Here is a 115,343-nt window from a genome sequence, read left to right as displayed (position 1 = left end):
CGGGACCGGCAGCGATGATCATCATTTCGATCTGACCGATCAAGTTTCGCCAGGCAGCCAAGAGTGTTGGATTTCCTGCGTGCTCACAAAGCAGTTCGTGGAACCTCAGATCCACCTGTAACTGCATCGCGAATTCCAGAGACGGGTCCTTCAAGGGCTCCAGTGTTCGGCGAAGATCCTGAACCATGTGACGTCGGTGATTGCTGTGGACGATCCTGCGGGCAGCGGTGGCTTCCAGAACCGTCCTCACTTCGAAGCAGTCAAGGATGTCCTGCGAAGTCACCTCCCTGACTCGCATGTGCCGCTTGCCGTCGTCGACAATTAGGCCCTCGATTTCAAGGGAGCGCAAGGCTTCACGCAAGGTGCCCCGACTGACGCCAAGTTCCTCACTTAGGTTCATCTCTTTAAGGTGTTCACCCGGTGCAATTGCCCCCGTGATGATGCGCTCCCGCACGTATTGAGTGCAGCGCTGCCTAAGGCTTCTTTTATCGAAAGCAGGGGCCATGCGAGATTCACCTCACTACAAATAAATGTCAACAAAAATCAGCATAGTCTCAAACCGACCGGTCGTAATACCGCCTAGGGTTTCGCAGCCTTGCCCTGGCGTCCCGCCTTGTAGGTTTCTGTGAGGAAGCGATTGAAGAAGCCGGCCCTCTTGGTGGCCCAGTCCCCGCCGACGACGTGGTCCTTGCCCTTCATCATTGCGTCAAATCCTTGCTTGGCAACGAGGACGCGGTCGTTCTTTTTCATGCGTCCGATGTCGGTGTTGCCCATTCCTGCGCGGGCGTGGAAGTCGCTGTCAGTTGCGCCAGGAAGGAGCGCAGTGACGCTGACGCCCTCGGCTTTGAGTTCCTCACGGAGGGATTCGGCGAAGGAGTACACAAAGGCCCTACTAGGCCCATAGACGGTTTCGTAAGGCGTGGGCTGGGTCGCGGAGATGGACGCGGTGAACAGGATGCGCCCGGATTGGTTTGCCTGCATGTGCTTGACCACACGTTTAGCGAGGTGCACCACGGAGGTGACATTGACGTCTATGAGCTTGAGTTCTTCTTCCAGGTCGGTGTTCCAGAACGCTGCTCCCCCGACCCCGATGCCGGCGTTAATAATGGCCACCGCGACGGGGCGGTCCAGCGCGGTCGCTTCTTTCCAGAAGCGCTCGACTTCTTCGTAGCTGCTGAGGTCGGCTTGGATGGGGGTGACTTCGACTCCGTAGCGGCGGAAGTCGTCGGCGGCCGAGAAGATCTTCTCGCTGCGGCCTGTCGCAACGATGTCATAGCCGTTCTGCACCAGTTGGAGGGCGAGCTGGTAGCCGATGCCGTTGGAGGCACCGGTAATGATTGCCAAGGGCCTGGATGAAGATGAGGGGGTATTCATGATCTCTTTCTGGTTCTGTGTGGATGCGCGGGTGTGAGTGGTCACACTTCGTTGCGCCAGCTGTGTTTGGGTTCGTATCCGAGCAGTCGGCGGGCCTTCTCGATGGACAGGAGGGTGTCGTTGGCTCCTTCGGGTGGGGCGTAGGGGACGCCCGGGTAAAACTCGGCGACCAGTTGGTCGTTGGGTTTGGACATGACGGTGTCGGCGTTGGCGATGATGAAGGCTTCAAAGCCAGTGCCGGTGTACTCCAGGGATTTCCTGACGGCCTGGGCAGCATCGCGGGCGTCGACGTAGCTCCAGAGGTTGAACTTCCGAAGTGCCGGGGTGTCATCGAATCCCGGGAACGGGGCGTAGTCGGCAACGTCCATGACGTGGGAGAGCCGTAGCGCGATCATCTTAAGCTGGGGATCGCGACCGGTCAGGACGCTGGCCATTTGCTCTTCGAGGAATTTGCCCAGGGAGTAAGTGGTTTCGGGGCGGGCCACGTTCTCATCCAGGGGAATGTAGGGTGGGACTCTGTCAAAGGGGAGGCCCAGGACTGATTCGCTGGAGGCCCAGACGATGTTGTTGATACCTGCGTGGCGGGCTGCGGCGAAGACGTTATAGGTGGACATGAAGTTGTTGCCGAAGGTGGCTGCGTTGGGACGCAGTCCCGGGCGTGGGAGCGCAGCGAGGTGGACCACGGCGTCGACTCCGGTGTACTGCTCATCGATGGCCAGCATCGATTCGAGTGTCTGTCCGAAGTCGGTGAAGTCGACCTGGATGTAGGGTGCCGGGGATTCTCCCCGGGGTGGTGCATGGTCTAGGTTGATGACTTCCCAGTTGTTTGCTGTCAGTTCGTTGACCACGGCAGTTCCCAATTTGCCGCTGCCACCGGTGACGATCACTCGTGCCATGAGGTGGGTCCTTTCGTTGAAAATTGCGTGAGCGGGTACCGGCTTTGCCGTGCCGGTACCCGCTATGGGTTACTTGCAGCCCGTGTTCTTCTTGCAGGCGTCGACAATCTCCGCAGGGGCCGGGGCATCGAAGACGATCTTGAACGAATCGGTGAGGTTGGACTTCGTGACGGCAAGTGCGGGGGCGGCAATGTAGGACGGTGCGCTTTCGCCGATGAGTGCGAGCATCATGGCGTTGGCTTCGGCCCTGGCCTGGTCAGTCAGACGCTGGGCTCCAACGCCGACAATGTCGGCTCCCTGGGCGATTTCAGCGGTCAGTTGCTGGCCGAGATCGATGGTGGCCACGGGGATGTTCGCTCCCTGGCCGCGCAGTGCGCTGATGACTTCCAGCGCGGGGGCGTCCCAGACCACCCAGAGTCCCTTGATGTCGGGGTTTGCCGTGACGAAGTCGCCACCGACCTGGCCGGCCTTGGCGGGGTCGCTGAAGGCAGTTTCCTTGATCTTTATATCGGGCCGGTTCTTGGCGAGCCATTCCTTGGCGCCCTTGGTGCGTTCGTTGGTTGCGAAGATGTCATTGCCAAAGTTGACCAAGCCCATAGTTCCGCCGTCCGGGATCCGGGAGGCGAGCATCTGGGCTGCGACCTGGCCGTTGCCCTTTCCATCAGCCTGAACCGAGGACTGGTAGTCGGTCGGGTATTTCAGACCCTTGGGGACCTGGTCGATCATGACGAGCTTCATTCCGGACTGCCCAACCTTGGAAAAAGCGGCCGCAGTGGCAACGTCGTCCACGGGGACACCGAGAATGCCGTTGGGTTTCTGCTGGATGAGGTTTTCGAGGTCGCCGATCTGCTTTTCGGCCTTCCACTGAGCATCGGTGATGCCGATGACCTGGACGCCGTGCTCTTCAAACGTCTTCTTCAAAACAGTGGTCTGGACTTTGGCGAAGTCGATGTCCATGGTCTGCATGGAGATGCCGACCCTGAAGTTGCCTGCCTTGACCTTGGCCGCCTGTTCGGGCGTCAGGGTGACGTCGCTGGGCAAGGCCGGCTTCTCTCCGTTCGGTCCCAGACCGATCAATCCCTTTGGTTCAATGGAGGCCGGGTCAATAGTGGCTGTTGGTTCCGAACTGGCTGAACTTCCCGAAGAACAACCGGTGGCAAGAAGGGCGATGCTGAGGATTGCTGCGGCGGCTGCGGTGCCTCGGGCTGTGTTCCACGTCTTCATGGAGGGTCCTTTTCTTTTCGTGATGCGATGGGAGATGGGGGTGCTACTTGCGGCGACTGAAGGCAACGGCAGCGATGATGATCGCGCCCTTGACGACGAGCTGTGCCTGCGAACTGACGCCCATGAGCGTCAGGCCGTTGTTGAGTACGCCGATCATCAGGCTGCCCAGCAGGGTCCCGAGGATGGCGCCGCGGCCACCGAACAAGCTGGTGCCTCCCAGAATGACGGCCGCGATGACGTCGAGTTCAAGACCGGCCGCGATGTCGGGCCGGGCGGCGTGAGCGCGGGCAGTGAGGATGAGACCTGCCAGCCCGGCCAGAGCCCCGGTGATGACGAAGGCAAGCGTCTTGGTACGCCGTGTGTTGATGCCGGAGTACCGGGCTGCCGTTGCGTTGCCGCCGGTTGCGAAAACCTTGCGTCCGAAGGTTGAGAAGTGCAGGAGGTAAGCGCCGACGCCGAGAACGAGGATCGTGATGAAGATCGGCGCGGGGATGCCGAGGATGGCTCCCTCGCCGAAGGTGTCCCAGAAGGTCACCGTGTTGACCACGACCGGTGTGGTCCCGGTCAGCATCAGCGCCACCCCTCGGGCGATGCCCAGCATGCCGAGGGTGACCAGGAACGAGGGTATGGTCAGCCAAGTGGTTAGCAGCCCATTGATCAGCCCAACCAGGGCTCCCGTCGCAAGGCCGGCCGCGGCTCCCAGTGCCCAGTTCCCGCCCGAGCCTTGGATGGCCATGGCTGCGCTCATGCCCGACAATGCGAGCGTTGACGCGACGGAGAGGTCGATTTCGCCGGCAATAATCACGAACGTCATGCCCACGGCGATGATCGTGACCAGCGCGGTCTGCCGGCCGATGTTGAGGAAGTTCGACGAAGAGAAGAACACCGGGGAAGCCAGGCTGAACGCGACGATGAGCACGGCGAATGCCGCGTAGAGGATGTAGGGCCGGTCGCCTCGTATGAGGTTCTTCAGGGTTGCGGTGCTCGGTGTCTTGCTGGCCGCCTTTGGTGCAGCGTCTAGGGTCTGGCTCATGATGGGGCTCCTGGCGAAGTGGGGCTTGAGGTGTGGACGAGGTGATGCAGGGACTCTTCGGAATCCACCTCGTCACGGTTGATGGTGCGGATCGTGCGTCCGTCCCGGACAATGGTGATCCTCTGGCACAGGAGCAACAGCTCGGACAGGTCCGATGAGACCACCAGGACGCCCGTTCCGGCCGCCGCGGCTTGCCGAATCACGCTATAGATCTCTTCCCGTGCCCCTACGTCGACGCCGACGGTTGGTTCGTCCAGTAGGAGCAGTTCACAGCGCGGGTCGCGCCACTTGCCGAAGACGACCTTCTGTTGGTTGCCGCCGGAGAGTGTCCCGACCACCGTTTTACGGTTCTGCGCCTTGATGGAGAGTTCCTTCATCGCCGCGTACGAGCGCTCGGCAGCGCCTTTGTGGTTGAAGAAACCCCAGCGCGTCAGGGGCTTGAGTCGAGGCAACGCGACGTTTCGTTCGATCGAGTCCCCCAAGACCAAGCCCTGTTCGTGGCGGTCTTCCGGAACGAGGCCGACTCCGGAGCGGATCGCATCAATCGGATTGGCCGGCTTATACGGTTTACCGTCAAGCTGCAGGGTTCCGGAACGAATTTTCCGCAAACCAAAGATGGTTTCCAGGATTTCGGTCCGGCCGCTACCGATGACGCCGGCCAGTCCCATGATTTCGCCGCTTCGCACTTCAAGGTTCACGTCCCGCAGCCGCTGGTCCCCGACTGAGGTCATCTGCAGTACCGGTGTGGGTCGTGCTGAGAGGTGTTCTGCCTGCTGAGCCTGCGGCCGGCCCTCGACGGCCTGGGTCAGTTCCGCCGCCATGGTCCGGGGACCGACGATGGCGCTGACGAGAGACTTCATGTCCATTTCCGCTGTGGGGTATGTCCCGACCCGGAGACCGTCTCTGAAGACCGTGACGCATTGGGAGAGTTTGAAGACTTCGCCCAGGCGGTGGGTGACGTAGACGACGCCGACGCCGCGGGCGGTCACTTTGCGGATCGCATCAAACAGGACTTCTTCTTCGCCTTCGCTCAGTGCCGACGTGGGCTCATCCAGGACGAGAACGCGCACGTTGCTCAACAGGGCCTTGGCGATCTCGGTCATCTGCCGGTAAGCGAAGGGCAGGTCTCCCACGACGGCTTTGGGATCCAGGGGGAATCCGTACTCGGCGAGGAAGGCGTTGGTCCGGTCCATGATTTCTGACTGCTTCACGGCTCCGAAGGCGGTGCGTGGTTCGCGTCCGAGAAACAGGTTTGCCGCCACGGTAAGGGATGGTACGAGGCTTAGTTCCTGATAGACCACTGCCAGCCCGGCAGCCCGAGACTCGGCTGGTGAGCGAAAGGATTGTTCCTGACCGAAGAGTTTCATGAGGCCGGAATCGGCTGTTTCAACACCAGCCAGGATCTTGATGAGGGTGGACTTGCCCGCGCCGTTTTCCCCGAGCAGGGCATGTACTTCCCCCGGGGCCAACTCGAACTCCACGCCACGGAGCGCCTTCACTGCGCCATAGGTCTTTTTCAACCCGCTCACTTCGACAAGCCGTTCCGAAGAGGAAGCGCTGGCTGGTCGAACCGGTTCCGGCGTCCTGGCGGTTCTGGCCGGATGAATGCTGCTTAGTTTCACGGTGGTGCTCCTCATGGGGCGTCGTCGTTGTCCGCACTGAGTGCTGCTCACCTGACAGTAGTGACCGCGATCACTTGTCGTCAATAGTTTGTAGGACAAATATTTGTCATACACAAAGTTTGCTTATTTTGTTTGACAAAAATTTGTCCTACAAACTACCGTGTGACTTGTGCAACAGATCCCCTCGAGCTCTCGACGCTGACGCCGTGGGGCGCCGAAAGTCCTGGAGACGACTTGGAGAGCCCGGAATGAGCGGACCTGCCCCCACAGCCAGCACTACACCACAAGGAAGTGAGCCGAAGACTTGAATACTGCAGTGGAAAACCCGGGAGCGGTTGAACTTGCCTGCTCCACCATCTGCTTCCGGAACTCGGTTCTGGCAGACGCTCTTCAGCGGATCCGGATCCAAGGCTTTGACGCCATCGATCTGGGCGCCCTGAAAGGCCTTTGCGAGCATGTCCCGCTCTTTGGCACTGCCGAGGAAATGCGGGAAGCCAGCCGCATCGTCACCGAGTCCGGCTTGAATGTCCTGAGCGTCAACGCCGACCCCGGTTCCTTCAACGACGGCACCCCACAGCTGGAAATTCTTGAACGCATCGAGGCGCTGACGATGTTCTGCGCGGAGGTCGGATCGCCTTTGCTGCTGTTGCCCTCCGGCGCTGCTGAACGAACTGACGTTTCGTATGAGCAGCAGTTGGAAGCCGTGGCCACAGGCCTGAATGCGGCCGCCGCCGTCGGCGCTCGTTACGGAGTGAAGATCGCCGTTGAAGCCCCGCACCACTACCGCCTGATCAACACGCTCCCCCGCGTCCGGCAGCTCCTGGCACTGCTGGAGCCTGCCGTAGGACTCGTCTACGACATATCGCATGTCCGCGCGGCCGGGGAGGATCCGGCCAGGTCGTACGCAGAGTTCGCCCCCCAAGTAGTCCATATCCACCTGCGCGATGCCGAAACCGGCAATATCCGCAAGGTCCTCGGATCCGGCCAGATTGACTTCCCCGCATTCCATGACGCATCACGCCAAGCCGGTTGGACCGGCCGGTACGTGCTTGAGCTGGAGACCCACGACAGCCCGTTCAGCAGCAAGGACGAAGAAGTTGCAGACGCCCTTCTTCGCTTGAACCACGTTTTCACGACCCATGCAAAGGCAATGAAATGAGCAGATTCCTCAACAACCCAGACGACGCCGTCACCGAGATGCTCGAAGGCTTTCTTCTTGCTCACCCGGAACTGACACGCAAAGCCGACAGCCGCGTCGTCACCCGTTCGACTCCGGACGAGGGCCGCGTGGCCGTTGTAACGGGCGGGGGCTCCGGTCACAAGCCCGCATTCATCGGCTATATCGGCGAAGGCATGTTGGACGCCGTGGTGTGCGGTGACGTGTTCGCCTCCCCACCAGTAGGCAGCGTCCTGGAAGCCATCAGGGAAGCAAACCAGGGCAAGGGCGTGCTCCTGCTGTTGGGCAACTACTCCGGCGATGTCATGAACTTCGAAATGGCCGCCGACATGGCGAGGGACGAAGGAATCGAAGTCGAGATGGCCGTGGCCACCGACGACCTCGGAGCCGGCACTAACGTCCGACCCGACCAGCGTCGAGGCGTCAGCGGACAGTTCTTGATCTGGAAGACCATAGGAGCAGCGGCCCGGCAGGGCGCCTCGGCGGCTGAACTGCGGGAACTGGCCGAACAGGTCAACGCCGCCACCCGCACCATGGGCGTCTCCCTCGACGGCTGCACCCTCCCGGGAAACACCAAGCCCACCTTCACCCTTGAGGAAGGGCAAATGGAAGTCGGAGTCGGCCACCACGGCGAACGCGGCCGCTCCACGGAACCACTCGTGCCAGCGGACGAGATCGTCGAACGACTCGTCAACGAGATTAACGACGAACTCCAGCTCTCCAACGGCGACCGGGCCGCAGTTGTGATCAACGGACTCGGCGGCACCCCGATGCTGGAGCTCTACGTCATCTACCGCAAGGTCGCCCTGCTCTTGAAAGAACGCGGCGTCACCCTCGAAGTCAACTTCGTCGGCGAATACTTCACAGCCCTTGGGATGCATGGATTCTCCGTCACCCTAATGCGCCTCGACGACCGCACCAGCGGTCTCCTCCAGGAGCCCGCATCCACACCTCACTTCACCCAAACCGCAGCAATAGCATAGGAGTTCATCATGTCCTGGGACCTCAAAGAAGCCCTCCTCCACACCAGCCGGCAGATCCAGACCGCACGCGACCAGCTCAGCGACCTCGATGCAGCTCTCGGCGATGGTGACCACGGAATGTCGATGGCCCGCAGCTTCGCCGCCGTCGAAAGGGAACTCACTGCCACCGACTCCACCGACCAAGCAGACCTCCTTGAACTCGTTGGCAACACCGTACTGAACGCCGTGGGCGGCGCTATGGGACCGCTGTTCGGCTCCGCTTTCCTTTCCTCGGCCAAAGCCCTGCGAAGCACGGCAGCCGAAGCCAGCAGCCCCGAACGCACCGCAGCAGCCATCACCGCGGCAGCCGCCGCCATCCAGAAGCGCGGAAAAGCCGAAGTGGGCGACAAAACCATGGTCGACGCCATCGTCCCGGCAGCACAGGCAGCGGCAACAGCCGCCAAAGAAGTCGGGGCAACCTCGGCAAGCGTTCTGAGGGCAGCAGCCGAAGCCGCTGCCGCCGGCGCTGAGCGCACTAAGGACCTCGTCGCACGCATCGGCCGCGCCAGCCGCCTCGGCGAGCGCACCTTGGGACATCAGGACCCCGGCGCGACCTCCATCACCCTGGCACTCGAAAGCCTGGCCGCCGCGGCCGGCGCCCCGGTCGGCCAGCCAATCCTAACGCTGAACTGAACCAACGGGGAAAGATCATGACCACCAAGAAACGCATTGCACTCGGAGCCGATGAAGCGGCCTTCGAGCTCAAGGAGAAAATCAAAGAACACCTGCAGCAGGAATACGGTTCCACCGCCGAAATTCTTGACTTCGGCATCCACGGTACGGACCCGGTTGACTACCCGGACATCGCCGAAAAGGTCGCCCTGGCCATCACCCACGGTGAAGCGGACCGCGGCATCCTGCTCTGCGGAACAGGCATTGGCATGGCCATCACCGCCAACAAGATCCCCGGTATCCGGGCCGCGCAGGTACACGACCACTACTCAGCTGAACGGGCCAGCAAAAGCAACGATGCCCACATCATCTCCATCGGTGCCCGCGTCGTAGGACCGGAGCTGGCCAAATCAATCGCCGATGCCTGGCTTCGCAGCGAATTCACCGGCGGCCCTTCCGAGGAGAAGATCCGAAAGATCATGTCCGTCGAACAGCGCAACGCTGTCCCAAGTCCAGAGGCAGGCAAATGAACGTCTCATTCATCGGCGTAGGCGCCATCGGTCTACCCATGGCCAGGCGCCTGATCCCCCACTGCAACGTCACGGTCTTCGATCTGGCCAAGGAACGCGTCGCCGAACTCGTCCAGCTCGGAGCCACAGCAGCCGAAACAGCAGCCAAGGCCGCGGCAGCGTCCGACATCGTCATCCTCATGGTTGCGACCCCAGCCCAGCTGGAGCAGGCAGTTTTCGGACCCGACGGTGCTGCCGAGGGATTCAAGATCGGCGCGACCGCCATCGTCATGAGTTCCGTCGGTATCGAATCCGTCGCCACCGTTGCCGAGAAGCTCAAGACCCAGCATGTGAAGGTTGTCGACGCCCCAGTCACCGGAGGCGTGGTCCGGGCCGTGACCGGTGAACTCACCATCCTCATTTCGGGGGCGGAGGATGACATCGAGAAGGTCACGCCCGTGTTGGAGCACCTTGGGACCAACCTCTCCCGAAGTGGGGACAAAGTCGGCGACGGCCAGGCCGTCAAGCTCGTCAACCAACTCCTCTGCTCGGTCCACCTGGCGGTTGCAGGAGAAGCCCTCAACTTCGCCAAGAAGCTCGGCCTCGATCCTGAAGCCGTCCTCCAAACCGTCGGCGCCGGGGCTGCGGCCTCCTTCATGCTCAACGACCGCGGTCCCCGGATGCTCGCAACCGACGAACCGCCTGTCCTGAGCGCAGTCGACATCTTTGTCAAGGACTCAACCCTGGTCAAAGAGGCCGCTGCCCGTGTCGGCGCCCACGTTCCCCTACTCGAGGAATCAAACGCCAAATTCAGGGTTGTTTCGGACGCCGGTCTCGGCCGCGTCGACGACTCAGCCGTGATCCGCGCCTTTGAAACCGAGCCGGACGCCTGAGCCCAAGGCTCAGCGCCCCGGCCCCTCGACAGCCGAGCCAAAGGCCGCCAACATCTATTTAGAAAGAGGACGAAGATGTCTAGTACCAGTCACTCGGCACCCAGCCGACGCTCAACACATATTCCCAACGCCCGCTGGTGGCGCGTTGGCGGTCTGCTGCTGATTTCCTACCTTGTGGCGTACATCGACCGTACCAACATGTCCATCGCCGCACCCGCGATGTCCAAAGAGCTCGGTCTCGACGCCTCACAAATGGGCGTTCTGCTCTCGGCGTTCTTCTGGGGCTACGTCGTCAGCCTCGCCTTCGCCGGCTTCGTCGTTACAAAGTTGGGCGCCAAACGATCCATGGTCGCGGCACTGATCGTCTTCGGCCTGGCGTCCGCGGCCACGGGCATGACGCACGACTTCACCCAACTGATCATCGTCCGCGTCATCCTGGGCCTCGGCGAAGGCCTGGTCTTCCCGGCCATCACCATCTTCTTGGTCAAGTGGTTCCCGTCTTGGGAACGCGGCCGCGCCTCTGGGCTATCCCTTCTGGCCATTCCCATCTCCGCAATCATCATGGCACCCCTCGGTGGCTGGCTGATCGGCAACTGGGACTATCGCATGATGTTCATCGTCCAGGGCCTACCGCCTGTAGTTATCGCATTCGTCGTCCTCTTCCTCATCAAGGACGACCCCACCAAGGACAACCGCCTCTCCCCGGAGGAACGGGACTTCATTCTCGAAAACCGCGCCTCCGGCGAAAAGGAACAAGGCGGCGCGTGGAAAGATGTCTACCTTAATCCCCGCATCTGGTTGATCAGCATCACCTACCTCCTCTGGCTGACCGGCCTGTACGGCTTCAACCAGTGGCTGCCAACGATTCTGACCGAGGCATCAAAGCAGGGCATCCAAGCCGTTGGCTGGCTGACGACCATCCCGTTCGTTTTCGCCGCCGTCGGCATGTACGTGGCATCCCAGCAATCAGACAAGCATGACGGACGCCGAACCCCCTTCGTGGCCATCCCCATCGTCATCAGCGGCGTAGCACTCCTTGCCCAGCACTTCATCCCGGGCAACCTCTTTCTTGACATCGTCTTCCTGAGCGTAGCCTGCATTGGTTTGCACTCCGCCTTCGGACCCTGGTGGCCCTGGGCTCTGGAAGGCGTGCCGCGGAACCAGACTGGCTACGCCTCCAGCTTCATCCTGTCGGTTGGTAACTTCGGCGGCATCATCGGCCCCGTGCTCGTGGGCGTGCTCACGGGCGGTGGCGCCGTATCCCAAGGCTTCTACACCCTCGGCTACGTCCTTCTGGCATCGGCGGTCCTGGCCGCTGTCGTCGTCCGAATCCGCCGTAATCACGGCGCCCGGATAGAGGCCCCTGACACTTCAGCCCCGGTCACCAACTAGCCCATCATCACCATCGGTTCAGAGGAGAATCGGCCATGACAAACGTCGAACACCATTACGCACAGCTTTCCGAACTCAAGATGCACTACGTCACCGCTGGCCAAGGCAAACCCCTGGTCCTCCTGCACGGATACCCGCAAAGCTGGTACTGCTGGCGGGAAGTCATCGAACTGCTCAAGGACGACTACTACATCATCGCCCCGGACCTGCGCGGCCTCGGCGACACCACACGGCCTTGGTCCGGGTACGACAAGAAGACCATCGCCGCGGACGTCTGGGAGCTGCTCACCGAACACGTCGGAATCGAACACTTCGCCGTCGCGGGCCACGACTGGGGAGGTACGGTGGCCTTCGCCCTGGCCGCCGACCACCAGGACGCCGTCACCCATCTGGCCGTCGTCGACGTCGCCATCCCGGGCGATGGTCAGCCAAACATCGGACAGGCCGGCCGCCGCTGGCACCACACCTTCCTCCAGACCCCCGACCTTCCCGAAGCCCTGATCGAAGGACGCGAGCACCACTACTTCGGTTGGTTCTTCACCAACTACGGGTACCGACCGGACTGCATCACCCCGGACGCCGTAGAGGAATACCTCCGAACAAACACCACACCCGGAGCCCTGCGGGCCGGCTTTGCCTACTACCGCATGGTTGGGCAAGACGTTAAGGACAACGAAGCCCGGGGCGCCAAGATCACCGTTCCTTCACTCGCCGTCGGCGGCGCCAATGGTTGGGGCCGTGGACCTGAGGTGGGAAAGTCACTGCGACTCATGGCCGAAACAGTCGACGAACTGATCATCGACGAATGCGGGCATTGGGTACCGGAAGAACAGCCTGAAGTATTAGCGAAGGCCTTTAAAGAGTTCTTTGCCTGATCGCGCTCCCGCCAAAAAGGGTGCTGCAAGGGAACTCCTCTGCAGCATCCTTTCTGTGCGTGCAGGGACAGTTCCACGGTATGAGATGAATGGACTTCATAGATTGGTCAACCGGTTGACATATGAGAAAAGTGCGCCAATACTAGGTGAACTGGTTCACACGCGCGCTTGGGCCCAACCAACCCTCTTCACCGTTCCGCATCCCAATTTCTAGGAGTCAACGTGGACGCCCCCATCAAGTCCAAACTCAGCCATGCCTCATTAGAGCGGTCGGCTGTTCGCAAAGTCGCGACCCGCATAGTGCCCTTCGTTGCACTAATGTTCTTCATCAACTACCTCGACCGCACTGCCATTGGATTCGCTGGCCCAGGCGGCATGAATACCGATCTCGCCCTTTCGGCGGCCCAGTTCGGTTTCGCTTCGGGCATCTTCTTCATCGCGTACATCCTTTTGGAAGTTCCTAGCAACATCGCCCTTCACAAGTTCGGCGCCCGGCGCTGGCTCGCCCGAATCATGGTTTCCTGGGGCCTGGTCTCCGTATTGTTTACGTGGGTACAGAACTTTGAGCAGCTGTGGATTCTGCGCTTCGCCCTGGGTGTCGCTGAAGCCGGCTTCTTCCCTGGCGCCATCTTCTTCCTCAGCTTCTGGGTCCCGGCACGGCACCGCGCCAAGATCTTGTCGCTCTTCTACCTCGCACAACCCCTGACCACCGTCGTCGGTGCGCCGCTTGCGGGATGGCTCATCAACCAGCACGGTCTCTTCGGCCTTGAAGGCTGGCGCATCATGTTCTTCGGCGTCGGCATGCCAGCCATCATCGTGGGTGTCATTGCGTGGTTCTATCTCGTCGATAAGCCTGCTGATGCCAAGTGGCTGACGGCGGACGAAAAGACCTGGCTGACAAATGCCCTCGAAAAAGAACGTGACACCACCTCCGAAGGCGGAGCAGCCCACCACAGCATCAAGGGAGCATTCCGCAACGGTCGTGTGTGGATTCTCGGCGGGGTCTACTTCGGCCTGGTTTATGGCTTCTACACCCTTGCTTTCTTCCTGCCAACCATCATCGCCGGCTTCGAACAGCAATTCGGCGGCAAGTTGGACATCCTCCAGCGCGGACTTGTGACCGCGATTCCCTATCTTCCGGCGGCCGTCGCGCTTTATCTCTGGTCGCGCTACGCCGGTAAACACGGCGTCAAAGCCTGGCATGTCGCCCTTCCGGCCGCCATTGGCGCCGTGAGTATCCCGTTGGCTCTCTTCGCTGGCTCCCCCGCGGCCACCATTGCGGTCATCACAGTCACCGCCTCGAGCATCTTTGCAGCTTTCCCCCTGATGTGGACTCTGCCTTCCCGATTCCTGACTGGCGCAGCAGCGGCCACTGGCGTGGCTCTGATCGGTGCAATCGGAAACCTCGCTGGCTTTGTCGCCCCGTACATCACGGGCATGTTGAAAGACCTGACCGGCAGTTACGTCGTTCCCATGTTCCTGGTTGGCGGTTTCATGCTCATGTCTTGCCTGCTGATGGTTTCCCTCAACCGAAAAGGTTTGCCGGTCGAGAGCCGGAGTGAGGCGGAAGCATCCGAGGCAGCAGGCGTCGAATCTCTCTAGCACTGCGGGGGCGTGGTCGATTATTGCGAACCACGCCCCCACAGTTTCAACCTGCAACTCCCGCTTGTGCCAGACTGGCCGTGATCGCGGCGGCTGCCACCGCCGCTCAGCGCTGCACTTCCGTCAATGACAAACTTGAAGAAAGAGAATCATGAAGTACGTAAAGCTGGGCAGTTCCGGTCTCGAAGTATCCTCGATCGCCTTGGGATGCATGAGTTATGGTGAGCCGCAACGTGGATCCCATGGATGGACCCTGACAGAAGACGAAAGCCGACCCTTCCTGCGTCAAGCCGTCGAACTTGGTATCAATTTCTTCGATACAGCAAACATGTACTCGGACGGCACAAGCGAGGAGATCGTCGGACGGGCGCTCAAGGACCTGGGCCGCCGCGAAGAGCAAGTTATCGCCACCAAGGCCTATTACCGCACACATGAGGGTCCGAACGGCCAAGGCCTCTCCCGAAAGGCCTTGATGCAGGAGGTCGAGAAGAGTCTGTCGCGTCTGGGTACCGACTATATCGATCTGTTCATCATCCACCGCTTCGACGAAACGACTCCGCTCGAAGAAACTCTCGAATCCCTGAACGATTTGGTGAGGGCCGGCAAGATTCTTTACCTCGGGGCCTCATCCATGGCTGCATGGCAATTCGCGAAATGTCTGCGATTGCAGCGGGCCGACGGATGGGCGCGATTCATTTCCATGCAGAACCACTACAACCTCCTCAATCGCGAGGAAGAGCGCGAGATGGTCCCGCTCTGCGTCGACGAAGGCGTAGGCGTGACACCTTGGAGCCCTCTTGCTCGTGGCCGCCTGGCCAGGCCTGCCAACGTTCAAAGCGCCCGCATGGAGCTCGACCTGGTCGGCAAGGAGCTCTACAACCATTTTGAGGAATCTGATAATCAGGTGATTGACGTTGTCGGACAGATCGCCGAGGCCCGCGGCGTCACGAGAAGTCAGGTGGGGTTGGCATGGCTGCACGCGCAGCCAGTAGTAAACGCTCCCATCGTAGGTGCGACCAAACCGCATCACTTGACGGAAGCCGTCCAATCCCTCGACGTCGAGCTCACCGCTGAGGAGATCAAGCTTCTCGAGGCCCCCTACGTGCCTCATCACCCGACTGGATTCGGGTACTAAGCGTGAAGTGACAAATAGGCTTCCGCGGTATTCATTCTGCTTACGAAGAGGTAACTGAACTTGTCCAGCCACTCAGACGCCACCCGGACACTCGGGGTAGGCATCCTCGGCGCCGGCCCCGTTACACAGGCAATCCATTTGCCCTCCCTCGCCCGCCTTGGCGATCTGCTGACCGTTCGTCACATCATGGACGTCGACCCCGCAGTGGCCGAGTCCGTTGCCGCACGCGTAGGCGCTGCCCACAGCACCAGCATCAATGCCCTCCTGGAGGACCCCAAGGTTGAAGTGGTGGCCATCTGCAGCCCGCACCAGTTTCACGCAGAGCAGGTCATCGCAGCATGCCGGGCAGGCAAGAAGGCCGTCCTATGCGAGAAGCCGTTCGCCATGAACGCCGAAGAAGCCGCGCAGATCTCCGCCGTCAGCGAGGAAACGGGAGTGCCCATCATTGTCGGCGCCATGCACACCTTCGATCCGGGCTGGTTGGCCGCGGAGGCGAACTGGGGCTCGCTGCCGCAGACCGCGCACACCATCCGGTCCTCGATCGTCCTTCCGCCGAATGCACGCTTTGAGGACTTCGCATCGGAGGTCATCACCCGTCCGGCCGCCGGCACCCGGGATTACACGGACATCGAGGTCATCAAGGGGATGCTCAACGGCGGGATCATGGGGTTGGCCATCCACGACCTCCCGCTGGTGCGCCGGTTTACCCCGGACTTCGCGGCGGTGGAAGTCCTGGAAGCCCGGATCGTGCGGCCGTTCGGCTACGTCATCTCCCTCCGCACACCAACGCGGACCATTGAACTTCGCGGGGCCATGAACAACACGTGGAACCCGGAGTGGAGCTTCGAAGCCTTCTCCGACGACGAAGCGCTTCGCATTGATTTCACCCCCTCCTACGTCCAAGCCGGTTCCGCGACCGCCACGCTCAGCCGGGCAGGAACAACCATCGTGCATGGGCCCTTTGAGCACAACGGTTACGAGGGCGAGTGGCGCGAACTGGCCGCCATTGCCAGCGGTTCCAAACAAGCTCCGTCGGCGCAGACCCTGATCGATGACCTCACGTTTGCCCTGCACATCGCCAACGCCACCGCGGCCCGCGTGGACGCAGACCATCAGACCGCGCAGGCAATCCGCGAAGGAGCCCACCCATGAGCCCCCAGTACACGGTCCACTCCACGCCGGAGGCACAGGAATCCGGGGCAGTCGCCTTGGCAGTGGCGTCCCTGCCCGCGACGTTCGGCCCGGCCACAGAGGCCCCGGATGTGCGCGTCATCGCGGGCCGGGCGGGGTGGAGCCGTGAAGCAATCGAAGCGATCGAGGCCGGAGCGCGTGGCGTCATGGTGGTGAACCCTGCAGCAGAGGCTACGGCGGAGCTCGCCAAGGCAGCTGAAGCCAAGGGAACCGTCGTCGTCCTTGACCAGTGCTGGGCCTCAAACCCCGCAATCCCCGGGGCCGAGGACGCAATCCGCGCCATGGCCGGACGCGCCGCCCTCTTGGACAGCGTGGCTACGGCTGAAGCAGGCACCGACGCCGGCGGGCTGCTCGCGGACCATCTTGCCGCCGTCGTGCGTTTGACCGGGCCGTTGGAGAGCCTGCGGCTCATCAACCGCGGGGCGCACGGGTACACCCTGTCCGCCCGGCTGGCCAACGGTGCACCGGCGGCATTGCAGGGCGTCCTCAGCAGCGCTCGTCCCGCCGGCGTCCACATCAGCTTGTTGAGCGACGACGGCGGCGTCGGCGTGACGCTGCCCGAACCGTTGGCAGCGTGGCCGGCACAGGTCAAGGTCACCGGACCACAAGGCGAACTGCTCCTGCCAACGCTTTACGAATCAGCCCACCGGGCCGCCTGGCGCCGGCTCAAGGAACATCTCGACGCCGGCACCACCTCCACCGATCTCCACCGCTTCGCAGCGCTCACGGAATCCCTGTCCGGCCTCAGATAGAACACAGACCACTTCACCCGCCTCCGTCTCCTCGTCCGGTTTTCGGAAGGACACGAGTTGGCCTTTCCTCTTCGAGCCAACCAAAACAGCGATGGCCCGACGAACGAAAAGGGGGGGCCTCCAGCACACGGAAAGCAAGAACGTTTCACGCCGCACTAGAGACCCCCAGCTCCTGGGGTCCAGCGATAGCGGTCCCTGCCGGACCGCCAGTTTTACCGCCGAGACAACAGGGCGCGTGAGACGTGGACTATCGCAGTCTCCTTGTAGACCCAGCCACTACTTGACGCTGGTCGGGGCAGACTCAGGAATAATGCCCTGAATCTTTAGCTCGTTCCAGAACTCCTGTGGTGCGTGACTTGAGGCTGCCGCCACGTTGGCTTCGACTTGCTCGACATTTTGCGCGCCCAGGGCAACGGACGCTACGGCCGGGTGCATGCCAACGAACTCAATAGCGGCGGCCGCCAAGGAAACGCCGTAGTCGTCACAGACAGCTTCAATAGACCGTACTTTGGCAAGAACCGGCTCCGGCACCGACTGGTAATCATAAGTCAGGCCGTCCGCGCGGGTTCCCGTTGCAAGTATTCCTGAGTTGAAAACTCCGCCGGCAATCACCGAGACCTTTCTTTCCTGCAGCTCAGCGAAAGCGGAGGCCAGTGGCTCGTGGTTGAGGAGGGTGTAACGACCAGCCACCAACGAACAATCGAGGTCAAACTCACGGGCAACCATAAGAACAGAGTCCGTTTCGTTGACGCCGAGCCCGATTGCCGAAACCGCTCCCGTGCTTCGAAGCTCATCAAGTGCTTTGTAACCGCCGGCGCGTAACTGCTCCGTATAGATGTCCGCCTTGTCGCCGTGCCAAACACGTCCTACATCGTGGACGAGAAGAACGTCTATGAAGTCCAAACCCAGCCTCTGTTGACTGTCCTCAAAAGACCGCATAATTCCGTCGTAGGTGTAATCGTAGGTGTCCGAGAATGGCAAAGGATCAACCCAGTCGATGTCATAGACCGAGGACTGCCTCGGCACGCGGCTCAATGGTTTCAGCACTCGACCAACCTTGGTGCTGACAGTAACTTCCGCGCGAATCCCAAGCTCACGAATAGCCATACCCAAGTACGCTTCGGCCTTGCCGAAGCCGTACATTGGTGCGGAATCGAAGTGCCGTATACCACTCTCGAACGCAGCACCAACGACTTCCTGGAATCCTGTGTAAGTGGCCTTGGTTTTGAAGCCCGCTAGTGGAACAGTCCCCAGGCCCACCGAACTGATTTCTACATTGCTCGTTCCAAGCCTATTTTTCTTCATTCTGCTCACGTCTTTCCTCATAGCCACTACTTATTCAATATTTCGGCTGATTGCAAAACTCCTGCGGGCGCGCTGCTCTACGTGCTCGGAAGAGGGAGTCTTGACGGCTCACCCGACTGCAACGCAACTTCGACCACCATGGCGCCTCCTTCGGACTCCCAGCTCCTGAATTGTTCACGAAGACGGTTCTCGTGTACGGGAATAATGCGGCGGGGCTGATCATCAACATCTTTCAGCATGTCGTCCAGTATCTTGGTGGCTTTGATATTGCTGCCAACCACCAGGCCCACCGGGTGAAGGCGTCCGTCGCCGTCCACTCCCTCAACGTTTTCCCAGACGTAAACATTGTCCCCAGCCAAAACCAGCGGTCCCTCGACGGTGTCCAACCGTACGTAGACGGAACCAGGCGTATGGGTATCCCACGCAGGTAGCACGTCCAGGCCGGGGAAGAGGCCAGGAGCCGCGTCCGCCAGGAGCTGGAGCCGGCCGCGGGAAGCCAGATCAACCGCCGCGATTAGGTCCGCTGGATCCACAGGTCCCGAAAAGGTGCGCAACCGCGGTGGCAACGAAAGCTCCCTGACCCAAAACTCGAGTTCCCTGGCAGAGAGAAAGAACGTAGCATTGGGAAATGCGGAAACGTTGCCAAAATGATCATAATGCGCATGGGTCACAATAACGTGAGTGACTTGTTCGGGTGTCAGCCCAATTTGGGAAAGAACCGTAGCAGGATCGCGCCAGCCTTTGACATTCAACTCCTCCGCCATCCCCTTTTGCCGTGCTGTCTCACCAAAGCCTACGTCAACCATCACTACCAGATTATCCTGCTTCAAAACGACGTAGCTGAACGGTCCGCGACGTGTTCCCTGATTATGAGCACCGTAAATGGAGAGACTCGTAGGAAATTCTTCGACTACAGCGTACTCGAGTACCCACACTGACCATGTGCTCATGAAAATACTTCCCTTCTTTCGGAAAACCTGAGAAATGTCGCCACTGATCCTCGACGAATACGTTCATTAGATGATTCCGGATCAGTGACTACCTGGATCAGCCGCCGGAGGTGGCCGATAGTTTGGGCATCCGTCTGCGAATCAACCTCACGGAGAATTTCCGAAGCAGAAGCAATCAACTGCTGACGGAGCGCGAAGTCCCTTGGTCTGGCAGTGGCGACCAAAGCGGCTCCGAGGGTTGCAGCCAGCGCATCGCCCACGTCCGGCACTCGCTCAAAGGCAACGCCATTCGCATCACAACCGTGTGAGTGGTGGATCATTTCGCTACCAGTTCACGATGGACCGGTGTGCTCTGAGTTTTCGGGGCCTGCTTCTGACGCGCACGGCGGGCCGCGATTCCGTCGTAAGCTATGGCAACCAGAATGATGCTTCCGATGACAACCTGCTGCCAAAATGTGTTGACATTCAGCAGGTTGATGCCGTTCCTTACGACGGCCATGAGGGCGGCGCCAATGAGAGTACCCAAGAGGGAAACTCGACCACCAATGAGGCTGGTGCCACCAATAACCACGGCCGCAATCACGTCAAGTTCGTAGTTCGTAGCGGCCTCCGGCATCGCCGCTTCAAGACGCGAGGTCAAGAGAAGACTTGAAACAGCGGCGGCAAGTCCAGTGAGGACATACACAGTGATCTCGATTCGCGGAACAGGGATCCCTACAAGCCTCGCAGCTTCCCTATTGCTGCCAATGGAAAGACTGAAACGGCCGAACTTGGTGCGGTACATCAAGTAGTAGAAGGCGATGAAAGCCAAAACCATGACGATAACGGGCACAGGAACACCGAGGATAAGACCTTGACCCCAGAATACGAACTCTTCATATTGCAGGCCTGTCTTAGGAATACCACCGCTATAAACCTGGATGATCCCGCGTCCGATAATCATCGTTGCCAAGGTAGCGATAAACGGTGCGATGCCCAGTCTGTTGATCAGCAAACCGTTCACCAGACCGTAGAACGCACCCAAGACCAGGCCAATGACGATGGCCAGGTAGATGTTCACCCCGTAAAGAATCAGATCTCCCATGACCAGCCCCGTCAGGGCAACGTTCGCGCCAACCGAGAGATCGATTCCACCAAGCCCGATCACAAACGACGCCGCGAAGGCGATGATTGAGATGAACACCATTTGGCGGGTTAGGTTAACGATGTTTTCCAGTGTCAGGAAGGATGGCGAGGATATGCCCAAGACAATCACCACCAAAGCGAACACCAGGAAAATTCGTCCGGCGCTGGTGCCAAGGGCGTATGCAAGGAAGGATGAGCGGTCCTCTTTGGCCGCCAAATTTGTGTTCATCGGTGTTCTCCAGTGGTTTGTACAGAGTAGTAAGCGATGGTCTCGGCGTCTGTGGTGCTGGCGTCGAGTTCCGCCGCAACCCGACCTGAGTGCATAACGAGGATGCGGTGGCATAGTCCAAGTAGTTCCGGACTGTCAGCCGAAACGACGATAAATGAGGTTCCAGCTGCAGCAGCATCGACGACTTGTCTGTAGATTTCTGCCTTCGACTTGATGTCGACGCCCCTGGTGGGTTCCTCCAGAACCAATACCTTCGGCTTCGTTTGCAGCCATCGTGCCAACATGGCCTTCTGCTGGTTGCCTCCGGATAGATCCCCAACAGACTGATCCACGCTGCGGGCGCGAATACTCATCGACCGCATATAGGCTCCGGCGGATGCCTTGAGATCGCTCAGACGCAGAGATGAGCTGCGTGACTTCGTTGACTCGGCAATGGTGATGTTCCATTCAAGGGACTTGTCCAGAAAGAGCCCCTCCGTCTTGCGGTCAGCTGGCATGAGTCCAACTCCGGCTGCCTTCGCTCCGCTGATTGAGCCAGCCGTGAGCGACTTCCCATCTACTGAAATGTCCCCCATATTGAACGGTACGACGCCGTAGATTGCGCGAACCACATCCTGCTTCCCAGCACCGTCAAGCCCGGCGAAGCCAAGGATCTCTCCCTTTTGAAGCTCAAAAGAGACGTCGTCAAAGCGGCCGTTCACTCCGAGCCTATTGGCCCGCAGGATGACTTCGCCGCTTGGGGGCGTCTTATCTGCGTATTTTTGGCCTAGGTCTCGTCCGATCATCTTGGAGATGATGGTTTCCACGCTGACCTCTGACACTGGTTGAGTGGCTACGTTTGCACCGTCCCGCATAACCATCACCTTGTCGCAGACCTTGACCAACTCATCGAGCAGATGTGATACGTAGATTACGGCTCGACCGGAGAGTCGCATCCGATCGGTGATGGCAAAGAGTCTCTCCCGTTCCTGGGACTCCAATGCCTCCGTAGGCTCGTCCATGATGATGATTTGTGCCTGCGAGTGGAGTGATCGGGCAATCTCGACCAGCTGCTTCTCCGCGAGCGACAACTGGCGAACTGGCACGGTCAGATCGATATCGATGCCTAGTTCTTCAGTCAGTATCTGGCGCGCTTCCTTGCGCATGCGCTGCCGGTCCAGGGGACTGATGAGAGAACTGCCAGTCCCGTCTCTGCAAATCTCTCTGCCGGCGAGAATATTATCTACGGCGTTGAGATCCGGGAAGAGAGTCAGTTCCTGGTAGATCGTACTAATCCCGAGCGCTTGGGATGCCCTGGGATTTCCAATATTGACGGGTACCCCGTCAATAAGGATTTCGCCAGCATCCATTCCGTAAGCCCCTGACAGGATCTTGATAATGGTAGATTTGCCGGCACCGTTCTCTCCGATCAAACCGAGGACCTCGCCGCGTTCCAGCGTCAGGTCTATGCCTTTGAGGGCATGCGTGGCTCCAAAATGCTTGTCAATGCCTCGCATCTGGAGCAAAGTTTTGTTTTCCACTTGTACCTTCCCACAAGAAGTTATTTACTAGGCGAACGCAGTGTCGCTGGAGTTGCCCCTATTTGCTTGCGGGGGGAACATAGACGTAGTCCTTGGGATCGAACTGTCCGATGTTGTCCTTGTCATAGAGCTTCACGTCGTTATAGACAGTGGTTGGCACTGTTTCACCATTGGATGCGTAGCTCTTAGCCGCCCTGACGATGTTGGCGCCCATAAGTTTGGCTCCCGTGTCCACCGTTGCGGATATGCTTCCGGCTTTGATTGAGTCGTTGGCCTCCTGAACGTTCTCGTAGCCAATAATCGACACCTCGCCTTCCTTTCCGGCGGCACGAATGGCCTCACGTCCGCCGAGGACCATTTCGTCGTAGAAGCCCACCAGAATGTCGATATTGGGGTGGGCCTGAAGAATGTTCTCAGTCACGCTGAGACCTCCTGCTCGAGTCCACCCGGCGGGCTGGCGGGCCACAATCTTGAAGTTCGGGTGGTCCTTCAGTCCGTCTTCGAGACCACGTAGCCGCTCCGAGGAGTGAGGCCCCGGTAGTCCTTCAAGAACGGCGATTTCCTTTTCTTCTGTCCCGTAGTGGTCTACGATCCACTTCGCTTGGGCCCTTCCACCGTCGGCTTGGTTGTACCCGATGTCAGAGACGATGTAAGAGCTGCAGACAATTGCAGAGTTGAAGACGAATACCGGAATTCCCCGCTCGGCGGCCTTCTTAAAGAGCGGCTCCAGAGCGCTTTCGTTGTAGAGAGCCACCGCGATTGCATCGTAGTCCTGGGATATCCACGACTCGACGCTCCGCACCTGGTCATCGGTTGCAGATTGAGAGGTCGGAGCCTGGATGTCCACATGAATAGCACTGTCACCACCGGCCGCGTCAACCTGCTCCTGCACACCCGCCATAACACGCTTGTAATAGGTATCCATGGCGGTCGGGCTGATGCCGATTTTCAACTGCTTCCCTGTTTTGACGGTCGGCGGAGCTTCAACACCGGTCCTGACGCGCTCCGCTCCAGGGGCGCAGGCTTCCTTTGCAGCTGCCGCTCCAGGAAGCTGATTTGACGTGCAGCCCGTCAACACGAGTGCGGACGCCATAAGCGCTGCTGCAGTTTTTGCCGAACGATTTATCTTCATTGATTTCCTTCAGTGGACTAAGGCAGACCATCATCGGCCGATACCTGACCCGGGCATGATTTGCGTCAACGAGCCGTCATGGATATCGGCCTGTTCCCAAGAGTCTTTGTGCCGCTCCGGCTGAGTGCCGAGCTATCTTGGACGGCTTACGCGAGGCCGAACGCAACTAGAATACGTATTCCCAGTAGAATTGGCAAGAGCCATTCCTCGCTTACTGAAGACCAACCTGCCCCATACCTTGCGGTGCCGACTCCTTTGCATTCAGCACTAGAGTTCGGGGCGGACACGCCGGCGGGAGGGCAGCCAGCGGCGATGCGCGCCGAGGCCGCCTAGAGGGAGGGTTTAGTCAGACCGGCACTTCGTGGTCCAGAGAACCTGCAGATGGCGACTTGTCACGGACCAAAAAGCACAGGTCGCATGCACGGCGAAGCGCGCCGGTACATCTCGCTGCGAGTCGCCCAATTCTACTTCGCGTGGTTTGTAGAGCCACGCACGACCAATGTGGTGGGAAGCTCCAACCTGACAGGCTTGGTGCGGCTGCCCCCGATACGGGCAGCGAGAGCATCTACGGCCTGGGCCGCAATGTGGGGGATGTCTTGAGCGTGTGTTGTTAAGTCGAACGACCGCCAACCGGACATAGGGAGGCCATCTATGCCGCACACCCAGACATCGTTCGGGACTTTTACGCCCGCTTCCGCAAGGGCGTCGAGGACCCCGTAAGCGATGATGTCTGAGGAGCAGAAGATTGAGTCAGGGAGCCCACCGTCAAATAATGACCGAACGGCCCTGTAACCACTCTCATAGCTGGTGGCGCCGCTAAACACCCTATTGTCAGGCAAATGTACGCCGTGTGCCAGAAGAGACTGTCGGAAACCCTTCTGTCGCGCAGGGCTGGCGAAGGTATCGGGAGGTCCAAAAACTGCGGCAATATCGCGATGCCCATGCTCCACTAAATAGGTCGCTGATGCTGCGGCTGATCCAAAGTGGTCACTTGTGACGACATCGACAGGAGCTTCCTCTGGCGCGCGATTGCACAGCAGCACTGGAAATCCCCGCTGAGCCATAGTCATCACTCCATGAATGTCCCGGCGGGCGGCAGTTACCAGTACGCCGTCGACGATGCCGCTGGCGGCTCCGGCCACGGCCATGGGATTGGAGGGGTCGGGATCGTTCCAGACGACCGTGGTGAGGTCCCGTTCACGCGCGGCGCCTGTAATCGCATCCACCAAGTAAGGCAGGAATGGGTTCTGAATTTCGGAGGTCACGACACCAATGGCCCCCGACCGCCCGGCGCGCATCGCCTTGGCCTGGGCGTTGGGAACATAGCCAGTTTCTTCGAGGGCAGCCAAGACCCGGTCACGAATCTCAGGAGCGACGGTGGTTACGCCGTTAAGTACCCGTGAAACCGTCGGCTGGGAAACGCCAGCCCTTCGGGCGACGTCGCGGCTTGTAACCATTTTTGAATCCTATCTCACAAATGGGCTTGCCAAGGCTGCTAAGAATACGTATTCTCGATTTATCAATCTTCCCGCTTCTCACTCAATGGAGAGAATCATGACCGATACGAACGCGCCCGCGTCCGGCGCCAAGTACGGCGACATTGGCAGTCGCCTGAACCGGCTTCCCTTGACCCGGACTCACCGAAAGATCGTTCTGGCCGTTGGTATCGGCTTGTTCTTCGACATGTACGAGGTTTACCTCGCCGGCACCATCTCCAAAGCTCTCACAGCTGAATTCGGACTTAGCTCGGCTTTGCTGCCCTTCTTCCTCGGCTCAGCCTTCATCGGCATGTTCTTCGGTGCACTCTTCCTCGGTCGCCTCGCGGACAAGATCGGCCGCCGGAACGCCTTCATTCTGAATCTGGCAATTTACTCGCTGGCTTCCTTGGCCGGCGCATTCGCAACGGACCCATGGTTCCTGGTTGCCACCCGCTTTATTGCTGGTGTCGGTGTTGGAGCCGAGTTCCCTGTGGGAGACAGCTACCTGGCTGACTTCCTGCCCAAGAAGCTGCGGGGCAAATGGTCTGGCCGGGCCTACACCTACGCTCTGCTTGCTGTTCCCGTAGTGGGCTTCCTGGCCATGTGGCTGCTCCCAATCGCCCCCCTTGGTTTCTCAGGCTGGCGGTGGCTCTTGGCAGGCGGTGCCGTGGGCGCTGTGATTATCCTCTTCGTCCGGCGGGGGTTGCCTGAATCCCCACGCTGGCTTGCCTCCGTCGGCCGAGGCAGCGAAGCAAACGCCATCGTTGAACGCATGGAGATTGAAGCTGGAATCGACCCCAAGTCCGCGGTCGCAAACGATGAGGTCCACGAGGATACACACGCCACAGTCAAGATGCCCGTCTCGGCCCTCTTCCGCAAGCCCTACCGCCGCCGGTACTACATGTGGACCGTGTTCCACGTACTTGAAGTCATTGGATACTACGGCTTCGGCACTCTCGCTCCGATCGTCCTGGTCTCGCGGGGTTACGACATTACCCAGTCGCTGCTCTTTACCGCACTTTCCTACGTCGGATACCCGATCGGTTCAGCCGTTTCGGTGTTCCTGCTTGACCGCTTCGAACGCAAGTACCTATTGATGGTCACCTCAGGGCTCATGGCCGTCTTCGGACTCGCTTTCGGACTCTCAAGCCTCCCGGCCCTGATCGTCTTGTTTGGTTTCTTCTTCACCATCACGGGTCAGATCTTCGCTAACACCTACCACGTCTACCAAGCAGAGATCTTCCCTACTCCCCTGCGCTCCACGGCCACAGGGTCCACATACTCGATCTCCCGCATCTCCGCCGGTGCGATGCCTTTCGTGTTGCTTCCGCTGCTCAACATCGGCGGCGCCGGGCTTTTCTTCGCGGCTGTCGCAACCGCAATGGTGATCATCGTGATTATCGTCGGCATCGTTGGCCCGAAGACCACCGGCCGCCCCATTGAAGAAATCAGCCCCATTCCCGTCGAGTACCTGCCGACCGACACTGTCGGCCAATTCAGTACAAACGCAGCAATCAAGTAGCCCGGAAGGCAGACGTACATTGGTAAATCTTTACGACCACAACGGAGCACCCGTCCATCACGGAAGGGCACGCGTCAACGGAGTGCGACTTCACTACGTCACCGCTGGTCAAGGGACTCCGCTCCTGCTCATCCACGGCACTCCCAAAACCCACTCGTACTGGCAACGGCTCATTCCCCTGCTGACGGACAAGTTCACTATTGTCGCGCCTGACCTTCGTGGTTTCGGAGACTCCGACAAGCCCATGTCAACTACGGGCTATGAATCCACCACCATGACCGACGACCTGGCCGAACTTATGAGTCAACTCGACTACGACAAGTACGCCGTCCATGGTGAGGACCGCGGAGCAGAGTACGCCTACGTCATCGCGGCACGGAACCGCGACCATGTAACCCACCTGTCCTTCGGGGAAATGATGCTATCCGGAATGGGACTCGAAGAGCTCTCGCACTTTACAGAAAAGAATCTGAGCGCCCGCATGGAGCGCCGCGGCACCTGGAAGTGGCATAACCCCTTCTTCTACATTCCTGATCTGCCGGAGATGCTGATCACCGGAAAGGAACGGGAATTCTGGACCTGGTGGATGCGCGCCGAAATGTGGGACCCGAGCGCACTGCCAAACGATTTGGCCGATGAATGGGTCTCCCACATCGCCTCCCCGGGCGGGCTCCGGGCACTGCTGGACACGTATCGGGCACCGTTCTCAAACGCGGCAACCAACCAGAAACTCGCCATAGAGCCCCTCAAAATCCCGGTCATGGCCACCGGAGCCCGTGAATTCTATGGCCACCATGTCGGCGACCAAATGCGAAAGGTAGCCACCAACGTCCAAGAACACGTGTGGGACGACTGCGGGCACAGCCTCGCTTTGGAACAACCCGAGCGTCTCGCAGCGAACCTCCGCAACTTCATCGCCTAGTCCACCCGCACCAAACACAGCCCTAACAGGAGCGCCACAGAATGAAAGCCATCGTTAAAGCCTCGCCTGAACGCGGCGCCGAAGTCATTGACAACCACCCTGAACCCAGAGTCGGTCCGCGCGATGTCCTCCTCAAAGTCGCAGCCGTATCGGTTTGCGGTACGGACCGCGAAATTTACGACTGGACACCGTCGGCACAAGCCTTCAAGCTCACCCTTCCGGTCGTACTAGGCCACGAAGCCTCCGGCACAGTCATCTCAGTCGGCTCCGACGTCACCCGCCTCAAAGTGGGTGACCGCGTTGCGCTGGAGACCCACGTTCCCTGCGAGAATTGCTTCATGTGCCGCGTCGGCGACGGCCACAACTGCATGAACATGAAGATCGTGGCAATGCACCTGGACGGGGCCTTCGCAGAGCGCGTTGCCGTCCCCGAAAACGTCTGCTTTGTCCTGCCGGAAGGCATGCCCACAGAACTCGGTGCCCTACTTGAACCAGCAGGTGTGGCATGGCACGCACTTCAGCGCTCCGGCATGGCAGTAGCAGGCTCCTCGGTCTTGGTATCCGGCTGCGGGCCCATCGGTCTGCTGCTGGTCCAGTTCGCACTTCACCTGGGCGCCACCGAAGTCATCGCCATCGAACCCAACGCCTACCGCCGCAGCCTGGCCGAGAAGCTCGGCGCCACGGTCTTTGCGCCGGGAGACCAGGCTACCGAATACATCACGGAAAAATACGCACACCGGACAGGCGTGGACGTGGCATTCGAGTCCAGCGGAGCCGCAGCCGCATACCCAACCCTGTTCGAGGCCGTCCGCCGCGAAGGCGTCATCGTCGGTGTCGGGCACCCGAGCCGGGTCGTCGAACTGGACATTGCCCAATACATCAACAAGAAGGGCATCACTCTTCGGGGCATCTTCGGGCGACGCCTATGGAGCACCTGGGAAGACCTCGTCCAAGTGCTCGCCAGCGGCAAAGTCGACATCAGTTGGATCGTCAGTCACCGTTTGCCCCTGACCGACCTCGGCTACATCGTCGATCTCCTCAACGGGGAAGCCAACAAAGTCCTCGTTCTGCCCAACGCCGATCCCGCGGACTTTGAGCCTGCTCTTGCAAGCCAGGCCCAAGCCTAACGAGCAGTACACATCCCGGCTCCGGCCCAACACTCCGGAGCCGGGAGCCGGAGAGGACACGCGCCTTCGAATTGCAGCCGTGTGAATGCCTTGACCAATCCCGGTGAAAATTCTATTTCTTCCCCTGGCCTTGCGGCTGTTGGTGGTCTTTGGAGGCCTGTTTTTTATGACTCGTTTGTTTAATGAACCTGCTGCTTTTGCTGATGAGATGATTGATGGTTTCGTCGCTTCGCATGGCCGTTGGGTGCGTCGCGTCAATGGCGGTGTGGCCCGGAGCACGCGTTCGGTCCCGGAGACGGTCGCGTTGGTGATCGGTGGGGGTTCGGGGCACTACCCTGCGTTCGCTGGTTTGGTGGGTCAGGGCCTTGCCCATGGCGCGGCGATGGGGAACTTGTTCGCTTCGCCGTCCGCGCAGCAGGTCTATAACGTGGCCAAGGCTGCTTCCAACGGTGCCGGTGTGTTGCTCGGTTATGGCAACTACGCCGGGGACGTCCTGCACTTCACCCAGGCCCAGGACAAGCTCCGGGCCGAGGGCATCGATTGCCGCAGCATCGCCGTCACGGACGATATCTCCTCGGCTCCGTTGGCGGAGAAGCACAAGCGCCGCGGGATTGCCGGTGACCTGACGGTGTTCAAGGTCGCCGCCGCGGCCGCCGAGGCCGGCCATTCGATGGACTCGGTGGTGGAGATCGCCCAGCGCGCCAACGACCGGACCCGGTCCTTCGGTGTCGCGTTCACCGGCTGCACCTTGCCCGGGGCCCCGGAACCGCTGTTCTCCGTTCCGGCGGGGCGTATGGCGGTAGGCATGGGCATCCACGGCGAACCTGGCATTGGAGAGACGGACATCCCGACGGCGGATGAGCTCGCCGAACTGCTCGTGAAGGACCTCCTGGCCGAGGTTCCTGACGGCGTCCCGGTGGAGGGTGCCCGGGTGGTGCCGATCCTCAACGGCCTGGGCAGCGTGAAGTACGAAGAACTTTTTGTGGTCTACCGCCGCGTGGCCCAGCTGTTGGCCGAGGCCGGGATCGAGGCGGTGGACCCGCAGGTCGGCGAACTGGTGACCAGCTTCGACATGGCCGGGACCTCCCTGACCTTGTTTTGGTTGGACGCCGAACTCGAGGAACTGTGGCTGGCCCCGGCGGATGCCCCGGCGTTCCGCCGTGGTGCCATCACCGCGAATGCGCTCGACGCCGACGAACTCGCCGCCGGGAACGAGGAAGCCCAACACTCCATCCCGGTTGCATCCGCTGTTTCCCGCGAGGCAGCACCTCGGATCCTTGCAGCGCTTGAAGCAGCCAAGGCCGTGATCGACGCGAACGTGGCCGAACTGGGCAGGATCGACGCGATCGCCGGCGACGGTGACCACGGCATCGGCATGGAACGCGGCATCCACGCCGCAGCAGCCGCCGCGGCAGACGCCGTCGTACGCGGTGCCGGTGCCGGGACGACACTGTTCCTGGCCGCCGACGCCTGGGCCGACAAGGCCGGTGGCACCTCGGGTGCGCTGTGGGGCATGGCCCTGCGCGCGGTTGGCGCCGCCGTCGGTGATCACGATGCACCGAACGCCGCCGCCGTTGCCGCCGGAGTGGCCGAGGCGAAGCGCTCCATCATGGACTTCGGCAAAGCCAAGGTGGGCGACAAGACCCTGGTGGACGTGTTGGCACCCTTCAGCGACGCACTCACCGCGGCAGTCAACGACGGCGGCTCCCTCAGGGACGCGTGGGGCGCTGCCGCGACCATCGCCGAACAATCCGCCGAAGCCACCGCGAACCTGTTGCCCCTCATGGGCCGGGCGCGCCCGCACGCGGAAAAGAGTCTGGGAACCCCCGACGCCGGCGCCATCTCCATGGCGCTGATCGTCCGGGCCATCCACAACACCCTCATTGGTGAAACCGCCGCTAAGAACACTGTTAAGGAGAACGCATGAGCACCAAACTGCGCCTGGTCATCGGATCGGACGACGCCGGATTCGAGTACAAGGAAGCCCTGAAGGCCGATCTGGAAGCGAACCCGCTGGTCGAGTCCGTGACCGACGTTGGGGTGGACGCGACCTCCCACACCCCCTACCCGTCCGTGGCGATCGCCGCCGCCGAACTCGTCGCCGCCGGCAACGCCGACCGTGCCCTGCTGGTCTGCGGCACCGGACTCGGTGTGGCAATCGCAGCGAACAAAGTCCCCGGCATCCGGGCAGTCACCGCCCACGACTCCTTCTCCGTGGAGCGCTCCATCCTCTCCAACAACGCACAGATCCTTACCATGGGCCAGCGCGTCATCGGCCTCGAACTGGCCCGCCGCCTGGCCAAGGAATGGCTCACGTACACCTTCGACGAAAGCTCCGCCTCGGCAGAGAAAGTCACACTGATTAAGGACTACGAAGGTGTCACCAGCTGCTAAGACTCCCGCTGCGGTCACCAAGCCCCAGGCAGTGATCGGCGTAAGCCTGAAAATGTACTTCGGCTACCGCCGCACCATCGACTACTGCGAAGCCGTCGCAGACCTGGCATCGAAACACCCGGCAGTACTCAAAGGCGACATCGAACTGTTCATCCTGCCCAGCGCACCCACACTGGTCCCAGCACAAGCGATCCTCGAAACCAGTCCCGCAGCCAGCGGGGCCCAAGACATCTTCTGGGAAGACGAAGGCCCCTACACCGGCGAATACAGCGGCAAACTCATCAACGAAATCGGCGGACGCTACGTCGAAGTCGGCCACGCCGAACGACGCCGGATCTTCGGCGAAGATCACCGCATCATCGGCCTGAAAACCGCCGCCGCCTACCGCAACGGCCTCACCCCCGTACTCTGCGTCGGCGAACTCACCCCGGGCTCCCCCGAAGAAGCCATCGCCCAGTGCACCGCCGAAATCAACGCCGCGATCAACCGCGCCGGATCCCTCGGCCCCACCACACGCACCATCATCGCCTATGAACCGCAATGGGCCATCGGCGCACCCGAACCAGCCACCCCCGAATACATCAGCGCCGTGATCCGTGGCCTCGACGCCCACCTGCGTTCGTTGCCCGGCCAGGAAAACAGCCGCGTCATCTACGGCGGCAGCGCCGGACCGGGCCTGATCACGGAACTGGACACCGCCGTCGCAGGCTTGTTCCTCGGCCGCTTCGCACACGACCCCGCAGCGCTGAAAACCATCCTCGACGAAACCGCTACACGCCTCGCCGCGCAGGAGGTGGCAGCATGAGCCGGATCGGCCTCTCCAGCTACGCCTTTTTCTGGCAGCTCTCGGACCAGGTCAGCAACCCGCTGAGCATCCACGACGCCCTCCGCCGGGCTGCGGACATGGGTGTGGACCTCTTCCAGATCTGCGACTACGCGCCCCTGGAAGACATGAACGACGCCGACCTCGCCGCCGTCCGCACGACGGCCGACGAACTGGGCATCACCCTGGAAGTCGGGACGAAGGGCATCCGCCCCGAACACCTGCGGAAGTTCCTGCACATCGCGCAGGTACTCGGCTCGGACCTGCTGCGGACCATGTTCAACGTCCCCGGCCACGCCCCGGACAACCACGAAGCGATGGAGATTTTCACGGCCGTGCTCCCCGAATTCGAGGGAGCCGGGGTGCGGATCGCCGTCGAGACCTATGAACAGGTCCCCACGGAACGGATCCTCGCGGTGGTGAAACAGGTCAACAGCCCGTACCTCGGTATCTGCAGCGACCCCGCCAACACCGTCGCCGCACTGGAGATGCCCCGGCAGGTGATTGACGCCGTCGCACCTTACGTCCTGAACATGCACATCAAAGACTTCGCGTTCAGCCGCAAACAGGGATGGGTCGGATTCACATACACCGGCGCACCCCTCGGCCAAGGCCTCCTCGACTACAACTACATGATCGAAAAGATCCAACCCAAAACCAGAAACATCAACCAAATCATCGAACACTGGCTGCCCTGGCAGGACACCGAAACAGACACCATCCACCTCGAAAACCAGTGGACCCAACAAGCCCTCACCTACCTAAGGAGCAAATGAAATGACAACAGAAACCTTGACCATCGCCGTCATCGGAGCCGGAGGCAAGTAGAGCCTCCGCCGCAGTGTGCGGTTCTCTTTGCCCCGTGCGGCAAACCAAACTTGATCGACTACTGTTGGGAGGCGCATGGAGCCGAAACTTCAAGACATCGCACGTCCTGGGAATGCCCTGCACTTGATGGCTAGTGAGCATTGGGCAGGTCTGGAAGGACGCTATGTCGAGTTGCGTCAAGCGGACGGCACAGTGGTAGACCTCGGCTGGGTAGAGGCCGTATCCAACGACGGAAAGATTTTGTGGTTCTCCTTTGAGGGCGTCACCCCCCGACGACTGCACCTGCGGCTAGCCGGGATCGAGACTTGGGTTTCCGAAGAAGAAGTCTTCACTCAGTTGTTAGGAACTTCCGTTCAGTATCCGTGAAATCCACCCGCTGCATCATTGTCTTTTTACACATCATTGCCCCCATTGTGGTGGCCACCAAGCAAAAGGATGGAACCTTATGAGTTCTTTAGCTTCTACAAAGGAGTCGGCCGTGCTTCAGTTGTCATGGACCGATCTGGACAAGAAGGCTGTTGACACCGTTCGCGTGTTGGCCGCTGATGCCGTGGAGAAGGTCGGCAACGGCCACCCCGGTACGGCAATGAGCTTGGCTCCGGCAGCATACTTGCTGTTCCAGAAGCTGATGCGCCACGATCCCAAGAACCCGGACTGGATCGGCCGTGACCGGTTCATCCTGTCCCCCGGTCACACCTCACTGACCCTGTACATCCAGCTGTTCCTTTCGGGCTACGGCCTGGAGCTGAAGGACCTCGAGGCGCTGCGGACCTGGGGTTCGCTGACCCCGGGCCACCCGGAGTACAAGCACACCGCTGGTGTGGAAATCACTACAGGCCCCCTGGGCCAGGGCCTGGCATCCGCCGTCGGGTTCGCCTACTCCCAGCGCCGCCAGCGCGGCCTGTTCGACGCCGATGCCCCCGCCGGCGAGTCGCCGTTCGACCACACCATCTGGGTCATCGCCTCCGACGGCGACCTCCAGGAAGGCGTGACGTCCGAGGCGTCCTCGCTGGCCGGGCACCAGGAACTGGGCAACCTCGTAGTGATCTACGACGAGAACCACATCTCGATCGAAGACGACACCGACATCGCGTTCACCGAGGACGTCCTCAAGCGCTACGAGGCTTACGGCTGGCACACCCAGCGCGTCGACTGGACCAAGACCGGCGACTACGTCGAGGACGTCCAGGAACTGTACTCGGCCCTGCTCGCAGCCAAGGCTGAGACCAACAAGCCGTCGATCATTTCCCTGCGCACCATCATCGGCTACCCGGCCCCGAAGAAGCAGAACACCGGCAAGATCCACGGCTCAGCCCTGGGCGCCGAAGAAGTTGCCTCACTCAAGACCGTGCTCGGCTTCGACCCCGCGAAGTCCTTCGACGTGGACGAAGAAGTTCTGGCCCACGCCCGCAAGGTGGTTGAGCGTGGTTCCGAGGAACGTGCCGCCTGGCAGGCCAAGTTCGAGGCTTGGCAGGCATCCAACCCGGACGGCGCCGCCCTCCTGGAGCGCATTGAGGCCAAGAAGCTCCCCGTTGGCATCGACGCTGCCCTTCCTGTCTTCGAGGCCGGCAAGGATGTCTCCACCCGTGCCGCTTCCGGCAAGGTCCTGAACGCCATTGGCCCGGTTCTGCCGGAACTGTGGGGCGGTTCGGCCGACCTGGCCGAGTCGAACAACACCACCATCGAAGGTTCGCCGTCCTTCATCCCGACGTCCCGCTCGACGGATGCCTGGAAGGGCAACCCGTACGGCCGTGTCCTGCACTTCGGCATCCGCGAGCACGCAGCAGCCTCGATCGTGAACGGCATCTCGCTTGCCGGCCGCACCCGAGCATTCTCAGGTACGTTCCTGATCTTCTCCGACTACCAGCGCCCGGCCATCCGCCTCGGCGCCCTGATGGGTGTCCCGTCGCTGTACGTCTGGACGCACGACTCGATCGGTCTCGGCGAGGACGGCCCGACCCACCAGCCGGTGGAGCAGCTCGCTTCGCTGCGCGCCATCCCGGGCCTGGACGTGGTCCGCCCCGGAGACGCCAACGAGGTTTCCGCCGCGTGGAAGGCCATGCTGGAGAACCACGAAAACCCGGCAGGCATCGTCCTGACCCGCCAAAACATTCCCACGTACGCCCGCGGCGAGGGCGCAGCCAACGGTGACACGTTCGCTTCCACCGCCGGTGTGGCCAAGGGCGGCTACGTCCTGGCAGAGGCATCCAAGGACGGCGAAACCGTTGACGCGCAGGTCATCCTGATCGGCACGGGCTCCGAAGTCCAGCTCGCCGTCCAGGCCCGTGAGGCACTCCAGGCTGAAGGCATCGCCACCCGCGTGGTCTCCATGCCGTGCGTCGAGTGGTTCAAGAAGCAGGACGAGGCCTACCGCGAGTCGGTCCTCCCCGCCTACGTGAAGGCCCGCGTCTCCGTGGAAGCCGGCCTCGCACTCGGCTGGCAGGAATTCGTCGGCGACGCCGGCCGTTCCATCAGCCTCGAGCACTTCGGCGCCTCCGCCGACTACAAGCGGCTCTTCAACGAATTCGGCATCACTGCCGAAGCCGTCACGCAAGCCGCCAAACAAACCCTCGCCAACAACACCTAGACGCAGACTTTCTCGGCGGGTCCTTCGGTTTCCATGCGAAGGACCCGCCTGCGGATTCAGCCGTCTGTGAAACGGTAGAGGGTACATGTACCAAAAGGGCGTTTTATCTGACGGGGCGCCAGTCGTTGTTTGGTCTTCGGCCCGACTCAACTAGCCCAAGCGGTTCCTTCGTTATAGGACGACGGGCGGCCGAGCCGCCCCTAGATCTGCGGTCCCGACAAGATCCTCCGCTGGTTCCGTCCAGAAGTTCGGGAACTCGACTTCCAGAGTCTCATCAAAAAAGACACTAGGACCAACCCGGTGCCCAGCACGGACTTCTTCCCCAGACCCATTGGCGATGCGCCGTAAGAGGCCCAACCAGTGTTCCGGAAGAGATCCAAGTGCGTCCTTCAACCGGACAACCGGCATGATTCCCGACAATGCCAACGGCGACTCCTCCATCCCTATCGGGTTTCAAGCAATCCCCTCAGCATTGGGGCGCTATCTGACGGCACGGGAAACTGTTGCTCGGACTCCACAAAAGGGACACCCTGGCTTTAAGGCCAGGGTGTCCTAAATGTTCGGGATGGAAGCGTGTCAGACCCCGACGATATTCCGGGCCTGCTCGATGGTAGCGACGGGACGGCCTAAAGTCTCCGCTAGGTGCACTACACGGCGCACGAGCTCGCTGTTGGTCGGCTGCCCCAGACGCGTGTAAGGATCATCTCCGAGTCCGATGCTGACGTGTCCGCCGGCGGCAATTGTCCAAGCAGCCATGGTCAAGCCGTCTCCGTCACGGACATGCATGGTCCACGGATCCCCGGTAGGAATAGCCTCCAAGAAAGTCTCCAGGTTCGCCAGCGTGGGAGGCGGACCACCGGGGACGTCGTCACCGGTGAAGCCCAGCTGCCAGTAGGCCTCCTTAGCGAGCAAACCCCTGCGCTGCATGAGCCGTGCCGTCCGGACGGCGCCTGCACTCCAGACGACGGACATGACCCGGATACTGTTAGCGTTCAGCGCCGCCAGGAGCTCCTGAAGGTACCCTGTGCGGTTCATAAGAACGGTGTTTTCACTCGCGAATTCCTGGTGCGATTCCAGCCACGGGTCGGCGATGAAGGCGCCAAAGTCGACCGGGGCGATGTCAACCCGTGTTTCGGAATCCGAATTGAGCTCAAGGATCGTTTGTATCCGTGATTCAGCGTCATCCTGTGTACCAATGAAACCCAGTGTCGGATGCAGGATGACATTCGATTGTGCCCGCAGGCCTTTGATGACCTGGCTTTGAAGGGAGATGTCCCCCGGCCGTTGGGCGCCGTCGGAGTCCCGGGCGTGCCAATGAACCATGGACGCACCGGCGGCAATCGATTCCAAAGCATCAGTGACGATTTCGTCGGGTTCGTAAGGGACAGCTGGGTTCAGGGACTTGCTGGCCAACTCGTTGCTGCGGAGCTCAATGATGAGTGGTGTCTGCGTTGTCAAAGGGGTTCCGATCCTAGGCTTTAGGGGTCTGGGTGAGTTCGGCATTGGCAGCGCTGGAGCCAGCGGGTTTGCTGGACGCTGAATGAGTTCTCATGACGAGAACCAAAACGCCTGCCAACGCCAGGGAGATCGCCATCGCGATGAGCGAAGCCAGGGGCTGCCCCGTCGCTCCGTTGATCAGACCGGCGATGTACGGACCTACGAAACCACCGACGTTGCCGATAGCGCTGATCGTACCGATGGCAGCCGCTGCAGCAGAGCCGCCCAGCACCGCGGTGGGCAAACCCCACATCGGCGGAATGGCAGCGTAAATCCCAGCCGAAGCCAAAGAGAGGGCAACAAGGGCCAACCACGGCTGTTGTGCCACGGCCCCGGTCAGGGCCAGAGCCACAGCGCCGATGAGGGCTGGCACCCCCACGTGCAGATGACGCTCACGGCGACGGTCCGAACTGCGCGCCACAAGCAGTACAGCCACGACGGCGGCGACGTAGGGAATCGCCGAAAGGAAACTTGTTAGCAGGTCCCCAGCGCCGGTGAAGTTCTTGATGATGCGTGGAAGCCACAGCGATACGCCGTAGAGGCTGAGGATAATAAGGAAGTTAATGGCACTGACCAGCCACACGATCGGGTGTTTCATGGCCGTCTTGAACGAGTGTCCGTGCTCCCCGGAATCGAGACTTTCTTTCTCCATCGTTGCCACCAACCATTCACGCTGTTCGGCCGGCAGCCAGCGGGCCTGGCTCGGGCGGTCCGTCATGTACAGGAAGAAGATGACGCCTGCGATGACAGCTGGGATACCCGTGATCAGGAAGACCCACTGCCAGCCAGCCAAGCCCGCCACACCATTGAGCTGCAGCAAAGAACCGGCAAGAGGGCTGCCAACGACGAGCGCAATGGGTCCGCCGATCTGGAACAGAGAGAAGGCTTTTCCGCGGGACTGTGTCGGGAACCAGGTGCTGAGGAAATAAATGACACCCGGGTAGAACCCGGCTTCAGCTATACCCAGCAACAGGCGGAAAATGAAGAAGCTGGTCGCGTCAGTTGAGAACATCATCAGTGAGGTGATGACACCCCAAGTGAGCATGATTCGGGCGATCCAAATCCTTGCGCCGATGCGGGCCAAGAGGATGTTGCTCGGAACTTCGAAAATCGTGTAGCCGAGGAAGAAAATGCCAGCGCCGAGACCAAACGCCACGTCGCTGAGACCCAGATCCTTATTCATGGTCAGCGATGCCACACTGATGTTGGTCCGGTCTATAAAGGCAATGGCATAACAAATCAGAAGGAAGGGAAGCAGCCGACGGGTGACGTGCGCCAGCGTGGCTTTTCCGATGGCACTGTCGACGCCGGGAAGCTGTGGATTGGACATCAATGTCTCCAATTTTGACGATTTACTTGTCTCCACGAGGCCACGGAGTCGTGGGAACATCTGTCGCAGCTAGGCTCCGTCGACCTAAACGTACGCTGTCCCCTGCCGTGTGTCATGAGTCACTCGCAGAAACCTCGATTGGTATAAGATAGCAACCGGTTGACCAAAATACAAGGCACGGAGAATCTATAGGATTTCCTGCGATTTTTGCTTTCCTAGGGTGGATGAGATGACCGACCGCCGTTCCATGTGGAGGTCATGGCGCACTATGGATCCCTCTGACTAAGGGCCTCCATCACGCGCGTACGTCCCTCCAGGCTTAGAACCTGCACTGTCTGTCATGAGGGTCGGCGTCGTCGATCTTGGACGGGCGTGGTCGCTTGGTCTCGCATTCAAGAACGCAAGTGATTTCCATTAGTTCAACGTTTTCGCCCGAAGGCATCGCCGTCCGCGTTGTTTCGATGCCATGTTGGGTTGTTCAACAAGCAGGGCAAGGCCTACCCTGAACCCGTCCTCCCGGCAGCCGTGAAGTCCCTCGTTATTGACTGAAGGCCCGAGCGTTGACGTCACTCATACGGGTCGCTGCGCTCTATTTCTCAGGGATGGCTTCAAACCATTGTGGGAGGCTGGCTCCTTGGCTGACCAACTCGATAGCAGCCTCAGCTTTTCAAGTGAAGCGAGGTCACGGGCGGTGTAGATGAACAAAATCTGGTTAGCGTCAGCAGCGCTGTTGAACGCTTCATAGTCAATCTCCAAGTGGCCAACGACAGGGTGGCTAAATCCCTTCGAGCCTGAAGTTCGTTCGTGGACCTTACGATCGGCCCACCAGAATCGGAACTCCTCGCTCTTCATGGCCAGCTCTCCAACCAAAGCAGCAGTGGCAACATCTTCAGGGAAACGCGCAGCATCCCCCCGAAGAACTCCGACCATCTCTGCAGCAACGGTCTCCCATTCTTCGTAGAGCGCCCGGGCCTTTGGATCCAGGATCATCCATCGAACCATGTTCTGCTCGCCGATAGGCATTGAGGGGAAGTCTGCAAGAAGCGCCAACGCAAGGCGATTTCCGCCGAGGAACTCCATCCTTCGGCCAAGAACAAAGGCCGGTTGGTCAACCATGCCATCCATGAGTCTCCGGAACTCGGGACGGATCAGCTGTTGCTTAACCGCGGACTCCTTGCGCCACCCATTCTGAGGACGGGCAAGGTTGAAAAGGTACTCCGTTTCGGCGTGGTCCAAGTGCAATGCCGATGCCAAACTGGACAGGACCGACTCAGACACTGACGAAAGCCTTCCTTGCTCAAGTCGACGGTAATAGTCTGCGCTGACACCAGCAAGCCCGGCTACCTCCTCACGGCGCAAACCGGCAACGCGCCGGTGTCCCCAGGACTCGAGGCCCGCATCTGCGGGGCTGAGGGATGCACGCTTGAGCCGAAGGAATTCGCTGAGTTCTGATTGTCGATCCACAACTTCCATTTTGGGCCTGAGCCGCCCACACACACGAACTTAAAGGGGGGACAAAAATGCCTAGGCAAAAGTGGGTCCCGCTCGCAGCTGGAACGTAGCTGGGTAAGTCCGGACAATGAGAAAGCTTTGTAAGTGCGCGAGCACACGTCATCCTTCGAAAGGTCCTGCAGTTGGAACAGAAGAAACTCCGTGTTTTGGTTACGGGTGTCAACGGTAAGCTCGGCGGACCGACGGTCGAGCACCTTCTCGCGGCCGGACACGAAGTCGTCGGAGTCGATCGGGCTCCGGCGAAAAATAGGAACATCATCTCGCTCGTTGCTGATCTCACCGATTACGGGCAGACGCACGACGTCCTGGGGAGCGTTGGCTGGGACATTCTCGGCGACACCGTGAACGGGGCTTTTGACGTCGTCGTCCATCTCGCAGCCATCCCTCATCCCCGGATGCACAGCAACTCCGAGACGTTCCGGAACAACGTGATCAGTACCTACAACATCTTTGAGGCATGCAGGCGCCTAGGCATCAAAAACATTGTGCACGCCTCAAGCGAGACGACACTCGGTGTGCCATTTTCGAGCGATCTGCCGTATCTACCCCTTGATGAAGACGCTCCCCTGCGCGGCAGGAACGCCTATGGTCTTTCCAAGGTGGTTTCAGAGGTGGTTGCCGCCGAGTTCGCCAAGAATGACCCGGAGCTTCGAGTCACCGCTCTCCGTTTCTCTTATGTCCAGAACGTTGAAGAGTACGCCGAGTACCCGGAGTTCGCCGACGACATCGACTACCGCATTTGGGACCTCTGGGCGTACATCGACAGCCGCGACGCCGCAAGTGCCATTGAGAAAGCCCTGCACTACAGTCCCCGCGGTTTTGAAACCTTCCTTATCGTTGCCGACGACACAGCGATGCCCATTCCGACCAGCGAGCTTATTGCGGCCCGCTTCCCCGAGGTCCAGCTGAAACGGAGTTTCCAAGAGCACGAGACGCTGTTGAACACCGACGCAGCCAAAGAGCGTCTGGGCTGGTATCCGAAACATAGCTGGCGGGACCACGTCTAAACCATCGCCAGCCGCAGCTCGTTGCTTCGGAGCTCGATAACGAGTGGGGTCAGTGCCATCAAGAAATTCCTATACGGGCTCTAAGCGTCGAATGATTGCACTGCTGAATCTTGGCAGCGACATCCGCATGGCCGCATCCATGACTGCTGATGTTCACGAGTTTTCCAGTCTCGAAGCCATTCTTATGAACAGAATTGGATATGTGGAAGTCCTTCTCGGCGCAACGAACCACAACGACATCCGGGTCATGTCGAAGGTTAGGAGCGCCCGGGGTAGTGCGGACAGCCCATCGAATGCAGGAGAAGGCTCTGCTCGCTCAAGAGGCCTACTGGCACCTGGGATTCACCGGGGACTCAGTCCCCTGTGGTCCCCTCCTGCTCTGACTACCTTGCACACGATCCTCGAAACACTGCTACGTGGCGATCCCTGGACCATGCACGTTCGCGACGTAGGTGGCTGGAGAATGACTGCAAGGGCAATCTCGTTGGGCGGCTACGTCAGTATCGGGCTTGGAGATGTCCCCTACAGACGGCTTGGACAACTGGTCCGACGGGTGGCTCATCTCGCTGAGACAATGGGACACCCCGTGGCAACGATCGAGTAGGCGCGGAACATCGTCAAGGTCTAGCCCCCCCGATCGAAACGTCCTGATTTCCGTCCGCCCTCCTTGCGGGGCATGGAATGGCCCCCGCCCTGTTGCGAGCATAGGGCGGGGGACAGTGTGTGGACGATGCTCGGCACTCAGCAACGCGGAGGCACCGTATTAGGCCGCGTACGGGTCCGGGATGGCGATGTACTGGGCGGTGGTGTATTCAGCGAGGCCCTCGGCTCCGCCTTCCCTGCCGAGTCCGGACTGCTTCACACCGCCGAACGGAGCGGCAGCATTGGAGATCATGCCGCTGTTGAAGCCGACCATGCCGAACTCGATCTGTTCTGCTACGCGGAGCATCCGTGCGTGGTCGCGGCTGAAGAGGTAGGACGCCAGGCCGTACTCGGAGGCATTCGCCAGGCGGACGGCTTCTTCCTCGGTGCGGAAGGTGGTCACCGGAGCAACGGGACCAAAGATTTCGCTGGCCAGAATCGTTGCATCGTGCGGGACGTTGGCCAGAACGGTCGGCGGATAGAAGTAGCCCGCGCCGTCCTGCGGTATGCCGCCGGTGGCCACGCTAGCTCCTTGCTCTACTGCTTCGGTGACCAGAGCGTGGATGTCCTTGCGGGCACCACCATCAATGATGGGCCCGACGGCGGTACCCGGGTCAGTGCCTCGGCCCAGCGTCAGTGAACCCATGGCCGCGGCAAACTTCGAGGTGAAGTCTTCTGCGACCGATTCGTGCACCAGAAAACGGTTGGCTGCGGTGCAGGCCTCGCCCATGTTGCGCATCTTCGCTGCCATTGCGCCCTGGACTGCCTTGTCGACGTCAGCGTCCTCGAACACAATGAACGGCGCGTTGCCGCCTAACTCCATCGACGTCCGCAGCACATTGTGGGACGCGTCCGCGAGCAACCGTCGGCCGACCGGCGTCGAGCCCGTGAAAGACACCTTCCGAAGACGCGAGTCCTTCATCAGGGGACCCGAGATTGCTGACGCGGAAGATGAAGCGACGACGTTCAGCACACCGGCGGGCAGACCCGCCTCCTGCATCACCTGGGCGAACAACAGTGACGTCAGCGGCGTGAACTTGGCTGGCTTGAGGACCATGGTGCAGCCCGCAGCAATGGCAGGGGCAACCTTTCGGGTCGCCATCGCGAGAGGGAAGTTCCACGGTGTGATCAGCAGGCATGGCCCCACGGGCTTGCGCTGAACCAGGATCTTGTTCTTCCCCTCAGGGGACGTGAGGTATCGGCCATAGTCACGGACGGTTTCCTCCGAGAACCAGCGTAGGAACTCCGCGCCGTAGGTCACTTCACCGCGTGCCTCAGCCAGGGGCTTGCCCATTTCCAAGGTCATCAGCAGGGCAAAGTCTTCGGCGCGTTCGGTCACAAGTTCAAAACCGCGACGCAGGATCTCCGCCCGGACGCGAGGGGCTGTCCGCGCCCAAGACGCCCGAACGGCGTCGGCAGCATCCAGTGCTGCCATCGCATCGGCGCTGGTGGCGTCCGCTATCTCTAGGAGCTTCTTTCCCGTTGCGGGGTCTTCGACGGCGAACGTCCCGCCGCCGCTGGCATCGCGCCACTCGCCATAGATCAGCAGCCCGGTGGGGATTGTCGAGAGCAGAAGGCGCTCAAGTTCAGGGGTGACAGTAGCCGTTTCAGGCATTGCGGGTTCCTTCCAAGGCGAGTGAATCCAGATCATTACCGGTCGCGTCCGCGTGGAGTTCTGCGAGGATCGGCAGGAGGTAGGTTTTGAACAGCGGGTAGTTCTCCGCCATCGGGAAGTGCCCGATGTCTTTCATGGCACCGCCCTTAGCACCCGGGATTCCGGCGATGGCATCTGCTGTATCGGCAGGAGTGCAGGCGTGATCGTACTCACCCGTGAGGAGGTACACCTTGCAGGCCGTTGTGTCGATCTCATGCCCTCTGCCTCGGAGGTCCAGGTCCTGGGAGTAGAAGTAGGTGTCACCACGGTAAATACCGGGGCCGCCCTGGCTGTAGATCCACCAGACTTCGCGGCGGGACACCTCTGGGCTTTGCGGTGCCATCAGGCTCGACGTCCAGGTGGGGACAGACTGTTGGGCGTTGACGTCCGGCCGAAGGGACCAGTCCTGGAAGCGCCCGTTGACCTTGAGCGCTCCCGACAACCCTATGACTGCCCCGATTTCATCGGCGTGCCTGCGGGCGAGTTCCAACACGAGGGACCCGGCCATGGAGCAACCGATAACTGTTGGTTGCTCCATATTCAGTGCGGCCGCAAGGTCTCGGACAATTGCGACATAGGCGTCAGCGGTGAGCAGGTATTCTTCTTCCCACCAGCCTTCCGGTGGGAAGGATCGGCCGTGCCAGGGAAGATCGAAGGCCACCACTCGGAACCGGCCGGTTATCTCCGGGTCATTAAGCAGGTGCCGGAACTGCCGGGAGTCGGCGCCTGCGGTATGCAGGCAAAGCAGGGCCGGTCCGCTGCCGGCTTCTTCGAAGTAGATGCGCTGATCGCGCCCTGACGAACGCAGGTTCACGTAGCGGCCAACCACATCTTCGAAGCCGGCTACAGGTGTGTCAGTGCTGGACATGGAGTGCCTTTCCGAGATCCACCAAACGTGCAAGGACCCTCAAATTGCGGACGAGTTCGACGTCGGAACCGCAGAGCGATACATCCGGGCTGTTCTTCCCAAGGGCGAGCAGGTCATGCAGCAAAGGCTTTGGGTGGGGATCGAAGATCTGTCCCCAGCCGGACGGCGAAGCGGATATGGCGATGTGATCCTCGGGCAGGTCTTTCCACGGCGTTGGAATGAGGCTGGAACGTTGGAAGTTCAAAACGACGCGCCAGTTACCTGGAGAGACGGCGTCAATCCAGAAGTCGCTGAATTTGCCGATGACCTGCAGCTCACGGTCAGTTTGCACCGCGTTGGCGAGGTTGGTGAACCAGGGGGCCGATATGACTGGAAGTGTGTTGCTAGTTGAAGTCATAAGCTTCTTTCTGCGCTCGGCAACGGACTCAGCGTGCTGCGGTGCAAGGCCGGAGACGTCTCCCGCCTTGCACCATGAAAGATCAGATGCTCAGTTCGTCCACGCGAACGGTGTCCATGGCCTTCTTGTTCTTGATGGTCTTCGCGGTGACGATGGCGATGAAGCCGAGGACTGCCGAGATGACCATGTACCAAGCGACTGCGTCGCTTGATTGGTACTGCTGAATCAGCAGGGTTGCGATGATCGGCACTGGTGCTGATGTGACGATGCCTCCGAGTTGGTAAGCAAGGGAGGTGCCCGTGTACCGAACTTCCGTGGGAAAGAGTTCGGCTGTGAAACCGGAGATCACGCCATATGAGACACCATGAAGGATGGGGAGTGCTATAACGAGTGCCAGCAGAATTCCCCAGAATGTTCCTGTGCTGAAGAGGGTGAAGACCGGAAAGGCCCCCGCAGCAACCAGAATGCAGCCTGTCAGCAGTACCTTCTTCTGGCTGTACTTATCGGCGAAGGTGGCGAAGAACGGCAAGGTAAACACTTGAAGGGAGGCGGCAATCATCAGGGCGACGAAGATCGTGCTTGAGGGGATGCCAAGCTGCTTCGGGCCGTAACTGACCAGGAAGACGGTTGCGATGTAGAACGTGAAGTTTGGCGCGAAACCGCAGAGAATGCCGTGCATGAGTGAGCGCTTGTGGTTCTTGAAGACTTCAAACGCCGGCACCTTGGGGACTTCGTTCTTCTCCTGGATTTCCAGGAACTCAGGCGATTCGGTGACTTTGAGTCGGATCCACAGGCCAACGATGACCAGAAGGATGGAAGCAATGAACGGAATCCGCCAGCCCCACGACTGAAGCTGGTCCTGAGGCATGAGTGCGATCAGCGCGAAGGTGCCGCTGGAGAGGACCGTGCCCGCCGGAACGCCAGCCTGGGGGAAGCTGGCAAAGAAGGCGCGCTTATTGGCTGGAGCATGTTCAAGGGACATCAGCACGGCGCCGCCCCATTCCCCGCCGACCGCAAAGCCCTGCAGGAACCGGCAGACCACGAGCAGAATCGGAGCCCAGATACCGATGGTGGCGTAATTAGGCAGCAGCCCCACCACGAGCGTACCCAATCCCATAGCCAGTACAGACCAAACGAGCATCTTCTTCCGGCCAATCTTGTCACCGAAGTGCCCAAAGAACGCACCACCGAAGGGACGGGCGATGAAAGCCACCGCGAAAGTGGCAAACGAAGCCAGAGTGCCGGCAAACGGGTCCAACGTAGGGAAGAACTGGCTGTTAAGCACCAAAACAGTGGCAGCGCCGAAGATGTAGTAGTCGTACCACTCGATCGTGGTTCCAATGAAACTGGCCATGGCGACCTTCGCCGGTGAAGGCGGCGACGCCAGTGTCGCGGATGATGCGCCCATTACGCTCAACCTTTCGAAACAGAGAGTTGGGGATCCTGGAAGTGCTGGAATGTCATAAGACCGTATTACGGTGTTACGAGCTTAGAGCGCACATGTGATCCACGTCAACTCGTTCTGAGACAAAACAAAAGCTCCGGTTCACCAGGGGGCAAACCGGAGCTTGGAGAGGTACGAATCAGCTGGCGTGAAGCTTGCGCATCTCCCCCAAGGCCGCCTCTGCCGCATTGCGAACATGTTCTTCGCAGGCCAAGCGGGCTTCGTCGGGATCCCGGTTGACGGCTGCCGCAGCCGTAATCCGGGTTATCTCAGCGATAGTACGGGCATCGCGACCCGGAGCGGCCAGAGAGAGCGTGCGGAGCATCTGAGTCCGGGCATTAACGCTCCGCAGCATCCGGGCAATCTCTGCGTTTCCAGTTCCATCGAGAAGCACGTCATAAAAGCGATCCTTAGCCGCCAAGCGCTTCTCCGCGTCGCCGGAGGCCACTGCAACCTTGACCTCACCAAGCCTGGAAACCAGCTGCGCGCATTGATCGTCGGTGGCCCTCTCGGCGAAAAGGCTGCCGGCCAGTGACTCAAGTGCACGGCGGACCTCGTAGAGGCTCTCCGCGTCATGAATGCTGAGCGTGGCAACTTCGGGGCCCCGATTCGGGACCATAGTAACAAGCCCCTCGGACTCAAGCTGCCTCAGGGCCTCCCGAATTACGGTCCGGCTTACGGAGTATTTCTCGCACATTACTGTTTCGACCAACCGGTCCCCCGGCGCGAACTCCTGGGCAACGATGGCTCGACGCAGGGCGTTGACCACTTCCGTACGAAGAGGCGCAGCTGTTCTGCGGATGGCGTCAATTGTCATGGCATTCCTTCTAAAGGGTCTCACCATCATACGCGATAGCACCGAATGTAGGGCTAGACACGGTCAGAGGTATTACGGTAATACTGGATTAGCGCGATTTGCAGCTCACTGAGAAATATTCCGCCGGAGACGGCGGCGACTGGAGGAGAACGATGAAGTTCAGAGGAGCAGTTCTGGAAACCATCGGGGCGCCCACGCCCTGGGGGGCGACCACTCCCATCAACGTGGCCGAGTTGACCCTTGACGCACCGGGCCGCGGCGAAGTCCTCATCCGGATGGAAGCAGCGGGGGTGTGTCACTCAGACCTCTCTCGCGTCAGCGGTGTGCGCGTCTGCGTAGTACCCATGGTCCTGGGGCACGAGGGCTCGGGCATTATTGAAGAACTCGGTGAAGACTGTGGGGATTTGAAAGTCGGACAGCGCGTCACGATGACGTTCATGCCGCGCTGCGGTGAATGTACCGCATGTACTTCCAGCGGCTGGGCGCTATGCCTCGAAGGCACCAAGGCCAACGCCGAAGGAACCCTGCTTCACGGCGACCGACGTCTGCGCATCAACGGCCAGCCCCTGGACCACCATGGGGGAGTTTCGGCGTTTGCCGAGTACGCCGTCGTGGACAAGCATTCTGTCGTTCCGCTGCCCGAAGGCGTACCGGCGGACGTCGGCGCTCTCCTCGGTTGCGCCGTCCTCACGGGCGGCGGCGCAGTCATAAATGCGGCTAAAGTGCGGCCCGGTGAGTCTGTTGCAATTGTCGGCATGGGAGGCGTTGGCCTTGCAGCTGCTCTTGTGGCCATAGCCGCGGGCGCTGGCGAAGTGGTTGCCATCGACATGCTCCCGTCCAAGTTGGAAACTTCGTTGGAGATGGGTGCGACTGCTGCCTACACTCCGGCGGACGCAGCGGCGGCCGGCCTGAAATTCGACGCCGTGATCGAGTGCGTGGGAAACCCCGCTGCGCTCTCCGGCGCCATCGATATGACCAAACCAGGGGGCCGAACTGTGACAGTCGGGCTTCCCCGGCCCGATGCACGACTCGAGATCTCCCCCTTGAGCCTGGTTGTTGAAGCCCGTCAGATCATCGGCTCTTACATGGGCTCCGGGATTCCATCGGAGGACATCGCCCGCTATGCCCAGATGTACTTGGATGGCGTCCTGCCAGTCGAAAAGCTCATCTCCGGCACCATCGCCCTGGAGGACATCAATCACGCCATGGATGAACTCCGCGAAGGCAAAGTCATCCGTCAGATCATTGACCTCAAAGGAAACGCCTCGTGAATTTCACTGACCAAACCGTCATCGTCACTGGCGCCGGCAGCGGTATCGGCAGGGCGGCCGCCCTGCGATTCGCTGACCTCGGCGCCAACGTGGCCATCGCAGACAAGAACGAAGCGGCGGCCCGGGAAGTCGCCGATGAGGCCGGCGCCAAAGCCTTGGCAGTCACCGTCGATGTCAGCGACTCGGCCAGCGTCCGGTCCATGATCAAGACTGTCGTGGACAACTTCGGAGGCCTTGATGTCCTGTGTAATAACGCGGGATTCGGGTTCCCCGGAAATGTGCTGGAGATCGACGAAGACAACTGGGACCGTCTCATGTCCGTCAACCTCAAAGGTGTTTACCTCTGTTCAAAATACGCCATTCCGGAACTCGCCAAGACCGGTGACGGTAGGATCGTCAACACCTCCTCATATACAGCCAACGTCGGCATCCGCGACCGAGCTGCATATGTGGCCTCCAAAGGCGGCGTATCGGCTCTCACCCGGGCCATGGCGCTGGACCACGTGGATCAAGGCATTCGCGTCAACGCCGTGGCTCCTGGAACCATCAATTCGCCCTACTTCGACAAGATGATTGCCGAGTCAGCAGAACCGCAAAAACTCGTTGACTCCCTCAACGGCCGTTCGCCCATGCACCGTATGGGGCGCCCGGAAGAAGTAGCCGAAGCCATCGTTTGGCTTGCCGCCAAAGAGTCCAGTTTCGCGACCGGATCTGTGCTCACCATCGACGGAGGAACGTCAACATGGTAATGCCCGATTCTCACGCGTCCCTGTTCGTAGGCCTCGGTAACATGGGCCGGCCGATGGCCATGAACTACTCCCCCGGGCGCGAGCTGTTCGTCTACGATACGAATCCGGTGGTCGCCGCTGAGGTGGCTGCAGCGACGAACGGCACCGCTCTGCCTGATCTTGAGAACATCCCGTCCCACGTGGGGACCGTGATCCTCATGCTCCCCAACAGCCGGATCGTCGAGTCTGTCCTGCGCACCAGTCCCGGACTCCTGAAGCGTCTGACGGCTGGAACCCTGATCATCGATATGAGCTCCTCCGAACCCCAAAGCACCGCAGGCCTTGCCGCTGAAGCAGCTGCCCTGGGCATCGATTACATCGATGCGCCGGTGTCCGGTGGTGTCGCCAAGGCCCTGACCGGCAAACTGGCCATCATGGTCGGTGGCGACAGCACCGCCGTCGAACGCGCCAAACGGCACCTTCGTAACCTCGGCGAGTCCATCACTCATGTCGGGCCCCCAGGGACGGGACACGCAGCCAAAGCGCTGAACAACTTGCTGTCAGCCACCAACCTCGCTGCCGCAGCGGAAATTCTGACGGTGGCCGCAACGGCTGGCATTGCACCGGAGAAGATGTTGGAAGTGATCAATGGCTCCACGGGCCGCAGCCAGGCGTCTGAGTTCAAGTATCCCCGCCACATCCTGACTGGAAGTTTTGATTCCGGCTTTGCCATGGACTTGATGCTCAAGGACCTGAAGATCGCCAAAAACCTCATTTCCCAGCAGTCCGCTGAGGCGCCGATCGTGCTCACCGCACAGGAAACCGCCGAGAAGGCGCGGGAGCTCTTGGACAGTGACAATCCGGACCACACCGAATTTGCCCGATATTACGAAAAACTCAACGGCGCACCGCTTCGCACCAGCTGATCGCCGCACCATCCGGAAGGACACCAGTATGACCATTGATCTGAACGACCAGACCGCCGAGGCCCAGGCCTACATAGACGACATGGCGCGCAAACGCGGATACGTCCTCGATTACCACAAGGTAATGGCCAAGCACGATTTTCCAGTACTTCAGGCGGCAAATCACGTGGTGTCCGCTGCCTATTTGGATGAGCGCACCCTGGACCGTAGGACCAAGGAACTCATCTTCATTGTCAGCCTCACCGTCATGCGCGCATCGAAGGGACACATTCAGTCCCACATCCGCGTAGCGCTTGACCTTGGCCTGACGCCCACCGAAATCCTCGAAGCGATAGAGATTTCGCTTCCGGAAGCCGGCGTCGTTGCATTCCAGGCCGGCTTCGAAGCATGGCGGGAAGTTGTTGGCGCCGACGGCCTTGAGCCTTCCGTTGAAGTTCACGAGGGCGGCAATGGCGCCGACTAAGGATGACGGCGGCTACCGGGTTGTCGTCGTTCGCGTCGGCACCCGGGCCACTGAACGCAGCGACGTCTACCTTAACTACCGCTTGTACGGTCAAGACGATGGACCGGCCACCGTTGACTACTACTTCTGGATCCTTCAGGGGCCAGAAGGCATCCTTGTTGTGGACACAGGCTTCGGCGAAGAAGCCGGCCGCCGGCGCGGCAGGACCCTGCTGCTGCACCCCGCCGAGGCCCTTGCCCACCTAGGCATGGACCCGAATGATGTCGGTGACGTCGTGGTGACCCATGGCCATTACGACCACATCGGAAACCTTGACCTGTTCCCGAACGCCCGGATCCACATTGCCGAAGCTGAATACCGGTTCTGGACCTCGCCCACAGCTGGACACGTCCAGTTCTCCTTCTACGCTGAAGACGGTGAAATAGACCAGCTTCGCTTGGCCGAAACCCAAGGGCGCCTCAAATTGTTCTCGGGCGAAACGTCGCCGGCTCCGGGAATCAGACTGGTCGAAGTCGGCGGGCACACGCCCGGACAGGCAATTGTTTACGTCCCCACTTCGGAGGGCGACGTTCTTTTGGCCTCTGACGCTGTCCATTTCTACGAGGAGTTGGAACGCGACATGCCGTTTACTGCAATCAGCGATCTGCCGGCCATGTATGAGGCTTTCGCGTTCATCCGTGAAGAAGCGCGTCAACGCGGGCTCACCGTCGTCGCGGGCCATGATCCGGACGTTCTGGCACGATTCCGTCCCTGCCAGGAACTCCCTGCCGGGGCCGCCGTGGTCATCGGCGCAACCCACCAAGACCCAAAGGAGTAATCATGACCAGCACCTTCAATGTCGTTGCCAGATACAGAACCAAGCCAGGAACCACGGAAGAGGTTCTGGGACACCTGCAGAAGATGGCAGCCCAAACCCGTGAAGAACCCGGCAACATCTCCTACGAATTCTTCCGCGGAGTGGAGGATGACAGGAAAATTGTCATCCTGGAGAGCTACCACACAGCCGAGGACTTTGACCTGCATCGACAGACGCAACATTTCCTCACCATCGGGGCTGTCCACATCATCCCGGAGCTCGAAGCGCGGACCGTTTCCACCTATGTCACAGCCAACAGCCCCGCAGAAGCTCCTTAGGAAGGCACGAGGATGGAAACAGCCTCCACCACCGAAGCCCGGATCAGTCAGAACTGGTCCGGGCTTCGGCCTGCCAATTGAGACGCCGTTTCCTCGCTCACTCGGTGTGATCGTTCTTAATCAACACAGTTCTTCGCCGGAAACGTACTTTGAAGCGGAGCAATGCCTCCCACTCAGAGGTTGACCGCGCGGCACTAGCAAGCTGGACGGGATGCAGCCTGCCTACGTCGTGCAGTTTCGCACGGTGTAGCCATATTGCGTCGGCCATTGAGGCTCGATGCCCAGCTCAATGGCAGCTTGCCGAGGCCGGTAGGGTTTCCGCAGTAGCTCACGACCAAGGAATATGGGATCCGCTCCTCCTCTCCTCAGGATGTATTCGGCCTGGGCAGGGTGGGTGAAATGTTCACAGCGCCGGAATCAATTCCAGCTTGGTTAAGTGCCTGCGCTGCATAGAGCCCCTGTTAATTGGGCACGGCCGAGATCTTGGGCTCCCTAACGAGACCGTCGGTGGACAGATCCAGGAAGTCGGCCCCTGTGCGTGCAGTTCCTTGCCTAGACGAACCGCATCGTCGGCAGTCCACTCCTCTAGGAGATCATTGGCGTTCTCGCTCCGCCAGTCGGTGGCCGAAGTACGAAAAGAGACTGGACCGCCTTGGGGACAAACCGCCCGGACGGCTCGGACTACCTCCAGCACAAAGCGCGGCCTGTTTCAGAGTTCCACCATAGGCGCCGGTGCGCGTGTTGGACCCGGCGAAAGAAATGAATGTATCAGGTAGCCAGGAGCGCCCTGAACCTCGACAACCTCGAACCGCGCTTTAAAAGCTCATATGGCAGATTCACCGAAGTCGATGACGAACTGCTGACAGCAGCGCCGCGGTCAAGACTGCTGCCGATCCCCACAGCAATACCGCGCTAGGGGGCGAAACTAGATGTCTCGCCAAAACATACGCTTTGAAACCGCAAGCCCTTGCGGTGCCTTGAACGTCATGACTCCTTCACACCTCTGGCATCCAAGGCGACACGTCATGCTGGCTGACGGCTCCTCGTGCATGAAAAGTTGTGAACACAAAAACTCCTCAACGACTGCCAGATCCCAAGCTCCGCGATTGCCGGGCCCGCATCGACCGGCTCACCACGGAGCTGCGGCGGCAGTCCTCCGAGCTCGAACGCCTCCACGCGATCTACGACGAACTGGACACAAGGAACGGTCTTCTCCACAACGAAGTCCTGCGTCTCAAACGAGCCCAAAGAACCAACGTCCAGGATCTGGCCCATGTGGCTACCGCTCTGGTCCACGTCTCGAAGGTCAAGGGTGTCGCCCTCGACCCAACCACAGTCGGCATCCTTCGTCGCAGAGGATGGCTGCCCAACAAGACCAGATCCGGGGCGCTTCGTGCATGACCATGTCGATCGCCCGGCTCTCCGTCCAGTCCGGGCTGAAGTACCTGTTCAAATCCACCATGCTCGATGACGCGGCCGCTACTCCCCCGGACGCGATTAGCTACTACGTCGACGCAGGAACTCCGCAGGGCCAATGGGTCGGCAGTGGCTTAGCGGGAATTGACCGCAAACAGGGGGACAAAGTCACCGAGTCCGACGCCAAGGCAATCTTCCAAAACGCCACGCACCCTGACACCGGCCAAGCTTTAGGCCGTCCATACAGCCAGACCACAATCTCAGAAAAGGCAAGCCGCCGACAACTAACCAAGAACGCCGTCGCCGGTTTCGACCTCACCTTCAGCGTCCCCAAATCCGTCTCAGCACTCTGGGCTCTCAGTCCCCGGCACCTACAAGAACAGATCCTCAAGACCCACCACGAAGCTGTCGATGCATCGCTGCGATGGCTGGAGGAGCTGGTCATCAACACCCGCTCCGGACGCAACGGCGTAGCCCATCTCGGGACCCGAGGCGTCATCGCCGCTGCGTTCGACCATTGGGAATCCCGCGCCGGCGACCCACAACTTCACACCCACGTCGTCATCGCCAACAGGGTCCAACGCATCACCGACAACGCCTGGACCACCCTCGACTCGCGCAGCCTCTACAAAGCCGTCGTTGCAGCCAGCGAGCACTACAACGGCATCCTCTTCGACGCCCTCAAAGCCAGCATCGGCACCGACACAGAAATCCGCACGCCAACCCAAGCCTCCCACAACCCCAGCCAACAACTCACCGGCGTATCCGAGGAACTCATCCGCGAATTCTCGAATCGGTCCAGGCTCATCGACGTCGAAACCGACCGCCTCGTCAGAGAATGGACGGCGGAACATGGGCAACGACCTACGGCCACCACAGTCGTCAAGCTTCGACAGCAGGCCACCCTGACCACACGCAAACCCAAAGACACAACGCCCGCTCCCCTTCGCCAGCTCTCAGCTCAATGGTGCGAACGCTCCAAAGCCAAGGGCCTCGACCCCGAAACCGTGGTTGCCTCCACCATCCATCGCTCCCACTCACGCCCGTTCAGCGTCGTTGACTTAGCCCCAGACTGGATTGCCGCCGTCGGGCACCTGACCGGACAGCGCGTGGCCGCCAAACGCTCCACCTGGAATCGCTGGAACCTGATCGCGGAAGGCGAGCGGGTTTGCGCCGAGATCCGGTGCGCCTCCCCCGCGGACCGCAACGCCATGATCGAAGCCGTGGCCACCGACGCGGAGCGCCAATCCGTGCCACTCAACGAGTACCGCTACACCCTTCCACCGGATGCCTCCGATGACCTGCGTTTCGCCGGCCGCAGCGTCTTCGACTTTGACGGCGCACGCCTCTACACCGACGACGCGACGCTCATCTTCGAGGACGAGGTGCTGGCAGCAGCGAACGACGACGGGGCGCCGGCCGTCGCGGTAGACCTCACCATTGAGGCACTCGAGTCATACCTGAATAAGGACGGATTTGAGCTTGCCCAAGACCAGAGGACAGCAGCCTCGCAGGTCCTGATGAGCGCTCATCGCTTGGACGCAATCGTCGGCCCCGCCGGCACCGGGAAGACGACAACTCTCGGTGCAATCAAATCTGCCTGGGAATCCACGTTCGGCGTCGGCAGCGTGGTCGGCTTGGCTCCGGCAGCTGCGAGCGCCGAGGTGCTTGGGCTTGGTCTTGGCATGGTCACAGAGAATGTGGCGAAGTGGTTGCATGAGTCTGTTGGTTCGGGTGCGAGCGCAAGAGCCAGTCAGTTTTTTGCCGCGGAAGCCCGGCTGAGGCCGACGTCCAATAGGGACCCCGTCAACGCTCGCTTCGAACAGATGGCAGCCCGGTTAGCTGCTGAACAAAGCCGGTGGCGATTTAGGCGAAACCAACTGGTCGTAGTCGATGAGGCATCGATGGTGTCGACAATCCAGCTGGCCTCTCTGGTCAGGCAAGCGGAGGACGCTGGAGCCAAGATTGTGCTGGTCGGCGACCCTGCCCAGCTCGACTCGATCGATGCCGGGGGTGTTATTGGTTGGCTCAATCGACAAGGTAAGGCAGCGCGACTGAACACGATTTGGCGTTTCGCTCACGAGTGGGAGAAGTCGGCTTCTTTGGCGCTACGCGAGGGCCGCGTTTCTGCTTTGTCTGTCTACGAGCATCACGACCGGATCAGCCACGGCGTCTATATGGATATGGTGGACGGTGCGTACGTTGGTTGGCACGACGATATCCTCGCCGGACGAGTGTCAGTATTGATTGGACCTGACAACGACACCGTGAGAATGCTCAATGAGCGTGCCCAGGCTGACCGTGTCGTACGCGGCGACGTCGATGCCGAGCACACGGTTGTGCTGAGGGACGGTCTCAAGGCGGGCCCCGGTGACCAAGTTATCGCTCGAAGGAACGATCGGACTACTCGCGACACCCAGGGCGCCTTCCTCCGCAACGGGACGTTGCTTGAAGTTACTGAGGTGGACAGCCGGAGGGGCTCACTTCGCTCCATCCGAAGAGACACCGGCGCCACCGTTCAGTTAGCGGCCGCATATGTCGAGAACGCCCTGGAACTGGGCTATGCAACAACAGCCCACCGCTCTCAGGGCCTAACCGTGGACACAGCCCACACCGTCGTCACGCCCGGTCGTCTGACACGGGAACTATTGTACGTCAGCATGACCCGAGGGCGGCATTCCAACATGGCATATGTCAGCGAGAGCAATCCGGATGAGGAAGAGATCCTCGACCCTTCCTCACGGGCAGGTTGGCGGTCAATCCTGAGCGAAATCCTGGATGCCGAAGGAGCTGAGCGGACAGCCCATGAAGTTCGGGACTTCGAACGATCCCACGCCGACAGCCTCGAACGGTTGAACCTCGAGTACGACTACCTAGCCCAAATCGCTGCAGGACTGGATTTGGCGAAGAGTATCGAGTCGCATTCCCGCGGTGACGCCGAAGCGATGATGGCTTCACGTGCCTGGGGCGCAGCAGTTGCTGTTTGGCGCCGAGCCAGCAACGTTAGTCGCCCAGGGGCCCAGCGTGTGCTGGCTCGGGCACTCGAGTCCGACGCCACCGCCTACAACGTCACGGCCGTGGTCCACGCCCGTCTCCGCAGATTCTGTTCGCTAATGCCGGAGTTAGCTTCCGACCCACTGACAGAGAGGCTCACCAACACGCGTGAAGATCTGGCCTTCATGCTTGGACAGGTTCGACGGCGGATCGGGAACCGAACAGAACAGGTCGCCAGAACAGCGATGCTTGAGGAGCCCGAATGGAAGACAGCTCTCCTCAATGAGCTCAACCCTCACACCGAAAGCTACGAAGGAGCGCCGCTTGTTCGGAGCGTTGCCATCTATAGGGACCGCTGGGGTGTCCACGACTCGGCTTTGCCTCTTGGCGCTCCGCCCGCCGAGTGGGACTGGGAGCAAAACATGCACTATCAACAGCTTCAAGCCTCAATATCAGGTGCCCGCCTTGAGTTGGCTGATGCCCCCATCAGGGATTCCGCATGGTTACGAACCCAACATAGCCTTACCAGCAGTGGTTGGCAGCTTTAAACTGGAAACGGAGCAAACCATGCAAGTCAACCCAGCCATCAAGCCACGAATCGCGACACCCGCTCTGCTCATAGTGAGCGCAGTGACGATTACCATCGCCCCAATGCTGGTTGGGCTGACATCCAGTCTTACAGGCTCCAACCTAATCGTGGTAACCGTGGCCGTGGTGGCTATCGTCCTTCTGGCTGTGTGGGGTCAACGCATTCGCAGGCTGCGGCGATGGCAGACTGCCGCCGCCGACCGATGGCAAGCACTCGAGAGCTTCAAGCAGGCAGGCATAGCAACCGCAGAAGTCACTCTGCTCTCGGTCGACGCCGTCCAGCCCACCGGAACGTGGGTTACGATCCGCTGGAACCGCTTTAACTACATCCAACCCGCTTGGATCGAAGCCCTGGGCGAACCACTGTGGCCCGGGTCTGTTCTCCTCATCAAACCCGACCCTCAGCAAGTAAGGCCCGGATCTCCCTGGCCCACTACGTACCGGATTACCGGCAACGAGGTCTTGGCGTGGGCCCCAAGCGTGCGAAGCAAGTCCCTGAAACAAGCGAGCTGACGACGCGGATCTAAAGCGGCCTCCCCCTCCACGACTCCTGATCCACCCGTTGAACCTGCCCCGCCGGGAACCACTGAACGTGATAAACCCGCTGGTCATCGACCCACTCGATCAGCCCATACGACCTTGTGTACTTGATCGCGCGCCCGTAGATCTCGTTGACGCGAACCAGGGGCTGCTTGTCCGGGTTCATCTCGATGATCTTGCCGTCGTCGGGCTTCGGGTGTTCGCTGTCGGCGTCGAGTTGGGCCATCATGCGGGCGAAAGCGGTGGAGTCTTGCTTCGGTCTCATAGAAACAAGATTAGAACATATATTCGAATGTTCGAGCGGTGACAGAAGCAGGCCCACGCCGCTCCGGAAGCAGACGTGGGCCAGCAACAGCAATGAGCGGATCACATCGTCATGTCATTGGTCCGGACTCCGCCGAAAGGGGACGTCACCACCGGCCCTTTCGTGGAGACGTTGTAAACCGGCCAACCCGTCGCCGTCGTGGCCTCAGGACCAGTTGCTTCAACTGAAGCTTCAGGCTCGACAACCGGACGGGCCGCCCGCTGATACGTCGCGGTCCCAAACCGGAGGTCCGGGCCAATCGTGTCCGCGATGATCCGCCGGGCTTCACGCCGTTCGCCGTCTTTGTCGTACGCCCGGAACTCGAGTTCTCCGGAAACCATGACGGGGTCGCCCTTCTTGAGCGAGGAAGCCGCGTTCTCGGCCAGCATCCGGAAGGCTGAGACGTTGTGAAAGACAGGTTCGCCGTCCCGCCAGGTTCCGTCGGGGTTCTGGATCCGTTGGTTCACGGCAACGCGGAGCTTCGCGTGCGGAGTCCCCGATTCACCAATGGTGAGTTCAGGGTCCGCGACAAGATTGCCAGCGATAGTGATGGGGATCTTCGTGTTCATGGTTTTTCCTTCCTCAGCCGACGAGCCGGTCCCATCGGACATCTGCAAGTTCAAGGCCCGGCCACTTCGGGGCCTCGCATCGACCCACCCGGGCCAGGAACTCCGGCATAAGTCGGCGTGTCCTGGACACGGCGGTCAGCCTCGATCATGGCGATCTTCCCGCCAAAGCCAGGAGGATCCGACACCGCGAGGATCCCCTTGGTCGCCGCCGTCACACGCCCCAGAACGGACTTGGCAATATCAACCCGGGAGGCAGACACCCGACTATCCGAGGCATCGCGCCGCAGATCCTTCTCCGCGTCGATGACCGCGTCCGCCCAACCCGCCAGGTAACTGGCCGATCGCGCCGAGCGATCAATACCGTGCGCCCGAAGAACCGTGTAAGCAACAGATTCTGCTTCAACCTCAGCCAAGCCACGGTGATCCACGCTGCTCCCATAGAGCTTCCCAACGCCGTCGTCCGGCCCGTGGAGCAGGACATGCCCCAGCTCGTGGGCAAGAACAGCCACGCGCTCCTCCGGGTTCATCCAGGCGCCGACGTGGATTCGGTGCTCCGCAAAATCGGTAAACCCGCTCGTCAGCCCATACTGCGAGCGCGTGACGTCCAGCTTGAATGCATGCTGCTCAGCAACTTCAGTCAGCGATCGCCACAGTTCGTCCACATCCACGTCGGACTGCTGGCCCGCTCGAGGAACCAGCAGCGGCGTTCCTTCAGTTTGCGATACATCGAAGACCGCCTGCCCGCGCCATCCCGTGACCACGCTCTTCTTGCCGATCGCAACGGCGTCCGGTGGCGCAGCCTGGTTCGGCGGCACCAGCTTCCGTTGTCCGTCGGGCATACGCAATTCCTGCATCGATGCCGTCCGTGGAGCGATGATCCACAACGCATGCTCGCCCCGGAGGACAGTCCTTCCATGCCGTGCCCACTCCTTGTACCCAGCCACCAGCGAAGGTCCGTCCGTCCCCCTTTGGCCCATCTGCATCATCAGGAGTGCGACGTTGCCTCCCGAATAACGCCACAAGGTCGCAGATGCGTCCAGCAAGACCTGCCACCGCACGGGTGATTCGATGGCTTCCTCGAGAGCCGCGTGAAGCCCAGCCGTGAGGTCAGCGATGCGCTCCTCCGGCGATATGCGAGCGCCACTGTTTGGTTGAGCATGCACGCCGGCGGCGGGACCATCTTCATTTTGAGGGGCCACGACAGCCACCCTTCGTACTTCTTGGAACGGCCTGACAAGTAATCACTCATCCATGACTAACCCCGCCGTGAACCGCATGACTGTCAGCCGCCCGCCTGATGCGCATCCATCTTCCAGGTCTCAAAGTCCGTGTCCGCTGGCACCACCCTCAGCACCGGTTCCTTATGGCTCTGCAAACCCACGCAACCTGCGGTTCGAGTGTGGGTGCGGAGACGTTCGACGGCGTGTGGGAGCCTTTCGTGGAAGGCCAGCGGACCGAAGCCGGAATCGTCAGAGGTGAACGAAGCTAGCTCTGCCCGCTGTAGGGCATAGAGCTCCGCCACAATCTCGGAATGCCGCCACCAGCAATCCGGTACAACCGAAGTCGTCAGCTGATAGGCGCCAACGAACCATCGCACCCATTCGAACAGGCTCTGCCACGCCGCCACTGCTTGCTGCGAGGTCATGTCGCGCCAGCGGTGGGTCACCCCTATGTTCCGAGGGGACGGCTGGAACGATGACCGGAACAGCTCCGCCGTCAGTTCATCATCCAAGTCAGCTACCCGTCCCACCTCGAAATCAGCATCGTCCGCCTGGGTGCTCATTGATCCGCCTCGCTGTTCGTTTCCTGCCGGCTCAGATGGCCGGCGGCCAGCTCTCGCTCGGTCTCTAATTTCGAACGCCCCAGCTCAGCAGCGTCCTTGCGCTTATGCCAATCACGTAGGTCCAAAAGAATCGGCCGCGTCCGCCGACCCAACATAAGAGCAGTGCCAACTGGCAAGCGACGAATCTCATCCAGCCGAATGACCGGGCTCTCCCGAATCTGCTCTCCGTCTTGCCGCCCTTGAGAGGACCAGGACCGGGTGTTCAGGATGAGGCTTCGCTCCCCCAGCAACCCTGCCAGCGAGCGCAGATCACGCTCGTCAGACCCACCTCCGAAAATTACTTTGATGATCGCCGAGTCCCAGATCGTGGCGGCCTCTTCAATCGACCATCCGCTTCGAGCCTGCGACAGGGACTGCAGTACAACCAGAGTCGAGATGCCAATTCCACCTCCGTCCGACAGCACAACGGGAAGGCCCGGCCACGGCGACAAGTTCGCTATCTCGTCCAGGATGAAGGACAACGGAGGGTCCAACCGCCCACCTGCAGACACGAACGCCATCTCACGGGCCGCGTTGTCGATGTCATCGATGAGCGCAGATAGGTAGGGCCCCGCGGCCGCAGCTCCGGAGCGGGTCCCAATCAGGTAGAGAGTCCCACGTTGCCTGATGAAGCTCTTGGGATCGAACTCCTGCTCCTCATCCTGCGGATCAAGGGCAGCCATCACCCTGGGCGAGGACAAAGGTGCAACCGCAGCCGAGACTCCAATCCACGAGTTCGACGTATTGCGTGGATCGTCCTCCAGGATCCCCATCAAGTCCGCTTGCCAGCCACGAGCAGCCGCGGGGCTGGCCAGAACATCCAATGCTTCCCGGGCCAGAACCGGACTGGAAGACCAGCGGCGGAACGCTGCTACCCGCCCACCGGACAACGCGGCGGCGTGCAGTAGACACTGCAACACAATGAGCGAGCGCTTCTGCCACGCTGCATTCTCGCCCTTCATTTCCGTATCCGCAGTGATCACCAATGCCCGGCGCGTAGCAATGTCCGGGTCGGCACATCCTCGTACCGGTGACCAGCGAAGGGTCGACGGCAGCCCCGACATCCCCTGCGGATCGAACACAGTCACTGGCCGTCCCTCAGACTTCCGCGCTCGCATGGTCACCACCAGATTGTCAGCACGCGTGGATGTCGTCACGACTGCTCCAGGCGCGTCAAGGATCGCGTTGATCACTACGTACAAGCCCTTGCCCGACCGCGGCGCACCTTGAATGACCATCGATTCCTCGGTCGACACGTGGATGGTCACTCCCCGCGAGCGCCCGAGCGTCCAGGAAACGTCCTGGACGCTCGGCTTGCCCAGCCCGGGGCGGGTGTACTGGCCTCGCCGTCGAACCGCCCTCGCCCCAAAGTCCCGAACAATCTCCGCCCTGCCGGCCACCCCGTCCCGACTCAAGATCTCTTGCCGCAACCATGCACCCGATTGCTTCCACATCCGCCAAGTGAGAACACCTCCGACGGCGAGCGCAGCGACCATCACAAGTGCAGCGCCTACGAGCCACCAGATAGCTGCGACATCGGCGCGGCAGTCTCCTGCGGATCTCGTGATCCATTCAGGACGGCCAACCAGCAGGCCCGCGCCCGCCGTCGGCATGAATAACGACGGCGGCCTGCCGCCGCACTGCTTAGGTGTGGTCACAGCGGCCGCAACCTGGACAAGGAAGCAAAAGGCCACGTACCCCGCAACCAACCAAAGACCCACTGAGATCATCGGACTCGTGCTTCCCGCCCGCGATTTCACAGGTGCATCCGGTCATCAGTGCCGAACACTTCCAGTTCGTCCGTAGTTACCCGGTTCGCCACTATGAAGGAACGGTTTCCCACCTTCCAGAGCCCGACACCCTTCGGCAGATTCTCGACGTGGTCGCATTCGGCCTCCGTGAGACCCAGGGCCTCCTTCGTCAATCGCATCGCATCGTGCTTCTGCCGGTAAATGATCCGGGTATCCGCTTCCGTCAGGAGGCCCAGTGCCTTCTGACGATGACCGCTCATATTGTCGCCAATCTCATTGAGGTCTGCCACCTTGTGCATGATCAACAGATTCGCGATCCCGTAGGTCCGCGCGAGCCTCCACTGCTCGCTCATCTTCGCCAGCATGTACGGGTCGGCAAGCATTCGCCAACCCTCGTCGTACACCACAAGGCGCTTGCCGCCGTCGGGGTTTGTCACCGCGGCCTCAAGCCAGGTGGCGCTACAGGCAGCAGCCAAGGACAGCGCCTGCTCGGACGCACCTATCAGGGCAGAGGTGTCCATAACCATCATCGGGGCGTCGGCGTCGAACGCCACAGTGGAAGGTGCATCGAACATTCCTTCCAGATCACCGGAGACTGTCCGCCTGAGAGAATGGCTGACGGCAACTCCGCCTTCCTTCCCAACGAGGTCCAGCGTCTCCTTTGACGGGTTCAGCAAATGGTCGAGCACCATGGGAAGAGTCGGCTTTGAATTCTCGGCGGTCGTCTCCATCAAGGCCATGTCAAGGGCCGTGTGTTCAACGGGATGCAGCGGAGTGCCTTGACGCATCAGGGAAACAAGAGCCACAAGCAACTGCCGCCGACGCTGCCGCACCACAGCGTGCCATTGCGTGTCGCTGAGTGAGCTCGGGCGTGGTCCCGCATCCAATGGATTCACCCTCGCTGACCTGCCCGGCCCAACCGAAATGACTTTGCCCCCAACAGCTTTGGCGACGCCGACCCACTCGCCTTTCGGATCCGACGCCACGGCCGCCTTCCGCCCGAGGGTGATGGAACGCGCCACCAACGACTTCCCACACATCGACTTACCCGTGCCGACGGTCCCGATAACGACGATCGAGGGCCCGCTGATGATGCCCTTGTCATAGAGGATCCAGGGATCGTAGGAGAAGGCTCCGGATCCAAAAACGTCCGTTCCGATGTACGTCCCCTCATGACCCAAGCCCGATTCTGTGATGAAGGGGTAGGCCGCGGCGAACGTCAGCGTCGACGCGCGGTGCGGCGCTGGCCGCAGACGATGAGGTCCCCATAGGGTCTTAGCATCGCGACTCCCCCAGTCGCCGAGGAGGCGCTCGTGGTCAAGAGGGCACTCTGGTTTTTCTGTGCGCTGCGATCGAGTCATCCCCCGGCGGGGCGCCCCGCTTTTGGCTCGCCGTTCGGCCTTCCGGTCCGCGCGCGTGCCTGACGGCGTGTAACTCACCTCTTGAGCGTTGACCCTCATCGCAAACCCCGCCCCAAGGGAAGTCCTCCGGCAATGAACGCCGCCCACTGCTGTCCAGCAAGAAGACGAAGCTCTACGAATGCTCCCGCAGCTGCCGACTCAAGTTCATGTCGATGCCGAGCCAGGTCTTCCTGCGTCGAAGCCGTAATAGTGACGAACGCCGTCGGTCGGACATCACCGTGCCCCGCGACGATCTCTTCCTCACGTTGGGACACTTCCTCCTCCTCGGCCCGTTGCTCACGGGTCGTCGGGCGATCGAATCTGGCATTGATCCGCCGGCGGGTTTCGTGCGCTTCCTGGGCAGAGCGAATGTCGCGCAGAGCTTCAAGGGTGGGAACGGCCCTGATGACCTGGGTGACCGTGTGCCGGAAGTCGCCCACATAGACGAGAGGATGGAGGAAACCCGGGTACACCCTCTGACGCGGCCATTCCGCTACCCAGAACGTCTGGTGAAAGCCAGAATCAGTGCGAAGGTAAGTCCAGTGTTCTTCAACCGCCATGGGTCCTGAGCTATGTCGCGGTGGGTCCGCCGCATTACTTCGCTCGATGTCCTCTTGCCTGCCTGATCGTTTCGACACGGCCTCAGGATCAAATATGCCTCTGAACACCTCAAGCAGACGCGGCTCAGACAACCACTCCTCCACTCTGACTCCATGGCTGGATAGTGAAGTAGTTATCGCAGCAACCTCGAGCCTCAACAGGCGCTCGAGTCCGTTCTTCTTCCCACCGGATTCTTTGATCCTCCGGCGTGACTTGGAGGTATCGACCACCAGCGAAAGCAAAACATCGTGGCTCATCGCCGACCCGGCCGCGGAGATCAGATCCTGGTACGCCATCTGCCCCCACGAGCTGCGCTCGCCGTCGGCGGCCGGAACGGTCCGATCGTAGAAGTCCTGCAGTGCCGACGAGGGGTAAGGAACCGTATAGTCCTGGACGGCCATCCGCGCGATGTCGGAACGTTGAGCCAGCCCAGCTTGGACCCTGGACCATGCCTGAGCCGCCCACGCTTTATCGTCATCGTCCAGCAGTGCGAACGAGCGGGTGCTGCAACGGAGCACAACGACCGCTTCCCGCCCCTGCGGGTCGAGCACAACACACTCACCTCGGCTGAGCGGCTGTAGTTTGAGGTTGCCCAGTCCCCCAGGAAGGGCGAGTTGCCCTGGTTTGATGGGGCGCTCGGGGTGGACAAGGTAGGTCGTCTGCCCCAAAACACTGCGGACGAAAAACAGCACGATCAACGTGCCCCAGATCGGGTAAGGAATCCTCGAGTACTGCAGAACGCCGACCAGGACCAGTGAAAGCCACATCGGGGCCATGGCGGCGAGGCCTACGGGACCACCCGTTGCGGACGCGATGATCGCCGCGAGTACCCCCGTAGCCACCAATCCCAGCTGGTACCACTTCAGGCCCATGAAAATGCCACGGCGTTCGTACCTTGGAAATTTGACGGGCTCCAGAGCCCTGGTTTCGTCACTCATGGAATTTGTCCGGTGGTTGTGGGCGGTATGCCTGTTTCCGTTTAATTGGCGGCAGGTCCGACGTCGGTAGCGCGCTGCTCGGGTTTCTCACCTCGGGGACACGCGCAGAGGGATTCGGAGCTGATGTTCGACCGCTGGCGCGGGGACCGGTGCTGGTTTGCGTTCCTTGGGCCGTTGTCGTTCGGCCGCCGGGATCTGAAACAACGTGGCCCTGAACGACGTCGCTGCGTGAGCCGGTTCTCTCGTGAGAAGCCCGCGGATCGGGAGCGGTGCTGTTGCCACCCGAGGTGCGTACCGCCGTCGTACTTGTCAGGCTTCTTGGAATCGGAACGGAGGCCGGAAGGACCCGCGTCGGGATGTCTCGGCGGCCGGACTGAATGGGCTTCGTAATCGCGGACCGAGCCATCAACGACGCGACCGTGAGCCTGCCGCCGAGCTGCCGGCTCACCTGGCGGGTGACCACGCTGCTACTCCTCGCGAGTACGTGTCCGCCGCCAGCGGTCTGTGCTGCCGCGGCCAGTTCTCCGCCGGCAAAGCTCACGAGTCGCAGCGCCATAAGGGGTGCTCCACAGGCCAAGACCATGCCGACCGTTCCCGCGGCCAGACCGGCGAATGACTCGGAATCCGCAAAAAGCTTGATGGCCGTCGCCAGGACGGTTGCGGCCAAAGGCTTGGCAAGGAGCAGCGCGACGACGATCTCACACCATCGTCCGGCCCAGGCCCTGGACTTCTCCCACGGCATCATCATCAGGGCCACGGGAGCCACAGCAGCGAGTACCGCGAGAGCGAACGTCCTGAAAATCATTGAACACATGAGGATGAACGCGAGGATCCACACCACGATGACAGCCATGGCGGTGACGATCGCTCCGCCGACGGCGCCTCCCTGGTTGCCGGGCGCGAGTGAGATGACGTTCCATTCACGGTCCGATTCTGCGGGGGCTCGTTCGAACCCGAAGAGGCGCATGAACACGACGTAGGGATCTGTGCCGATGGACTCGAGAAGGGCAGCCGAAGCCTCATCGCTGACTCTGGTGAGCTGGCGGACGACGTAGACGGCCGCGGCCACGAGCGGCACTGCAGCCGCTCCCCCGATCAGCGCCCGCAGCAGACGTCGCGGTTGCTGGCTAATCAGGCCCGACAGCAACTGGAGGATCATCACGACGACGAGTGGTGTCAGCATGACGATGACCCACCAGTTGGTGAGTCCACCGATGGCCGTCCACTGGGAGTCGTCGACATCGGACACCGTAAAGGCGCCAGTGATGAAGCCCCACATCCACGACGCGACGTTCTGAAGGACATTCGCGAAGATAGCTGTGATGGAGCCCTGAGCGCCGTCGTTGGCTTGAGAGACGAGTCCGCATCCGGGCGGCCACCAGCCGTTCAGGTCGCACTCGACTGGCATGGCTCAGAAACCGAGTGGGAATGCCGTCTGCGACCACAGGATGTAGCCGTTTATTCCGCCGAGGATGGCCGCGACCGGCCCCGTCCACAGCAGGATCACTCCCCCGCCGGACGCAAGCCGTGAAGATTGGCTTAGCTTGCCGGCCAGGAGCATCGCCGCTCCGATGATCGCCACGATGGCGATGACGATGAAGGCACCGACGAGGATTCCCCCGCCGATCTGCTTCAACGACTCAAGGAAAGGGAAATTCGCGTTTGGTGTGATCCCAGGATCCACCGCTGTCAGAAACATCTGGTGCTCCATCCAGTCGTCTTCCAATGGAATGAGCTGATTGGGCTCACGACTTCATGGGGGTGGAGGGTGGGAACGACATGACGAAAAGCATGCATGGCCCACACTACGCGACATCCGGCCCTCTCAATTCGCTGCCCGGTGAAACTAGACGTTGATTGCTGGAACTGGAAAAACTTCTACGGCCTTATGAAACACTTGGATTGGACTCTGGTGCTCTCGTCTCGTACCCAGTGAGTTATGGAAGAACCCAGCCGGGAGCGGCAATAGAACCCGCGTCGAGGTCCTCCAGCAGGCGTCCCGAGGTAAGCTCTGAAACAACCGCATCAAATCTACCCGCTAGAGCTGAAACAGCCTCTCTAGGCTGCATTTGGCTGTTATGGGGAAGCCAGAGAGACCAAATTTCCAGCATCGCATCGACCATCGACTGACCGAGCTGTGCCAGACCCACCTCGCCAGGAACGTCATGAATGCCGTTATGCAGATGCAGGTTTCGCGCCGAGTATAGGGCTTCAAGTCGAGAAGCATAGTGGGCTGCCTGAGTGGTTAGGCGTTCCCGTAAGAGATCGGCGCTCCCTGCCAAGTCCCCAAGAACACGAAGTTCCGCGCAATGCTCGGGAAGCATCCCGTTACTAATTTCCTCGAGAGCTTGCGCATTGGCCGATAGCGCTCCAGCTCTCCACTCTCGAAGAGCGGCGCCCCAAGTGGAAAACGAGCCGAGAGTTGCAAAGCTCGGATCTCCATAGCCGACACCTCCTTCGGAGACTCCGACTCCATCGATCAGACTACGCATTCTAAGGGCGCGTGCTTTATGGAGTGACGCCAATCGCGTGCGCAAAAGAGCAGCTGTGTCGAGCCGCATAGCAGACAACTGTAGACCGGCAGAATGGGGACCTGAGTTGGCGTTCCGCCTTAATCGGCGAGCCCTACGGCTCAACGCTTCTGAAAGTCGGACTTCAACCTTCTCTGCCCTCGTACTTGTCGGCGAATACCGAACGAAAGTCCTGTATGAAGTGAAGAACAACTGTCTAAGCTCCAGTAGGGCAAGAGCTTTGCCGCACGCCTTGATATTGCTCTTCTTGATCCCGGCAGCCTCCAGGGCAACCCAGCTAAACGAGGCTCGAGTCACTGTAGCAGGGGCTGTTCTGATCATAGAGTTCACTCGCAGTGCTTGGGTCAATGACTCAATCGGCTGCATCCCGACAAGGCCAATTGTCTCCGTCCTGCGCGCGCTACCATCCAGCACCGTGAAGCCTCCTCTCTTGCTGCCACGCGCCGCAACCCCAGCTAGGGGATACAACGAAAGGAGTGCCGTCGGATGAGCTGCATGATACGAATCCAGAAGCGTGTGAAGCAATCGTGAAGCCTTGCTAAGCGCGCTCTGCGCGTCTGGCGCCTCGACAAGGACCTCCAGAAATATCTGTGGTCCTGGCAAGTACTCGCGTCCAGCAATGGAAAAACGCTGCTGAGACACCGATCGAATAAAGTCCGCCGCTTTCCCTCCTGCATTTCCCCAGCGCCGAAAACTCGCCATCCCGCGTCCGTCCATCAATGGGACAACGGAATCGTCCTGCACCAATACGCGAAAGTCATCAAGTGTTAGCGCGCCTACGACACCTACCGCTACAACGTGCTCGATGGGACCAGCAACGAGGAGGTCGGCGACCCGGTCTTGACAACGTTTGAGATCTTTCCAGTTCTGGGCAAGTAACTCATTAAGTCGCTGACCGAGAGTGTCTAGCTCCCGCTGATCCTCAATTAGTCCGGCTGCAAGCTCCCGAGACCAGCGGTCAACCTCCTGCGGTGTGGCGGCCTGAGATATCGACTCCGCGTAGACCGACCTCAGATACGCGTGCCATTCCCCTTGTAATACAACCCTGGTCTCATCATTAATTATCCGCGAGTACCAGTTGAAAGCCGAGGCAAAGGACGACGCGCGTGGGAGGCGCTCATACGCGTTCTTTGCAGCTTCTCGGGCGCTGTCTCGCAACCAGCCGTAAGGCTGGCCCGAGTCCGCGTGACTGCGAGAGATAGTGTCCGCCCACAAGACAGATGCGGCGAGGGTCGGGTGCGCCAACGCCGAGCGCGTCAGGACGGCCTTTTCTTGTGCTGCGCGGATCGTACTCTCAGTCGTATAGCCCAGAGACCGCCACTCCGCAAGTGGATTCGTAGCCATCCAATCCCTCATATGTGTAACCACGAACTCAACGTACAATGAAACAGCGGGAATAGATAATTCCTCTAGTAACAAAACCTTGCAATGATCCGGATAATGCTGCGTGGTGAGCGTCATGGAGGCCCAGCCCTGCGCACTCGAGTCAAGCAGTAGTCCGTCGTCAAAAGGCACCAAGAGACCCGTTGAAACCTCCCTTTGCATATTGAGCAAGAATGCAAATGTGTAAATTTTTCGGAGCCCAAACCCGATAACCTACCTAGGCTGGGCACAAAAAATTGACGAGGCGGAACGCAAGAAAGAAGGCGGACCACTAATTGTTTCAGAAGTGGCAAGTTTACTTTCCCTGCACTCGACCTCGCGGGTCTAACAATGACAGCTCAGTTCGCTCCATCTGCAGCATGAACTATCTTTTCGGCGAAGGCTCTCTGCGCTGTGAGTGTGGGATCCGAGTGCAAACCTAAACGGTGCACCTCCGTGACCCAAGATGGTCCGTGGCCGGAAACGCTTGGCACAAATCGCTCAAGCTCTCCCACTGGTACTACCAGCAGACCCAGAGCGGCCAATTGATCTAGCAGGGCTTCACCGGCAGCGAACGGCTCACCCGAGGGAACAGCGCTCAGTCCCGCTCTCTTTACCTTGTCCCAGCCGTTGTCCACTTTCAGTAGGTCTTGAAGCCTTCGTGCATCAGCGCGCTGTACGTTTCTGCCAGTGATACCGTCGATCCCACTGACGAGGGCTTCTTTCAGGGCCACTTTGGACATAGGTTTATCGTCCGAGGTAAGCGCCGCATTCAGGACTTGCCAATTACGGTTCATTTCAGCGAAGTTACCATCGAGAGCGGTAACGGTGCGTTCGAGCAAGTCCTTATTGTTGAGGATATCAAAGTCAGCAACCACCACTACGGGAATACTTATCGCTCTGAGCGATGTCACAACACTACTAATTCTCGCCTTTCCGCCGCAGTGGGAGAAAAGCAACTGAGGACGACGACTCACTCTGCCAACGTCCCCGGCGTCGTAGAGGGCATCAATAACCGAGCTGTAGAACCGACAGTCAGCGTCACCCTCGCAGAGTACTACGGCATCGTGAAAAAGCCCTTCGAGCAGATTGGAGTATCTGAGTAGAGGGTCGTCCCATAAAGATCGGACTTCGTCGGGCTCCAAAACCGACGCCCTATTAATGTTGCCATCGCGCATGAAACGGACAATCGTGACTGGCGCTTCAGTTTCGAGAACGCCCTGGACGATATCGTTGCTATGAGTGGCAAGGAACAGTTGCTGATTCGTCGTGGCCCTGCGAGCCAACGTCTGTCCAAGTAAGCGGGCTTGGGGAGGATGCAGGAAAGCTTCGGGCTCGTCTACGAGGGTCATGGGGTGGTTTCCGGCGAGTATGTGCAGCAGAAGCCCCATGTAGCTCTTAATTCCATCCCCGACTTCTTCAAGAAGCGGAAGTTCGGCCAGGCCCTCTAGGTACTCCGATGTGGGAGCACTTCCTCGGTGCTCAAATTCAGGAGCCGGACCAACTCGCAGACTGATCACACCGCCCGCGAAACGGTCAACTGTTAGTGGCAGACCAAAAGCAGCGACAGCCGCCTCGTTCAAGGCTTCCTCTAGTTCGGGCTCCCTGTAAGCCCTTTGAAGCGGCTCGCTAATTGGCTGGGTGTTGAAATTTATGTTGGAGACCGACTTTCCGGCTTCTAGGCGAGATGTTGCGTCCGCATGATAGATGAACAGTTTGGCAAAATGTTGAAGACGCTTGTTCAACCAGATGGTGCCCGCCTGCGACAGGCTCGTTGCTCCGTAGTCGCCAATCTGCCGTCGTTCTTGCCCATCAGAGGTTCTCGAAATGGGAATGTTAGTTTCGGCCCACGAAACAAAGTCGGGCCCAGACCCTACTTTTTTCAACTCCAGGTTGACAACTGCCCGGCCCACGTAGGAGTCCGGGGCATCATTCAGCCCGAAGATATCGCGCAGGGATTGACTCTTACCGGAGTTATTCGGGCCAACAAACAGAACAACGCCTGATTGCGGAAGAACGACCGTCGATCCATCGCTGATGCTAAGCGACTCGAGGTAAAGCTGGATGGAATTCGTCACCAAGCAAGAGTACTAGCCATTCATCTTTCTGTAAGCAAGTTGAAGTAGACCGTTCCCGTGTTCCAATTAATGGGGTGCAGGAGGGTTCCAACAGAGGGGTTGAGAGCGCTGTACATCAGCCCATTCCCAGCATAGATGCCCACGTGTCCCCAGTTGTTCGGTCCTTGGGGGTTTTGAGCCACCAGATCGCCAAGCTGCGGACTATCTGTCATCCGCCCTACGCGCCATTGCTCCACGCGCGGAAGCTCAATGCCAACCTGTCGGTAAATCCACTGGACGAACCCAGAACAGTCCCACGCCTTGAACGCAGTGCCGCCCCAGACATATGCGCCTCCAACCCCCATCTTGGTAAAGCGAAGAATGTCCTGGCGGATCTGACTCAAACCTTCAGATGAGACAACTTCGGAGCTCACTCCGGAAGCCTTCGTACATGCAGGAGCCGGTGCGATCCCACTAAGAGCGTCCACAATCGCAGACGCTTGCGGCTCCCATCGGTCATACAACTCCGGGAAGGCCGAAACCTGTACCGCTTGGGCAGCCTGCCCTTTGCTCATCGAGGCCCACCCCGGCACATCCAACAACCCGCGCGGGCTTCCATGGTTGGGCCCTGCCGGCCCTCCATAGAAGGCACGAGCGTTGTAAGTGACATCCATCAACTCTTGGACGCTTCCCCATCCGGCGGCGGGTCGTTGCTGAGCCGAGCCGACGGAGTCGTGGTCGCTACCAACGCCATCATGCGGAAAGTTGAAGGATTCGGGGACGCTGGTATTGGCCAACATCCGCAGGCTCGACTCCTGTAGTGACATCATGATGGCAATGACCAACGCCTCACGTGGCAGGCCAAGCCCCTTACCGACCGAAACGTAACCCGAAGCTACGTGCGTCTGGGCCGCCGACAGCCCGGCGACGCCAGCGCCGCCCGGCTGGTCGACTACAACGGCGGCTATTCCCGCACCAGCATCAGCCTCAGAGACACAGGCGACGGCCGCCGTCGGAGGATCCGCCACCAAAACAACGGCAACCGCACTGGCCACGACACCAAATGCCAGCGCGACAACCGCCACGAACGCTCCAAGCAACCTGCAAAGCGTGCGCCGTCGCACGAGAGCGACAGCCAGTCCTGGATGAGGCATCAGTAAACGATTCGATTGGAGGACGCATAGAAGGCGACCATCACGCAACGATCTGCAGGCGCTGTCGGTGCTGGAGGACAGTTGACCATGACGCTGACCGGCGCGGAGTACGAGTTGGTACTCGCTGAACTGTGGTCCTCGACAGAAAGCCGCACAGTGCAGACATGCAGCCCTGGCCATGGAGCAGGTCGTTCGCGTACCTTGACTAGCTGCTCGTCACATGTCGATGACTCCGACTTCGCTTCCCGGAAAGCGCCTTGGCCCGTGAGGGTGGCAAAGGATCCAGCGTTTACACCCGTAGCCTCGAATTCCTGAACCAGAACAGACCGTGGATTGGAACCATCCGGGAGCAACACCCATAGATCGCGGATCCGGCCGTACACCTCCGAATAGGACGAATTCCTCGTATCCCAGGTGTAGATAGCTTCGGCAACCGAAGAAGCAACCGCGCGAAAGTCCGTTGGCCTAGGTGTAGGCGGAATAACCGACGGGTTCGTTGCTCCCGACGGGCGAACTGTGGGCCGAGGAACGGGACTAGAGGCGCGCGGTGCTGGAGTTGAAGCAACAGGAGAATCCGCCGGCGCCGCCCCAGTGGCTGGCCCTTTGGACGGCAGCGCGATCAGCAGCGCCAATGAGCCGACAATCAGAAGGACCGTTAATCCAAAGACCCAGCGACCCAATCGCGTCCGAATCCCGTTGGCCCTTCGAATACTCATGGTTCACCACCTCCAAATGCCCTTGTCGTCAACTGCGAAGTAGAGGCCTCCGAAGATCAGAAAGAGGCCGCCGTGCGCACTACCCGCCAAGCGGTTTGGTAGAGACGCCTTGCAGTGCCAATCTGCACAGCGACATAGCGATCGCTGACCCCGAGTTCCCGCGCCAAGCGGGCAATCGCAGCTTGCCGTTCCGGCCCGTGAATCTCGGGTAGAACAATCGCCTTGGCAACGGCGCGCAGCAGGGCACTCGGGAGGCATTCAATAGCGCGCTGACAGAGCTGGCCGATGTCGCTGATGCTGCCTGGGGCGACATCGAGTGCCCGGCTGACGGTCTTCGCGGTCTGTCGCACCGCAGTGACTGCATTCCAACGACGGCGGTCGTGCTGAGTTGGGAGGGCGTACTGCCGAGGTGCGGTGAGGCTCTCCACGGCCATTCGCCACGTCGGGGCTGACACGGCCTCGCGAGTCAACTGAAGCACCATGACCGCCCACTCGTGGTCGATAATCTCCTGAGTTTCGGCATTGTCCTGTGCAATGAGGATGGCTGATACCTGTCCCCAGGATCCGGAAACTTCCTCGCCCGTAGGATCGAGCAGCAGAGGCAGGGTCTTGTGGTTGAGTTCGCGGCGAGCATGGGCGGCACATATATTGGATGTCACGCCCTGCACCCACGCATCAAAGGGTACTCCGGGAAGTTGGCGGTAATGTCCCCGCGCCACACCATCCCAGACCGCCACGCGAATATCCTGCAGAACATCGTCCACGTCGCATGCACGTCCGATATGAGCGAGGTGGGAGACGACGTATCGCCGCACTCCTTCGACGGCTCCCATCATTTGGTCATTAGATACCAAGAGTGTCGGTTCGGCTGGACGCGTTAGGGAGATGTCCACTACCCGAGATCCTGGCCGCAGTTCTTCGGCTTGCTCAACGCTGTCGTTCAGGCCCATCGCCCTCACCGCTTCAAATAGCTATTGTTCAAAGACGTTCGCCGCACCCCAGCGACGTAGTTATGGCCGGCTGAACCGAACCAAGAATCGAAGCATCTAAAAAGTATTGTCGAAGATACTTTAAGTATCGTCAAGAGTGCGCTTCTTACTTTTTTCATGTTGTTCGGTAAGAATTGAGCCATGCCACGGATTACGCAGCCTCACGACGACGCTTGGTCGCCCGATGTCGAGGCAGCTGTGGCCACGTTCGGCAACAGGGCCAGAAACGAAATACTGAGGTTCCTCACGACGTTTGGCCCTGCAACGCGCGGCGACATCGTGGACTCTGTGAGCGCCGGAGAGCCCAGTGTCGCCAAGCATCTGGTTGCCCTGGAACAGGTTGGGGCCATCGTCGTCGATGTTCCCGCCGGCCGCCGCCACGGCCGTTCCCCTCGCTACTCAGCCAATCCCACCCGCATCAAGGAGTTGCTGGACGCTCACCTTCGGTATGTCCTGGAGGAGTAGCCGCCGCCCTCTCACCATGCGGGTGGAGGTCGATGTCCTTATTCAGATACTCGGTAATTGCCCGCAAAGTTTCAGGCGAGACGTCACCCAAGGTTCTGACGGCAAAGGTCTTCACCCGGGCCGCCCTCAAGGACTTCACAAACTCCAACTGCGAGTCAATGCGTTTCGGGATGTCCCCTTCGACGCCGTTCAGCAGGTAGGAAGGATCGACGTCGAACATCTCGCAGATGGCGGTGAGCAACTGGGGATCGCTGACCAGGCGCCCCGTTCCGTCCTTCATGTAAAACCAGCGGGCCCGCGAGATCTTGACGCCTCGAGCTTGGAGGCCAGCCTCAATTTCCCTGAAGGTGACCGGCGATCCCCTCTCAGCAACAACGACATCCAGCAAAAGGTTCAATCGGCGCGCGAGCGTTGCCTGCGGTAGCTCGCCATTGCGGCTAGCGTCTTTCGCCGGCATGCTCCACCTTCCGATCGCCTACCGTGTACGATACTGCTCCTTCGCCATCAGTATTCCGCGAGCGCCATACCGAAACAATCAATTGGATCTTGAATCTATTGCATAGACCGCTCGAGGCGTATCCTGATTGCTGTAGACCCGTCTACAGCAATCAGTCTTCAACTTTTGAGCCGTGGTTTGCATGTCGACATCCATCTTGATGAACCGAACACGCACTCAGATACTTCGCTTCTTGATTAGGAGTGGACCGACCACCCCTACCGTCTTGGCCTCAGAGCTCCGGACATCCAGGGCCACAATTCGGCGTCATCTCCTCATACTCGAGTCAGCCGGCCTCGTTCAAGATTTCGACGGCGAGCGCTTCTCCGCCCGAGCCTCGCTCGTTGAGAGCCAACTCAACGATCTGGCAGTCCAGTACTCAGTACAGTCGCCTCCTAAGACTGCTTCACCTCTCGATCATGGCTAGTGCCGGCTAAGGGTAGGCCTGCAAACCAGTCCTCGACCGAACGCTCCCATTTGCCCTGGTCAAAATTCCACTCCAGGGAATGGCCCTCGGATCCGAACTCCACCAATCGGACTAGATCCGGCCGTAGGGCGGCAGCCCTCTCGGACCCTACGAATGGCGTGGTGTCGTCATTCTTTCCATGGAGGACAAGGATGGGTTGGTTCAGTTCTGCTGACCGCGCTAGCCAATCCATGGCACTGAGATCTATAGGCTCGGCAAGTCCGGTGACCCATCCGAGGGCCTTCGATTGAAGGGCGATGAGGCCTAGCCGGACGAGTGGACGGGGAAACCCGGCCGCCTTCGCGTTCGCTCGCAGTGTCATCCGCCAGTCGAACACGGGCGCGTCGAGAACCATCCCGACTATCCGAGGAGCATGCGCTGACAAGGCTGCCGCTCGTAAGGCGATGGCTGCGCCTAGCGACCACCCAAAGATCAGAATGCGTGCAGCGCCTTCGGTTACGGCGTAGTTGATGGCGGCCTCGACGTCGCGCCATTCGGTTTCGCCGAGTCGGTAACGCCCATCGGACGACGGCGGGCCGTCGCCGTCGTTTCGGAACGAGACAACCAGCGACGTCAGTCCCAGACGATGAACGACGGGTATCCCACGCAGCGTCCCTGCTCTCCTGCCGCCCATCCCGTGGATGTGGATCGCCCAGGTTCTAGCCGCGTCATCAGCTTCAGGTGGGTCGAACCTCCAGGCTGGGGCTAGGCCGCCCTCAACTGCAATCTCAACGTTTCGATAAGGCAGGCCAAGTTGATGCGGCTCGGAGTACACATATCCGCTCCAGATACCAGCGGTGGCACGTCCAAGTTGTCCTGAGTCCACGCGCTCCACCACGCGAGTGACTGATCCTCTGTCAGGGATGGTTTCAACCACTGGACCCAGACACGCATGGCCAGTCCCCTGACCGAACCAAAAGCTGTACCGGCCTGGAGCCATGGTGCTTGCCGTAGCCGGAAGTTCGATCAAGAGGTGGCCGTCAGCACTGGAGTAAACGGATCGAACGCACAGATCCTCTCGGCGGCTGAATCTCGGCACAACAACCTGGCGCGCAAAGTAAGCTGCACTACCGAAGCCGGCAAGCACAGCAAGCGACGCCGTTATTAGTCTTGCGCCCACAGCATTTCGTCTAGAGACCAGGGACACCGTTCATTCCTTTCGGGTTCCTCGGTCGTCTATGACCTTGCGGAGCTTGTCCAAGGTTTCCGGAGAGATCCCGTGCAGTTGCCTGGCAGCGAAATTACGCACCCGGGACTCTCGAAGACTGCGGAGAAGCTCCAACTGCGCATCCACTAACTTCGGTATCTCCCCTGCATCGTCGAGAAGGTAGTCGCGGTCCACTCCGAAAAACTCAGCCAGATTTCGCAGCAACGCCGGATCAGTGGCCAGTGAGCTATCTCCACTGCGCATATAGGCCCATCGGGATCGCGACAAAGGGGTCCCTCGATCACTCATGTGCCGGCCGATTTCCGGGTAGGTCAATGAGTCAGCGCCACCGGCCTCATAGAGATCGAGAAGCAGGTGGAGTTTCCGGGCCAGCCTGGCCTGCGGAGTCTCCGAGATTCCGGCACCATCGTCATCCATCATGCCCCCTGTTTCCCCTAACCTTCCGCACCGTAGTTCGAGGCTCAACTGGTCCGGCAAGATAGTTCTCAGCAGCACTTAGGACTCTGAGCTCGCCTATATCCAAGGAACTCGCCAATTCTGGCTCCACGAGAAGAGCATCCTGCACCTCAACGAGCATCCGATGAAGCCGCCGTGCCTGGTCCTGCTGACTCTGAGATTCGATGCTTAGTTGCAAGCGAACGTCTTGCCGGTTGCCGGCTGTCTTGTCCCAGACAAGCCGCAGGCCACGAACCAGTTCGTCCTCAGTCACGGACTCCCGGCGGCGAAGGACACGCCGAGCGACAGGCGGGATTGCCAGACCAACACAAAGAAAGAACATGGCTGCAACCACTGAGGCATCGTAGGCAGGCGATATCGCACGCATAGCTTCCATGCGGCCTTGTACGTGCAGTATGTCCATGGCCAGTACGAGTAACACGAGCAGAAGTGCTAAAGCACAGCCCATTCCGATGAACGTGAAGGCCACGCGGTAGTAGGGCCGAGACATGTCAGAACGGAACCGAAAACAGGTCACACCAGTAACACTGACCACGTAACCGATGTAGACGAACTGAATGGCTGAGTACAGAGCGGCCGGGACTTGGCCACCGTAATCCAGCATGAAGCGGGTCGAGCTGCTCTGGATTGCAATGAGGCTGAAAGTGACTGCGAGTCCCACTGTCACGACGCCCAGAAGGACAGCGCCAAACGTGTCCCGCCTTGCTCCCGCCTCATCTGGGGTTGCCGCTCGGATAATCGCCCTCGAGAGAAAGTAGATGCCGACAACCATCGAGACGTTGGCCAGGAGGTCGACGTAGTTCCTCCCACCGAGCGCTGCATCAACGCTCGAATAGACCTGATCGATGTTGAGCGTCATAGCCACAGAAATGGTGATGGCCGCAGTCAGGACACTGTGGTCCCGCCGGTGGCGTGTTCCTGGCAGTAGACAAACCACTAGCAGCCACATGAGGACCGCGGCAGCAATTTGGATCATCCGAATACCTTCTCGAATGACCTCGGCTCCCTCGCGCTGTTCCTGATCGCTCCGGCGAAGAGGTCTGCTAGTGATTCGGCAGCCGCCTCAAGTTCATCACTGAAGCTCGTCCGCGCCAGGACGCGGCGGACGAGACCAGCGGGAAGGTTGGGGAAGAGAACGCCGACGTAGTCCACGGGAATGACCAGTTCGTCGTGTCGCAGAACCATGTGCCCGAGCTCGTGCAGCACGAGCTGCTGACGGTGTAATCCCGAGGGGCTGACTGCGTGCAGGATGACCTCGACTTCGTCCGTCGAAAGCCATAGGCCGCACACAGACCCGCCATTAAGGAAGCCTGCGGCTTCAATTTCTATGGGCCGACGCCGGACACCCTCTACTACGCTCACCAAACGCGCCAAGTCGAGGTGCGCCGGGAGCACCATAGATCGAAATACGCTCATAGCACGCTCGCTTGGTGTCTGTCCAAACCCGCACTGCTTGGAGTTCATAGCCGTCTCCGTGATGTGACTTTCCTCGGCTGGAGGGCGCACCAATTACGATCGACCCTCAAACACCATTGAACGCTTGCCCTCTGGACATGTCCAGAGCAAGCCGTTCAATTCGACTCCATGTCCTGATGCCACCTATGTGGCAACTTCAAGGGTTGCCGGGATCAACCGGGAAACGCGCCTAGCGTACGGCTCGAATTGGGTCGTTGAGGCCTCGCTGTCACGAGGCCAGGGTCGTGCGCAGAAATTTGGATGATCGCGAGAGGGACAATCCGTCGGCGCACGGGCTTTTCCAACGGTACTGTCTCTCATCCTGAGCTTTTGCGCTGCTCCTCATCAGCAAGCAAAAGGTCAAAACTGCCCAAACCGTACTCCGGGACGGTTACGGTGGCGACCACTCGACGTTCGTCCAGCTTCCCATCAACTCGGAGGTCAAGGCCTGGCACCCCGTTGATCTTCAAAGGCGCGCTGCCACCCCATTCAATCAGTTGCCTTAGTCTCGCTGGGGAGATACGGAGAGTCGGATCGCCTGTCATCTAAATGATTAGATCGTTAATTCCTTCGGTCAAGCCGACGAGAAAAGCTTTTTCTCGTTTAGCTTTGCTACCAACGTCAAGAGATGTGACCAGCACGGCTACGGACGTACAGACTAGAACGATTACGCCTATGTTCCTTAGCGGTTCAATAATTATCATTGAAAGCAGACATGCGATAAAAGTCACGAAGCCTGAGCCGACGAATAGGTTAGTGGCACCCTTATTCGGATGGCCTGACCACTGATGCGGGCCAAACCGCATCAGCACGCGTTCTGTGGACTTAGGAGCCATGGCTACTCGCCCTTCACTTCAAGCAAGGCCTCAGCCAGCAAGACCGCTTCTGTGGCAGCTTTCAGGTCTTCCCGCAGGCCTCTATCAGGTGTTGGTGCCGAGACCCCTTCCGCGGTGCCCGCAAGTCCCAGCACAGCTCGACTGAGGTTTTCACGCTCTTCCGCGATCCTCCTCTAAGTCAAGAGTTTTTGCTTGTTCAGCTCGAGAGTATGAAGCGATCGGTTAATCTCGTTCAATCGAGCTTGCACCGCCGCCAACCTTCGGCCAACCAAGTCTGTTCGGGGGCCAAACAGCGATACCGTGTTGCCGGCAATCATTTTAAGGTCTTCGAGCGCCGCTCTCCCCTGAAATTGGCCAGTTGCAACATTCTGTTCCACTCGTGCCATACGCATGGCCCATTGATCCCGTCCAAATTGGTTTTGCTGATGCATTGCTGACACAACATCCCGCACAGCCTCAAGTCGGCCCCGCCTTGCCTTAAGGCTCTCCGCTGCGCTGTCGAGACGCTTCAAGAATTCGGCGTAGTTGTCCATGGGCGTCCTGGTTCTCTTGGATTCCGGCAAGATCAGCTCGAGCAGTCTACGGGTTCTGGTGATGCAGCAATTATGACAGGCCGAGAAGTCCCGCGTTTTGTTGGGGCCAGGAGCATCACGGCAACGGACCAGGGCGACTATGTAGGAAAGCCCGCTTTGAGGGTCGAGTAACTCAGGATTCGCTACGAGGCCGCTTATTCAAGGAATACCAACCGCAACGGTGAGTGCCTAGCGGATCAGTCATGTCCTTTGTCGCTTGTACAACCATGAACAGTTAGATGGTTTGACCTGCGAACGGATCGACATGGAATTGGAATTCTTCGAACCTGCGGAAGCCGCAGCTTTGATGCGCTGCAGTGAAGGGTGGCTGCGGGACGGCGCCGCAGCAGGACGCTTCCCACACGCGTGCTGGGGCAAAGGCAAGATCGTATTCACGTCCGAGCATATCGCGGAAATAGCAAGGCTCAGTGAGATCCTGCCGAGCTCGCTCCCCTCACCCGCGACGCAGGCCGCCAGCACAAGCAGCGCCAGGCTAATCGGCACACGTGCACGCAGCCGTCTCGCATCCTGAGTAGGTAGAACAGGCGTCAGCGAATGAACGTTGCGACTTCGCGTTCGGTCGCATCGGCCCCAACCTGCAACGCCTCCGGCATGAGGTGCCCGTAGACGCCCTCTATGGTCCGAACCGGACCGGGCGCACGATCCAAAACCTGGTCCGCCAACTACGGCCACGTCGATCAGTCACCATCTCGATCAACGGCACCGAGCCGACATTCCCACCCGCCGTCCCTGCCGACTAACGGGCAGCCCTCAACGCAATCCGGAACCCGCGGGCCAAGCAATAAATAGAATGACCAAAGTCAGGACAAGCAGACAGCATGGTTCCCGGGACGGTTCAAAATTTCCGCCAGGGCAACTCAGATTCCAATAGCAGCGAGTTCACCCATGACTGAGCCCACGTCAGAAGCAGTCAGCGAGTCGATGAAAAAGATTCTCTTGCCCAGATTATTCAACGAGGCACCAACGACGACACCTTCCGACCGGTTCGCAATCCAAAAACGGTCATGGAAGTCTTCGGTCCGGATAAGGGAAAGCGTCATCCCCGGCCTGAGCAAGCCCAGTTCTTGCCTCACGGCCTCCACAACCTGCGCGCCGGTCTGCTTGTTGACGACGCAGGTGACGACCGCCTGGGGCGTCAAGAGGGGTGCGATGAGTTGGGCGACGTACATTGCATAGGCTTTAATCCCAAGACTGGGCGTGTGAGGAAAGAGATACGGGTCAACGATGATGAGGTCGCTTGTAGGACCGATTCGGTTCAGCCTCTCTGCAACGAACTCCTGTGCAGTTTTCGGTGGCGCTTTGGGTGAAATGTCTTCTTGAACTTGCATTATCCGGAGAAACGCGCTTGGCCCTTCGGCACGTAGTTTCTCTTGGACTTCCTCCAATGAGTAGCCCTTGTCAATCATCGGCATTCTGTAGCCCAGCTCCTCCGCAAGACTATTGATGCGCATGAGATCTGGATACCTTGGATTTGGTCGAATCCCGAAGAGAGTGTCTGAAAAGTCTAGGACTGTGTCGTCCACTGAGTCATCGGCCATTCTAAAACGATAACAGGTGTCCCGCAGAGCTTAGGCCAATGAATTTCCCCGTCAATACACGCTCCACCCCCGTCGAGCCCCATACATCCCGCCACGCCAACGATGCGTGGAGTCCGGGATTTTTGCCGTGTTTTACGGCAGAAACGGCACAAATACCTTATTCTCCTTTCCGCTGTGCAGACCCTTCTGGGGTGAACACCGGCTACTCCACGACGTGCAGTGCCCGGCAGTCCTGCGACGATTTTGTTGGTCTCGACCGACACCGTGACAATTCTCTTGATGTGGTCGATGATGTAGCGGGGGTCGCCAACTTCGCGGCAATAGTCGTTCGGGTCCTTGGTGATCCGCGAGTCCTTATGCGTCGTCACCTGGTACCGGTCCAAGATCCACTCAATGGCGGACTTCCCATTGACCTGATAGTCCAACACCTGGGCCGGAATGCACTCTAGGCTCAGGTTCGAATTGACTATGATCCGGGAATGATCCTTCCGGGCGCCCCAGGAAAGGCCGAGGGCATAACCGATACGCGATCTGCCGGCTTGGAGTACCTCGATTCTTCTATGCGCTTGGCAGAAACTATGAAAAGACGACAAAAACAGATCACAGCTATGTGTCATCTACCTACTAACTCGTCGCCTTACAGGAGGCTTTGATCTAGCTGCGGAGAAAGCTGGTGTTGTTTGCTCAAACGCAAGCGCTACAAGCGGGGGAAGGACTCTTCAAGGCATGACTCGTACTCATCATTTCTGGATTCAACGAAGAAGAGACGGCCGACAACCTGCTAGAATCCAAGATCCTCAGGGTGGCTTCATCAACACACTCCCCGCAGCCAGCAGCACCTCAGTCGTATTCGGTGTCGCTATCCTCACCCTCGAAATGCTGGACTCTGATGCCGGACTGGATGCCCTCATGGTCGAATGCGCCGTTGAGGCGCTCGTATATGTCGGGGCGAACTATTAGGTCCGCACCGTGAACCGCCGGTGTCAGCGGGCTGTAACTGCCGTCGTGAACTAGGAATCCACGCCAGTTTCGTCCAACGATGGCCGGACCTTTCCCGTCAACAAGGCAATGCCGCATAGTCGGGGACTCTGGACGAAGGCCCAGGAACGCTACGAGTTCAAGTCGAGGCACGAGAACAAAAGGGTGCAGTCCAGCGCCACGACCGCGGTGAGGTGCGCTTCGCTGATGTCGGTAGTCTGCCATGGTGGTCAGCGGTCCTTCGAAATCGTCTAAGATCTCCGCCGCTTCGGCTTGGTGAATGCCCGGAAGGAGGTGTTCGTACGGAAACATCCAGATATTCGGAGGATTCGTCCCAAGCGGCATTGAATCGATCCTTAAGGGTTCGGCGCTGACCTCGAGACCCGTTGAGATAAGTAGTTGGCGGATTGGCTGCTTGGGGTAGCTTCTCCCCAAGGTGGCTTGTCGTTCGAACATGCCAAGTTGCACCCACCCGCCAAAAGGTCTCTCCACCACACGCACAGGCCCTGCATCTTGTCCGGCGAAGGTGCGGGTCCTCTCGAGTTCGACTGCGACCGGCGGTGGCCATTCGGCCTCGTTATCCTGCCATGGAATGGGCGTTAGGGAACGTGCCAAAAAGTGATGGCGGGTTGATGGACGGGGAACGCGCGACGATTCTTCGAGAAGCGCCCACTTGGCTGAAGGGGCAAGCGAGAATGCGTAGCTAGCCTCCATTGTCCGTGCATAGGCTGTCAGGAAGCCTGCCCGTGCACGTGCTGCTCGGATTCCGGCTGCCGCCAGTTGGATGGCGTTCTCTATTTCCTCTTCATCATTGAAGTAGGCATCGGGGATGCGTTGTGACGATGGCGAGCAGAGTTGGTCGATCTGTTCTCCGGAGCGTTGTTTGATGTTGTCGACCCGGTCGACGACTTGCTGGATCACAGCTTCACGCACGCCTGGTGGTTCGTTGGAATCCGCGAGACGGTCGTCCAGGTAGAAACGGACAAGTCGCTCGACCTGCCCTCGAGACATGTTCCGGGTCACTCTGCTTCTTCCCCGTACTCATGGACGAGGCTGTGGAACGCGCTGACGACAGACATTGACGGTGTAGTGGCTGGCGGTTCCGGAACGGGGCGTCCGTGGGTGTCGAGAATCTGACCTGCTAGCGCTCGGACGGACAGATGGTGGCTCGTCGCGAGTCGGGTGATTTCCGTGGCCAGGTCGTCTCCGAGGTCACCCGCTGGTACGTTCCCCCGCACAGTTTCGAGTAGCCAGCTGCTACGACCTGCGTCCAGGTCTTTGCGGAGTATGTATGAGAGCGCGCTTTGGGCGGCCTTCGGCCGGAGCGTGAGGAGGAACTCGGTCGCTACCAGAGCGAGTCGTATCTGTTCCCTTGCGGCTTGGCAGATGGTCGAGATCGCCAATGTTGCGATAGCAACATTGAGGTCGTCGGCCGAGTCCGGGATTGCTGTCGGGTGGTAGACGTGCGTGCCTGTTTGGGCGGTACCTGGGAGGCGGTGACTGATAATGTCGAAGGCGGCATCCCAGCAATCAGCGGCGGTGCCACCGGAACTGCGTGTGGGCTGCGCGGCGAATGCTGCGATGAGGCCTTGACTACTTCCATATGAGCTGAAGGACTCTGCGGCGACACGATCGGTAACCGCTGCGGCGAGTGCGCGCTCCGCGGTGCCCGGGGCAAGCTTATGGGCCTGCACCCATAGTGCTCGGCGTTCCCGACCCGCAAACTGTCGCCAGCCTCCGCCACCGCGAATGCGTTGATACGCGGTGATAAGACAGTAGCTGGCGACTTTAGCGACAGCGGGATTTCCGTCAGCATAGACGGCAAGACCCTGTCCTAGGCTGGCGAAGATGTCGTTTCGAGAGAAGGTGGAGATTTCGCGGGCGACGTCGTCGATGAGTGCAATCCCGGCGTGGCTTCCCTCGGAGAGTGTCGTTTCGAGAATGCGGAAACCAATAGCGATGATGGCGGAGTTGATGTCCCAGGTGGCGGGCTCATCTTGGTAGCGCTCTTTGTCGATTGCGTGGGCGATGCTGATGGCGCCTGCGCGTCCCTGGGGCGCCTCGGGACGTTGGGCTGCAACGAGGCGCTTGAGGAGGGCGTGGGCGTCTGGCCCCTTTTCCGTCCGGAGGAACGAGCTTTGGTTTTCTTGGTCTGGGCGCGCTACCCGGGGGGCAAATTCGGGGCCCCCTAGATTCGTCACAACTTGGACGAGTGCTTGGTCCACAACTTCTTTGGACTGGTCGCTCGAGTATTGCATCGGCTGGTTGTCGTACGATGCGGCGATGTTGTTGGCGAGGACGCTGAGCATCGTGTCGACCGGTTGGCTAGCCCCACGTTCGGGCGCAAGGCGGCTGAGAATTTCCAGGTCGACCATTGGTGATCGCCAGGCAATGCTTGTGGTGAGCCGCAATGCGGCGAGAGTGGCGGGGTCTGCTGTCGCGCGGTGGTTCTGCAGCAATTGGGTTTGCGCTGCTTCTGCTCGGGCGTCTTCGAATCCGATGGTGTCTAGATACAGGTCGGCGGCGTCGCGGGCCGCAGCGATCGGATCGACAGATGCGGCAATCTCCCACCATTGAGTGACGTAATGCGATGTATCGCGGCCGTCGGTGTGCTGCCGTACGAGATAGACCAGGTCGACCAGTTTGGCCAGTCGGACTCGTGCTTCCGTAGGATCTTCGATGTCTTCTATGCTTGCGACGATCTCGGAGAGCGTCGGGTCTTTATGTCCGCCGTAGCTTGCGAGCAAGTCAGCTGCCCGGTTCCAGCATTCGCGGGCCTCGTCGCTAGCGCCTGCAGCTATGCAGATGCGGGCGGTCTCAAGTTCAAATGCAGCCTGTTGGGTGTATCCCGTGTGGTCATCGTTGCGACGTTTACGGATGACGGCAAGGAGGGCGTGGATGGCGCCGATGCCGACGTGGTGGGAGATCCGTCCGAGGACTGAGAGCAGATCGTTGGTGGTCAGCGGGCCGTTCTCGCCGAGACCGAGATTGGTGGTCGTAGTGGTGCCATCGCCTATGGCGATTAGGTGGTCGAGGACGGTGTCAAGATCTTTTTCCAGCACGACGGTGAGGGAATTCTCGATCACCTGGTGGATGAGGGGATGGATGAAGTACAGGTCGCATGCTCGCGGCTTGCCGGTGAAGGGCTTGGCCGCAGCGACGAGGTCAGCGAGCGCGACGACCACTGCGGTCGACGCGGCTTCGGGTGTTGAGGCGCCGCTGCGGACATCGTCTGCGATTCCTATAGTTGTGACTGTGTAGCGGAGCCATGCCCGGTAAAACCCGACTCCGGACAACTTTGCGCCGGCCTTTAGCACCAGGGTGGGGTCGATGGCCCGCGCGAGTGTGAGGAGAGCGTTCCACCTTCTGACGGCCGGTTCGTCGGCAGTCCTCGCTTTAAGAATGACATCCGTGGCGCCAATTAGTTCAGCCTCAAGATCCGCGATTCCAAGTCCCACAAGTACATCCTGTGGCGCGACACCGTGGAAGAGGTATCCGATAATGTCCAGTGTCGGGTCCAGTTCCCACCCTTGGCGCGCTAGATCGTGAGGGTTGGGGAGCCCGATGGTTCCATTTGCGGCGAGGTCGGCGAGGGCCAAGTAGGTCTCGGCGGCCTTGGCCGGGTCGTTCATTGCTGCTGCGACCTGGGGCATGTAGTCCGCCGGCAGTGCGGCCGTGAACGTCTCTACAAGATCGGCCAAGGATGCGTCGTGCTCGCCCTCTAGGTGCTCGGCGATTTTTGGAATGAGAGATGGGTCGACGTCTTGTCGTTGGGTGCGGAGTCGAAGGGCTCCGCGTTGGGCGGCCAGATGTAATGTTCCGTCTCTGTCGGAGGAGTAGCTGGTCCGATCGGCCTTGCGTTGGATTTCCCACCCTTCGATGTACGCCTTCCAAGGTGCAGCAGCGCCGGCCCGGTCAACCGCGTCGCTGATACGAAGGCCCCATCGCGGGGGAAACGTTGTGCGCCCATTGTAAATAAGGCGTTCTGCGACAGTCTCGGCACCGAGGATATCCACGATGACATCGGCATAATCGGTAAGCGTCTCCGTGAGAGCGTCGTTCTCGTACGTGTCGATAGCCTTTCGGACTTCTACGCATTTGACGAGGGTTGGCCAGTCCAGACGCGATTGAGCCTCGCGTGAGATGACGCAGAGGGCTCGTTGCAGCGCTTCCGGGGAGTGGAACTGCCGCATTGCATCTGCCACGAAGCTTGGACCGACCAAGGCCTTGAGCTGGTCGTACTCGCCTAGGTTGGCGAGTAGGTCGGGGAGGTGACGGAAGGCTCGGGAGTCGGTGAGGAATCCGCGGCCTTCGAGCCACTTCGCGATGCTCTGGCGAATGGAGGTTGAGGCCTCGTGGTCAATGGTGCGGAGGATGTGCCGCGAGAAGCTCTCATGGTGGAGGCGGAGTCCGCCTAGGCCAGGCTGCGTGTTCAGGACCGGAGCAAGCGTCTGGAGTGCCGGGAGAACGAAGGCCTTTATGGGTGAGCCGAGAAGCTCTGCCAGTTCGTCGGGCGTGAGCGAGAAGTCGCACAGCGCGAGCGCGTCTGTGGCGAATCGTTGATCAAGGGTCATCGCGTCGCGCAGGTAGTCGTAGTACTCCTCGACCGTTTTAGCCGTGTCGGGGACCCGTTCAAGACGATAGATGAGTTCGTTGACAGTGAGTGGCACCGGGGTATCGTCGAGGGGTGATGCGCCAAGTGCGAGGCGACACAGGTAGGTCGCGTAGAGCGCGTTCCCGTTGGAACGTTCGTGGACCAAAGTGACGATGGTGTCCTCGTCAGACGAACCGACGCGTCCGACGCCGTCAGGTGATTCAAGCAGGCCGTGCTTGGCGGTAAGCGCCTTGATCTCGTCTCGGGACATCGGCGGCATTTGGAAGGGTTCGGATGCGGGAGCCACTGGCTTGAGGTGGGGTCCGGGCTGGCTTGCGACGAGTAGACAGACGCCGGCGGGAAGCTTGAGGGCTGCAAGCTCCTCAACCAGGAGACGTGACGGGTCTTTCTGCTGGTTGGTGCTGCGTCCGACGACTCGGTCGACGTGGTCGACGCCGTCGACGACCAAGAGGACTGGTTTGTCAGGGTGAGTTTCGCGGCAGTTCTCGAGTGCCGATTCGAGCGCTTCGGTGCTCGTCGCGAATTTGGGGCGGAGGTCCTTGATTGCTTCAGGGACTGCTCGTCCGAGCTGGTCGAGGAGGCTGCCGATGACGACTTCGGTGAGGACTCGCTCTTGCATATGGTCGTCGCTTGAGCCGAGCCAGCAGTGGTGGCGCGCGACTGTCCAGGCGTTGTCCCGGTATCGAACTGTAAGCTCTTCGCACAGCCATGATTTCCCGACGCCTGGCTCGCCTACGACGACGACTCGTCCCCCACCCGTCACAGTGCTATCGATGTGTTTGCTGACCTCTGCCGCTGCTCCGAGGCGAGCAACGGCGACTTCAGGTTCGATGGGGTGTCCTGCGGCGACGGCTCCGAAGTCAACTCGCAGCCCGAGTCGAGGTTCGATGAGGTCGCGTCGCACGACTCCGGTATCTACTACGCGAGCAGACGTTGCAGCTTGAACGAGTGCATGTGCCGCGAACTCCGGGGTGACGTCAGTGTTGGGGGTACGTCCTGCTCCAAGATCTTCCCGGACGCGTCGGAGTAGGGAACGTTCGGCAGGTCCAGGGTCGGCGAAGCTGATAGTTGACGCCGGTGCGCCCGCGTCAACGATGAGACTGTTGCAAGCCCTACGGAGGTCGTTGTCGCTGAGGTGCTTGACCAGGTCGGCCCAGGGCTCGTTCGCGCGCAGGGCGACGGGGTCGAACCGGTACTTCGCAGTTGTGACGCCCGGGAGCGGGTCGGCTGGTCGCACGGACGGGTCAACGGGCACTAAGACGACGGCGAGGGAGTCGTCGGGTTCTTGGTCTCGGACGACGATTCGGTAAGTGGTCGCTGGGGACGTGGCAAGGTCCTTGAGGAGGGAGTCGAGGACCTTGTTAAGCTTCAGGTTTCGGCCGTCCTGGGAGAACGTTTCTTTCGAGAGCCGGCGATCGGAGGTCGTATGTTTGATTTGCAGACGGAGGCGAGTCGTGTCGGCGTAGGTAACGTTGACATCATCGAACCGATCCGTATCGAATCCCTTCGTGTCAACCGTGATGGTTTCCGCAGTACCTAAGAGGAGGTCGACCAGTGCGACAGCAGTGATTAGGTCCTGGTAGAAGTAGCCGTGATGCGTGGGCCCGAGACTCATCGTGTCCTATCTGCCTTTTCGCCCCCGCCCGGTGGTTGACTCGCGGCGCTTCCTGTTGCGGGTGATGGTAGCACGCCCCTGTTACCAACCTGAAAATGGGTCATCCACTGTCTAAGGGATACATCGAGTCTTGCACGAACACGGAAAAGGAAACCTACCTGCGTCCCTTTTCGGCCGTTTAGTTGGATTGTTAGAGCTGGATCCGACGGTCATGACCTTCCGACGATGCCCGGACATATAGAGGCGGGGCTGAAAAACCAGGAGCGGACAGGGACGGACTTGGAATTCTTCAGACCAGCAGAGGCCGGGGCTCTCATGCGCTGCAGTGAAGGATGGTTGCGTGACGGAGCCGCGGCCGGACGTTTCCCCCATGCTTGTTGGGGCTAAGGCAAGTTCGTCTTTGCGTCGGAGCACATGGCAGAGATAGCCAGGCTCAGTGAAATCCTTCCGGCGTCACACCAAACTTTAGTAGCGCAGGGCGTCAATCCAACCGGCACCAGACTCATCGGCACACAAGCACGGAACCGTCTGGTCTCCTAAGAGACTAGAAGCGTTTCACCGCATGAAAGCTGCGACCTGCCGCTCCGTCGCATCCGCCCCAACCTGCAGCGCCTCAGGCATGAGGTGACCATAGACCTGCTCGGTCGTCTTGATGGAAGCATGCCCAAGCCGCCGTGAGATCGTGAAGATCGGCACGCCATCCTGAATCAGCCAGGAGGCGTGGGTATGCCGCAAGTCGTGGATACGGGGATCTTTCCGCAGCCCACGGAGCTGAGCAGCCTTCACCGCCGGCACCCAGAAGTGATGCCAGTACAGCTTGTGCACGATCCGCTCCCCCTTGGGCGTCGAGAACAACAAATCGCCACTCGGACGCCCAGCCACCAAAGGGATCAGGAGCTCGACCAGAGCCGGATTCAGCCCAATTGTCCTCTTGCCCGCACCAGTCTTCGTCGGCCCAATATAGAACTGATTCTGCCCGTCGCGTTTCCATGCCTTGTTTATGCGGGCCGTCGCCGGCTTCCCCAGCAAATCAATATCCGCCACGGTCAAGGCCGTTGCTTCCCCAAAACGCGTCCCCGTCATCACCAGAAAGTTAGTGAAGTCCCGATACCGCTCCCCCATACCCTCCATAATGAGCCCGAACTCGGCATGGGTGAGAAACATCATCTCGTCCTCGGCCTTCTCGACGCTTGGCAGCTGCACCCCGCGGCAGGGATTACGCGTGATGTACCCGAGCATCTCGGCTGTGTTCATCGAAGCGGAGATGAGGCCGTGCACGTTCTTGATCGTCTTCGGCGAGCGACCCTTGGCCATCATCGACTTCACCCAGAAGGCAATGGCACGGTAATCCAGCTTGTCGACCGGCAGGCCTCCGATGACCTTTTTCACATGGAGATCCAGCATGGTCTGGTACGTCTTCACGGTGCCACTCGAGGGCCGGACAAGAAGGTCAATGTGCTCTTGGATCACTTCCGCAACTGTCGGCACGCGCTTCGAGTTGTCGAGAATGGCATGCTGCGCGATTTCGAAGTTCTGGCCATTGGCGTCCAGCAATCGCTTGAGTGTCTCCGCCTCAGAATGCGAGACGAAAGTCAGGCCCTGGGCCTTGTGAGTTTTAGGGTCCCGCCAGCGCACCATGAAGGACTTGGAACCGTCCTTTTTAGTGCGTGTGGAGATGCTGGCCATGCATAAAACGCTACGCCGCTGTACACACTTTTAGGGGTTTTGTACACAGTCAGGGGCCATATAGGCCCCTGACCTGCGACATTACTGTGCCCGAGGTGGGACTCGAACCCACACACCTTTCGATACCGCATTTTGAGTGCGGCGCGTCTGCCAATTCCGCCACTCGGGCGCGGATTACCGGGAGATCAGGGGCTACATTTCTGTGACCAACGCGATCCGTTCCCAGCACGCGAAACTACTCTACATGCAGATAGGCTGATTCGAAGAACCGGGCGCGCCGGGTGCAACAAAACCTGCGCCGCAGGCGTCCCCCACTGCGTCCGCACTAAGATGGACATGAACCCGCCGAACCTTTTCAAGGAGATCCCGTGACCGAACAGACGGAGTCCACCCCCGCAGCCCAGCCGGCCCGACGCGTCGTCGTTGCCGAGGATGAAACCCTCATCCGCCTGGACATTATCGAGATCCTGAAGGGCGAAGGGTATGACGTCGTCGGCGAGGCCGACAACGGCGAGAAGGCAGTGGAACTGGCTGAGGAGCTCAAGCCGGACCTTGTGCTGATGGACGTGAAGATGCCCGTCATGGACGGCATCTCGGCAGCTGAGAAGATCGTCAAGGCCCGCATTGCCCCTGTTGTCCTGCTGACGGCCTTCAGCCAGAAGGAACTCGTGGAGCGTGCCCGCGACGCCGGCGCCATGGCGTACGTCGTCAAGCCCTTCACCCCGGCCGACCTCGTGCCGGCGATCGAGATCGCACTGTCCCGCCACGAGGAGATCAAGGCCCTCGAGAACGAGGTCTCGGACCTCCAGGAGCAGTTCGCCACCCGCAAGCTGGTGGAGCGCGCCAAGAGCCTCCTGACCACCAAGATGGGCCTCACCGAACCCGAGGCTTTCCGGTGGATCCAGAAGACCTCCATGGACCGCCGCCTCAGCATGCGCGAGGTTGCAGAGACCATCATCAACCAGGTCAACTAGCAGCAGCCAAAGGGCGGCAGTCCTCCACCAGGAGAACTGCCGCCCTTTAGCGTCCCCACAACAACCACGACGCCGGTCCTCGCCGTCATCTCCGCCAGCACCATCCGCCGTCGTGCTTTAACGCCGAAGCGGGCCCCGCCAACCGGCAGGGCCCGCTTCAGTGAACAGGAATCAGTTCTTGTTCTTGGACTTCTTCTTCTCGGGCCAGGGGCCAACCTTTTCCTTGCGGGTGCTGCTGACCTTGGAGGTGTCGGCGAGGTCGCCCACCTTGTGGACCTTGAGCGAGTTCGTCGAACCCGCCTGTCCTGGAGGGGAACCGGCAGCGATGACCACGAGGTCGCCTTCATCCACGAGCTTCATGTCCAGCAGGCTGCGGTCAACCTGTGCGGTCATCTCGTCGGTGTGGCCCACCATGGAGACCAGCACGGGACGGATGCCCCACGTGAGGGCCAGCTGGTTCCAGACGTGTTCCACCGGCGTGAAAGCGAAGACGGGCTTCACCGGACGGAGGCGGGACAGGCGTCGGGCAGAGTCACCGGACTGCGTGAACGTACAGATGTACTTGGCGTCCAGCTGGTCGGCGATCTCGACGGCGGCACGCGTGATGGCGCCACCGCGGGTCTTGGGCTTGGTCCCCAGCGGGGGGACGCGCTCCAGACCGTGTTCCTCGGTGGATTCGATGATCCGTGCCATGGTCTTGACCGTCTCGATCGGGTACTGACCCACCGACGTTTCACCGGAAAGCATGACCGCGTCGGCACCGTCCAGTACTGCGTTGGCGCAGTCGGAAGCCTCGGCACGCGTCGGGCGCGGGTTGTCGATCATGGATTCCAGGACCTGCGTGGCCACGATGACCGGCTTGGCCCAACGGCGGGCCAGTTCGATGGCACGCTTCTGGACGATCGGCACCTCTTCGAGCGGCAGTTCAACACCGAGGTCGCCACGGGCAACCATGATCGCGTCGAACGCGTCAATGATCTCGTGGAGCTGGTCCACGGCCTGGGGCTTTTCGATCTTGGCGATCACCGGAACCCGGCGGCCTTCTTCGTCCATGATTTCGTGGACGCGTTTGATGTCGGAGGCGTCACGTACGAACGACAGCGCAACCAGGTCAACACCGCGCTTGAGGGCCCAACGGAGGTCGTCTTCATCCTTTTCGCTCAAGGCGGGGACGTTGACGGCAACACCGGGAAGGTTGATGCCCTTGTTGTTGGACACCTTGCCGCCAACGGTAACCGTTGCGACAACCTTGACGTCGTCAACCTCAGTGGCACGCATGGCCACCTTGCCGTCGTCGATCAGGAGTGTGTCGCCAACACGGACGTCCTCGGTGAGGCTCTTCAGTGTGGTGGAGCAGATGTCCTTGGTACCCGGAACGTCTTCGGTGGTGATGGTAAACGTGTCACCAACGGCAAGCTCGTGCGGACCATCCACAAAGCGGCCCAAGCGGATCTTGGGTCCCTGGAGGTCGGCCATGATGGCCACGGGCTTGCGAAGCTGGGCGGAAGCCTTGCGGACGTTTTCGTAGGTGTTGTCATGCACGGAGTAGTCACCGTGGCTCATGTTCATGCGCGCAACATCGACGCCGGCTTCCAGCACCGCGAGGGTGTTGTCGAAGCTGGAAATAGCCGGGCCGAACGTTGCCACAATTTTCGCGCGTCTCATATACCTACCCTAAGTAGTGTGCTGGTGTTTGAGTAAAGAAAAGGTCCTGCCCGCGCTATAAGACCGCGATTGCCCGGTCTGTGGGGGCGACCGGTGCCGGGAGGATTGTGCTTCCCATGAGGAACTTGTCCACCGCGGCCGCGCAGGCGCGGCCTTCCGCGATGGCCCACACAATCAGGGACTGGCCACGACCGGCGTCACCGGCGACGAACACACCCTCTGTGTTCGTCATGTAGTAGCCGTCGCGGGCCACGTTGCCCCGACCGTCAAACTCTGCACTTACTTGTTCCGTGATCCCGGCCGGCTCGGCTCCGGTGAAGCCCAGGCTGAGGAAGACGAGATCCGCGGGGATGACCCGCTCGGTTCCGGCCTTCGGCAGGCGCCTGCCCTCCACGAATTCCGTTTCAGCCACCTTGACGCCGGTGAGCTTGCCGTTCTCGCCGACGAACTCAACGGTGGATGCCAGGTAGGTGCGCTCTCCGCCTTCTTCGTGGGCGCTGGCGACCTCGAACAGGGTGGGGAACGTCGGCCACGGCTGGTGTGCGGCGCGCTCCAGCGGAGGCTGCTTGCCGATCGCCAAAGTGGTCACGGATGCGGCCTGCTGGCGGTGCGCGGTACCGATGCAGTCCGCACCGGTGTCGCCGCCGCCGAGGATGACTACGTGCTTGCCACGGGCATCGATGTGGTTTTCGGGGCTCTCCCCTGCCACCACACGGTTCGACGGAACCAGGTAGTCCATGGCGAAGTGGACGCCGTCCAGGTCGCGGCCCGGGATGGGCAGGTCGCGCGGCAGCGTGGCACCGGTGGCCACTACGACGGCGTCGTAACGGCGGCGCAGTTGCTCCCACGTGACGTCGGTACCCACTGCGACGCCGGTGCGGAAGCGCGTGCCTTCAGCCTTCATCTGCTCCAGGCGGCGGTCGACCTGTTCCTTCTCCATTTTGAAGTCGGGGATGCCGTAGCGGAGCAGTCCGCCGATTTTGTCGTCGCGCTCGTACACGGCAACGGTGTGGCCAACGCGGGTCAACTGCTGGGCAGCAGCAAGGCCGGCGGGACCGGAACCAACCACGGCCACCGTCTTGCCTGTCAGGCGGGTCGGGGGCAGGGGCTGGACCCAGTTGTTGTCGAACGCTTCGTCAATGATGGAAACCTCAACCTGCTTGATGGTCACAGCAGGCTGGTTGATGCCCAGAACACAGGACGCTTCACAGGGAGCCGGGCACAGGCGGCCGGTCCACTCCGGGAAGTTGTTGGTGGCGTGGAGGCGCTCAATGGCCTCTTCACCTTTGTCCCGCCACATGAGGTCGTTCCACTCGGGAATGAGGTTGCCCAGCGGGCAGCCCTGGTGGCAGAACGGGATGCCGCAGTCCATGCAGCGGCCCGCCTGGCTCCTCAGGACACCCTTCTCCTGGGCTTCGTACACTTCCTTCCAGTCCATGATGCGGACCGGGACAGGACGGCGTGGCTGCGTCTCGCGCTGCCGGACTTTCAGAAATCCGCGTGGATCAGCCACCGGTTACCTCCAGGATTCGAGACCATACTTCTTCGCCATCGGGGTCGAGTCCCTCTTCGATGGCGTCGAGACGGGTTTGCAGGACTGCGGCGTAGTCGCGCGGCAGTACTTTGGTGATGCGGGCGGCAGTGTCGTCGAAGTTTTCGAGCAGACGGCCGGCCAGGACGGATTCGGTTTCCTCCACGTGCTTGGTGAGCAGGCCGTGAACGATGTCGCGGTCTTCGGCATCCAGTTCCAGGAGCTGGAGTTCGCCGGAGTCGAGGGCCTGCTTGTTGACGCGCTCAGGCTGCAGGTCAAGCACGTAGGCGGTTCCACCGGACATGCCGGCACCGAAGTTGCGGCCGGTGCGGCCGATGATCAGCGTCTGGCCACCGGTCATGTACTCGCAACCGTGGTCGCCGATACCTTCGACGACGGCCGTGGCACCGGAGTTGCGGACCAGGAAGCGTTCGCCGACCTGCCCGCGAAGGAACATTTCACCGCTGGTGGCACCGTAGCCAATGACGTTGCCGGCAATGACGTTACGCTCCGCCTGGAAGACGTTGGTGCGGTCCGGGCGGACGATGATGCGTCCACCTGAGAGACCCTTGCCGACGTAGTCGTTGGAGTCGCCGAACATGCGCAGGGTGATGCCTGCGGGCAGGAAGGCGCCCAGGGACTGGCCGGCGGTGCCGTTGAGGGTGACATCGATCGTGTCGGTTGCCAGTACATCCGTGCCGAACGTCTTGGTCACCACATGGCCCAGCATCGTGCCCACGGAACGGTCGGTGTTGATGACGTCCAGGGTGATCTTGACCGGCATGCGGTCGCTGAGGGCTTCCTGGGCCATGGTGATCAGGCGCTGGTCAAAGTGCTTGTCCAGCTCATGATTCTGGCCCACCATGTTGCGCAGCGGAACGTCGTCGTCGAACTCAAGGCCGTGGAGGATCGGATCGAGGTCCAGTCCTTCTGCCTTCCAGTGATCGATAGCGTCACGGGTATCCAGCACCTCTGAGTGTCCGATTGCCTCTTCAAGGCTGCGGAAACCGAGCTCGGCCAGGATTTCGCGGACTTCCTCGGCAAGGAATTCGAAGAAGTTGACCACGAACTCGGGCTTGCCGGTGAACCGGGCACGAAGCTCCGGGTTCTGCGTGGCAACGCCCACCGGGCAGGTGTCCAGGTGGCACACGCGCATCATGATGCAGCCTTCAACCACCAGCGGAGCAGTGGCGAAGCCGTATTCCTCGCCACCCAGCAGGGCAGCGATGACAACATCGCGTCCAGTCTTGAGCTGGCCGTCCACCTGAACCACAACACGGTCGCGGAGGCCGTTGAGCATCAGGGTCTGCTGGGTCTCGGCCAGGCCAAGTTCCCAGGGCACGCCCGCGTGCTTCAGCGAGTTCAGCGGCGAGGCGCCGGTACCGCCGTCGTGACCTGAGACAAGCACGACGTCGGCCTTCGCCTTGGTGACGCCGGACGCCACCGTGCCGATCCCGACTTCCGAAACGAGCTTCACATGTACCCGGGCCGAAGGGTTGGCGCGCTTGGCATCGTAAATGAGCTGCGCCAGGTCCTCGATCGAGTAGATGTCGTGGTGCGGGGGCGGGGAGATGAGCCCGACGCCGGGGGTTGAGTGGCGGGTGCGGGCTACCCAGGGGTAGACCTTCTGAGCCATGAGCTGGCCGCCTTCACCGGGCTTGGCGCCCTGTGCCATCTTGATCTGGATGTCGTCGGCGTTGGTCAGGTACAGGCTGGTGACACCAAAGCGGCCGGATGCGATCTGCTTGATGGCGGACCGGCGCTCGGGGTCAAGGAGACGCTCCACGTCTTCGCCGCCTTCGCCGGTGTTGGACTTGGCGCCCAGGCGGTTCATGGCGATGGCGAGGGTTTCGTGGGCTTCCTTGGAAATGGAGCCGTAGCTCATGGCACCCGTGGAGAAACGCTTAACGATGCTGGATACCGGCTCGACTTCCTCCAGCGGAACTGCCGGGCGGATGCCGTCCTTGAACTTGAGCAAACCACGAAGGGTCATCAGGTTCTGGGATTGGTCGTCAACGCCCTTGGTGTAGGACTTGAAGATGTCGTAGCGGCGTTCCCGGGTGGCGTGCTGCAGGCGGAACACCGTCTCCGGGTTGAAGAGGTGCGGTTCGCCGTCGCGGCGCCACTGGTACTCGCCGCCGCCAAGCAGCGGGCGGTGCGGGTGCTCGATGCCACCTTCCGGGTACGCCATCTGGTGCCGGGCGGAAACTTCGGCGGCGATAACGTCCAGGCCCACGCCACCCAGCTGGGAATGGGTGCCAGAGAAGAATTCGTCAACGAGTTCCTGGGAAAGGCCCAGTGCCTCGAACGTCTGGGCACCCGTGTAGGAAGCCACCGTGGAGATGCCCATCTTGGACATGATCTTCAGGACGCCCTTGCCCAGGCCCTTGATGAGGTTGTAGACACCGTCTTCAGGGGTGACACCTGCGACGTCACCCTCTGCGATCAGCTGTTCCACCGATTCCATGGCAAGGTACGGGTTGACGGCCGAGGCGCCATAACCGATGAGTACGGCCACGTGGTGCGTCTCGCGGACGTCGCCGGCCTCGACCACCAGCGCGGTCTTGGTGCGGTTGGCGCTGCGGAGCAGGTGGTGATGGACGGCGCTGACCAGCAGGAGCGACGGAATGGGTGCCCACTGGGCGTTGGAGTCGCGGTCGGACAGCACGATGTACTGCACGCCGCGGTTGATGGCGCCGGAAACCTGCTCACAGATTTCCGTGAGGCGGGCACGCAGTGCTGCTTCGCCGCCCTCGGGGCGGTAAAGGCCGCGCACCTTCATGGCGATGCGGTCGCCGTCGGCGTTCTCGATGTTGGCGATCTTGGCGAGCTGGTCGTTGTTGATCACAGGGAAAGGCAACGAGATCTGCGGCTGGCGGACCTGCTTGCCGTCAAGGAGGTTGCCGTTGGGCCCGATGGCGCACTTCAGTGACGTGACCAGTTCCTCGCGGATGGCATCCAACGGCGGGTTGGTGACCTGCGCAAACGACTGCACGAAGTAGTCGAACAGCAGGCGGGGACGCTTGGAGAGCACGGCGACCGGAGTGTCGGAGCCCATGGCACCCAGCGGTTCTGCACCGGTACGGGCCATCGGTCCGATCAGGATCTTCAGTTCCTCCGTGGTGTAGCCGAAGGTCCGCTGCCGGATGTTCACCGAGGCAGCGGTGTGGACCACGTGCTCACGCTCGGGAAGCTCGTTGATGTCGATCAGGTTGTCCTTGAGCCATTCGGCCCACGGGTTGGCCGCTGCGACCTCGGCCTTGACCTCGGCGTCGTCGATGATGCGGCCGGCCTCGGTGTCCACCAGGAACATCTTGCCGGGGGCCACACGACCCTTCTTAACCACGTTGGACGGCTCAATTTCGATCACGCCAACTTCGGACGCGAAGACGATCAGGCCGTCTTCGGTGATCCAGTAGCGACCGGGGCGCAGGCCGTTGCGGTCCAGGGTGGCCCCGACGAGGTTGCCGTCGGTGAAGGACACAGCGGCAGGACCATCCCACGGTTCCATGAGCAGCGAGTGGTACTCATAGAACGCACGGCGTGCCGGATCCATGGTGGCATGGTTTTCCCAGGCCTCCGGGATCATCATCATGATGGAGTGCGTGATGGGGCGGCCGGAGAGCCACAGGAGCTCGGCTACCTCGTCGAAGGATGCGGAGTCGGAAGCACCAGGGGTACAGATCGGGTACAGCTCTTCCGGGCTGTCTCCCAGCAGTGGGCTGGCGAGCTGCGACTGGCGTGCGCGCATCCAGTTGCGGTTGCCCTTGACCGTGTTGATTTCACCGTTGTGTGCAATCGTGCGGAAGGGCTGGGCAAGCGGCCACGACGGAAACGTGTTCGTGGAGAAGCGCGAGTGCACGATCGCCAGCTTGGTCTTGAAGCGCTTGTCCGAAAGGTCCGGGTAGAACGGCTCCAGCTGGGCAGTGGTCAGCATGCCCTTGTACACGATGGTGCGCGAGGACAGCGACGGGAAGTACACGCCGTACTTGTTCTGCGCACGCTTGCGGATCCGCCATGCGCGGGAGTCAAGCTCGTTGCGCTCCAACTGCTCACCGGTGGCGGAGGCAAGGAACGGCTGGGAGAAGTACGGCATGCACGCACGGGCCATCGCGCCCACGAGGTCCGCAACCACCGGAACTTCGCGCCAGCCAAGGACCGTCAGGCCCTCATCCGCGGCGAGTGCCTCGATTCCGGCCTTGGCCGTGGAAGCCTCACGCGGCTCGGCGGGGAGGAATGCGGTGCCTGCCACGTACTGTCCGGGGGCCGGCAGCTCAAATTCAGTGACTGCGCGGAAGAACTCATCCGGAATCTGCATCAGGAGGCCTGCGCCGTCACCGGTGCCCTCGTCGGCGCCAACTGCGCCGCGGTGTTCCAGGTTGCGGAGGGCGGTCAGCGCCGCTTCGACGATGTCGTATCCCGGTTCGCCGCGAAGCGTGGCAATGATAGCCAGGCCGCAGGCGTCCTTCTCCTTGTCCGGGGAGTAGAGTCCCTGTGCCTCCGGCAGCGCGGCGAAGCGCTTGAACGGAGACGTGGCGCCCTGAGGTTCGATGTTTTCGGACCAACCGGGGTTATGAAGATGGGTCATGGGAGACGTCCTTCCTCGTGATCGTGCGTATGGAAGGGACAACGTTGGCCCCACCTTGCCTGCCCTTGTGATGGGCACAACAAAGCGCTAGTTAGTGGAAATTGTAGGCCAGCCGATCATGCGCAACGAACAGTTACGCAGACCTCTGGCCCCGGCAAGACCGGTGAACATCGGTATGCTGCGATCCGGTTTCCGGGGTGCCACGACGCTGTGGACTGGGCCCTCCGAGCGGTGACTCTGTTGCCCCTTTACCTGCGGTGACTACTTGGTGTCGTCAACCGCCGGCGAGGATCCGGGGGCCTTCCTTGCGGCAGCCGCAGCAGAGTCAGATCCGGCGCTGGCCTGGGTGCCTTTGGCTGGATCCCCTGCTGCATCCTGCGGCTCGTCAACGTGGCCCGGATCGCTTTGGTTATCTGGGAGATTACCACGGGAACCACTATCCGAGACAGATGGGTCCGCATCATGACTGGTGACGCTGGTCACGGGAGAGGTTTCACCCGCGGCTGCAGCTTTGGGCTCGCGTCCTGGCAGATACGCGCTCTCCCGCTCATTTTTGCCGCCCCGGCCCAGCACGATGAAGAGGGCCAACGCAAGGAGGAACACGAGGATACTCGTCCAAACATTAAGCCGCGTGGTGATGCCGAAGAGGCTGATCTGCTCGGCGTCGTCTATCCTGAGCGCCTCGATCCAGACCCGGCCCAGGGTGTAGTACATCGCGTACAGCCAGAACAGCCGGCCACGGCGGAACGAGAACCTGCGGTCCAGCAGGAGGAGGATCGCCACGCCCAACAGGTTCCACAGGAACTCATAGAGGAATGTGGGGTGGAACAGCGTGTCTGCGGGCATGCCGGCCGGGAAATTGGCATTGGCCGGATCGATCTGCAGGCCCCACGGCAGGGTGGTGGGAGCGCCGAACAGCTCCTGGTTGAACCAGTTCCCCCACCGGCCGATCGCCTGGGCAAGGAGCAGCCCCGGGGCGGCGGCGTCCAGGAACGCAGTGAGCTTGACGCCTGCCCTACGGCAGCCTATCCATGCGCCCACGGCACCCAGGAGCACCGCACCCCAGATGCCCAGGCCGCCACGCTGGATCTGGGGTATCAGCGACAGATCCCCCGTGCCGTCAAAACCCGGACCGAAGTATGCGTCCGGCGAGGAGAACACGTGGTAGAGACGGCCGCCGATGATGCCAAAGGGGATCGCCCAGATGGCGATGTCCCAGAGGCTGCCCTCGGGGGTCCCACGGCGCTTCCAGCGGGCGGACGTCAGCCACAGGCCGACCACGATGCCCGCCAGGATGCAGAGGGCGTATGCGTGGATACGCAACGTCCCCCACGGCAGTGGAATGTCGAAACCGGACCAGGTGGGGCTCGGAATGCTCAGGGGAACCATTGCCGCTGCGTGGAGGACGGTCTGCATGGGGCTTCGTTGCTTCCTTCTTTAGGCGTCTGCAGCGGCCCGGCCAAGACCGGCGCTCAGGTTCTTGGTGAGTTGCCCGACGGCGTCCACGCCACCGTCGCGCAGTGCCGCGACGAGTGCTGAACCCACAATGACTCCGTCAGCGTACGCAGCGATTTCGCGGACGTGGTCAGGACTGGAAACACCCAGGCCGACACACACGCGCTCGGCGCCGGCAGCGTGGGCGCGGGCCACGACGTCTTCGGCGCTGCTGCTCACGGACTGGCGGGCTCCTGTGACACCCATGATGGATACCCCGTACACAAAGCCACGGCTGGCCTTCACGGTCATGTCCAGCCGTTCAGGCGTGGAGGAGGGAGCCACCAGGAACACGCGGTCAAGTCCGTACTTGTCCGAGGCCTCGAACCATTCCGCGGCCTCGTCAGGGATCAGGTCCGGGGTGATGAGCCCTGCTCCCCCGGCTTCAGCCAGGCGGCGGGAGAACTCGTCCACGCCCAGCCGCATCACCGGGTTCCAGTACGTCATCACCAGCACGGCAGCGTCAGTGACGGCCGTGATTCCGGCGACGACGTCGAAGACGTCCGCTACGCGGAATCCGTTGGCAATCGCCTCCGTGGTGGCCGCCTGGATCACGGGGCCATCCATGACGGGGTCGGAATACGGGATGCCGATCTCGATCAGGTCGGCACCATTGCGCGCCAAGGCAATGCCGGCGTCGATGCTCGCCTGCACGGTGGGGTAACCCGCGGGGAGGTATCCCACGAGGGCTGCCCGCCCCTCGGCCTTGGCGCGGTCGATGACGGCTGCGGACTTGCTGGCGAAGTGTTCAGTCATCAGTTCTGGTCCTCATCTACGTCCACGGCGGGCCCGGCAACGCGCTCGGCAGGCCCTTTCGGCTTGCGGGTGGACAGGGTGGTTCCCTTCACGTGGCCTTCCTCGTCCAGCATGTTGAACCAGGCCGCCGCTGTCTCAACGTCCTTGTCTCCACGGCCGGAGAGGTTGACGATGATCGTGACGTCGGCGGGATTGTCCTTGCCTTCGGTGAGGCGCCGGCCCACCTTGATGGCGCCGGCAAGGGCGTGCGAGGACTCGATGGCCGGGATGATGCCCTCGGTACGGCACAGGAGGCTGAACGCATCCATGGCTTCGGTGTCCGTGATCGGCTCGTACGTAACGCGTCCGATGTCGGCAAGGTAGGAGTGCTCGGGGCCGACGCTGGGGTAGTCCAGCCCCGCGGAGATCGAGTGCGATTCAATGGTCTGTCCGTCTTCGTCCTGCATGAGGTACGAGCGGGCACCGTGGAGGACGCCGGGGCGGCCCAGGGAGATGGCAGCCGCGTGGCGGCCGGTCTCAAGCCCCTCGCCACCGGCTTCGAATCCGTAGATCCTGACCGAAGCGTCGTCCAGGAAGCTGTGGAACAAGCCGATGGCGTTGGAGCCGCCGCCAATGCAGGCGCAGACGGCGTCGGGCAGCTTGCCGGTCTGCTCCAGGATCTGGGCGCGGGCTTCCTCCCCGATCACCTCATGGAAGAAGCGGACCATGGCCGGGAACGGGTGCGCACCAGCAGCAGTGCCCAGGAGGTAGTGGGTGGTGTCAACGTTGGATACCCAGTCGCGCAAAGCATCATTGATGGCGTCCTTGAGCGTTTGCGAACCGTTGGTCACCGGGACGACGGTGGCGCCGAGCAGTTGCATCCGTGCAACGTTGAGTGCCTGGCGCCGGCAGTCCTCGGCACCCATGTACACCACGCACTCGAGGCCGAGCAGTGCTGCCGCCGTGGCACTTGCAACGCCGTGCTGGCCTGCACCGGTTTCGGCGATGACGCGGGTCTTGCCCATGCGCTTGGCGAGCAGTGCTTGGCCGAGGACGTTGTTGATCTTGTGCGAACCTGTGTGGTTCAGGTCCTCGCGCTTGAGGAAGATCCGTGCCCCGCCGGCATGCTCCGAGAAACGCTGGGCTTCAGTCAGGAGCGAGGGACGGCCGGAGTAGTTCTTGTTGAGATCCTTCAGCTGTGCCAGGAACTCCGGATCGGCCTTGGCCTTCTCGAACGTGTCCTGGACTTCGTCCAAGGCAGCGATCAGGGACTCGGGCATCCAGCGTCCGCCGTACTTGCCGAAGTAAGGCCCGGTAGCGTTGCGCAGCGAGGCTCCCCCTTGCAGGAATGCATCAGCGGCATTCTCATTCGAGCTTGCTGTTGGCGCGTCCACCATCAGTCTCACCGTCCTGTTCGAGTTGGTTCAATGTGTAGTTCCACGTGCCACAAGGCAGCCGCAGGCGCACTGCGCCTGGGCTGCCTCGTGACGGTCGCCTTGCTGCAGGTCCTGTCTCAGTTCCTGGCGGCGATGGCGGCAGCTCCGGCTGCCTTGAATTCAGTAATCCGTTCACGCGGCGTGGAGTCGCTGACCAGCGCCTCCCCCACCAGGATGGCGTCGGCGCCGCTGGCTGCGTACTGGAAGACGTCGTCCGCGGTCCGCACGCCGGACTCGGCGACAACGACTGCCCCGGCCGGAATCAAACCGGCCAGCGAACCGAAAACGGAACGGTCGACGTCGAGCGTCTTCAGGTTGCGGACGTTGACACCGATAATCCTGGCGTTCGCGGCCGCAGCGCGCTCAACTTCCTCTTCCGTGTGCGTTTCCACCAGGACGCTCATGCCCAGGTCATGGCTGAGCGCACTGTAGTCCGCAAGCTGCGCATCGGAGAGTGCCGCGACGATCAGGAGGATCAGGTCGGCGCCGTGGGCACGGGCTTCCCATATCTGGTACTCGTCAACGGTGAAATCCTTGCGGAGCAAGGGAACGTCGACGGCGGCGCGTACGGCGTCGAGATCAGCCAGCGAACCGCCGAAACGGCGCTGCTCGGTGAGCACGCTGATGACGGAGGCTCCACCATCGGCGTACTGGGCTGCGAGGGAAGCGGGATCGGCGATCGGTGCCAGGTCTCCCTTTGACGGGCTGCGGCGTTTGATCTCCGCGATGACCTTCAGTTCCCCGCGGTCAGCCGAAGGACCACCCAGGGCAGTCCAGGCATCCCTCGCCGGGGCTGCCCCGGCAACGCGGTCCTTGAGCTCGGCGATGGACACGAGCCGGCGTCGGGAGTCCATCTCCTCCTTGACGCCGACGATGATGTCATCAAGAACGGTCACGGTTAGTGGCCGTTGTTCTGCAGCTTGCTGCCACCCACTCCGTAGCCGGCCTTGCGCATGGCCCAACCCACAATGAGGCCGATCACCATGACCACAGCACCGCCGATGAAGATCGGGGTGTTGGCGATGACGAACGCGATGGAGCAAATCAGCGCGCCAACGAGCATCACAATGACGCAGGTCCAGGCAGCCGGGCTGTTGCCGTGGCCGATGGCATCGGCGTGGCTGGCCATCTTGGACTCTGCTTGGTTTGCGGACACAGTGGTTTTGCTCATGTGGAATCTCCTCAGGGTGAATACTGCTTACATTCTGCCATTTATTGACAGCGGCCGGGGACAACGCGCTTCTGACCTGCCCTGGGGGCGGCTATGTTGCGAAGCGGGTGCGTCCGGCCCTTCCGGATGGCTTAGGTGGGGTCCTCGCCGCGGGACAACCTGTCCCAGCTGTCGATCTCATCGACGGGCTCCGAAGTAGGCGCCGCACCGCGGCTTGACGCGTCGTATTTGGTCCGGGCTTTCCAGTATCGCCCCGCAATCGGCAACAGCAGTCCACACACGGCCAGCAGCGCTGCCGCCACGATCGCGAGCACCGGGAACGCCGTGGCGGCAACCTCCGCCTGTCCCCCGGAAACGCCGGTAGCAGCGGCGATCGAACCCTGTGCAGCCCCCAGTGGGTCGGCCAGTACCGTGACCGCAGCAAGAATGATCCCCGCACCGGAAAGCACCACGATAGCGGCAATGATCCAGCGGGCAATCTTTCCGGCAATGGATGCTGCCAACCCGCCTGCCAAGGCAACGATCGCCAGCGCGGTCACGGCCGTGGCTGCTTTGTTCCCGGGAACATCCAAGGTGCTCGAGGCAGTGGATGCGGGGTCTAAATGGACTTCGATCCAGGTTTGCGTTGTGGCCCCGAACACTGCGAAGGCCAGGATTGCCGTGGCCAGGACCAGGGTGGACTTGCGCGCCCACCCCGGTGTCGCCGTGGCGGTGCTCCGTGCTTCAGCGGGCATCAGGCGGGGGTCCCGCCGTCGACGGTTCCTGCATCCGGAACCGTTTCAGCGGAAATATTCTGGAGCGAACCTGCCGTATGGACAGCCCGCAGCGGGGCAGCGGCCTTGTTTACGGTCTCCAAGGCTTCCGACGGTTTGTGCGAGTCCGCCACGATGCCGCCACCGGCCTGGACGTAGGCGCGGCCTTCACGCAGCAGGGCGGAACGGATGGCGATGGCCATGTCCATGTCCCCCGCGAAATCCAGGTATCCCACGACGCCGCCGTAGATGCCCCGGCGGTGGGGTTCGAGCTCGTCCAGCAAGCGCAACGCCCGCGGCTTCGGAGCGCCGGACAAGGTGCCGGCGGGGAAGGTGGCCTTGAGGACATCGTAGGCTTTCGCATCCGGGGCGAGTTCCCCCACCACGGTGGACACCAGGTGCATGATGTGGCTGAAACGCTCAACCTCCATGAACTGGGTGACATCCACGGTTCCGGCGACGCAGACCTTGGAGAGGTCGTTGCGGGACAGGTCCACCAGCATGAGGTGCTCAGCACGTTCCTTCTGGTCGGCCAGCAGCTCAGCGGCCAAGGCCTTGTCCGCTTCAACGGTCTTGCCGCGGGGGCGCGAGCCGGCGATCGGATGGGTGATGACCTCGCCACCGGTGACCGTTACCAGGGCCTCGGGCGACGAACCCACAATCGAGTACTCCCGGCCGTCGGCATCCTCCAGGCTGAAGATGTACATGTAGGGGCTGGGGTTGGTGTTCCGCAGAACGCGGTACACATCCAGCGGATCGGCGGCGCACTCCATCTCGAAGCGGCGGGAAATCACCACCTGGAAGACTTCGCCGTCAACGATCGCTTCCTTGCCGCGGTCGATGGCAGCCAGGTACTTGTCCTCGTCCCAACGTTCCTGGACGCTGGAGGCGAAATCAAGCGCAGCGGTTTCCAGCACGGACACCGGCTGGGCCACCGGCGTGCTGATTTGCTCCAGGAGGTTCTTGACCCGGGCCACGGCATCGTGCCAGGCCTCGTCCACGCGCTCGGAACTGTTGTCGAAGTTAATGGCATTCGCGATCAGCAGGACCGTACCGTCCACGTTGTCATGGACGGCCATGTCGGTGACCAGGTTCAGCGCCATTTCGGGGAGCTGGAGATCATCTTCGGGCGGCGTGGTCAGCCGTTCCCAGTGGCGGACTGCTTCCCAGCCGAGGAAGCCGACCAGGCCGGACGTGAATGGCGGCAGGCCCTCAAAGCGCTTCGTTTCCAGCGCCGCGATGGTGTCACGGACGGCGTCCACGGGGTTGCCCTCCACGGGCACGCCCACGGGCGGCTGGCCGATCCAGTGTGCCTGGCCGTCCTTGGTGGTCAGCGTGGCGCGGGACTTCGCGCCGATAAAGGAATAGCGCGACCATGACCCGCCCACTGCCGCGGACTCCATGAGGAACGTTCCGGGCTGGCCCTGTGCCAGCTTGCGGTACAACCCGATAGGGGTCTCGGCGTCGGCCAGGACTTTGAGTCGGACTGGGATGACACGGCTGTGGACGGCGAGTTCGCGGAACTCTTCCAGGCCCGGGCTGATGATTCCAAGGTCCTGCATGGCTATTCTTTTCCGCCTTTGGTTTTGGTGGTGCGTCTTTACAGAGACTGTGTGGTTTCCTGGTCCGGGCTGCCGGTGACGACCGTGAAGCCGCGTCCGTCAAAGCATGTCCGGGTGCCGGTGTGGCAGGCTGCACCCACCTGGTCAACACGGACCAGCAGGGCGTCGCCGTCGCAATCGAGGGCAACGGACTTCACGAACTGAACGTGTCCTGAAGTGTCGCCCTTGCGCCAGTATTCCTGCCGGGACCGGGAATAGAACGTGACGCGTCCGGTTGTCATGGTGCGGTGCAGGGCCTCGTCATCCATCCAGCCGAGCATGAGGACCTCGTGGGTGTCATGCTGTTGGATGATGGCAGCCACGAGCCCGGCAGCATCACGCTTGAGGGCGCCGGCGATCTCCTCCGGCAAGGGACCCGAGGGGTCGATGGATGGCTCCACGGCAGGAGTTGGGCTGGGGGCAGACTGCTCAGACATCAGATCAAGTCTAGTGCCTCCGCAGGGACCGATTTTCTGCGGCGGTTCCTCTGCGCAACAACGCTGCGATCGTGCTAGTTTCACAAGTGATGCATTTCGTCGATCCTTCCCGAGAAGTACTGGCCGAAACTTTGCTTGCGGCCGGACCTGACTCCCCCACGCTCTGTGAAGGGTGGCTGACCCGGGACCTCGCAGCGCATCTGTACCTGCGCGAGAGAAAAGCCGCGGTAGGCATCGGACTGCTGATCCCCAGCCTTGGCAAAGCCTCGGACAAGGCGACGGCCAAGCTTGCGGCAAAGTTGAAGACGGGTGACGACTACGCCAACCTCGTGAAGACCTTCCGCGCAGGCCCCCCGGCCTTCTCGCCTTTGAAGATCAAGGCACTGGACGAAACGTCGAACCTCATCGAGTACTTCGTGCACACAGAAGACATCCGTCGCGCAGGCGACCGTTGGGCGCCACGGGCTTTGGACGAGGCCTATTCGGATGCCCTTTGGGACGACCTCATCAAGCGCGCCGCCTTCCTGTACCGCGGCGTGGATCTCGGGATCGTCCTCGTCCGGCCCACCGGTCCGCGCCATGTGGCCAAGCGGGCGTCTGTTTCGGTGGCGATCGTGGGCGAGCCAGGCGAACTCGTCATGCACGCCCACGGCCGGACCAGCCAGGCCCTGGTCACCTTCGAAGGCCAACCGGACGCCGTTGCCCTGCTCCAGTCGGCGGACATCGGCCTCTGACACACTGCGGCTTAACAGGAAAGGGCCACGCCGCGGGGCGGCCCTTTCTGTTAAGTGCTTCCTTACCGGACTTCGAAGCCGGCCGTGCGGATCGCCGTTTTAACCTGGGCAATCATGTCGTCAGGCCCGAAATGGAAAACGGAGGCGGCCAGGACGGCATCGGCGCCGGCCTCGATGGCGGGCGGGAAGTGTGCCGGTTCCCCTGCGCCACCGGAAGCGATGATGGGAATCGTGACGGCGGAGCGGACCAGCCGGATCAATTCAAGGTCGAAGCCGTCCTTGGTGCCGTCGGCGTCGATGGAGTTCAGGAGGATTTCCCCCACTCCCCTGTCGGCGGCTTCTTTCGCCCAGGCCACGGCGTCGATGCCGGTTCCCTTGCGGCCGCCGTGGGTGGTCACTTCAAAGCCCGACGGCGTCGGCGCGTCACCTTCACGGATGCGCCGCGCATCTACGGACAGCACCAGGACCTGTGAACCGAAATGGCGGGTGATCTCATCGATGACCCCGGGCCGGGCCACGGCCGCAGTGTTGATGGACGCTTTGTCCGCACCGAAGCGAAGCAGCTTGTCCACTTCCGCGACTCCCCGCACACCCCCACCGACCGTCAACGGAATGAAGACTTCCTCGGCGGTCCGGCGAACGACGTCGAACGTGGTCTCCCGGTTGCCCGACGACGCCGTGACGTCCAGGAACGTCAGTTCGTCCGCGCCGCCGTTGTCATAGCGGTGGGCAAGTTCGACCGGGTCGCCCGCATCCCGGAGGCCTTCAAAGTTCACGCCTTTGACCACGCGTCCGGCGTCAACATCCAGGCAGGGGATGACGCGTACGGCTACAGCCATGTGTTGCTCCTCAGTTGTGCTGTGCTCTGGTGCTTTGCCGGGTCAGATACGGCAGGCGTGGATGCTGCTGACCAGGATCGCACGTGCGCCGAGGTCGTAGAGTTCATCCATGATCCGGTTGGTTTCCTTCTTGGGAACCATGGACCGCACGGCAACCCATTCGGAGTCGCGCAGCGGCGAGACCGTGGGAGATTCGAGTCCGGGCGTGAGCGCCGCGGCATCCTCCACCAGGTCCTTCCGGATGTCGTAGTCCATGAGGACGTACTGACGTGCCACCAGGACGCCCTGCAGGCGGCGGATCAACACCTCGATTTCCTTCGCGGTGCCATTCGCGGCCCCGCCCTCGCCACTGCGGCGGATGAGTACGGCCTCGGACTTCAGGATCGGATCGCCGAAGATCTCCATGCCCGCCGCCTTGAGGGTGTTGCCGGTTTCCACGACGTCGGCGATCGCATCGGCAACGCCAAGCCGGACCGACGACTCTACGGCGCCGTCCAGGCGGACCACTTTGGCGTTGACGCCCCGGTCTGCAAGGTAGTCGCGGAGGAGCCCGTCATAGCTGGTGGCGAGCCGCTTGCCTTCCAGCTGCTCGACGCCGGTGAAGTCGCCCACCGGACCGGCGAAACGGAACGTGGAGGCCGCGAAACCGAGGGGCAGGAGCTCCTCGGCTTCCACTTGCGCGTCAAGCAGGAGGTCGCGGCCGGTAATGCCGACGTCCAAGGTTCCCTGACCGACGTAGACGGCAATGTCACGGGGCCGCAGGAAAAAGAATTCGATGTCGTTGTCCGGATCGACCATGACCAGTTCGCGGGAGTCGCGACGCTGGCGGTAGCCGGCCTCGGAGAGCATGGCCGAGGCGGCTTCGGAGAGGGATCCCTTGTTGGGAACTGCTACACGGAGCATGGGAAGGCTTTCTGTTGGGTGTGGAAGAGGAACAGGCACTGGGCCACGCGGCTGCCCGGCGCGGATCCAGGATCGGGACATCCCTGGCATGGGAGCCATCTCCTTGGAGAGCGCGGAGCGGCGTGGCTAGAGATGCTTGTAAACGTCTTCCAGGCTGAGGCCCTTGGCGAGCATCAGGACCTGCAGGTGGTACAGCAGCTGGGAGATTTCCTCGGCTGCGGCCTCGTCGGATTCGTATTCCGCTGCCATCCAGACCTCGGCGGCTTCTTCAACGACTTTCTTGCCGATGCCATGGATTCCGGAGTCCAGTTCGGCAACCGTACGCGAACCTGCCGGGCGGGTCGCTGCTTTCTCACTCAGTTCTGCGAACAGCGTCTCGAAATTCTTCACGCCCTCCAGAGTACTTGCTTCGGGGCTGCCGCCGCGTTCCGGTCCGTTGCATGACAAAGGGGATGTGAGTGAACACACACCCACATCCCCTTCCAGCCGGCGATCCGGCCTAGCTGAACTGCTTGAGGGTCAGGGCTGTCGCAAGGGCAGCCGTGACGGCCTCATGGCCCTTGTCCTCTGTGGAACCGGGAAGACCGGCGCGGTCCAGGCCTTGCTGCTCGGTGTCGCAGGTCAGCACGCCAAAGCCCACCGGAACTCCGGTGCTGACACTGACATCGGTGAGTCCCGACGTCGCAGCCTGGCACACGTAATCGAAGTGCGGCGTGCCGCCGCGGATGACCACGCCCAAAGCCACGACGGCGTCAAAGTGCGGTGCGAGCCTGGCGGCGGCTACCGGGAGCTCAAAACTGCCGGGTACCCGGATCACCGATGGTTCGGCAATGCCGGCTTCCTTGGCTGCCCGCAGGGCACCGTCAAGGAGTCCGTCCATGATTTGTGTGTGCCAGCTGGCCGCGACGATCGCGAGCTTCAGCTGGGAAGTTTCCTCGGGGTTGAGGGTGGTGAGGTCGATGGTAGGGGCGCCGTGTCCGCTCATGGTGTACTGGGGGTTTCCGATCAGTCGTGGTCGTTGTCAAAAGTTGTTGCCGGCTTCTTGCCGTTGCTGACCGGCTCAACAGTGAGTGCCAGCAAGTGGTCCATCCGGTCCTTCTTGGTTTGCAGGTAGCGGAGGTTCTGTTCGCGGGAGGGAACCTCGGTGGGAACCATCTCCACCACGGTGACGCCTGCCTGGGCAAGGCGGTTCTGCTTGTCGGGGTTGTTGCTCAGCAACCTGACTTCGCTCAGGCCCATCTCCGCCAGGATCTGGCCGGCGGCTTTGTAGGACCGCGCGTCCACCGGCAGTCCCAGCTGTTCGTTGGCCTCCACGGTGTCAAAGCCCGCTTCCTGGAGCGCATAGGCCTTGATCTTGTTCGCCAGACCGATCCCCCTCCCCTCCTGCCCCCGCAGGTACAGCAGCGTGCCGCCTTCGGCCTGAATGAGCTCGAGGGCGTAGGCAAGCTGTTCCCCGCAGTCGCAGCGGTAGGACCCGAAGACGTCACCGGTCAGGCACTCCGAATGCAGGCGCACCAGTGGTGCCTGCCCGTTCCTGGGCGGGTTCGGGGAACTGACTGCCAGGTGTTCGTGCCCGGTTTCATGATCCGTCCATGCCTGAGCCACGAAGTCACCAAAGGCCGTGGGCAGTTGCACGATAGGCCCACCGCTCACAGGATGCGGCGCAGCTCCCATGGCGTCGCTGCTGCGTGTTGTCGATGTGGTCATCGCTTCTCCTCGTCTGCCAGTGAAACATGTGCCGCTCCGGACTCTACCGCCTCGACGTAGGACACGAGGTCCTCGATCGAGATGAGGGGACATCCGTGTCCAGCGGCAAAGTCACGCAGGCTGTCCAGCCGCATCATTTCACCGTCGTCATGGACCAACTCGGCGATCACGCCCACCGGGGCAAGCCCGGCCAGGCGGCAGAGGTCCACGGCTGCTTCCGTGTGGCCCGGGCGCTCACGCACTCCTCCCTTAACGGCCCGCAAGGGAAAAATATGCCCCGGGCGGGTCAATTCTTCCGGCGTGCTTCGCGGATCGGCCAGGATCCTTGCCGTCAGGGCCCGGTCCGTGGCCGAGATCCCGGTGCTGACACCGTGTGCGGCATCGCAGGAGACCGTATACGCGGTCCCCTTGGCGTCCTGGTTGACCTCCACCATGGGCGGCAGGTCAAGTGCGTCCGCGCGTTCGCCGTCGAGGGGGACGCAGATGACGCCCGAAGAATACCGGATGGTCCAGCCCATGAGCGCGGGAGTGGCATGTTCAGCCGCGAAAATGATGTCGCCCTCGTTCTCGCGGTCCTCGTTGTCCACCACGATGACGGCCTGCCCTGCAGCCATCGCCGCGATGGCGGTTTCCACCGGGTCCAGCCCGTGGCGGCGAACCGTTGCCGGCGTTGTGGTTACCGGGGTGTTCATCGGGCGGCCCCCGGTCCTGCCGGAGCCGTACCTGATGCTGGCTGCGGGGCGAAGGCCAGCAGCCGCTCGGTGTACTTCGCGAGCACGTCGACTTCCAGGTTCACCCGGCCACCCACCGGCTTGGCACCAAGCCCGGTCTCTTCGAGGGTGGTGGGGATAAGTCCAACCTCGAACCACGGTGCCGATTCCGAGGCTGGACTGACAGCGGTGACCGTGAGGGACACGCCGTCGACGGCGATCGAGCCCTTCTCGGCGATGTACCGGGCCAGCGTGGCGGGAACTCCGAACCGGAGGCGGTCCCAGTTTCCCTGGGCCTCCCGCTCCAGCAACTCGCCGACACCATCAACGTGGCCCTGTACAACGTGCCCATCGAGGCGCCCGCCGGCCGGCACACACCGTTCAAGGTTGACGGTGTCCCCGGGAGCAAGTTCCCCGATCGTTGTCCGGGCCAGGGTCTCCCCCATGACATCGACGCTGAAATCCTGCCCGTCGATCTGCGTCGCTGTCAGGCACACGCCGTTGACGGCTATCGATCCACCCAAGGGCAGCCCTTCGGTGGTGGTGGCCGCCTTGAGCCGGAGCGTGGCGCTGGCGTCGCCGTCGTGCTCGATACCCAGAACAGTGCCCTGTTCGGCAACAATTCCCGTAAACATCAGTGTCCTCCTGTGGCGAATTCCGCGGCTTCACTGCGCGGAACCAAAGTCGTGGTTTTTGTGGCGGCTGTGCGTGTGGGGCGAAGATGCAGCCGGAGGTCATTGCCCAACGGCCGTACGGCCCCGCCGCCGGCGTCGTCCCAGGACCAGTGCTGCGCGTCGGCCAGCGTGGTGATGCCAAGGTCGTTCAGGGCCGGTGTTCCCGACCCGAGCAACGTGGGCGCCTGGTAGACGATCAGTTCGTCCACCAGCCCGGCGGCCAGGAAGGTACTCAGGATGCTGGATCCGCCTTCCACCATCACATGCCGTACGCCATGGTCGAAGAGTTCCCCCAACGCCTCCCGCGGATCCCGTGTTGTCAGCTGGACAAACCGGCCATCCGTGCCACGGACCGCTGCGTCCTTCGGCACTTCACGCAAGCCCATGACGGCACGGAGCGGCTGCCGCCCGGCAAGCTTCCCGTCAGGAGCCCGGGCGGTAAGGCGCGGATTATCGACCAGTACCGTACCGGTACCCACCAAAATGGCGTCGATGAGTCCACGCAGTCCGTGGTTGTCCGCCAGGGACTCAGGGCAGGAAATCCACTGGCTGGTGCCGTCCACGGCCGCAATCCGGCTGTCCAGCGTCTGGGCGATATGCAAGGTGACGAAGGGACGTTTGGCAGCTACGGCGTCGAACCAGTCCCGGTTCAGATCCAGCGCTCGCTCCACAGCCAATCCGGCAAGTACCTCAACGCCCGCCGCCTGCAGCGTCCGGGCTCCGCCCGCGGCCGGGTCATGGGGATCGTCGATTGCATAAACCACCCGGGCGATGCCGGCATCAATGATTGCCTGCGCACAGGGGCCGGTCCGGCCCACATGGTTGCACGGTTCCAGGGTCACCACCATGGTGGTTCCCTCCAGCTTCACACCGCGGCGGCGGGCCTCAAGGATGGCATCCGCTTCCGCATGGGCGGTACCGGCACCACGGTGGTATCCGACGGCGAGCTGCTCACCGTCGGGGCTCAGGACAACCGCCCCCACCAGCGGGTTGGCACCTCGGGGTCCGGCCAATGCCGCAGCCAGGGCCGCCTCCATGGCATCGGACTCTGCGCGTGTGTATTCCGGGAGCGCCGGCACCCCGCCGGTCACGGAGCCGCTCCCACGGCCGAAGGGCCAACCGGCGCGGGCTGGCGCTCGCGCCGTTGCGCACGCATCCAGACGAAGAAGCCGGCAAGGGTAAAGACACCATAGAACAGGTACATGAACGCACTGGCGTAGTAGCCGGCGCTGAACAACAACGGCACGCCTACGATGTCCACCGCAACCCAAATGAGCCAGAATTCCGTCCAGCCACGGGCCATGCCGTAAGTCGCCAGCAGGGAACCCATGAAAGTCCATGCATCTGCCCACACCGGCGGATAGGAGCCGAGGGCATCGAAGAGCGGTGTCAGTGCCGCAGTGCCTGCAATCATGGCACCCGCCAGGACCAGCCGGGTGCTCTTCCCAGCCCAGGTGGGAACGACGGCAGGACCTTGGGTGCCTGCCTGGCGGCCCTGCTTCCAGCGGTACCAGCCGTAGACAGCGACCGCGATGAACATGATCTGCCGGGCGGCCTGTCCCCAAAGGGTTGCGGGAGCGGCCGCGCCGAACACGTTGCCCAGGAACACCGTGAGCAACAGAACATTGCCAAGGATGCCTACCGGCCAAGCCCAGACTTTGCGGCGCATTCCGCCGAGGGCGCTGGCGAGCCCAAAAATGTTGCCAAGCACTTCGCGTAGAACAAGCGCAGATCCACCTACGGGAATCTGTGCTTCGAAGAGCCATCGCAGAAAATCCATGCCGTTCCTTCCCAGTCAGCCGCGATGGCTCCGGGGGTGTACGACAGTTCGCTGCCGTGCGTCGCACAAGGACGCACACAGCATGACTGTACGTGCTTCTCCCATCCAGACTTTAACTGTCGGTACCGGAATTCCACCGGTTCAACCGCTCGCCTTCTGCATCCGGATGGACGCTGAGGGCTTGCGGGTCGCGGACTATGACCGCCGGTTCGGACTTACACCGACCCCGGAGCACGTATGTGTGATTGCTATTGTGCCACAACCGCACGGAGCGGCCGGCTATTCCCGGCCATCTTCGTAACATGCAGTGGCACCGGCTCCTACGCGCACTTACGCCGCCGGGCCGCCACCGGCCAGGGCCCGTGTACCGGCCGCGCGCAGCCGGTCGATGGCCTGTGCAGGATCGTCGTGTCCGTACACGGCGGAACCGGCAACGAAAACGTTGGCCCCGGCTTCGGCGGCGCGCAGGATCGTGTCCTCGGTGATGCCTCCGTCCACTTGGAGCGCCACCTTCAGGCCGGAGCCCTCAATGGCGGCGCGTGCACGGCGGATTTTCGGCAGGGTGATATCCAGGAACGACTGCCCTCCGAATCCGGGTTCCACGGTCATGATGAGCAGCATGTCCAACTCCGGCAGCATGTCCAGGTATGGTTCCACCGCCGTGGCCGGTCGCAATGCCATGCCGGCCTTTGCCCCGCGGGCCCGCAGTTCCCTGGCGACCTTCACGGGGGCGATCGCGGCCTCGGCGTGGAAGGTAACGGACGCGACGCCCGCGTCGGCGTAGGCCGGGGCCCATCGGTCGGCGTCGGAAATCATCAAGTGGGCATCCAGCGGAACCGGGCTGACCGCCTGGATCCTCTGCACCACCGGCAGGCCAAGGGTCAGGTTGGGCACAAAGTGGTTGTCCATGACGTCCACATGCACGGCGTCAGCGTTGCTGATCCTCTTCAGCTCGGCTTCGAGGTTGACGAAGTCTGCTGAGAGGATGCTCGGATTGATACAGCACTGGGACAAGGCAGGTCCTTCAGGTCGGTGGCAGCAGGATGGATTGCGGAAATTCAGCCGCGGAATGCTTGGCTAAGGCTTCTTGCGGATCAACGCCATGAACATGGCATCAGTGTGGTGGATGTGGGGCCACAGCTGAGCGGTCTGCCCGTGCCCCGCGCCAAGGCCGGAGGCAAGGCTGACGTCATCCAATGCCTTGCCGGCGTCAAGGAGCTCAAGGTCCCCGCGTTTACCCACAACATCTGCAACCACAGCGGTGGTTTCAGCCGGGTGCGGCGAACACGTCACGTAGGCCACCACGCCACCGGGCTTCACTGCATCGATGGCGGAGACCAGCAGTTCCCGCTGCAGCGGACCGAGATCAGCGATGTCCTTGGGGGCGCGCCGCCACCGCGATTCCGGGCGACGCCGCAGCGCCCCCAAACCACTGCATGGCACGTCTACCAGGACGCGGTCGAAGGTTTCCCTGTGTTCGGAACCCACCTCACGGCCGTCACCGGTACGCACGCTCCAAGCGTCCCCGGGCACGGCCGACAATGCCTGCTGCACCAGCTTCGCCCGATGCGGTGCGGGCTCGTTGGCCAGGAGCGTGGCTCCGTCGCGGTGTGCAAGTGCCGCCAGCAGGGCCGCTTTCCCGCCAGGACCGGCGCAGAGGTCCAGCCACTTTTCCCCCTCTGGCGAAGCAGTTTCCACTGCCACGGCTGCCACCGCACGGGCGACCAACTGGGAACCCACGTCCTGGATGCGCGTGGTGCCCTTGCGGACAGATTCCAGACGGCCAAGGTCGCCGCCTGCGGACAAGGCAGAGTCCTCCACCAACTCCCCTGCCGCAGCACCGTGCTCCAGGGCTTCTTCCAGGCTTCCCAGCCCGGGCAAGGCCACAAGGTTCACTACCGGCGCCGCGTTGTCGGCTTCCAGGAGCTCTTCAATTTCCGAGGCGGGCCTGCCGTGGTTGACCAACGACTGGCGCAGGGCCCGGACGATCCACTCCGGGTGTGCGTGGCGGAGCGAAGCGATCCGGGTTGCATCGGTTTCCTGGTCCAGGAGGACGTCCAGCCACTCGTCCATGCTGTGAGCCGTGACCTTCCTCAGGACGGCATTGATCAACGACGACGGGCCTGCGCCGATGACTGCCCGGGCCAGGCCGACAGTCTGGTCCAGCGCGGCGTGGGCCGGAACGCGCATGGACAGCAATTGGTGGGCGCCTATCCGCAGGGCGTCCAGGATGGCCGGGTCCAACTGTTCCAAGGGACGGTCAACACAGCGGGAAAGGATGGCGTCGTAAGTGCCCTGTCCGCGCAGCGCACCGTAGCTGAGCTCGGTGGCGAAACCTGCATCCCGGCGATCAAGCCGGTGCTCCCTGATCCGTGCCGGCAGGACCAGGTTGGCGTAAGCGTCCTCGGACGCCACGGCGCGGAGGACTTCGTAAGCTACGAGCCGGGCAGGATCGGCCTTGCGGGTACGTTGGCCGGGGGTCGTGCTGGAATACCCCTTCTGGGGTCCACGGTTCCGCTCCCTGCCCTGCGCGTTGCGCCGGCTTTCCCCGCGGGGACCGCGGTTGCTGCCCC

Annotated in this window: 101 protein-coding genes, 1 tRNA gene and 1 riboswitch (2 of these 103 running past the window's edge); of the genes, 35 read left to right on the top strand and 67 right to left on the bottom strand. The window is 61.1% G+C overall.

The features are described from left to right. The 6 genes from ACPFL9_RS09485 to ACPFL9_RS09460 form a co-directional block, all read right to left on the bottom strand. Positions 1-505, bottom strand: the 5' portion of a protein-coding gene (locus tag ACPFL9_RS09485; protein ID WP_426007272.1) for a GntR family transcriptional regulator. 170 nt of this gene lie to the left of the window's left edge; only the first 505 of its 675 coding nucleotides appear in the window; it begins with the start codon at positions 503-505; the stop codon falls past the left edge of the window. 74 nt (positions 506-579) lie between these two features. Further along, positions 580-1,374 carry an SDR family NAD(P)-dependent oxidoreductase gene (locus ACPFL9_RS09480; protein WP_426007271.1) on the bottom strand — a complete coding sequence of 265 codons (795 nt, stop codon included), beginning with the start codon at positions 1,372-1,374 and terminating at the stop codon, positions 580-582. A gap of 41 nt (positions 1,375-1,415) precedes the next feature. After that, positions 1,416-2,270, bottom strand: coding sequence for an NAD-dependent epimerase/dehydratase family protein (locus ACPFL9_RS09475; protein ID WP_426007270.1), 855 nt, complete (start codon positions 2,268-2,270; stop codon positions 1,416-1,418). Positions 2,271-2,339: 69 nt separating this feature from the next. After that, a complete protein-coding gene (locus tag ACPFL9_RS09470) occupies positions 2,340-3,494 on the bottom strand; it encodes a substrate-binding domain-containing protein (protein ID WP_426007268.1) in 1,155 nt (384 codons plus the stop codon). A gap of 43 nt (positions 3,495-3,537) precedes the next feature. Next, positions 3,538-4,527 (bottom strand): ABC transporter permease, encoded by a 990-nt coding sequence (locus ACPFL9_RS09465; protein WP_426007266.1) that lies wholly within the window; start codon positions 4,525-4,527, stop codon positions 3,538-3,540. After that, positions 4,524-6,056, bottom strand: a complete 1,533-nt coding sequence (locus ACPFL9_RS09460; protein WP_426007265.1) for a sugar ABC transporter ATP-binding protein — start codon at positions 6,054-6,056, stop codon at positions 4,524-4,526. Before ACPFL9_RS09460 ends, ACPFL9_RS09465 begins: the two co-directional genes overlap by 4 nt. Positions 6,057-6,453: 397 nt before the next feature. Between ACPFL9_RS09460 and ACPFL9_RS09455 the strand changes: the two genes are divergently transcribed. The 11 genes from ACPFL9_RS09455 (at position 6,454) to ACPFL9_RS09405 (ending at position 17,309) form a co-directional block, all read left to right on the top strand. Then, complete coding sequence (locus tag ACPFL9_RS09455; protein WP_426007263.1) at positions 6,454-7,308, top strand: sugar phosphate isomerase/epimerase family protein; 855 nt, start codon at positions 6,454-6,456, stop codon at positions 7,306-7,308. Next, positions 7,305-8,309 carry a dihydroxyacetone kinase subunit DhaK gene (locus ACPFL9_RS09450; protein ID WP_426007262.1) on the top strand — a complete coding sequence of 335 codons (1,005 nt, stop codon included), beginning with the start codon at positions 7,305-7,307 and terminating at the stop codon, positions 8,307-8,309. The genes ACPFL9_RS09455 and ACPFL9_RS09450 overlap by 4 nt, the downstream gene beginning before the upstream one ends. Before the next feature lie 9 nt (positions 8,310-8,318). Then, complete coding sequence (gene dhaL, locus ACPFL9_RS09445; protein ID WP_426007261.1) at positions 8,319-8,981, top strand: dihydroxyacetone kinase subunit DhaL; 663 nt, start codon at positions 8,319-8,321, stop codon at positions 8,979-8,981. A 17-nt stretch (positions 8,982-8,998) separates the two neighbouring features. Further along, positions 8,999-9,490: a ribose 5-phosphate isomerase B gene (gene rpiB, locus ACPFL9_RS09440; protein ID WP_426007259.1), complete on the top strand. Its 492-nt coding sequence runs from the start codon at positions 8,999-9,001 to the stop codon at positions 9,488-9,490. Further along, entirely contained in the window at positions 9,487-10,362 is an 876-nt protein-coding gene (locus tag ACPFL9_RS09435; protein WP_426007258.1) for an NAD(P)-dependent oxidoreductase, read from the top strand. Before rpiB ends, ACPFL9_RS09435 begins: the two co-directional genes overlap by 4 nt. Before the next feature lie 75 nt (positions 10,363-10,437). After that, on the top strand, positions 10,438-11,754 hold the full coding sequence (locus ACPFL9_RS09430) for an MFS transporter (protein WP_426007257.1): 1,317 nt from the start codon (positions 10,438-10,440) through the stop codon (positions 11,752-11,754). Between the two features lie 35 nt (positions 11,755-11,789). After that, complete coding sequence (locus tag ACPFL9_RS09425) at positions 11,790-12,629, top strand: alpha/beta fold hydrolase (protein WP_426007256.1); 840 nt, start codon at positions 11,790-11,792, stop codon at positions 12,627-12,629. A gap of 222 nt (positions 12,630-12,851) precedes the next feature. Further along, positions 12,852-14,231: an MFS transporter gene (locus tag ACPFL9_RS09420; protein ID WP_426007255.1), complete on the top strand. Its 1,380-nt coding sequence runs from the start codon at positions 12,852-12,854 to the stop codon at positions 14,229-14,231. Positions 14,232-14,382: 151 nt separating this feature from the next. Continuing rightward, the gene (locus ACPFL9_RS09415) at positions 14,383-15,366 is read left to right on the top strand and encodes an aldo/keto reductase (protein ID WP_426007254.1); all 984 of its coding nucleotides are present in this window, start codon (positions 14,383-14,385) and stop codon (positions 15,364-15,366) included. A gap of 60 nt (positions 15,367-15,426) precedes the next feature. Next, entirely contained in the window at positions 15,427-16,518 is a 1,092-nt protein-coding gene (locus tag ACPFL9_RS09410; RefSeq protein WP_426007253.1) for a Gfo/Idh/MocA family protein, read from the top strand. Beyond that, the gene (locus ACPFL9_RS09405; protein ID WP_426007252.1) at positions 16,515-17,309 is read left to right on the top strand and encodes a hypothetical protein; all 795 of its coding nucleotides are present in this window, start codon (positions 16,515-16,517) and stop codon (positions 17,307-17,309) included. The genes ACPFL9_RS09410 and ACPFL9_RS09405 overlap by 4 nt, the downstream gene beginning before the upstream one ends. 276 nt (positions 17,310-17,585) lie before the next feature. Here ACPFL9_RS09405 and ACPFL9_RS09400 read toward each other — a convergent pair whose 3' ends face one another. The 6 genes from ACPFL9_RS09400 to ACPFL9_RS09375 all read right to left on the bottom strand — a co-directional run bounded on the left by ACPFL9_RS09400 (position 17,586) and on the right by ACPFL9_RS09375 (position 25,027). Next, on the bottom strand, positions 17,586-18,614 hold the full coding sequence (locus tag ACPFL9_RS09400) for an aldo/keto reductase (RefSeq protein ID WP_426007522.1): 1,029 nt from the start codon (positions 18,612-18,614) through the stop codon (positions 17,586-17,588). Between the two features lie 77 nt (positions 18,615-18,691). Further along, a complete protein-coding gene (locus ACPFL9_RS09395) occupies positions 18,692-19,564 on the bottom strand; it encodes an N-acyl homoserine lactonase family protein (RefSeq protein ID WP_426007251.1) in 873 nt (290 codons plus the stop codon). Positions 19,565-19,880: 316 nt separating this feature from the next. Then, positions 19,881-20,918, bottom strand: coding sequence for an ABC transporter permease (locus tag ACPFL9_RS09390; protein WP_426007249.1), 1,038 nt, complete (start codon positions 20,916-20,918; stop codon positions 19,881-19,883). Next, positions 20,915-22,438 (bottom strand): sugar ABC transporter ATP-binding protein, encoded by a 1,524-nt coding sequence (locus ACPFL9_RS09385; protein ID WP_426007247.1) that lies wholly within the window; start codon positions 22,436-22,438, stop codon positions 20,915-20,917. The genes ACPFL9_RS09390 and ACPFL9_RS09385 overlap by 4 nt, the downstream gene beginning before the upstream one ends. Positions 22,439-22,496: 58 nt before the next feature. After that, positions 22,497-23,570, bottom strand: coding sequence for a sugar ABC transporter substrate-binding protein (locus ACPFL9_RS09380; RefSeq protein ID WP_426007246.1), 1,074 nt, complete (start codon positions 23,568-23,570; stop codon positions 22,497-22,499). A 464-nt stretch (positions 23,571-24,034) separates the two neighbouring features. Then, complete coding sequence (locus ACPFL9_RS09375; RefSeq protein WP_426007245.1) at positions 24,035-25,027, bottom strand: LacI family DNA-binding transcriptional regulator; 993 nt, start codon at positions 25,025-25,027, stop codon at positions 24,035-24,037. Between the two features lie 97 nt (positions 25,028-25,124). Between ACPFL9_RS09375 and ACPFL9_RS09370 the strand changes: the two genes are divergently transcribed. The 9 genes from ACPFL9_RS09370 (at position 25,125) to tkt (ending at position 35,251) form a co-directional block, all read left to right on the top strand. After that, the gene (locus ACPFL9_RS09370) at positions 25,125-26,570 is read left to right on the top strand and encodes an MFS transporter (protein WP_426007244.1); all 1,446 of its coding nucleotides are present in this window, start codon (positions 25,125-25,127) and stop codon (positions 26,568-26,570) included. Between the two features lie 19 nt (positions 26,571-26,589). After that, entirely contained in the window at positions 26,590-27,492 is a 903-nt protein-coding gene (locus tag ACPFL9_RS09365; RefSeq protein WP_426007243.1) for an alpha/beta fold hydrolase, read from the top strand. 41 nt (positions 27,493-27,533) lie between these two features. Then, positions 27,534-28,619, top strand: a complete 1,086-nt coding sequence (locus ACPFL9_RS09360; protein WP_426007242.1) for an alcohol dehydrogenase catalytic domain-containing protein — start codon at positions 27,534-27,536, stop codon at positions 28,617-28,619. Positions 28,620-28,785: 166 nt separating this feature from the next. Beyond that, a complete protein-coding gene (locus tag ACPFL9_RS09355; RefSeq protein ID WP_426007241.1) occupies positions 28,786-30,546 on the top strand; it encodes a dihydroxyacetone kinase family protein in 1,761 nt (586 codons plus the stop codon). Beyond that, positions 30,543-31,013 (top strand): ribose-5-phosphate isomerase, encoded by a 471-nt coding sequence (locus ACPFL9_RS09350; protein ID WP_426007240.1) that lies wholly within the window; start codon positions 30,543-30,545, stop codon positions 31,011-31,013. Before ACPFL9_RS09355 ends, ACPFL9_RS09350 begins: the two co-directional genes overlap by 4 nt. A 52-nt stretch (positions 31,014-31,065) precedes the next feature. Beyond that, positions 31,066-31,818 (top strand): triose-phosphate isomerase family protein, encoded by a 753-nt coding sequence (locus tag ACPFL9_RS09345; RefSeq protein WP_426007521.1) that lies wholly within the window; start codon positions 31,066-31,068, stop codon positions 31,816-31,818. Next, complete coding sequence (locus ACPFL9_RS09340) at positions 31,815-32,612, top strand: sugar phosphate isomerase/epimerase family protein (RefSeq protein WP_426007239.1); 798 nt, start codon at positions 31,815-31,817, stop codon at positions 32,610-32,612. Before ACPFL9_RS09345 ends, ACPFL9_RS09340 begins: the two co-directional genes overlap by 4 nt. A 127-nt stretch (positions 32,613-32,739) precedes the next feature. Next, positions 32,740-33,030 carry a hypothetical protein gene (locus tag ACPFL9_RS09335; RefSeq protein WP_426007238.1) on the top strand — a complete coding sequence of 97 codons (291 nt, stop codon included), beginning with the start codon at positions 32,740-32,742 and terminating at the stop codon, positions 33,028-33,030. 112 nt (positions 33,031-33,142) lie between these two features. Further along, positions 33,143-35,251 carry a transketolase gene (tkt, locus tag ACPFL9_RS09330; RefSeq protein ID WP_426007237.1) on the top strand — a complete coding sequence of 703 codons (2,109 nt, stop codon included), beginning with the start codon at positions 33,143-33,145 and terminating at the stop codon, positions 35,249-35,251. Between the two features lie 576 nt (positions 35,252-35,827). On the opposite strand, the gene ACPFL9_RS09325 is transcribed toward tkt, so the two are convergent. The 3 genes from ACPFL9_RS09325 to ACPFL9_RS09315 form a co-directional block, all read right to left on the bottom strand. Continuing rightward, a complete protein-coding gene (locus tag ACPFL9_RS09325) occupies positions 35,828-36,709 on the bottom strand; it encodes a 3-keto-5-aminohexanoate cleavage protein (RefSeq protein WP_426007236.1) in 882 nt (293 codons plus the stop codon). A 13-nt stretch (positions 36,710-36,722) separates the two neighbouring features. Beyond that, on the bottom strand, positions 36,723-38,078 hold the full coding sequence (locus ACPFL9_RS09320) for an MFS transporter (RefSeq protein WP_426007235.1): 1,356 nt from the start codon (positions 38,076-38,078) through the stop codon (positions 36,723-36,725). A gap of 570 nt (positions 38,079-38,648) precedes the next feature. After that, positions 38,649-39,551, bottom strand: a complete 903-nt coding sequence (locus ACPFL9_RS09315) for a helix-turn-helix transcriptional regulator (protein WP_426007234.1) — start codon at positions 39,549-39,551, stop codon at positions 38,649-38,651. A gap of 161 nt (positions 39,552-39,712) precedes the next feature. Here ACPFL9_RS09315 and ACPFL9_RS09310 point away from each other — a divergent pair, with 161 nt between their 5' ends. Both ACPFL9_RS09310 and ACPFL9_RS09305 read left to right on the top strand, forming a co-directional pair. Continuing rightward, a complete protein-coding gene (locus ACPFL9_RS09310; RefSeq protein WP_426007233.1) occupies positions 39,713-40,597 on the top strand; it encodes an NAD-dependent epimerase/dehydratase family protein in 885 nt (294 codons plus the stop codon). A gap of 91 nt (positions 40,598-40,688) precedes the next feature. Next, positions 40,689-41,201: a 3-keto-5-aminohexanoate cleavage protein gene (locus tag ACPFL9_RS09305; RefSeq protein ID WP_426007231.1), complete on the top strand. Its 513-nt coding sequence runs from the start codon at positions 40,689-40,691 to the stop codon at positions 41,199-41,201. Positions 41,202-41,360: 159 nt separating this feature from the next. Here the strand turns inward: ACPFL9_RS09305 and ACPFL9_RS09300 are convergent, their stop codons facing one another. The 5 genes from ACPFL9_RS09300 to ACPFL9_RS09280 form a co-directional block, all read right to left on the bottom strand. Continuing rightward, a complete protein-coding gene (locus ACPFL9_RS09300) occupies positions 41,361-42,854 on the bottom strand; it encodes an NAD-dependent succinate-semialdehyde dehydrogenase (RefSeq protein WP_426007229.1) in 1,494 nt (497 codons plus the stop codon). Then, the gene (locus ACPFL9_RS09295; RefSeq protein ID WP_426007228.1) at positions 42,847-43,761 is read right to left on the bottom strand and encodes an alpha/beta fold hydrolase; all 915 of its coding nucleotides are present in this window, start codon (positions 43,759-43,761) and stop codon (positions 42,847-42,849) included. The genes ACPFL9_RS09300 and ACPFL9_RS09295 overlap by 8 nt, the downstream gene beginning before the upstream one ends. After that, complete coding sequence (locus tag ACPFL9_RS09290) at positions 43,748-44,158, bottom strand: hypothetical protein (RefSeq protein ID WP_426007226.1); 411 nt, start codon at positions 44,156-44,158, stop codon at positions 43,748-43,750. Before ACPFL9_RS09290 ends, ACPFL9_RS09295 begins: the two co-directional genes overlap by 14 nt. Before the next feature lie 82 nt (positions 44,159-44,240). Then, positions 44,241-45,566: an MFS transporter gene (locus tag ACPFL9_RS09285; protein ID WP_426007224.1), complete on the bottom strand. Its 1,326-nt coding sequence runs from the start codon at positions 45,564-45,566 to the stop codon at positions 44,241-44,243. A 175-nt stretch (positions 45,567-45,741) separates the two neighbouring features. Beyond that, a complete protein-coding gene (locus ACPFL9_RS09280) occupies positions 45,742-46,419 on the bottom strand; it encodes a GntR family transcriptional regulator (RefSeq protein ID WP_426007223.1) in 678 nt (225 codons plus the stop codon). A 152-nt stretch (positions 46,420-46,571) separates the two neighbouring features. On the opposite strand from ACPFL9_RS09280, the gene ACPFL9_RS09275 reads away from it, so the two are divergent. The 9 genes from ACPFL9_RS09275 (at position 46,572) to ACPFL9_RS09235 (ending at position 56,452) form a co-directional block, all read left to right on the top strand. After that, complete coding sequence (locus tag ACPFL9_RS09275) at positions 46,572-47,690, top strand: alcohol dehydrogenase catalytic domain-containing protein (RefSeq protein ID WP_426007222.1); 1,119 nt, start codon at positions 46,572-46,574, stop codon at positions 47,688-47,690. After that, positions 47,687-48,439 (top strand): SDR family oxidoreductase, encoded by a 753-nt coding sequence (locus ACPFL9_RS09270; RefSeq protein ID WP_426007221.1) that lies wholly within the window; start codon positions 47,687-47,689, stop codon positions 48,437-48,439. Before ACPFL9_RS09275 ends, ACPFL9_RS09270 begins: the two co-directional genes overlap by 4 nt. Continuing rightward, complete coding sequence (locus tag ACPFL9_RS09265; protein ID WP_426007220.1) at positions 48,439-49,344, top strand: NAD(P)-dependent oxidoreductase; 906 nt, start codon at positions 48,439-48,441, stop codon at positions 49,342-49,344. The genes ACPFL9_RS09270 and ACPFL9_RS09265 overlap by 1 nt, the downstream gene beginning before the upstream one ends. 28 nt (positions 49,345-49,372) lie before the next feature. Then, positions 49,373-49,807, top strand: coding sequence for a carboxymuconolactone decarboxylase family protein (locus ACPFL9_RS09260; protein WP_426007219.1), 435 nt, complete (start codon positions 49,373-49,375; stop codon positions 49,805-49,807). Then, on the top strand, positions 49,794-50,624 hold the full coding sequence (locus tag ACPFL9_RS09255) for an N-acyl homoserine lactonase family protein (RefSeq protein ID WP_426007218.1): 831 nt from the start codon (positions 49,794-49,796) through the stop codon (positions 50,622-50,624). Before ACPFL9_RS09260 ends, ACPFL9_RS09255 begins: the two co-directional genes overlap by 14 nt. Positions 50,625-50,626: 2 nt before the next feature. Further along, a complete protein-coding gene (locus ACPFL9_RS09250) occupies positions 50,627-50,941 on the top strand; it encodes a putative quinol monooxygenase (protein WP_055976432.1) in 315 nt (104 codons plus the stop codon). Positions 50,942-52,000: 1,059 nt separating this feature from the next. After that, a complete protein-coding gene (locus ACPFL9_RS09245; RefSeq protein ID WP_426007217.1) occupies positions 52,001-52,342 on the top strand; it encodes a hypothetical protein in 342 nt (113 codons plus the stop codon). After that, positions 52,339-55,899: a MobF family relaxase gene (gene mobF / locus ACPFL9_RS09240; RefSeq protein ID WP_426007216.1), complete on the top strand. Its 3,561-nt coding sequence runs from the start codon at positions 52,339-52,341 to the stop codon at positions 55,897-55,899. The genes ACPFL9_RS09245 and mobF overlap by 4 nt, the downstream gene beginning before the upstream one ends. Positions 55,900-55,981: 82 nt before the next feature. Beyond that, entirely contained in the window at positions 55,982-56,452 is a 471-nt protein-coding gene (locus ACPFL9_RS09235) for a hypothetical protein (protein ID WP_426007215.1), read from the top strand. 10 nt (positions 56,453-56,462) lie between these two features. Here the strand turns inward: ACPFL9_RS09235 and ACPFL9_RS09230 are convergent, their stop codons facing one another. From ACPFL9_RS09230 to ACPFL9_RS09170, 13 genes are all read right to left on the bottom strand, one after another. Further along, a complete protein-coding gene (locus ACPFL9_RS09230) occupies positions 56,463-56,744 on the bottom strand; it encodes a hypothetical protein (protein ID WP_426007214.1) in 282 nt (93 codons plus the stop codon). 101 nt (positions 56,745-56,845) lie between these two features. Then, positions 56,846-57,352: a single-stranded DNA-binding protein gene (locus ACPFL9_RS09225; protein WP_426007213.1), complete on the bottom strand. Its 507-nt coding sequence runs from the start codon at positions 57,350-57,352 to the stop codon at positions 56,846-56,848. A gap of 50 nt (positions 57,353-57,402) precedes the next feature. Beyond that, positions 57,403-58,551 carry an ArdC-like ssDNA-binding domain-containing protein gene (locus ACPFL9_RS09220; RefSeq protein WP_426007212.1) on the bottom strand — a complete coding sequence of 383 codons (1,149 nt, stop codon included), beginning with the start codon at positions 58,549-58,551 and terminating at the stop codon, positions 57,403-57,405. Between the two features lie 83 nt (positions 58,552-58,634). Further along, positions 58,635-59,135 (bottom strand): hypothetical protein, encoded by a 501-nt coding sequence (locus tag ACPFL9_RS09215; RefSeq protein ID WP_426007211.1) that lies wholly within the window; start codon positions 59,133-59,135, stop codon positions 58,635-58,637. Continuing rightward, positions 59,132-60,430 carry a type IV secretory system conjugative DNA transfer family protein gene (locus tag ACPFL9_RS09210; RefSeq protein WP_426007210.1) on the bottom strand — a complete coding sequence of 433 codons (1,299 nt, stop codon included), beginning with the start codon at positions 60,428-60,430 and terminating at the stop codon, positions 59,132-59,134. The genes ACPFL9_RS09215 and ACPFL9_RS09210 overlap by 4 nt, the downstream gene beginning before the upstream one ends. A 500-nt stretch (positions 60,431-60,930) precedes the next feature. After that, the gene (locus tag ACPFL9_RS09205) at positions 60,931-62,106 is read right to left on the bottom strand and encodes an ATP-binding protein (RefSeq protein WP_426007209.1); all 1,176 of its coding nucleotides are present in this window, start codon (positions 62,104-62,106) and stop codon (positions 60,931-60,933) included. A gap of 275 nt (positions 62,107-62,381) precedes the next feature. Beyond that, the gene (locus tag ACPFL9_RS09200) at positions 62,382-63,863 is read right to left on the bottom strand and encodes an SCO6880 family protein (protein ID WP_426007208.1); all 1,482 of its coding nucleotides are present in this window, start codon (positions 63,861-63,863) and stop codon (positions 62,382-62,384) included. Further along, complete coding sequence (locus ACPFL9_RS09195; RefSeq protein ID WP_426007207.1) at positions 63,856-65,271, bottom strand: type IV secretion system protein; 1,416 nt, start codon at positions 65,269-65,271, stop codon at positions 63,856-63,858. The genes ACPFL9_RS09200 and ACPFL9_RS09195 overlap by 8 nt, the downstream gene beginning before the upstream one ends. A gap of 3 nt (positions 65,272-65,274) precedes the next feature. Beyond that, positions 65,275-65,562 carry a hypothetical protein gene (locus tag ACPFL9_RS09190; protein ID WP_426007206.1) on the bottom strand — a complete coding sequence of 96 codons (288 nt, stop codon included), beginning with the start codon at positions 65,560-65,562 and terminating at the stop codon, positions 65,275-65,277. Between the two features lie 238 nt (positions 65,563-65,800). After that, complete coding sequence (locus ACPFL9_RS09185; protein ID WP_426007205.1) at positions 65,801-67,855, bottom strand: hypothetical protein; 2,055 nt, start codon at positions 67,853-67,855, stop codon at positions 65,801-65,803. Between the two features lie 260 nt (positions 67,856-68,115). Further along, complete coding sequence (locus ACPFL9_RS09180; RefSeq protein WP_426007204.1) at positions 68,116-69,834, bottom strand: ATP-dependent nuclease; 1,719 nt, start codon at positions 69,832-69,834, stop codon at positions 68,116-68,118. Between the two features lie 20 nt (positions 69,835-69,854). Continuing rightward, positions 69,855-70,898: a C40 family peptidase gene (locus tag ACPFL9_RS09175; RefSeq protein WP_426007203.1), complete on the bottom strand. Its 1,044-nt coding sequence runs from the start codon at positions 70,896-70,898 to the stop codon at positions 69,855-69,857. Positions 70,899-71,739: 841 nt separating this feature from the next. Further along, positions 71,740-72,519, bottom strand: coding sequence for a hypothetical protein (locus tag ACPFL9_RS09170; protein WP_426007202.1), 780 nt, complete (start codon positions 72,517-72,519; stop codon positions 71,740-71,742). 294 nt (positions 72,520-72,813) lie between these two features. Here ACPFL9_RS09170 and ACPFL9_RS09165 point away from each other — a divergent pair, with 294 nt between their 5' ends. Beyond that, positions 72,814-73,137: an ArsR/SmtB family transcription factor gene (locus ACPFL9_RS09165; protein ID WP_274258199.1), complete on the top strand. Its 324-nt coding sequence runs from the start codon at positions 72,814-72,816 to the stop codon at positions 73,135-73,137. Here the strand turns inward: ACPFL9_RS09165 and ACPFL9_RS09160 are convergent. After that, the gene (locus tag ACPFL9_RS09160) at positions 73,091-73,594 is read right to left on the bottom strand and encodes a hypothetical protein (RefSeq protein WP_426007201.1); all 504 of its coding nucleotides are present in this window, start codon (positions 73,592-73,594) and stop codon (positions 73,091-73,093) included. The two genes, ACPFL9_RS09165 and ACPFL9_RS09160, sit on opposite strands and share 47 nt — an antisense overlap. 181 nt (positions 73,595-73,775) lie before the next feature. On the opposite strand from ACPFL9_RS09160, the gene ACPFL9_RS09155 reads away from it, so the two are divergent. Further along, on the top strand, positions 73,776-74,060 hold the full coding sequence (locus tag ACPFL9_RS09155; protein ID WP_426007200.1) for an ArsR/SmtB family transcription factor: 285 nt from the start codon (positions 73,776-73,778) through the stop codon (positions 74,058-74,060). Here the strand turns inward: ACPFL9_RS09155 and ACPFL9_RS09150 are convergent. From ACPFL9_RS09150 to ACPFL9_RS09100, 11 genes are all read right to left on the bottom strand, one after another. Beyond that, a complete protein-coding gene (locus ACPFL9_RS09150) occupies positions 74,029-74,937 on the bottom strand; it encodes an alpha/beta hydrolase family protein (protein ID WP_426007198.1) in 909 nt (302 codons plus the stop codon). The genes ACPFL9_RS09155 and ACPFL9_RS09150 overlap by 32 nt on opposite strands. A gap of 312 nt (positions 74,938-75,249) precedes the next feature. Next, positions 75,250-75,687 (bottom strand): hypothetical protein, encoded by a 438-nt coding sequence (locus ACPFL9_RS09145; protein ID WP_426007197.1) that lies wholly within the window; start codon positions 75,685-75,687, stop codon positions 75,250-75,252. Continuing rightward, positions 75,677-76,582: a hypothetical protein gene (locus ACPFL9_RS09140; RefSeq protein WP_426007196.1), complete on the bottom strand. Its 906-nt coding sequence runs from the start codon at positions 76,580-76,582 to the stop codon at positions 75,677-75,679. The genes ACPFL9_RS09145 and ACPFL9_RS09140 overlap by 11 nt, the downstream gene beginning before the upstream one ends. Positions 76,583-76,695: 113 nt before the next feature. After that, positions 76,696-77,085: a hypothetical protein gene (locus ACPFL9_RS09135; protein ID WP_426007195.1), complete on the bottom strand. Its 390-nt coding sequence runs from the start codon at positions 77,083-77,085 to the stop codon at positions 76,696-76,698. Positions 77,086-78,187: 1,102 nt separating this feature from the next. Further along, complete coding sequence (locus ACPFL9_RS09130) at positions 78,188-78,547, bottom strand: hypothetical protein (protein WP_426007194.1); 360 nt, start codon at positions 78,545-78,547, stop codon at positions 78,188-78,190. Between the two features lie 917 nt (positions 78,548-79,464). After that, on the bottom strand, positions 79,465-80,145 hold the full coding sequence (locus tag ACPFL9_RS09125) for a hypothetical protein (protein ID WP_426007193.1): 681 nt from the start codon (positions 80,143-80,145) through the stop codon (positions 79,465-79,467). Then, positions 80,112-80,762: a type ISP restriction/modification enzyme gene (locus ACPFL9_RS09120; RefSeq protein WP_426007191.1), complete on the bottom strand. Its 651-nt coding sequence runs from the start codon at positions 80,760-80,762 to the stop codon at positions 80,112-80,114. Before ACPFL9_RS09120 ends, ACPFL9_RS09125 begins: the two co-directional genes overlap by 34 nt. Positions 80,763-80,985: 223 nt before the next feature. Continuing rightward, the gene (locus tag ACPFL9_RS09115; RefSeq protein ID WP_426007190.1) at positions 80,986-82,134 is read right to left on the bottom strand and encodes a hypothetical protein; all 1,149 of its coding nucleotides are present in this window, start codon (positions 82,132-82,134) and stop codon (positions 80,986-80,988) included. 8 nt (positions 82,135-82,142) lie between these two features. After that, entirely contained in the window at positions 82,143-87,353 is a 5,211-nt protein-coding gene (locus tag ACPFL9_RS09110; RefSeq protein WP_426007189.1) for an AAA family ATPase, read from the bottom strand. A 555-nt stretch (positions 87,354-87,908) separates the two neighbouring features. Continuing rightward, positions 87,909-89,039 carry a tyrosine-type recombinase/integrase gene (locus ACPFL9_RS09105; protein WP_426007188.1) on the bottom strand — a complete coding sequence of 377 codons (1,131 nt, stop codon included), beginning with the start codon at positions 89,037-89,039 and terminating at the stop codon, positions 87,909-87,911. A gap of 87 nt (positions 89,040-89,126) precedes the next feature. Next, positions 89,127-89,208 (bottom strand) — tRNA-Leu (locus tag ACPFL9_RS09100). Positions 89,209-89,407: 199 nt separating this feature from the next. On the opposite strand from ACPFL9_RS09100, the gene ACPFL9_RS09095 reads away from it, so the two are divergent. Then, a complete protein-coding gene (locus ACPFL9_RS09095; protein WP_426007187.1) occupies positions 89,408-90,013 on the top strand; it encodes an ANTAR domain-containing response regulator in 606 nt (201 codons plus the stop codon). Positions 90,014-90,184: 171 nt separating this feature from the next. Here ACPFL9_RS09095 and pyk read toward each other — a convergent pair whose 3' ends face one another. From pyk to hisI, 11 genes are all read right to left on the bottom strand, one after another. Next, positions 90,185-91,678 (bottom strand): pyruvate kinase, encoded by a 1,494-nt coding sequence (gene pyk / locus ACPFL9_RS09090; RefSeq protein ID WP_426007186.1) that lies wholly within the window; start codon positions 91,676-91,678, stop codon positions 90,185-90,187. A gap of 55 nt (positions 91,679-91,733) precedes the next feature. Continuing rightward, positions 91,734-93,191 carry a glutamate synthase subunit beta gene (locus ACPFL9_RS09085; RefSeq protein WP_426007185.1) on the bottom strand — a complete coding sequence of 486 codons (1,458 nt, stop codon included), beginning with the start codon at positions 93,189-93,191 and terminating at the stop codon, positions 91,734-91,736. Beyond that, positions 93,184-97,797, bottom strand: a complete 4,614-nt coding sequence (gltB, locus tag ACPFL9_RS09080; protein WP_426007184.1) for a glutamate synthase large subunit — start codon at positions 97,795-97,797, stop codon at positions 93,184-93,186. The genes ACPFL9_RS09085 and gltB overlap by 8 nt, the downstream gene beginning before the upstream one ends. Positions 97,798-98,058: 261 nt before the next feature. Then, on the bottom strand, positions 98,059-99,213 hold the full coding sequence (lgt, locus tag ACPFL9_RS09075) for a prolipoprotein diacylglyceryl transferase (protein ID WP_426007183.1): 1,155 nt from the start codon (positions 99,211-99,213) through the stop codon (positions 98,059-98,061). A 21-nt stretch (positions 99,214-99,234) separates the two neighbouring features. Beyond that, positions 99,235-100,047, bottom strand: a complete 813-nt coding sequence (gene trpA / locus ACPFL9_RS09070) for a tryptophan synthase subunit alpha (protein ID WP_426007182.1) — start codon at positions 100,045-100,047, stop codon at positions 99,235-99,237. Further along, on the bottom strand, positions 100,047-101,423 hold the full coding sequence (gene trpB, locus ACPFL9_RS09065) for a tryptophan synthase subunit beta (protein WP_426007181.1): 1,377 nt from the start codon (positions 101,421-101,423) through the stop codon (positions 100,047-100,049). Before trpB ends, trpA begins: the two co-directional genes overlap by 1 nt. 116 nt (positions 101,424-101,539) lie before the next feature. Continuing rightward, positions 101,540-102,358, bottom strand: coding sequence for an indole-3-glycerol phosphate synthase TrpC (trpC, locus tag ACPFL9_RS09060; RefSeq protein ID WP_426007180.1), 819 nt, complete (start codon positions 102,356-102,358; stop codon positions 101,540-101,542). A 2-nt stretch (positions 102,359-102,360) separates the two neighbouring features. Further along, on the bottom strand, positions 102,361-102,633 hold the full coding sequence (locus ACPFL9_RS09055) for an HGxxPAAW family protein (RefSeq protein WP_426007179.1): 273 nt from the start codon (positions 102,631-102,633) through the stop codon (positions 102,361-102,363). A gap of 131 nt (positions 102,634-102,764) precedes the next feature. After that, entirely contained in the window at positions 102,765-103,367 is a 603-nt protein-coding gene (locus tag ACPFL9_RS09050) for a Trp biosynthesis-associated membrane protein (protein WP_426007178.1), read from the bottom strand. Further along, positions 103,367-104,947 (bottom strand): anthranilate synthase component I, encoded by a 1,581-nt coding sequence (locus tag ACPFL9_RS09045; protein ID WP_426007176.1) that lies wholly within the window; start codon positions 104,945-104,947, stop codon positions 103,367-103,369. Before ACPFL9_RS09045 ends, ACPFL9_RS09050 begins: the two co-directional genes overlap by 1 nt. Positions 104,948-104,985: 38 nt before the next feature. Beyond that, a complete protein-coding gene (hisI, locus tag ACPFL9_RS09040; protein WP_426007174.1) occupies positions 104,986-105,423 on the bottom strand; it encodes a phosphoribosyl-AMP cyclohydrolase in 438 nt (145 codons plus the stop codon). 89 nt (positions 105,424-105,512) lie between these two features. On the opposite strand from hisI, the gene ACPFL9_RS09035 reads away from it, so the two are divergent. Then, on the top strand, positions 105,513-106,157 hold the full coding sequence (locus tag ACPFL9_RS09035) for a TIGR03085 family metal-binding protein (protein WP_426007520.1): 645 nt from the start codon (positions 105,513-105,515) through the stop codon (positions 106,155-106,157). Between the two features lie 62 nt (positions 106,158-106,219). Here the strand turns inward: ACPFL9_RS09035 and hisF are convergent, their stop codons facing one another. The 11 genes from hisF to ACPFL9_RS08980 all read right to left on the bottom strand — a co-directional run. Next, the gene (hisF, locus tag ACPFL9_RS09030; protein ID WP_426007173.1) at positions 106,220-106,996 is read right to left on the bottom strand and encodes an imidazole glycerol phosphate synthase subunit HisF; all 777 of its coding nucleotides are present in this window, start codon (positions 106,994-106,996) and stop codon (positions 106,220-106,222) included. A 42-nt stretch (positions 106,997-107,038) separates the two neighbouring features. Beyond that, the gene (gene hisG / locus ACPFL9_RS09025) at positions 107,039-107,899 is read right to left on the bottom strand and encodes an ATP phosphoribosyltransferase (RefSeq protein WP_426007172.1); all 861 of its coding nucleotides are present in this window, start codon (positions 107,897-107,899) and stop codon (positions 107,039-107,041) included. Positions 107,900-108,025: 126 nt separating this feature from the next. Beyond that, the gene (locus ACPFL9_RS09020; protein ID WP_018778638.1) at positions 108,026-108,289 is read right to left on the bottom strand and encodes a phosphoribosyl-ATP diphosphatase; all 264 of its coding nucleotides are present in this window, start codon (positions 108,287-108,289) and stop codon (positions 108,026-108,028) included. A gap of 109 nt (positions 108,290-108,398) precedes the next feature. Further along, positions 108,399-108,884, bottom strand: a complete 486-nt coding sequence (gene ribH / locus ACPFL9_RS09015; RefSeq protein ID WP_426007170.1) for a 6,7-dimethyl-8-ribityllumazine synthase — start codon at positions 108,882-108,884, stop codon at positions 108,399-108,401. 20 nt (positions 108,885-108,904) lie between these two features. Continuing rightward, entirely contained in the window at positions 108,905-109,606 is a 702-nt protein-coding gene (gene ribA, locus ACPFL9_RS09010; RefSeq protein ID WP_426007168.1) for a GTP cyclohydrolase II, read from the bottom strand. Further along, the gene (ribB, locus tag ACPFL9_RS09005) at positions 109,603-110,298 is read right to left on the bottom strand and encodes a 3,4-dihydroxy-2-butanone-4-phosphate synthase (protein ID WP_426007166.1); all 696 of its coding nucleotides are present in this window, start codon (positions 110,296-110,298) and stop codon (positions 109,603-109,605) included. The genes ribA and ribB overlap by 4 nt, the downstream gene beginning before the upstream one ends. Next, positions 110,295-110,951 carry a riboflavin synthase gene (locus tag ACPFL9_RS09000; protein ID WP_426007164.1) on the bottom strand — a complete coding sequence of 219 codons (657 nt, stop codon included), beginning with the start codon at positions 110,949-110,951 and terminating at the stop codon, positions 110,295-110,297. Before ACPFL9_RS09000 ends, ribB begins: the two co-directional genes overlap by 4 nt. Beyond that, entirely contained in the window at positions 110,951-112,027 is a 1,077-nt protein-coding gene (ribD, locus tag ACPFL9_RS08995) for a bifunctional diaminohydroxyphosphoribosylaminopyrimidine deaminase/5-amino-6-(5-phosphoribosylamino)uracil reductase RibD (protein WP_426007519.1), read from the bottom strand. Before ribD ends, ACPFL9_RS09000 begins: the two co-directional genes overlap by 1 nt. A 50-nt stretch (positions 112,028-112,077) precedes the next feature. Next, positions 112,078-112,770, bottom strand: a complete 693-nt coding sequence (gene pnuC / locus ACPFL9_RS08990; RefSeq protein WP_426007162.1) for a nicotinamide riboside transporter PnuC — start codon at positions 112,768-112,770, stop codon at positions 112,078-112,080. Between the two features lie 88 nt (positions 112,771-112,858). Further along, positions 112,859-113,009, bottom strand: a riboswitch (FMN riboswitch). A 91-nt stretch (positions 113,010-113,100) separates the two neighbouring features. Continuing rightward, positions 113,101-113,784, bottom strand: a complete 684-nt coding sequence (gene rpe, locus ACPFL9_RS08985; protein WP_426007160.1) for a ribulose-phosphate 3-epimerase — start codon at positions 113,782-113,784, stop codon at positions 113,101-113,103. A gap of 63 nt (positions 113,785-113,847) precedes the next feature. Then, a protein-coding gene (locus ACPFL9_RS08980; RefSeq protein ID WP_426007158.1) for an RsmB/NOP family class I SAM-dependent RNA methyltransferase crosses the window boundary here: on the bottom strand, positions 113,848-115,343 show its 3' portion. 58 nt of this gene lie beyond the right edge of the window; 1,496 of the gene's 1,554 nt are visible here — the last part of the coding sequence; the start codon falls outside the window, past its right edge — the gene reads right to left on this strand; it ends in the stop codon at positions 113,848-113,850.

This window comes from Paenarthrobacter sp. NyZ202 (assembly GCF_049860755.1).
GTDB lineage: Bacteria > Actinomycetota > Actinomycetes > Actinomycetales > Micrococcaceae > Arthrobacter.
This window is presented reverse-complemented; position numbering and strand designations above follow the sequence as displayed.

Bases quoted from the DNA above. Each gene is read 5' to 3' on its own strand.
- ACPFL9_RS09480 (WP_426007271.1), bottom strand. From the start codon at position 1,374: ATGAATACCCCCTCATCTTCATCCAGGCCCTTGGCAATCATTACCGGT.
- ACPFL9_RS09475 (WP_426007270.1), bottom strand. From the start codon at position 2,270: ATGGCACGAGTGATCGTCACCGGTGGCAGCGGCAAATTGGGAACTGCC.
- ACPFL9_RS09470 (WP_426007268.1), bottom strand. From the start codon at position 3,494: ATGAAGACGTGGAACACAGCCCGAGGCACCGCAGCCGCCGCAGCAATC.
- ACPFL9_RS09465 (WP_426007266.1), bottom strand. From the start codon at position 4,527: ATGAGCCAGACCCTAGACGCTGCACCAAAGGCGGCCAGCAAGACACCG.
- ACPFL9_RS09450 (WP_426007262.1), top strand. From the start codon at position 7,305: ATGAGCAGATTCCTCAACAACCCAGACGACGCCGTCACCGAGATGCTC.
- dhaL (WP_426007261.1), top strand. From the start codon at position 8,319: ATGTCCTGGGACCTCAAAGAAGCCCTCCTCCACACCAGCCGGCAGATC.
- rpiB (WP_426007259.1), top strand. From the start codon at position 8,999: ATGACCACCAAGAAACGCATTGCACTCGGAGCCGATGAAGCGGCCTTC.
- ACPFL9_RS09435 (WP_426007258.1), top strand. From the start codon at position 9,487: ATGAACGTCTCATTCATCGGCGTAGGCGCCATCGGTCTACCCATGGCC.
- ACPFL9_RS09430 (WP_426007257.1), top strand. From the start codon at position 10,438: ATGTCTAGTACCAGTCACTCGGCACCCAGCCGACGCTCAACACATATT.
- ACPFL9_RS09425 (WP_426007256.1), top strand. From the start codon at position 11,790: ATGACAAACGTCGAACACCATTACGCACAGCTTTCCGAACTCAAGATG.
- ACPFL9_RS09415 (WP_426007254.1), top strand. From the start codon at position 14,383: ATGAAGTACGTAAAGCTGGGCAGTTCCGGTCTCGAAGTATCCTCGATC.
- ACPFL9_RS09405 (WP_426007252.1), top strand. From the start codon at position 16,515: ATGAGCCCCCAGTACACGGTCCACTCCACGCCGGAGGCACAGGAATCC.
- ACPFL9_RS09400 (WP_426007522.1), bottom strand. From the start codon at position 18,614: ATGAAGAAAAATAGGCTTGGAACGAGCAATGTAGAAATCAGTTCGGTG.
- ACPFL9_RS09395 (WP_426007251.1), bottom strand. From the start codon at position 19,564: ATGAGCACATGGTCAGTGTGGGTACTCGAGTACGCTGTAGTCGAAGAA.
- ACPFL9_RS09390 (WP_426007249.1), bottom strand. From the start codon at position 20,918: ATGAACACAAATTTGGCGGCCAAAGAGGACCGCTCATCCTTCCTTGCA.
- ACPFL9_RS09380 (WP_426007246.1), bottom strand. From the start codon at position 23,570: ATGAAGATAAATCGTTCGGCAAAAACTGCAGCAGCGCTTATGGCGTCC.
- ACPFL9_RS09375 (WP_426007245.1), bottom strand. From the start codon at position 25,027: ATGGTTACAAGCCGCGACGTCGCCCGAAGGGCTGGCGTTTCCCAGCCG.
- ACPFL9_RS09370 (WP_426007244.1), top strand. From the start codon at position 25,125: ATGACCGATACGAACGCGCCCGCGTCCGGCGCCAAGTACGGCGACATT.
- ACPFL9_RS09360 (WP_426007242.1), top strand. From the start codon at position 27,534: ATGAAAGCCATCGTTAAAGCCTCGCCTGAACGCGGCGCCGAAGTCATT.
- ACPFL9_RS09355 (WP_426007241.1), top strand. From the start codon at position 28,786: ATGACTCGTTTGTTTAATGAACCTGCTGCTTTTGCTGATGAGATGATT.
- ACPFL9_RS09350 (WP_426007240.1), top strand. From the start codon at position 30,543: ATGAGCACCAAACTGCGCCTGGTCATCGGATCGGACGACGCCGGATTC.
- ACPFL9_RS09345 (WP_426007521.1), top strand. From the start codon at position 31,066: ATGTACTTCGGCTACCGCCGCACCATCGACTACTGCGAAGCCGTCGCA.
- ACPFL9_RS09340 (WP_426007239.1), top strand. From the start codon at position 31,815: ATGAGCCGGATCGGCCTCTCCAGCTACGCCTTTTTCTGGCAGCTCTCG.
- ACPFL9_RS09335 (WP_426007238.1), top strand. From the start codon at position 32,740: ATGGAGCCGAAACTTCAAGACATCGCACGTCCTGGGAATGCCCTGCAC.
- ACPFL9_RS09320 (WP_426007235.1), bottom strand. From the start codon at position 38,078: ATGTCCAATCCACAGCTTCCCGGCGTCGACAGTGCCATCGGAAAAGCC.
- ACPFL9_RS09315 (WP_426007234.1), bottom strand. From the start codon at position 39,551: ATGGAAGTTGTGGATCGACAATCAGAACTCAGCGAATTCCTTCGGCTC.
- ACPFL9_RS09305 (WP_426007231.1), top strand. From the start codon at position 40,689: ATGATTGCACTGCTGAATCTTGGCAGCGACATCCGCATGGCCGCATCC.
- ACPFL9_RS09300 (WP_426007229.1), bottom strand. From the start codon at position 42,854: ATGCCTGAAACGGCTACTGTCACCCCTGAACTTGAGCGCCTTCTGCTC.
- ACPFL9_RS09295 (WP_426007228.1), bottom strand. From the start codon at position 43,761: ATGTCCAGCACTGACACACCTGTAGCCGGCTTCGAAGATGTGGTTGGC.
- ACPFL9_RS09290 (WP_426007226.1), bottom strand. From the start codon at position 44,158: ATGACTTCAACTAGCAACACACTTCCAGTCATATCGGCCCCCTGGTTC.
- ACPFL9_RS09285 (WP_426007224.1), bottom strand. From the start codon at position 45,566: ATGGGCGCATCATCCGCGACACTGGCGTCGCCGCCTTCACCGGCGAAG.
- ACPFL9_RS09280 (WP_426007223.1), bottom strand. From the start codon at position 46,419: ATGACAATTGACGCCATCCGCAGAACAGCTGCGCCTCTTCGTACGGAA.
- ACPFL9_RS09275 (WP_426007222.1), top strand. From the start codon at position 46,572: ATGAAGTTCAGAGGAGCAGTTCTGGAAACCATCGGGGCGCCCACGCCC.
- ACPFL9_RS09265 (WP_426007220.1), top strand. From the start codon at position 48,439: ATGCCCGATTCTCACGCGTCCCTGTTCGTAGGCCTCGGTAACATGGGC.
- ACPFL9_RS09260 (WP_426007219.1), top strand. From the start codon at position 49,373: ATGACCATTGATCTGAACGACCAGACCGCCGAGGCCCAGGCCTACATA.
- ACPFL9_RS09255 (WP_426007218.1), top strand. From the start codon at position 49,794: ATGGCGCCGACTAAGGATGACGGCGGCTACCGGGTTGTCGTCGTTCGC.
- ACPFL9_RS09250 (WP_055976432.1), top strand. From the start codon at position 50,627: ATGACCAGCACCTTCAATGTCGTTGCCAGATACAGAACCAAGCCAGGA.
- mobF (WP_426007216.1), top strand. From the start codon at position 52,339: ATGACCATGTCGATCGCCCGGCTCTCCGTCCAGTCCGGGCTGAAGTAC.
- ACPFL9_RS09230 (WP_426007214.1), bottom strand. From the start codon at position 56,744: ATGAGACCGAAGCAAGACTCCACCGCTTTCGCCCGCATGATGGCCCAA.
- ACPFL9_RS09225 (WP_426007213.1), bottom strand. From the start codon at position 57,352: ATGAACACGAAGATCCCCATCACTATCGCTGGCAATCTTGTCGCGGAC.
- ACPFL9_RS09215 (WP_426007211.1), bottom strand. From the start codon at position 59,135: ATGAGCACCCAGGCGGACGATGCTGATTTCGAGGTGGGACGGGTAGCT.
- ACPFL9_RS09200 (WP_426007208.1), bottom strand. From the start codon at position 63,863: ATGAGTGACGAAACCAGGGCTCTGGAGCCCGTCAAATTTCCAAGGTAC.
- ACPFL9_RS09195 (WP_426007207.1), bottom strand. From the start codon at position 65,271: ATGCCAGTCGAGTGCGACCTGAACGGCTGGTGGCCGCCCGGATGCGGA.
- ACPFL9_RS09190 (WP_426007206.1), bottom strand. From the start codon at position 65,562: ATGTTTCTGACAGCGGTGGATCCTGGGATCACACCAAACGCGAATTTC.
- ACPFL9_RS09185 (WP_426007205.1), bottom strand. From the start codon at position 67,855: ATGACGCTCACCACGCAGCATTATCCGGATCATTGCAAGGTTTTGTTA.
- ACPFL9_RS09170 (WP_426007202.1), bottom strand. From the start codon at position 72,519: ATGATGGGAGCCGTCGAAGGAGTGCGGCGATACGTCGTCTCCCACCTC.
- ACPFL9_RS09165 (WP_274258199.1), top strand. From the start codon at position 72,814: ATGCCACGGATTACGCAGCCTCACGACGACGCTTGGTCGCCCGATGTC.
- ACPFL9_RS09160 (WP_426007201.1), bottom strand. From the start codon at position 73,594: ATGCCGGCGAAAGACGCTAGCCGCAATGGCGAGCTACCGCAGGCAACG.
- ACPFL9_RS09155 (WP_426007200.1), top strand. From the start codon at position 73,776: ATGTCGACATCCATCTTGATGAACCGAACACGCACTCAGATACTTCGC.
- ACPFL9_RS09145 (WP_426007197.1), bottom strand. From the start codon at position 75,687: ATGATGGATGACGATGGTGCCGGAATCTCGGAGACTCCGCAGGCCAGG.
- ACPFL9_RS09140 (WP_426007196.1), bottom strand. From the start codon at position 76,582: ATGACGCTCAACATCGATCAGGTCTATTCGAGCGTTGATGCAGCGCTC.
- ACPFL9_RS09130 (WP_426007194.1), bottom strand. From the start codon at position 78,547: ATGGACAACTACGCCGAATTCTTGAAGCGTCTCGACAGCGCAGCGGAG.
- ACPFL9_RS09125 (WP_426007193.1), bottom strand. From the start codon at position 80,145: ATGGCCGATGACTCAGTGGACGACACAGTCCTAGACTTTTCAGACACT.
- ACPFL9_RS09120 (WP_426007191.1), bottom strand. From the start codon at position 80,762: ATGACACATAGCTGTGATCTGTTTTTGTCGTCTTTTCATAGTTTCTGC.
- ACPFL9_RS09115 (WP_426007190.1), bottom strand. From the start codon at position 82,134: ATGTCTCGAGGGCAGGTCGAGCGACTTGTCCGTTTCTACCTGGACGAC.
- ACPFL9_RS09110 (WP_426007189.1), bottom strand. From the start codon at position 87,353: ATGAGTCTCGGGCCCACGCATCACGGCTACTTCTACCAGGACCTAATC.
- ACPFL9_RS09105 (WP_426007188.1), bottom strand. From the start codon at position 89,039: ATGGCCAGCATCTCCACACGCACTAAAAAGGACGGTTCCAAGTCCTTC.
- pyk (WP_426007186.1), bottom strand. From the start codon at position 91,678: ATGAGACGCGCGAAAATTGTGGCAACGTTCGGCCCGGCTATTTCCAGC.
- gltB (WP_426007184.1), bottom strand. From the start codon at position 97,797: ATGACCCATCTTCATAACCCCGGTTGGTCCGAAAACATCGAACCTCAG.
- lgt (WP_426007183.1), bottom strand. From the start codon at position 99,213: ATGCAGACCGTCCTCCACGCAGCGGCAATGGTTCCCCTGAGCATTCCG.
- trpA (WP_426007182.1), bottom strand. From the start codon at position 100,047: ATGACTGAACACTTCGCCAGCAAGTCCGCAGCCGTCATCGACCGCGCC.
- trpB (WP_426007181.1), bottom strand. From the start codon at position 101,423: ATGGTGGACGCGCCAACAGCAAGCTCGAATGAGAATGCCGCTGATGCA.
- ACPFL9_RS09055 (WP_426007179.1), bottom strand. From the start codon at position 102,633: ATGAGCAAAACCACTGTGTCCGCAAACCAAGCAGAGTCCAAGATGGCC.
- ACPFL9_RS09050 (WP_426007178.1), bottom strand. From the start codon at position 103,367: ATGCCCGCTGAAGCACGGAGCACCGCCACGGCGACACCGGGGTGGGCG.
- ACPFL9_RS09045 (WP_426007176.1), bottom strand. From the start codon at position 104,947: ATGCAGGACCTTGGAATCATCAGCCCGGGCCTGGAAGAGTTCCGCGAA.
- hisI (WP_426007174.1), bottom strand. From the start codon at position 105,423: ATGTCTGAGCAGTCTGCCCCCAGCCCAACTCCTGCCGTGGAGCCATCC.
- ACPFL9_RS09035 (WP_426007520.1), top strand. From the start codon at position 105,513: ATGCATTTCGTCGATCCTTCCCGAGAAGTACTGGCCGAAACTTTGCTT.
- hisF (WP_426007173.1), bottom strand. From the start codon at position 106,996: ATGGCTGTAGCCGTACGCGTCATCCCCTGCCTGGATGTTGACGCCGGA.
- hisG (WP_426007172.1), bottom strand. From the start codon at position 107,899: ATGCTCCGTGTAGCAGTTCCCAACAAGGGATCCCTCTCCGAAGCCGCC.
- ribH (WP_426007170.1), bottom strand. From the start codon at position 108,884: ATGAGCGGACACGGCGCCCCTACCATCGACCTCACCACCCTCAACCCC.
- ribA (WP_426007168.1), bottom strand. From the start codon at position 109,606: ATGACCACATCGACAACACGCAGCAGCGACGCCATGGGAGCTGCGCCG.
- ribB (WP_426007166.1), bottom strand. From the start codon at position 110,298: ATGAACACCCCGGTAACCACAACGCCGGCAACGGTTCGCCGCCACGGG.
- ACPFL9_RS09000 (WP_426007164.1), bottom strand. From the start codon at position 110,951: ATGTTTACGGGAATTGTTGCCGAACAGGGCACTGTTCTGGGTATCGAG.
- ribD (WP_426007519.1), bottom strand. From the start codon at position 112,027: ATGGAGGCGGCCCTGGCTGCGGCATTGGCCGGACCCCGAGGTGCCAAC.
- pnuC (WP_426007162.1), bottom strand. From the start codon at position 112,770: ATGGATTTTCTGCGATGGCTCTTCGAAGCACAGATTCCCGTAGGTGGA.